The organism is Oscillibacter sp. 1-3, from assembly GCF_000403435.2.
Taxonomy (GTDB): Bacteria; Bacillota; Clostridia; order Oscillospirales; family Oscillospiraceae; genus Oscillibacter.
This window is the reverse complement of sequence record NZ_KE159708.1, coordinates 170,039-285,381: the sequence shown is the minus strand read 5'-3', so window position 1 is coordinate 285,381 and position 115,343 is coordinate 170,039. Positions and strand designations below refer to the sequence as shown.

Here is a 115,343-nt window from a genome sequence, read left to right as displayed (position 1 = left end):
CTGAGCTACCTGGACGAGATCCCCATCTGCGCCCGCTACGAGCTGGACGGGCGGGAGACGGACCAATTTCCCTTCCCCGCGGTGCTGGCGGACGCCAGGCCGGTTGAGACCGCCATGCCCGGCTGGAAGTGCGACATCTCCGGCGTGCGGAGGTGGGAGGACCTGCCCCAGGCCGCCCGCGATTACGTGGAGTATGTGGAAAAGGCCATCGGCTGCCGCATCGGCTATGTGTCCGTTGGTCCGGAGCGGGACGCCATCATCCTGCGATAAACGGCTTGGGAGAAATTTATGGGACTGTTTGGTTTTGGAAAAAAGAAGGCTGAAAAAGAGGGCCTCAGCCAGGCGGAGACCGTCCAGCGGTGGAAGGACGCCTACCGGGCCAACCCGAAGGTCTATCAGAAGCAGGACAGTGAAGACCTGCTGGGGAACTGCACCCTGACAGAGGATGTGGACACCCTGCTTCCCCTCCGCCCCGAGAGCCAGTGGGCGGCGGACGGCAGGCCCATTCCGGGCTGGATTCTCAGCCTGGTCAGCATCACTGAGCAGCGCGTTCTGGGGCAGATGGAGTATCAGGAGGCTATGAAGCGGCTACGCCCCTTCTCCCTGGCGGAGTCGGAGGGCTGGATTCTGATCCGGGCCATGACCCACGCAGAACTGGACGGGCTGTTCGAGGGCCTTCCCCGGCAATTGGTCTAGGCCCTGTTCTCAAATTGGAGGTTTCAATTATGAAAGACCGCTACGAATCCCCCCTCTCCTCCCGGTACGCGTCGGAATTTATGCTGAACCTCTTCTCCGCCGAGAAGCGCATCCAGACCTGGCGGCGGCTGTGGGCGGCCCTTGCCCGGGCGGAGCACAATCTGGGACTGCCCATCACCGCAGAACAGGTGGCGGAGCTGGAGGCCCACATCACCGACATTGACTTTGAAATGGCGGCGCAGCGGGAAAAGGAAGTCCGCCACGACGTCATGGCCCATGTCTACACCTACGGCAAGGCCGCTCCCTCCGCCGCCGGCATCATTCACCTGGGAGCCACCAGCTGCTATGTCACCGACAACGCGGACCTGATCCTCTACCGGGAGGGCCTGCGGTATCTCCGGGGAGAGCTGATCGCCGTGCTGGCCAACCTCAGCCAGTTCGCAGAGAAGTACAAGGCCGCGCCCACCCTGGGCTACACCCACTATCAGCCCGCCCAGCTGGTGACCGTGGGCAAGCGGGCCGCGCTGTGGATGCAGGATTTCCTCAGCGACCTGGAGGAGCTGGACTTTGTGCTGGACAACCTGAAATTCCGGGGCTGCCGGGGCACCACCGGCACCGAGGCCAGCTTTGTGGACCTCTTCGAGGGGGACGGGGCCAAGGTGGAGGAGCTGAACCGCCAGGTCTCCGCGGAGTTCGGCTTTGAAAAATGCTTTGCCGTCTGCGGCCAGACCTATCCCCGGAAGGTGGACAGCCGCATCTTGAACTGCCTCAGCGCTATCGCCCAGAGCGCTTACCGGATGGCGGGCGACATCCGCCTGCTCCAGCACGACAGGCAGGTGGAGGAGCCCTTTGAGAAAAACCAGATCGGGTCCTCCGCCATGGCCTATAAGCGCAACCCCATGCGCTCGGAGCGCATCTGCTCCCTGAGCCGCTACTTAATGACCGACGCCATGAACGCGCCCCTCACAGCCTCCGTCCAGTGGCTGGAGCGGACTCTGGACGACTCCGCGGGCCGCCGAATCTCTATGCCGGAGGGCTTCCTCTGCGCCGATGCCATTCTCCGCCTCTGCCAGAACGTCACCGACGGTCTCCACGTCAACGAGAAGGTGGTGGACCGCACGGTGCGGGAGTACCTGCCCTTCATCGCCACGGAGAACCTGATGATGGAGGCCGTCAAGCGGGGCGGGGACCGGCAGTCTCTCCACGAGATCATCCGCACCTGCTCCATGGCCGCCACCGCCAAAATGAAGGAGGGCGAGCCCTGCGACCTGCTGCGCCGGCTGGCAGCGGAGCCGGCCTTCGGCATGACGGAGGCGGAGATGGAGGCTGTGCTGGACCCGGCGCTCTACATCGGCCGGTGCCCCCAGCAGGTGGACGCCTTCCTGGCCCAGATCCGCCCCCTGCTGGCGGATGCCTCCCGGGAGAAACCGGAAATCAACCTGTAAACACCCTTCGCGGCGGGCGGCTGTTCTCAAATTGGGGACAGCTGTCCGCCATTGGTCTACCCATTTTCTCCCCAAAGTCAAAAAGGTCGCGGAAAATTGGGTTTGGATTTTGTATGTTTTGACGTTGACAAACGCCCGCCCGCAGTGATACACTGCAAACATCAATTGAAGATCATCAAGGCATTGATGGAGAAAAGTACCGCGGACGTTCCGGGCCAGTGAGCGGGGGATGGTGGAAACCCCGTACCAAAGAATCCGCGGGAAGAACACTCCGGAGCCGCAACCTGAACGCGGATTCTTCCGCCAGTAAGCGCGACGGGCCGTGACCGTTACATCACGCGGGCTTGTTGGAGCCTTGAAGAGGTGGCGTCCCATTGGGAGGCAAATTAGGTGGCACCGCGGATAGCAGCTATTCGTCCTAAAATTTTAGGATATAGCTGCGTTTTATTTTATCTGGAGGTGCGCCTATGTGTACAATCATGGGATTTTCCAAGAAGACGCTGACCCGGCAGGAGATTACCCCCTTTCTGGACCGCACGGCCTCCCGGGGCCCCGATATGAGCCAAATTCTGGAGACCCCCTCCGGCTGGCTCTGCTTCCAGCGGCTTTCCATCATGGGCCTCACGGAGGCGGGAATGCAGCCCTTCTCCCTGGACGGAGACTATGTGGTCTGCAACGGCGAGATCTATGGCTTCCGCCCTTTGAAGCGGCAGCTGGAGGAAAAGGGGTACGTCTTTCAGAGCGGCAGCGACTGCGAGGTCCTGCTCCCCCTGTTCCATGAGTACGGCCTGGAGATGTTCTCCCGGCTGGACGCGGAGTTCGCCCTGGTGATCTACGACGCCTCCGCGGATTCCCTCATCGCCGCCCGGGACCCCATCGGCATCCGCCCCCTGTTCTACGGGTACGACAGGGCCGGGGCCATCGTCTTTGCCAGCGAGGCCAAAAACCTGGTGGGGCTGTGCGGTGAAATCCGCCCCTTTCCCCCGGGGCACTACTACGCCCGCGGCAGCTTCGTCCGCTACGCGGACCTGACCACCGTCCGGCAGTACTGCCGCGACGGTCTGGAGACGGTGTGCCGGGGCATCCGGAACCGCCTGATCGCCGCCGTGGATAAGCGCCTGGACGCCGACGCGCCGGTGGGCTTCCTCCTCTCCGGCGGGCTGGACTCCTCGCTGGTGTGCGCCATCAGCGCCATTGTGCTGGGAAAGAAGATCCGCACCTTCGCCATCGGCATGGACACCGACGCCATCGACCTGAAATACGCCCGGGAGACCGCCGATTACATCGGCGCCGACCACACGGAGGTCATCATGACCCGGCAGGAGGTGCTGGATTCTCTGGATGGCCTCATCGCGCTGCTGGGCACCTGGGACATCACCACCATCCGGGCCAGCATGGGGATGTACCTCTGCTGCAAGGCCATCCATGAGCGGACGGACATCCGGGTGATTCTCACCGGCGAGATCAGCGACGAGCTCTTCGGCTATAAATACACCGACTTCGCCCCCGACGCGGAGGCCTTCCAGGCCGAGGCCAAGAAGCGGGTGGACGAGATCTATATGTACGACGTTCTGCGGGCGGACCGCAGCATCTCCGTCAACTCCCTGGAGGCCCGAGTTCCCTTCGGCGACCTGGACTTTGTACGCTACGTCATGGCCATTGACCCGGAGATGAAGATGAACACCTACCACATGGGCAAGTACCTGCTGCGCCACGCCTTTGAGCGCGACAACCTGCTGCCGGAGAACATCCTCTGGCGCCAGAAGGCCGCCTTCTCCGACGCCGTAGGCCACTCCATGGTGGACGATCTGAAGGCCCATGCTGAGGAGACCTACACCGACGAGGCGTTTGAATCCCTGCGGCACAAGTTCGACTATCACTGTCCGCCATTCACCAAGGAGAGCCTGCTGTACCGGGAGATCTTTGAAAAGCACTACCCCGGCCAGGCAGGGATGATTCGGGATTTCTGGATGCCCAACAAGTCCTGGGAGGGCTGCGACGTGGACGATCCCTCCGCCCGGGCCCTCAGCAACTACGGAACCAGCGGGGAATAGGGGGAAGATGGCCCGCGCAGGGACTATGCACCCACTAAAAGCTATGCGCCCACTAAAAACAAGCGCACACTGTCCGGATTTCGCTCCGGATACTCCGGGGCCCGGACATCACCGCCGATTTTACCGCCAAATCATTTGGCCGATATGTTTTAGGAGGAACAAGTATGGAAGCGAAGCTGCATCTGCCTGAGCTGTTCGGCAGCCAGGTCTTCAACGAGTGGACCATGAAGGAGCGCCTCTCCTCCGCGTCCTACGGCACGTGGAAGAAGTGTGTCACCGAGGGCACGTCCCTGGACATCTCCACCGCCAACGAGATCGCCGAGGCCATGAAGCAGTGGGCCGTGGAGAAGGGCGCCACCCACTACACCCACTGGTTCCAGCCCATGACCGGCGTCACCGCCGAAAAGCACGACAGCTTTATCTCCCCCGCCGGCGGCGGAAAGATCATCATGGAGTTCTCCGGCAAAGAGCTGGTCCGGGGCGAGCCGGACGCCTCCTCCTTCCCCTCCGGCGGCCTGCGGGCCACCTTTGAGGCCCGGGGCTACACCGCCTGGGACCCCACCTCCTTCGCCTTCATCAAGGAGGACTCCCTGTGCATCCCCACCATCTTCTGCTCCTACTCCGGCCACGCGCTGGACAAAAAGACTCCTCTCCTGCGGTCCATGGACGAGGTGAGCCGTCAGGCCATCCGCATCCTGCGCCTCTTCGGCGACACGGAGACCAGGCGGGTCACCGCTCAGGTGGGCCCGGAGCAGGAGTACTTCCTCATTGACAAGGAGCTCTTCCGGCAGCGCAAGGATCTGCAGATGACCGGGCGGACGCTGTTCGGCGCCAAGCCCCCCAGGGGGCAGGAGCTGGAGGACCACTACTTCGGCGCCATCAAGCCCCGGGTGGCCGCCTATATGAAGGACCTGGACGAGACGCTGTGGGCGCTGGGCGTTCTCTCCAAGACCAAGCACAACGAGGTGGCCCCCTCCCAGCATGAGATGGCCCCTATCTACTCCGACGCCAACACCGCCTGCGACCACAACCAGATCGCCATGGAGATGATGAAGAAGGTGGCGGACCGCCACGGCCTGGTGTGCCTCCTCCACGAAAAGCCCTTCGCCGGCGTCAACGGCTCCGGAAAGCACGACAACTGGTCTCTGAGCACCGACACCGGCCACAACCTCTTCAAGCCCGGCTCCACGCCCAGCCAGAACGCCCGGTTTCTGCTGTTCCTGGCCGCCTTCATCAAGGGCGTGGACGACTATCAGGACTTCCTCCGCACCACCGTGGCCACCGCCGGCAACGACCACCGCCTGGGCGCCCAGGAGGCCCCTCCCGCCGTGCTCTCCATCTTCCTGGGCGACGAGCTCAACGCCGTGGTGGAGTCCATCATCCACGACACCCGCTATACGGACGCCGAGAAGAAGATGCTGAAGGTGGGCGTGGACGTGCTCCCCGCCATCCGCCAGGACAACACCGACCGCAACCGCACCTCCCCCATGGCCTTCACCGGCAACAAGTTCGAGTTCCGGATGCCGGGCTCCTCCCTGTCCGTCTCCGGCCCCAACATCGCCCTGAACACCATCATGGCCGAGGAGCTGGAGCAGTTCGCCGACGAGCTGGAAAAGGCGGAGGACTTCCAGTCCGCCCTGCACCAGCTGGTAAAGAGGACCCTCACCGAGCACCAGCGGATCATTTTCAACGGCAACGGCTACGACGACGCCTGGCTCCAGGAGGCGGAAAAGCGGGGCCTCAGCAACCTGAAATCCGCCGCCGACGCCCTGCCCGCCTATATCGCCCCCAAGAATATCCAGCTCTTTGTCAAACACGGCATCTACACCGAGGCGGAGGTCCGGGCCCGGTACGAGATCCACGTGGAGAACTACGCCGCCGTCATTTCCATCGAGGCCAAGACCATGATCGACATGATCCGCCACGACATTCTCCCCGCCGTCTCCAAATATGCCGCCGACCTCTGCGCCCGGGCGGACAGCAAAAAACAGCTGGACGTCCCCTGCGCCTATGAGGTTAACACCGCCAGGGGCGTCGCTAAAATCACCGATGATCTGATGGAGCAGTGCCGCGTCCTGGCCTCGGACCTGGAGGACATGCCCGCCGGTCCGGAGGAGGCCATGCGCTACTGCCACGACACCCTCCTCCCCGACATGGCCGAAGCCCGAGACTCCGTGGACGTTCTGGAGATCCTCACCGCCTCCGAGTATTGGCCCATGCCCGTATACAGCCAGCTGCTGTTCTCCGTCTGAACCATCAAATTCCGCCCCGCCCTCCGCCGGGGCGGAATTTCTTTGCAGGGAGGGCGGACGCCCCCTTCCAGATATTCCGTTTTCCTCCAAAAAGCCCAAAATTTTCCCTTGCGTCCACGGACGCCCTGTGGTATACTGATACCCGCTGAAATCCAATTCCCGGAGGTGCCGCGGTGAAAAAACGCAGTCACAAGCTCCTGGCCTCCACCCTGCTGGAGTATGAACACGGATTCCGTGCCCGGCGGTACGAGTGGGCCTTTCTCTTCGGCTCCTTCCAGCCGGACTGCAACCCCCTGACCTACCTGAAAGGCTCCCTGCGGGCCTACAAGTTCCGGGGACACAACTTCTCCAACTCCCAGGCCTACATAAACGCCCATATCCTGCGGCTCCAGCAGCGGGCCCGCTGGACCATCTGGCAGTACTACACCCTGGGCAAGCTGACCCACTACCTGGCCGACGCCTTCACCTTCCCCCACAACGAAAACTACCCCGACAGCCTCATCGCCCACCGGGCCTATGAGGACGCTCTGCGGGTGTATTTTGCGGAGTATCTCCAAAGCCGCACCCTGCGCCCGGAGAGGGCCCGCTGGGATCTGACCCAGGCCATTGACCAGCTGCACCGCCAGTACATGGAGACCCAGGCGGATGTGCACCAGGACGCCCGCTTTATCCTGGAGGCCAATCTGCTTTTGATGGCCGGATGCCTGCCGGCTCCCGCCTGAATCTGTTTGATATTCACGATTTTTTTCGCAATCGCGCTTTGTATTTGTGGGAATTGCCCATTTTCATTTTCGTGTCATCGTGCTATTCTTTTTGTATATTCCAAATTTGAAAGGGATATCGACATGACCAACATCGTCCGCAACGCTGAATACCGTTACTTTAGCTTTACCTATTTTTACGGTAAGGCTTATTTGGGTTTGGCTGAAAGCGTGCGCGTGTAACATTTGGTTTTGTTGTAACCATTCGTACATGATGACCCGCGGCCGAACCGGCCGCGGGTTTTTTGTACCATTCTAAACTTAGGAGGACACCGTCATGATCGTCATTTTGAAGCACGACCCCAACCGTGAACAGCTGGAGAGCCTCATCAACTGGCTCCAGGAGAAGGGCATCGCCATCCACACCAGCATTGGCGAGGCCCACACCATCCTGGGCCTGGTGGGCGACACGTCCAAGCTGGACATCGACCTCATTGCCGCACTGGACATCGTGGAGGACGTCAAGCGGGTCCAGGAGCCCTATAAGAACGCCAACCGAAAATTCCATCCGGAGGATACGGTCATCCCCGTGGGCAATACCCAGATCGGCGGCGGCACCCTGACCATCATGGCCGGCCCCTGCTCCGTGGAGAGCGAGGAGCAGGTGGTGGCCATCGCCAAGGCGGTGAAGGCTAGCGGCGCCACCATGCTGCGGGGCGGCGCCTTCAAGCCCCGCACCTCGCCTTACGCCTTCCAGGGCCTGGGGGCCAAGGGATTGGAGTACCTGAAAATCGCCCGGCAGGAGACAGGCCTGCCCATCGTCACCGAGCTGATGGACCTGAGCCAGCTGCCCCTGTTCAAGGACGTGGACGTCATCCAGATCGGCGCCCGGAACATGCAGAATTTCGACCTCCTGAAAGCCGTGGGCCACCAGGACCGGCCCGTGATGATCAAGCGGGGCATGTCCGCCACCTATGAGGAGTGGCTCATGAGCGCAGAGTACGTCATGTCCGGCGGCAACGGGAACGTGATCCTCTGCGAGCGGGGCATCCGCACCTTCGAGCACTACACCCGCAACACGCTGGACCTGGCGGCCATTCCCGTGCTGCGGCGGCTGACCCACCTGCCCGTCATCATCGACCCCAGCCACGCCACCGGCAAGAGCTGGCTGGTAGAGCCCCTGGCCATGGGCGCCGTGGCCACCGGAGCCGACGGCCTCCAGATCGAGGTCCACAACGACCCTGCCCACGCATTGTGCGACGGCCCCCAGTCCTTGAAGCCCGAGGACTTCGACCCCCTGGCGAAGAAGCTGCTGGCCCTGCATGAGGCAGTGAAGGGGCTGTAAGGAAACTTAGGTGTATGGCCCCGCGCCAAGGGAACGGCGCCCGGCAGACCCTGTCGGAAATACCGGGCCTGCCGGAGGGATTCCAATCCCCGGCAGAGGCGCTGTCCTCCGCGGCAATCTGCAGCATTGCGGACAGCGGGCCGTTTGTGCAATTGCCCTCCTGGCCGGCCCGGCTCCCGGTTATCAGCAAGATTGAATTCCGCTATAATGCAAGAAAGGCTGTATCCATATGAATGTTGGTATTGTGGGCCTGGGCCTCATCGGCGGTTCCATGGCCAAGAGCATCAAGGCCCGCACGGGCCACACCGTCTTCGGCGCCGATCTGGACGCGGAGACCATGACCCTGGCCCGGATGTGCGGGGCCATTGACGCCCCCTTGACAGACGAGAATCTGCCCCAGTGCGGCCTGATTCTCATCGCCATTCGTCCCGGCGCGGCGGTGGAGTGGGTCCGCGCCCACGGGGCGCAGATCTCCAAGACGGCCATCGCGGTGGATCTGTGCGGCGTGAAGCGGGTGGTGGTGGAGGCCATCGCCCCCCTGGCGGAGCAGCACAGCTTTGCCTACATCGGCGGGCATCCCATGGCGGGCCGGGAGCGGGGCGGCTTCACCGCCTCCAGCGAGGACCTGTACGTGGGGGCCTCCATGATCCTCACACCGGACAAGCGCACGGACATGAAGCTGCTGGAGACTCTCCAGGCCTTCTTCCTGGACCTGGGCTTTGCCAGGCTGACCTTCTCCCAGCCGGAGGAGCACGACCGGATCATCGCCTTCACCTCCCAGCTGGCCCACATTGTCTCCAGCGCCTACGTGAAATCGCCGGAGGCCCAGCGGCGGCGCGGCTTCTCCGCCGGGAGCTTCCAGGATATGACCCGTGTGGCCCGGCTGGACGAGGATATGTGGACGGAGCTGTTCCTGGCCGACGCCGACTACCTTGTCAAGGAGCTGGATATTTTCATCCGGCATCTGACGGATTACTCCGACGCGCTGAAATCCCGCGACGCGGAGCGGATCAGGGCCCTCTTGAAGGAGGGCCGGGAGCTGAAGGCATCTGCCGGAGGGAACTGATTTTTGCCCTTCCGGGCGGTCAAACCCCCGGCTCGCGCCCGAGATGCAAGCCTCAGCGTCCCGCCCTGCGGGGCGGATTTCACAGGAATACCAAATCCCCCGTCCCCCTCTGCCAGGGGGACCCCAAGGAGGCCCCCTATGTGTGATCGCAGATCCATACAAGTAAACACCACTCCCGCTTACGCTGTGACCATTGCCCCCGGCCTGCTGGCGGACTGCGGCCCCCGCCTGCGAAAGCTCATGCCCCCCTGCCGCATGGCGGTCGTCACCGACAGCGCCGTGGCTCCCCTGTACCTGGAGACGGTTGAAAAGAGCCTCTCCGCGGCGGGCTTTTCCGTCTGCTCCCACGTCTTCCCCGCCGGGGAGGGGAGCAAAAACTTCTCCACACTGGCGAACATCCTGGAATTTCTGGCAGAGCGCCGCCTCACCCGCACCGACTGCGTGGCCGCCCTGGGCGGCGGCGTGACGGGAGACATGGCGGGTTTCGCCGCCGCCGTGTACCTGCGGGGCATCCGGTACGTCCAGCTGCCTACCACGCTGCTTTCCGCCGTGGACTCCTCCGTGGGCGGCAAGACCGCCATCGACCTGGCGGCGGGGAAAAATCTGGCCGGAGCCTTTCTCCAGCCCGCCGCGGTGCTGTGCGACACGGACTGCCTCGCCTCCCTGCCCAAAGACGTCTTCGCCGACGGCGCCGCCGAGGCCATCAAGACCGGCGTCCTGTGCGACGAGAGCCTCTTCGCCCTCTTTGAGGACGGAACCCTCGCCGTGGAGCCGGGGGCGGTCATCGCCCGGTGCGTGGCCTACAAGGCCGGCGTGGTGGAGCGGGACGAGAAGGAACAGGGGGAGCGAAAGCTCTTGAACCTGGGCCACACCGTGGGCCACGCCATTGAAAAGTGCAGCGGCTACGCCATTCCCCACGGCCACGCCGTGGCGGCGGGACTTGCGGTCATGGCCCGGGCCGCGGAGGCCCTGGGGTGGACGGAGGAGCCCATTGCCGGGCGCATCGCCGCGTGTCTTGCCAAAAACGGCCTGCCCGCCGGCACAAACTTTTCCCCGGAGGCCCTGGCGGAGGCCGCCTCCGCCGACAAAAAGCGCTCCGGCGGGGACATCACCCTAGTGGTGCCCAAAAAAATCGGCCTTTGTGAACTGAAAAAAGTGCCCGTCTCGGAGCTGCTGCCCGTGATCCAGGCCGGATTGGAGGGATAGGGCCCCATGGACGTCCGTATTCAGCCCCGGCGGCTCTCCGGCGTGGTGACGCCGCCCCCCAGCAAATCTCTGGCCCACCGGCTGGTCATCGCCGCCTCCCTGGCGGCGGGGGTCAGCACCATCAAAAATCTCACCCTCTCCGAGGACATTGAGGCCACTCTGCGCTGTATGGAGGCGTTCCGCTGCAAGTGGGAGTGGCAGTCACAGGATACTTTGAAGATCTGGGGCTGCATCAACAAGGAGTGCGACTGGACGGGCCTGCCCCGGTTCGACTGCGGAGAGTCCGGGTCCACCCTGCGCTTTATCATCCCCATCGCCCTGGCCCTGGCAGGGGGCGGGGAGTTCACCGGCCGGGGCCGCCTGATGGAACGGCCCCAGGAGCCCTACTTCCAGATCTTTGACAGGATGGGCATCACCCACCAGCTGCGCCGCGGAGCGGACGCCGCCGACAATGCGCAAAACGCCCTGCTCACCATCCAGGGAGACCTGCGGCCCGGCGAGTACCGCCTGCCGGGAAACGTGTCCAGCCAGTTTTTCACCGGCCTGCTCATGGCCCTGCCGCTGCTGGACGCACCCAGCGTGGTCGTCAGCACCACGGCCCTGGAGTCCGCCTCTTACATCACCATGACCATGGGGGTGCTGGAGCGGTGCGGCGTCCGGGTGCGCTACTCCCCCCAGCTCAACGGCTTTGGCGTCACGCCGGAGGTCTACTGTCCCTTTGAGGAGACGGTGGAGGCGGACTGGTCGCAGGCCGCCTTCTGGTACGCCGCCATCACCCTGGGCAGCGGCCTGCGGCTCCGGGGGCTCAACGGCCGCTCCTCCCAGGGGGACGCGGCGGTGGTCTCCCACTGCAAAGCGCTGTCCCAGGACGGAACCGTCGCCATTGACCTCTCGGACTGCCCGGACCTGCTGCCGCCCCTTGCGGTAATGGCCGCCGTCCGCCGGGGCACCACCCGCTTCACCGGCGCCGCCCGCCTCCGGCTGAAGGAGAGCGACCGGCTGGCCACCGTCCACCAGATGCTCTCCGCCCTGGGCGGAGCCGCCTCGGAGGAGGCGGACAGCCTGACGGTCTACGGCGTCTCCACCCTCCCCGGCGGCACGGTGGACGGGGCCAACGACCACCGCATCGTCATGGCGGCGGCCATCGCCGCCACCCGCTGCCAGGGCCCTGTGGTCATCCGGGGGGCCGAGGCGGTGAAAAAATCCTATCCCGCCTTCTGGCGGGACTATGAAAACCTGGGAGGTGACGTCCGTGTCCTCTGAGTTTGGCAGCTTTTTGCGAATCGGCGTGTTCGGCCAGTCCCACGGCAGAGCCATCGGGGTGAAGATCGACGGCCTGCCCGCCGGAGAAGAAATTGACCTGGCGGAGCTCCAGCGGTTTCTGGACCGGCGGAAACCGGGGAAGAGTCCCCTCTCCACCGCCCGGAAAGAGGCCGACGCGCCGGAGTTCCTCTCCGGCCTGGAAAACGGCAGGACCTGCGGCGCGCCGCTGTGCGCCGTCATCCAAAACAGCGGCCAGCGCTCCTCGGATTACGGCGAGCTCCGGGACAAGCCCCGGCCCGGCCACGCGGACTACACCGCTTTTGTCAAGTGGGACGGCGGCGCGGACATGCGGGGCGGCGGCCACTTCTCCGGCCGCCTGACGGCCCCCCTGTGCATCGCCGGGGGAATTGCGAAACAGATCCTGGCCCGGCGGGGCATTTACGTGGGAGCCCATCTGGATTCCGTGGGCACGGCCAGCGATGAACACTTTCCGCTCTATCCCACTGCGGAACTCTTTGCAAAGATCGCCGCCAAGCCCTTCCCCGTGATCGACGACGGGGCCGGGGCGCGGATGCAGGACGTGATTCTGGCCGCAAAGCAGGACCTGGACTCGGTGGGAGGCGTGATCGAATGCGCCGCCGTCGGCCTGCCCGCCGGGCTGGGCGACCCCATGTTTGACGGCGTGGAGAACCGCCTGGCCGCGGCCCTCTTCGGCATTCCCGCCGTGAAGGGCGTGGAGTTCGGCGCGGGCTTCTCCGCCGCCTGCCGCCGGGGCTCCGAGAACAACGACCCCTTTGTCATGGAGGAGGGCCATGTCCGCACAAGGACCAACCATGCCGGGGGCATCCTGGGCGGCATCACCACCGGAATGCCCCTCACCCTGCGGGCGGCCGTCAAGCCCACGCCGTCCATCGGCAAGCCGCAGCAAACCGTCAGCCTTTCCCGAATGGAGAACGAGGAGCTGACGGTTCACGGGCGGCATGACCCCTGCATCGCCCACCGGGCCGTCCCGGTGGTGGAGGCGGTGACCGCCGCCGTACTTTTGGATATGCTTTTGGAGGGAAATCATGGAACTTTCTGAGATCCGTATGAAAATCGACGCCGTAGACGACCAGCTGCTGTCCCTCTTCCTGGAGCGCATGGCCCTGAGCGAAGAGGTGGCCGCCTATAAGAACGAGCACCGCCTCCCCATCCTCAACAAACAGCGGGAGCGGGAGATTCTGGCCAAGGTCACGGAGCGGGCCGGGGACAAGGAGCGCTATGCCTACCACCTGTACTCCACCCTCTTCGAGCTGGCCCGCTCCCGCCAGGCGGAGCTGATCTCCGCCCCCACCCATGTGGCGGAGAGGATCAGCGCCTCCCTGGCCGATGGCGGCGAGGTCTTCCCCCAGACGGGGCTGGTGGCCTGCCAGGGCGTGGAGGGAGCCAACTCCCAGGTGGCCTGCGACCGGCTGCTGCCCCGGGGAAACATCATGTACGTCAAGAGCTTCCAGGCGGTGGCCGCCGCCGTGGAGTCCGGCCTGTGCAAGTTCGGCGTGCTGCCCATTGAAAACAGCTCCAACGGCTCCGTCCGGGCGGTGTACCAGCTGCTCCAGGAGCACGACCTCTCCATTGTCCGCTCCGCCCGGCTGTGCATCCGCCACGAGCTGCTGGCCCTGCCCGGGGTGAAGCAGGAGGACATCACGGAAATCTACTCCCACGAGCAGGCCATCGGCCAGTGCTCCAAGTTCCTGGGCGGCCTCAAGGACGTGAGGGTCATCCCCTGCGGCAACACCGCCGCCGCCGCCAAGATGGTGGCCGAAAGCGGCAGCCGCACAGCCGCAGCCATCTCCTCCCACCCCTGCGCCGCCCTGTACGGCCTGGAGTGCATCAACGGCAATATCCAGGACAGCGACAACAACTACACCCGCTTCATCTGCGTCACCCAAAAGCCAGTGATCTACGCCGGGGCCAACCGCGTCAGCCTCATCATCGCCTTTGAGAACAAGCCCGGCGCGCTGTATGATATTCTCTCCAAGCTGGCGGCCCTGGACATCAACATGACCAAGCTGGAGTCCTGCCCCGTGGCCGGCAGCGACTTCGAGTTCATCTTCTTCATCGAGCTGGAGGCCAGCGTCAAGGACCCCGGCGTCCTGGCCATGCTGGAGGAGATGGAGCGCAGCTGCGCCCAGTTCCAGTTCCTGGGCAGCTATGCGGAAGTGTAAGCCATGGGCAAAAAAATCTACGGCCTGCTGGGACGGAAGCTGGGTCACAGCTGGTCCGTGCCCATTCATAAGGCCCTGGGCTGTGAGGACTACCGGCTCATTGAGCTGGAGCCTGAACAACTGGAGGCGTTCCTCCGGCGGGAGGACATCGGCGGACTGAACGTCACCATCCCCTACAAGCGGGACGTGATGAAGTTCTGCGATGTGATCGACCCGGCGGCGGAAGCCATCGGCAGCGTCAACACCCTGGTCCGCCGGGATGGAAAACTGTACGGCTGCAACACCGACATCGACGGCCTTCTCTACATGCTCCGCCGGGCGAAAATTTCTCTGGCGGGGAAGAAGGTGGTCATTCTGGGCAGCGGCGGCGCGTCCCTGACCGCCCAGGCCGCCGCCCGGCAGGAGGGCGCCCGGGAGGTCGTGGTGGTCTCCCGGACGGGTCCGGACAACTATGAGAACCTGCCGGACCGGCACAAAGACGCCCAGGTCCTCATCAACACCACTCCCGTGGGCATGTGGCCCCATGTGAAAGGGCTCTCTCTGGACCTGAAGCTGCTGCCCGGGATTACTGCGGCGGCGGATGTGATTTATAATCCCGTCCGGACAAATCTCCTGCTCCAGGCGGAGGCGCTGGACCGGGAAGCCCGGTATTGGGAGGAGGCGGACGTGGCGGAGCCTCTGGGCTCCGGCCTGCGGCGCGTCCAGTACACCGGCGGACTGCCCATGCTGGTCTCTCAGGCAAAGCGGGCGGAAGAGCTCTTTTTTGACCGAACCATTCCCGACAGCGAGACGGAGGCCATTGTCTCCAGGCTCTGGCAGGACACGACGAACATCGCTCTGGTGGGGATGCCCGGCAGCGGAAAAACCACCGTCGGCAGGGCGATGGCCCGTCTTTCCGGCAAGCCCTTTGTGGATCTGGATGAAGAGATCGTCCGGAAAGCCGGAAAACCCATTCCGGAGATCTTCGCCCAGGAGGGCGAGGGAACCTTCCGGGCCATGGAAAACGAGGTTTTGGAGGAAATCTGCGCCAAAAGCGGCCAGATCATCGCTACCGGCGGCGGTGCCGTCCTCTGGTCGGAGAACCGGGCCGCCATGCGGCGCACTGGACGGGTGTATTTCCTCCGCCGGGACCTGAGCCGGCTGCCCACCGACGGACGGCCGCTGTCCCAGGCCGGAAAACTGGAGGAGATGTTCCGCCTCCGGGGCCCGCTGTACGAGCAGTCCGCAGATCAGTCCGTCCAAAACGACAGCTCCCCGGAGGAGACTGCCGCCGCCATCTGGAATGACTATCGAGCACACGCAGGAGGGATTTCCATGAAAATTCTGGTGATTAACGGACCCAACATGAACATGCTGGGCATCCGCCAGCCGGAGATCTACGGCAGCGCCACCTACGAGGATTTGAAAGCCATGATTCGGGAGGAGGCCAACCGGCTGGGGGTGGAGGTCAGCTTTTTCCAGTCCAATCACGAGGGGGCTCTGGTGGACGCCATCCAGCAGGCGTATTTTGACAAGGTGGATGGGATCATTATCAATCCGGCGGCCTATACCCACACCAGCGTGGCGCTGCTGGACGCCGTGAAGGCGGTGGGAATTCCCACGGTGGAGGTACATGTGTCCGATCCAGACAGCCGGGAGGAGTTCCGGCATGTGTCGTACATTCGGGCGGCGTGTGTGGGGACCGTTCGGGGCCATGGGCTGCCGGGGTATCTGGAGGCCCTGCGAATGCTGGCGCAGTAAAAGTTTCGGTCAAGCCTTTTCAAAGGCTTGCGGGGTGCAGGGGCAGAGCACCTGCAAAATCCTCCGTAAAAATGCCGCCGTAAGACGGCGGTATGAAAGATGCAGCAAAAGACGTGCCTGCCGCCTGAGACGGCGGGCGCGTCTTTTGCGGGAGAGCCGTTCCTCCTTCCAATCGAGGGAACCCTCCCGCCAGAGGCGCGGACGCTGGCGCATCCGCTATTTCGCTTTCCCTGACAGAATCCGCCGCTGAGCGGCGGATTCTCCTGCAGGGGCTCTGCCCCCTGCACCCCCGCGGCCTTTGAAAAGGCCGGCAAAACCTTTACTGCGCTCCGCGCCCGCAAAAAAGGACTGCCGCAAAGCGGCAGTCCTTTTTCATTCGCTTGTCACAGCGGAGACTGGCAAAACTCCGCCGTTTCGCAGCAGGCCGATCAAGCCCTCTGCTTCTGCTTGAAGATGGTGGAAATACCCTCGATGGCAAGGATCACCGCCAGAACCACCAGCAGTACGCCCAGGATGGCCTGCACATAGGGGCCCCAGTCGGCGCCGCCGGCGGAGATCAGCTTCACCTGGTTCATGCTGTTGATAATCAGAGAGGCGATGGTGACAACCAGCATGAAGAACATGGGGATCAGGAACATCTTGTTGTTCTTGCCGATGTTGCCCAGCCAGGTGGCCACGGCCAGCAGACCCAGCGCGGCCAGCAGCTGGTTGGCGGAGCCGAAGAGCGCCCAGATCTTCTCATAGCCGTTCAGGCCCAGCACCACGCCCAGCACCACGGTGATGGCGGTGGAGACATACATGTTGGACAGGACCTTCTTGTAGCCGGTGACGTTCTCGGGGGTCTCGCCCTTGCTGCCGTCCAGCCAGAACTCCTGGAACATGAACCGGGCCAGACGGGTGGCGGTGTCCAGAGAGGTCAGGCAGAAGGCGGAGTAGGTCAGTACCAGCAGGGTGAACAGGATATTATAGGTGCCGGGAATGGTGTCGTCGATCATATGGGCCAGACCGCCGCCGAAGATGTTGGTGGCGCCGGAGAGATCATAGACCTTGGCATAGGCCACAGCGCACAGGGTCAGGATGGCCAGAACGCACTCCAGCAGCATGCCGCCGTAGGCGATGGGCTTCGCGTCGGTTTCCTTGTCCAGCTGCTTGGAGGTGGTGCCTGACGAGACCAGCGAGTGGAAGCCGGAGATGGCGCCGCAGGCGATGGTGGTGAACAGCACGGGGAAGATGGGGCCGGCGGCGGGAGCAAGCTCCACCGCGGGCATGGTGCTCATATCCGGATGCGCCAGAACAACACCCACCACGGCCACGGCCAGCATGGCGTACAGCAGGAAGGAGCTCAGGTAGTCACGGGGCTGGAGCAGAATCCAAACAGGGGTGACGGAGGCAACGGCAATGTACACGCCGCAGATCCACATCCAGGCGGACTTGCTCAGATAGATGGGGTGGAAGTTCATGCCGATGGCGATAATCACCACAATGGCGACGATGCCGATGACGCTGGCCACGCTCATGGGGGCGTTCCGGCGGTACACCAGGAAGCCGAAGACGATGGCGATCAGGATGAACAGCAAAGAGACCATGGCCACACGGGCGTTGGCCTCGGAGGCGGCGTAGTCCACAGCGCCGCTTTCGGTGAAGGTGGCGCCGAAGGTGCCGGCCACGATGGAGGCGAAGGCCGCCACCACCAGAATCAGCGTCAGGTAGGCAAAGACCAGGAACAGCATCTTGGCCCGCTTGCTCATGTTGGTGGAGATGATCTCGCCGATGGACTTGCCGCCGTGGCGGACGGAGGCGAACAGGGCGCCGAAGTCATGGACGCCGCCGAAGAAAATACCGCCGATGAGAATCCACAGCGTGCAGGCAAGCCATCCGAAGCCGGCGGCGTTGATGGGGCCGGTGATGGGGCCGGCGCCGGCGATGGACGAGAAGTGGTGGCCCATCAGGATGGGGGCCTTGGCGGGGACATAGTCGACGCCGTCCTCCATGGTATGGGCGGGGGTGGGCTTGTCGTTTTCGCCGACGCCCCACTGCTTGCACAGCCAGCGGCCATAGAAGATGTAGCCGCAGACCAGCACAGCAACGCTTATGATCAGAAGTAACAGACCATTCATTGCTAGGTACACTCTCCCTTCTTATTTTAGGAAGCTCTGATGAAATCAACGCGCACAGATTTACGTCAGAAATTCTCTTCAGCAGGAAGGGAAAACGCTGGAATACTCTATGTATTTCAAGTTTTCCTCACGCAGACAGGGGAAATTTACGGCGTGAAAATGCGCGCGGGGATTTATTCAAAGGTTCCTACTCCCCGAAGTTGTCCTCCAGGGTCTTGCGAGCCGCTCTCCCGGCTGGATTGGAGAGGAAGCTCAATGTCGAACATTCCATTGCAGCTATGTGATACTCCATCCAGCCATGGAGTGCCAGCCGAAAGTTTTTCTGGAAGCGGGTCCGCTTGATGAGCTTCTTCGCCTCCGGGTCGATCTCGTCCGCCAGAATCACCAGCGTGACGTAGGAGCACATGTGCTCCTTGTGGGGCTTGATCTCCTTCATGCCCGCCGCCTTGGAGCGCTCGATCTGCCGCCGCAGCGTCTCCGCGTCCAGGCGGTCCGTCAAATAGAAATATGTATAGTCGTGCTGCTCCGTGGCATAGAACTGCTTATCCCGGCGGATCAGGTAGTGCTCATCCCGCAGGTAGAAAAACGCCGCGGCGGGGTAGCGTCCGCCCTCCGCCTCCACATCCCGAAGGATGTCGTAGCTGTGGGAATAGGCGCTGAGCAGCTTTTCCAGGGCCTCGTTCTTATCCATTCTCTCCTCCGTCCCGGTCGGGGGGCTTCACGCACTCCGCGTGGGGCGCCCGCTCTTTCAGCGCCTCCATGACAGAGGAGGCCGTGCGGGGGTCCGCCAGCAGAACCACGGCCAGCTCCTCTCCGCCGGAGCAGAGCACAATGTGCTCCACCGCCATCTCGCCGCCGCAGCAGGAGACCCGCACGGGCACCATCAGCACCCGGCGGAAAAAGCGGTCGATCTCGCCGTAGGAGACGTAATAGGCCGTCATCCGCTTCCGGAAAAACAGGTGCCGCTCTCCCAGGCGGAATACGTCGGTCTTTCTGGCGGTCCGGTACTCCGCCGCCAGGGCGGCCGGCTCACCGGCCGCCGTCTTTAAGGGACAAAATTTCATATGGCGGTTCCTCCCGCGGCCGCCGGAGTCCCGGCGGCCCTGCCGCTGCGGGGCACAGCCGCCCTTCTCCGCCCCTCCGGGACGGAGAAAGGGGGTACCCCCTTTCCCGCAATTCACTTGTTTACGGCGCTATTATACACGCTCGTTTCAAATTTGTTAAGAGGGTATCGCTCAATTTGTGTACAATTTGTGAATAAGCGCAAATCATTTGTGGGATTTGACGAATTTTTCCACATTTTCCATGCGTCATGACGTATTTTATCCCCGCTCTGGCAACAGTCCATTGTGCAGAATATACAATTCCGTTTTGGCAGACAAGCGCCCTTACAGGGTGCTGATGAGGTGTTTCATATGGATGCTCATGGCATATCGGGCCCCGGCCTCGTCCCTTCGTAAGAGGAACTCCAGGATCATCCGGTTGTCCCGCAGAGCGATGTCCTGCATCTGCTGGCGGTTTTGCGAAATCTGCAGAATCTCGTTGACGGCGCTGTTGATGATGGGGTACAGGCGGCGCATATACTCATTGTGGGACGCCTTGATTATGGCCCAGTGGAACTCCTGGTCCGCCAGGGGCCAGTCCCCGCCAGCGGCGGCGGTCTCCTCCACCCGCTGGGCCTTTTTTTCGATCAGCCGCAGCTCCTCGTCGCTGGCGCGCTGGCAGGCCAGGGCCACGGTGGCCGGCTCAAAGATCAGCCGCATCTCAAAGAGATCCTTGGCCCGCACACGGGACCGCACCCCCGCCAGGGCCGTCAGGTCCAGCCCCTCGGCCGGCAGGCTTTCCGCCACAAAGGTGCCCTTTCCCCGGCGGATCTCCAGCACCCCCTGGGCCGCCAGGAAGGAAATCGCCTCCCGCAGCGTAGTGCGGCTGACGCCCAGCTCCCCGCTGAGCTCGTTTTCGTTTGGCAGCTTGCTGCCCGGCACATAGCGGTGCTCGTCCACGATCATCTCATACAGGCGGTCCGATGTCTGCTCTGAAAGCTTCGCTTTTTTTCGTTCCATCATCCGTCTCTCCTTCCGGTAGTTGTCCATATACGTTTTGTGACATCATACCTTATTTTTCATAAAAATACAAGAAGCCCCTTGACATCACATCTTTTCGGAAGTACAATGACATCATACATCGCACAAAGAAATAATACAACGTATTTTGAAGGAGGCGACGCCCTTGACTGCCGCCGGGATCTGCACCCGCCGCATCACCATCCTCACCGGGCACTACGGCACCGGCAAGACGGAGTTCGCCGTAAACCTGGCCCTGTCCCTGGCCGCGGAGGGAGCGCAGGTGATGCTGGCGGACCTGGACAACGTCAATCCCTATTTCCGCTCCCGGGAGCGAAAGGCGCTGCTGGAGGAGGCGGGCGTCCGCCTGATCGCCGCCCCCCAGGCCTGCGTGGATGCCGACGTGCCCGCCGTTCCGGCGGAGCTCCTGACCGTTCTGGAGGACCGAAGCGTCCGGGGCGTGCTGGACATCGGCGGCGATCCGGCGGGGGCCCGGGCGCTGGCCCGGTTCCAGCCAAAGCTCCTCCAGGAGGACTGCCAGCTCCTCTACGTGCTCAACGCCAACCGCCCCGAGGTCCGGACGGCGGAGACCGCCGCCGCCTGCCTGCGGGCCATTGAGCAGACCACCGGCCTCACCTGCTCCGCCCTGGTGAACAACACCCACCTGTGTGGCGAGACCACCGCGGCCGACATCCGCAAAGGCGCGGCCCTGGCGGCGGCGGTGTCCCGGGAAACCGGCCTCCCGGTGCTCTGCCACACGGCGGAAAAACGGCTGGCCCCCGGCCTCACCGGGCTGGACGCGCCGGTGTTCCCCATCACCATCCACATGAAAAAACCCTGGGAATGACCCACGAGAATCGAGAGGAGGCTTCACCATGGCTGCCAAGATCACATTTGATTCCGACCGCTGCAAGGGCTGCGAGCTGTGCGCCGCAGTCTGCCCCAAACACATCATCGCCATTGACTCCCGCGCCATCAACCGCAAGGGATACCATCCCGCCGCGGTGACGGACATCGCCCAGTGCATCGCCTGCGCCAGCTGCGCGAAAATCTGCCCCGATTCCATCATCACCGTGGAGAAATTGTGAAAGGAGGCTGAACGCCATGGCAAAAGAACTTTGGAAGGGCAATGAGGCCATTGCCGAGGCCGCCATCCGGGCGGGGTGCGACTGCTTTTTCGGCTACCCCATCACTCCCCAGAGCGAGGTACCGGAGTACATGTCCTCCCACCTACCCAAGGCCGGCGGCGTATTCGTCCAGTCCGAGTCCGAGGTAGCGGCCATCAATATGGTCTACGGCGCCGCCGGCGCCGGAATGCGGGCCATGACCTCCTCGTCCTCCCCGGGCATCAGCTTGAAGCAGGAGGGCATTACATACCTGGCGGCGGCGGAGCTGCCCTGCGTCATCGTCAACGTCATGCGGGGCGGCCCAGGCCTGGGCACCATCCAGCCCGGCCAGGGGGACTACTTCCAGGCCACCCGGGGCGGCGGCAACGGCGACTACCGCACGGTGGTGCTGGCCCCCTCCAACGTCCAGGAGACGGCGGATTTCGTCCAGGAGGCCTTTGACATCGCCGACCAGTACCGCAGCCCCGTGGTGGTGCTGGCGGACGGCCTGATCGGCCAGATGATGGAGCCCATTGAGTGGCGTCCCGTGCCGAAGCGGCCGCTGCCGGCCAAGGATTGGGCCGCCAGCGGCAAAAAGGGCCGGGACCACACCAACGTCATCAACTCCCTGTTCCTGAACCCCGAGGAGTGCGACGCCCTGAACCGGCGGCTGACGGCGAAATACGCGGAGATTGAGAAAAACGAGGTCCGTTGGGACACCGCCTCCTGCGAGGACGCGGAGGTCCTCATCACCGCTTACGGCACCCCCGCCCGCATCACCCTCACCGCCCTGGACGTTCTGCGGGAGGAGGGGATCAGAGCCGGGCTGTTCCGGCCCGTGACCCTCTGGCCCTTCCCGGAGAGGGCCCTGCGGGATCTGGCGGCGGAGCCCCATGTGAAGGTTATTCTGGATGTGGAGATGAGCTCCACCGGCCAGATGCTGGACGATGTGCGCCTGGCGGTGGAGGGGCGAAAGCCCATCCGCTACCTGGGCCGCGCCGGCGGCATCATGCCCACTGTGGAGGAAATCATCGAGGCGGCCAAAACAGCTTTGAAGGAGGCGCAGTGATATGGCGGTCGTATATGAGAAATCCCGGGGCCTGACGGATGCCGAGCTCCACTACTGTCCCGGCTGTCATCACGGCATCATCCACAAGCTCATCGCCGAGACGCTGGTGGAGCTGGACCTGCTGGACGGGGCCATCGGCGTGTGCCCTGTGGGATGCTCCGTGCTGGCCTTCAAATACTTCAACTGCGACATGCTGGAGGCCGCCCACGGCCGGGCTCCAGCCGTGGCCACAGGCATCAAGCGCACCCACCCGGATCAGGCGGTGTTCACCTACCAGGGGGACGGGGACCTGGCCTCCATCGGCGCGGCGGAGATTGTCCACGCCGCCATGCGGGGGGAGAAGTTCACCACCATCTTCGTCAACAACGCCATCTACGGCATGACCGGCGGCCAGATGGCCCCCACCACCCTCATCGGCCAGCGGGCCACCACCTGCCAGGAGGGCCGCACCGTTCAGCAGGCGGGAATGCCCATTCGGGTTGCCGAGATGCTGTCCACCCTGGACGGCTGCGTCTACGCCGAGCGGGTGTGCGTCACGGACATCCCCAATCTGAACAAGGCAAAAAAGGCCATTAAGACAGCCTTCCAGAAGCAGATGGCCGGCGAGGGCTTCACCTTTGTGGAGGTGCTCTCCACCTGCCCCACCAACTGGGGACTCACGCCGGTAAAGGCGGTCCAGTGGCTGAAGGAGAATATGATCCCCTACTACCCCCTGGGCGTCATCAAGGACAAGGGTCTGGAGGTGCGCTGAGATGCTGAAGAGAATCATTATTTCCGGCTTCGGCGGACAAGGAGGCCTGGCCATCGGCAAGAACCTGGCGGAGGCCGGCATGGACCAGGGGTACCACGTCACCTGGGCCCCCTCCTACGGCCCCGAGATGCGGGGCGGCACCGCCAACTGCTCCGTGGTCATCTCCTCCGGGCCTATCGGCTCCCCCGTCTTCGCCGCCTCCACGGAGCTCATCGCCCTGAACGAGCCCTCCCTGGAGAAATTTGAGGCGGGTGTCCAGCCCGGAGGCACCGTGTTCGTCAACAGCGACGTGGTCACAGACCGGGTCCGGCGGGAGGACCTGACGGCCTGTTACATCCCCTGCGCCAGGATCGCCGAGGAGGTGGGAAACCCCAAAGTGGGCAATATGGTGATGCTGGGGGCCTACACGGCCAGCACCGGCTTTTTGGAGCCGGAGACCATCGAGGCCATGATCGCCCAGATGTTCGCCGGTCCCAAGGCCAAATTCGTACCGCTGAATATCGAGGCCTTCCGCCGGGGAATGGCCTGTGTCCGATAATTCTCCGCAGGCAGGCTTTGCGGGCGGCCGCCAAAAGGCGGCCGCCCGCTGATTTTTCCGTTGACTTTCCCGGACAAGGGGCGTATAAATGTATATAAATGCAGGAACCCCGCCAAAAACTTTCAAACCATTTTAATAAAGGAGCTGTCTGCAATGCTGGACATCAAGATCACCAAAACCGCCTCCCCCAAGGCCAAACCCGCCGACGAGAGCAAGCTGGGCTTCGGCAAGGTCTTCACCGACCATATGTTCATCATGGATTACGATGAGGGCCAGGGCTGGCACGACCCCCGCATTGTGCCCTACGGCCCGCTGTCCCTGGACCCCTCCGCCGTGGTGTTTCACTACGCCCAGGAGTGCTTTGAGGGCATGAAGGCCTACCGCACCGCGGAGAACAAAATCCAGCTCTTCCGTCCGGAGTGCAACGCCCGCCGCATGAACAACACCCACGAGCGCCTCTGCATTCCCCATCTCCCCGAGGAGGACTTCGTCCAGGCTGTAAAGGCCATCGTGGAGGTGGAAAAGGACTGGGTTCCCCACTCCGAGGGCGCCTCTTTGTACATCCGGCCCTACACCATCGCCACCATGGCCCAGCTGGGGGTCCACGCCTCCACCTCCTACAAGTTCATTGTCATCTGCTCCCCCTCCGGCGCCTACTACGCCGCGGGCCTTGCTCCCATCGACATCTACGTGGAGGACACCTACGTCCGCGCCTGCCCCGGCGGCACCGGCTTCACCAAGTGCGGCGGCAACTACGCCGTGAGCCTGCTGGCGGGCCAGAAGGCCGAGAAAAAGGGATACAGCCAGGTGCTGTGGCTGGACAGTCAGGAGCGCAGGTATGTGGAAGAGGTGGGCGCCATGAACATCTTCTTCAAGATTGACGGCAAGCTCTACACCGCCGCTGCCCAGGACAAGGGCGGCACCGTTCTCCCCGGCGTCACCCGCCGCTCCATCATCGAGCTGCTGCAGGACTGGGGCTGCGAGGTCGTCGAGGGCAAGCTGGCCATTGACGACATCATGAAGGCCGCCAAGGAGGGCAAGCTGGAGGAGGTCTTCGGCTCCGGCACCGCCGCCGTGGTCTCCCCGGTGAAGAAGCTGGACTACGAGAACCAGTCCGCCTTTATCAACAACGGCGAGATCGGCCCCCTGACCCAGAAGCTGTACGACACCATGACCGGCATACAGTGGGGCAGGGTCGCCGACACCAAGGGCTGGATCGTCCCTGTCTGCCAGGCCTGAACACTGCACGCACCAAACAACACCTGCCCGGGGCGCTGCCCCGGGCAGGTCAGGTTGTCGAAAAAGTCCAACAGGACTTTTTCGACAACCTGCTGTAGATTTTCAGAACTTCAAAAAGTTCTCAAAATCTGATGATTTCAGTGGCGCAGGAAACCCCTCTTGGGTTATCTCCGGCCTAAGAGCCGCCCTACAGGCGGTTGGCCTCCGAAACGTGCCTGCGGGCACAGCCCGCACACACCCTTCCTTTCCGTTAACGAAATCTCCAGCGTTTTTTGACAGTCTGACCGGCCCGGGGCGCTGCCCCGGGCCGGTCCTTCATGCGTCTATGTCTTCGCGTTGATCTGCGCGCCGCATTTGGGACAGGTGATGACAATCTTCCCCTTTCCCGCCGGCACCCGGCAGACGGCCTTGCAGCTCTTGCAGGTGAAGTATCTGTGCTCCTGATCTGCCCGGCGGGCGGCAGCGTTCTTCCGGCGGTTTTTGATCCCCCAGGCAAAGCTGACCCATTTCTGGTTCTCCGCCCGGCGCTTATAGAGGTTCTTGGAGAACATCCGGCCAAAGATGTAGAGCAGCAGGACAAAGAGCACCCCCTCGAAAACGCTGGTGACAAGGCGGTTTTTCAGCACCGCGTTCAGGACGAGCTCCACTATCCACAGGCCCAGATAGAAGATCACCAGAGCCTGATTCAGCTGGTCCCACCCGTTGCGGCCGTACATGAACCGGGCTATCGCGTTCCGAACCCCCTGAAAAATGCCCATATTCCCGAACCCCTTTCCGGCGTCTGCCGCCGTTTCATATCTTTCGTTAGTATTCTACTCGCAATTTTCGGGATAGACAACCGTCTGACAGCAGAATTTACAAAATAGTCATTTCTTTTTGGAAGTTGTTATGGTATATTTACTGATTGTCAAAAAATAAAAATAAAGGAAGTGTATGCATTTTATGGCAAAGAAGCAATTCAAGGCGGAGTCGAAGCGGCTGCTGGATCTGATGATTAACTCCATCTACACCCACAAGGAGATCTTCCTGCGGGAGATCATCTCCAACGCCAGCGACGCCTGCGACAAGCTGTGCTACCTGGCCCTCACCGACGACAGCGTGGGCCTTGGCCGCAAGGACTTCAAGATTGACCTCACCGTGGACAAGGAGGGCCGCCTGCTGACGGTCTCTGACAACGGCATCGGCATGGACAGGGAGGACCTGGAGAACAACCTGGGCGTCATCGCATCCTCCGGCTCCTACAAGTTCAAGCAGGACCTGCCCGACGACGCCAAGGACACCGAAGTCATCGGCCAGTTCGGCGTGGGCTTCTACTCCGCCTTCATGGCGGCGGACCGCATCACCGTGGTGACGAAGAAGTACGGCTGCGGCACCGCCTATCAGTGGCAGTCCTCCGGAGCCGACGGCTACACCATTACCGAGTGCGAAAAGGACACCGTGGGCACCGACATTATCATGCACATCAAGCCCGACACCGACGACGAGAAGTACGGCGAATTTCTGGAGTCCTGGCGGCTCCAGGAGCTGGTGCGGAAGTACTCCGACTACATCCGCTTCCCCATCCGCATGGAGGTCAGCAAGACCCGGAAGAAGGAGGGCTCTCCGGAGGACAAGCCGGAGTACGAGACCTACACAGAGGTGGACACCCTGAACTCCATGGTGCCCATCTGGCAGCGGCGCAAGTCCAGCGTGAAGCCGGAGGAGTACAACAAGTTCTACCGGGACAAGTTCCACGACTACGCCGACCCCCAGCGGGTGATCGCTGTGTCCGCCGAGGGCGCCGTGACCTACAAGGCGCTGCTGTTCGTCCCCGGGGCCGCCCCCTTTGACTACTACACCAAGGAGTTTGAAAAGGGCCTCCAGCTCTACTCCAACGGCGTGCTCATCATGGACAAGTGCGCCGACCTGCTGCCGGACCACTTTCGCTTCATTCGGGGCGTGGTAGACTCTCCGGACCTCTCCCTGAACATCTCCCGGGAACTCCTCCAGCACGACCGGCAGCTGAAGGTCATTGCCGGGAACCTGGAGAAGAAGATCAAGAGCGAGCTTGCCAAGATGCTGAAGGACAGCCGGGAGGACTACGAGAAGTTCTGGAAGAACTTCGGCCGCCAGCTGAAATACGGCGTGGTGAACGAGTACGGCCGGCACAAGGATCTCCTCCAGGATCTGCTGCTGTTCCACTCCTCCACAGAAAAGAAGCCGGTGACACTGGAGGAGTATGTCTCCCGCATGAAGGAGGACCAGAAGTATATCTACTACGCCGCAGGCGAAACCCTGGAAAAGATCGACAGGCTCCCCCAGACGGAGTCCCTGCGGGACGCCGGCACAGAGATCCTCTACTTCACCGGGGAGGTGGACGAGTTCTGCGCCCAGACCCTCCGGGCGTACAAGGACAAGGAATTCCGCTCCGTGCTGGACCAGGAGATCGACGAGGGGTCGGAGAAAAAGGCGGAGGAGGCCGCCGCCGCCCACAAGTCTGTCTTTGACTTTGTAAAAGAGGCCTTGGGCGACGCTGTCAAGGAGGTCAAGGCCTCCGCCCGGCTGAAATCCCATCCCGTCTGCCTCACCGCAGGGGAGGGGCTGAGCTTTGAGATGGAGAAGTACTTCCAGGCCGTCCAGCCCGACGCCGCGCTCAAGGCGGACCGCATCCTGGAGCTGAACGTGGACCACCCCGCCTTCCAGGCCCTGGAGAACGCCGTGGAGGCGGACCCGGACAAGGCGAAGAAGTACGCCTCGCTGCTTTACAGCCAGGCCCTTCTGATCGCGGGCCTGCCCCTGGAGGACCCCTCCGGATATACGGATTTGGTCTGTGAGCTGATGAAATAAACCGGAAAACATGGACGGCAGGGCCCGCAGGCCCTGCCGTCCTCTGATTTATCCGGTCTCGCTCCGGTACCGCTTCACCAGGCGGTCAAACTCCTCCAGATATGCTTTCAGCTTCTCCTCATCCCGCCCCTTCAAAAGGCGTTTCCGCCCCTTGCACAGGAGATACCAGGTGGTCTCCTCTCCCTGCCGGATGACGGTGCTCTCGCTGTAAGGCCGCGTGACCGTTCCCCTTACCCCGGGCATCTTCGCGTTGAGCCGTGCCAGCTCCTCCAGCCGAAATCCGCCGGCCGGCAGGTCCAGCTCCCGAATGCCGCTCTGCGCCAAACAAAGATAGTCCCGGTCCAATACCCGTTTTCCCCACCAAGCAAAGTGGGACACACTGCTGCGGGTCAAAGGCCGCAGGCTCTCGATCTCCATGCCGGGCCAGACCCGGTCTCCAATGGAGAAATACTCCAAAGCCGGTGCGGAGGCGACCCGCGCAATGGAATGAAGCTTTGTAAAATCGCAGACAGTCAGCCCCCGCAGGCACACGTTGTCCCTCATGTCCCACAGGTCCGGCGCCCGCTGGTTGAAGAAAAAATGGACATATTGGAGCTCCGGCAAACCGCTCAGAGGAGACAGGTCGCAGACCAGCTTGTTCTTCCAGAACGAGATCGTTTTGAACTGCCTGCCAAACCGCCGGATCAAATACTCGAAGGCCTTCTGGTCCAAGCCCGACACGATCAGGGACTCCGCCTCCGGGCGCTCCTGAATCCGGTCAATCTGCGCGCTGTCCGTTCTGCCGCCGTCCGCCTCTTTTTGCACTATGGCCAGATCAAACAGCGCGGGGTCGCTCTTTTCAAAGCCGTACAGCTCCACGCGCAGCCGCCCTCCGTTTCCCCTCTCTCACAGATGGTGCTCCCGCAGGAGCTTTTTCGCCTGCTCCCACAGCTCGTCGCTGACGGTCTGGACCACCGCGGCTCTCCGCACCAGCTCCGGCAGGGCCTTCACCAGCTCCGCCTCCACGATGGTCTCGTTGGTCAGGTCCGCCGAGGGGCATCCGGCGCACTGGCCCAGCAGCTTCACGTACAGCACCCCGTCCTCCAGGCGGTCGATCTCGATCTCACCGCCGTGGGCCCGCAGGGCGGGCCGGACCTTTTCGTCCAGCACGGCCTCAATTTTTCTCAGCTCCTCAGTCATATCCTTCCTCCTGCGCCGCCCGGACGGCGGCGATCTCCTCTCTGATTTTATGGCGTGTGTCGTCAAACAGCAGCTCCCGGTTGTGGCGGAAGTAGGCGTCACAGCCGAAATTCTCCACAAACCAGCTGGTGTCATACCCGGCGGTGACCTCCGTCACAAAGATTACCAGCTCCTGGCTGTCGCCGAAGGTCTCCTCCAGAAAACGGAAGGCGTTGTCAAACATGGCCCCCGTCTCCGTTCCCAGGGCCGTCCGGCGGTCCGTCTCCCGGGAAAACCACTCCCGGACAGCGTCCATGGCCGCCTCCGGAGAGACGTTCTCCTCCGCCAGTTTCTGGCGGTAATCCTCCAGCGTGCTGATCTCCCGCCGGGTCAGGTCCCGGGTCTCCCGGTCCAGCTGCCCCGCCTCTTTGGCCCGTTTCAGCGTCTCCTGCCGGCACCGGACCAGCCGGGCCAGCGCCGCCTGGGGCTCCTCCTCCGCGATTCTCTCCCGAAACTCCGTCAAGGCAACGTGAAGGGCGGCGGTCAGGGCGTCCTGATGTCGGGCGTTACGGGCCTCCCCGCCCAGACGGGAGAGGACCAGCCCCATAACCGACAGCTTCTCGTCAAAGGGAGCGGCCCGCAGCTCCGACACGGTGACGGGCTGCCAGGTCCCCCGCAGGATGTCCTCCACGTGATAGGTCCGCTGGTACTTGTAGTAGAGCTCCAGGTAATTGGCGAAATCCTTGGCAATCCGGGACATCTGAATGTACTGCCCCACCACCTCCCGGCTCACCCGAAGGCCCAGCCGCTCATAGGCGCAGATCAGCTCACTGAGGTCCTCCCAGCCCCGGGCCGTGGCGAACTGCAGCCCGTCCGCCCCGGTCTCCACCCGGTAGAAGTTGTCCTTTTTGATGTCCAGATAGGACACCACCGCCCCGTGGACGCCCCTCCTCCGGGCGTACTCCTTCCAGACGGCAAAGTCCTCCGTCACGTCGATGCGCTTCACCCGGTCCAGCGTCACCACGTCAAAGTCCCGCACGGAGCGGTTGTACTCCGGCGGGTTCCCCGCCGCGGCGATAAGCCACCCCTCCGGGAGGCGCTGGTTGCCGAAGGTCTTGCACTGGAGAAACTGGAGCATCATGGGGGCCAGAGTCTCGGAGACGCAGTTGATCTCGTCCAGGAAGAGGATGCCCTCTTTCAGGCCGGTTTTTTCCATCAGCTGGTAAACCGAGGCCAAAATCTCGCTCATGGTGTACTCGGTGACGGAGAACTCCTCCCCGCAGTAGGTGCGCTTTTCGATGAAGGGCAGGCCCACGGCGCTCTGGCGGGTATGGTGGGTGATGGTGTAGGCCACCAGGCCCACGCCGGTCTCCGCGGCGATCTGCTCCATGATCTGGGTCTTGCCGATGCCCGGCGGGCCCATCAGCAGCACGGGCCGCTGGCGCACGGCGGGAATCAGGTAGCTGCCCAGGGTATCTTTGGCCAGATAGGCCCTCAGAGTGTTTGTGATCTCCTGCTTGGCTTGTTTGATATTCATGGTATGGTTCCTTCCTTTGGGACCCGCCGCGGGCGGGGACGGGGGATTTCGCGCCTCGGGCGCGGGACGGGGGAATCCGGCCTCGGGCCGGGGGGTGTACCGCCCTTTGGGCAGGGGGTGGTTTTTACTCCCCCGCCCGTCAGGGCGAGTACCATTCTAAAGCTCCGGCAGCTCCGCCGGATCTATCATATCAGGTAGCTCCGCCGCCGCGGAGACAGCTCTCTCCAGCCCCGGCAGGTCCAGTACCAGCCGGATGGCCCAGGGCGGCACCCGCACGGACAGGGGCGGCTCCTCCAGCAGCACAAAGGCCGTCTCCCAGGGCGGCCGCCGCTGGGGATAAATCCCCATGCCGTCGGTAAAGTAGATCAGCCCCCGCAGGCTGGTAAAGACCCCCTCCCGCCGGAGCCGGGCCACATGGTCAAACACCGGCCGGAAGTCCGTGGCGCTGCCGCCGGAGAGCTGGAAATGCTCCATGTAGCGCCGCAGGTCCTCCAGACCGTGAACCGCCGTGTCGGCGCGCACCTGATCGTCGCACTGCAAAATACGGATGTTCACCTTCCGGGTGAAGGTCTCCGTGCTGCGCAGAATGGCGTAGGTGCAGGCCAGAAACTGCCGCACCAGCTCCCCTGAGGTGGACATGGAGGTGTCCACAGCGATGACGAAATCCTCAATCCGCTTCTCCTCCCGGGTCTCCAGCGGTTCCACCAGAGGGAGGTTTCCGTACAGCCGCAGACCGTAGGCGTAAAAGCCATAGTCAAAGGCGTCGCCGTCCACCGCCATGACCTCCCGGGGCACGGCAAACCGCCGCAGAAAGGCCCGGTAATCCGCGTCGTCCCGGACGGCCACACGGATCTGCTCCAGTACCGCCTCTCCGCCGGTGGACTGCCCCGCCAGCACAGTCTCCATGCCAGTGCGGGTCTTCTCTGAGATGTCTTTCCAGCGCTCATCCTGCCGCCGGCTCTGTTCCCGGCCGTCTTTTTTCTCCATGTCCCACAGCCCGTGGTCGTCCACCAAAAACGCCCGCTGGAGCCGGGCCAGCTCATACTCCGGCAGGGCCAGCCGCAGCAGGCGGCGGTAGATGCCCTCGGCGGTGAGTACCGGCATGTCCATGCGGCACTCCCCATAGAATTTTCGCCGCAGCGGGGCGGCGTCTCCCGCAAGACAGGGGTAATCCAGCCCGTCCAGGATGCTCTCCACCGCCGCGTCGCAGCTGAGATCCCACAGCTCCGGCACCCTGCCCCGCTTCTTTCCCAGATGGCGCAGCATACAGTGGAGCAGCGTGTGGAGATAGGCCCGGTTCACCGCCGTCCTGGACCGGAGATACCGCTCCGCCAGAAAGGCTCCGTCGTAATACAGCGTCTCCCCGTCGGTGGCCAGGGACAGCGTGACCCCGCCGCCGGGCTGAAACGTCAGGGCGCACAGCGCCGCGTCCAGATAGGGCAGGTTCAGATACAGCTCGTTCCGGGCGGCGGCGAGGATCTCCTGCCCAATTTTTTCGTAGCCCTGTTCCAACAAAACACATCCTTTTCGCAGCGCCCAATCCGCTTTCGTGTTCCCAATGCCCTCGGGCTTAAAACCATTGAATACTTACAAAATTCGGGAAGCCGCCGGCCGCTATGCAAACGAAGGCTATCGTTCCATTTTTACGATATATTCTGCCGTTCCTTCTTCTATCTGCCGCTCATGTGTCAGCGAAAACCCATGACGCTGTTAAAATCTGATTGCACTGATATTTTTTCAACACAAACAGCTTCAGGACATGAAACGTCTGAATTCCAAACTCAATCAGCTTCGCTCCGATGCCCCTATTTTGAAAGAAAGAGTCCACATACAGCTCTATCACCTCTTCACCCTCTATGTGAAGCATTCCCTTCGCAAATTCATCATCATATACCCAGATATTTTCCAGCTTTTCAGGATTGGCGATATAATCCTGCGCCAAAGGATAGACCTGCATTTCGCCGAATGAAATCTTGTCATTGTGAAAGATTTCTCAGTAATTCATTCTCTTGGCAAAGATCAATATTTCCGCTAGGCCTTGTTTGAAAAATGGCGGAATGCCCAACGGCGAGAGATTTTTTCGCCAATCAAGGCAGATTTTTGCAGGCGGGCTGACGCCCGGCAAGAACATTTAACGCAGAGTGGCGGATCAAGATCCACCGTTTGGGCATTTTGACTCTTTTCAAGCATGGCCTAACCTTGAAAAATCTTTTACATCCGCTTTTCTGATGCAGTCCATAGGCATACCTCCCAAATACCGATTTACACAGCTATATAGGCAGCCAAACGATTCCAAAGGTAAATATTTATTCCTTATTCCCTCTTGAGAACACAAAGTCAGCTTAGGACTCTCGCAAAGATTTTTGAGACTGTGCCGATAGGCGAAAACACGTGGATTGATGGCAAAATTTTTCTTCTGGCAAGGAAGAAAAACGCGAAAATCCCGGCGGATTTCAGGCTTTTCTGACGCCGGCCAGACGAAAAATTGTCGCCGGGTCCCGCGCTTCCGCCTATCGGCGCAGCGCCTTACAGCGTGAAGTCCCGTGCCGCCCCCGCCGGAAACCGCCGGTGCTGCTCCTCCAGCAGCAGCGCCAGAGCGGCGGCGTTTCCCGCCTCCCGGGCCAGGGCGCAGGCTGACGCCAGCGTCTCCCGGTCCGGCAGCGTCTCCGCCAGCAGCAGCCGGAGTCCCTCGGCCTCCCCCAGGGACAGAAGGAATCGGACAGCCTCCAGAGCGCGGCTCCGGAGATAGGCCCGGTAATCCTCTGCGGCCCGGTCTGTCAGCTCCGCCGGGTACCGCAGCCGCCACCAGGCCAGCCGCAGGGCACAGCCGCCGTCGTGCTCCATAGCCAGCATGGGCCTCCACAGGGCGTCGTAGGCCTTGAGGTCCAGCTTTTTCCCGTAAAAACAGTGGTGGTAGCCATAGCCCGCGCCGTAGATTTTATAGTCGAAGTGATGGGCGGGACAGTTCTCCTCATAGACCTCCGCATACTCCGGAAAAATCAGCCGGGCCGCAATCCCGCCCCGGCGGCACAGCGTCACATCCAGCTCTCCCGGCAGCTCCCCGGCAAAGTACGCCAGCAGCTCCCCCTCCCGGCCGCTACAGCCGATTCGCAAGGTGTCCAGCCGGCGGCAGTTCATGACGGCCCCGCCGCCCCAGTGCTCCACACCGTCCCCCAGGCGCAGGATTTTCAGCTCCGTGCAGTTAAACAGGGCGTAGTCCCCTGCCCGCTCCAGGGAGGCCGGGAGGGTCAGGTCCCGGAGATTCCGGTTGTCCCACTGGGCGTCCGGCGGCAGGGGGCCGCAGGACACCAGCACCTCCCGGCCGGGAACCGGCCCGGCGCCGGGAACCAGGGCGCGGTCTCCCAGGGCCGTCACCGGCAGATCCCACAGCGCCTCCGGCAGAATCGCGGACGGATCACAGGTGACCGCCCGCAAAACAGTAATCCCGTCCCCCTCCCGGCGGACGGTCAGCTTCCAGCTGCTGACGCCGCTGACAGTCTCCAAACTCCCCGCCTCCCCCGGTCTCTCCGCCGATTTTTCAAAGTCTGGTATAGTATACCACAAACTTGCCCAGTTTCCTAGAGGGTGTCTTCAAATTCAAGCAATCCAAACGAGGATCGTGGAGAGGAGAGCGACAGAAAAAAGCGGGGCACGCTTTTCGTATCTGGCGGCAAAGCGGCGATGGGCTTTGAATTTTAGAAATGACATGCTCCCCACAGAGTAGACAAAGCGAGAAAAACTTACACACTACACGAAAGGGAGCATCATTATGGCATCGATCAGTACGGGAACGAAAATTCATGCAGTGGAACAGTGCTATGCCGGAGCCGGAAGTCTCAGTCAAATTGCAAAAAGATTTAGAGTACACCGCAGCACACTGCAGAAATGGCTGCTGAATTATGATTTGTTTGGAGAGGAATGGCTACGCCACCAAGCAGGGAATCATCACTATCCAGCAATTGTAAACCAGCAAGCGGTAGAATTATACCTGTCTGGACAGATGAGTATAGAAGCGGTCTGCAAAAAATATTAGCTGCGATCAAGATCACAGCTGGAACAATGGTTTATGTTGTATAATGGTCAAAAGGATTCCGTTCTCCTGGCGGCAGAAGGGGTGGTCAATTGACCGTGGTATCTTATGAAGAGCGCAAAGCGGCGGTGGAGTACTGTATTGCTCATGAGAAAAACTATAAGCTGACTGCAGCTCACTCTGGATTTACATACCTGCAGATCTATGGGTGGGTGCAAAGATAGCAAAAGGCCGGCCTGGAGGGATTAGCCAGTGTCCATCATTCTACCAGACTCGCTGCAGAGAACCGCCGCCTACGGGCAAATAACCTGGAATTAGAAATGGAACTAGCGGTACAGCAGAAATATCAGCAAATCTGCTGGCGGGGGGCTCAACTGCCAAACTTCAGCGGAGTAAGGCATGAAGCAGCCTATCAAACCGTCAAGGAATTGCATGAAGCGTATCATTGGCCTGTGTACAAGCTCTGCTCCGCAGCGGACATCAGTCGGGCCAGGTAGTATAGCTAAAAGGCTGGCACATCTGATCGTTGAGATATACCAAAATCAACGCGGCGTTCCCGGTTACCGGCAGATGCAGATGATTTTGGAGCGGCGGTATGGAGTGAGGTATCATCTGAAGAGGGTACACCGGCTCATACAGATTCTCGACCTTTGCTCTGTATGCAGGAGGAAAAAGCGAATACGCAGGAAGAAAATCTCTGCGGAATATCTTGCAGAAAATATCTTGAACAGAAGTTTTACAGCACAAGGGCCCAATGAAAAGTGGCTGACAGGTGTAACAGAATTCAAATATGGGATGGGCGGAAAAGTTTATTTATGCGCAATCTTGGACTTATACGGGAGAAATATTACGGGGTTCGCATTAGGTCAGGGGAATCATATTGCGTTGGTATTTGAAGCCTTTGAGCAGGCGTTTCAACGGTATCCTGATGCGCGTCCATTGGTCCACAGTGACCGGGGCACTCAATATACCAGCCGCGCCTTTTGAAAGAGAATGAAAAAAGCTGGAATCTGCCAAAGCATGTTTCCTCCAGGCAAATGTCTGGATAATGCGCCTATGGAGGATTTTGGGGGGATTTTGAAATCTGAGATATACTACTTGTATCATTTTGATGAGTATGATCAGCTTTGTGATGCGATTGCTTCATACATCCATTTTTACAACTGTGAACGATATTAGAAGAGACTTGGTTGTATGGCACCTATGGAATTCTTGGCTGTTGGAGGCAAATAAGAACGGAGATCATCTTCTGATAGTCCTTGCCTTTCTTTTTTCTCTGTTTTGTCTACTCGACTGGGGGCACTTCACTCATCGCCGTTTTGCCACCAGATATGAAAAACGTCCCTGCCTGTTCTTTGCGCTTACCCTGCTTGCCGCCATCCTCGTTTGGATTCCTTGAGTTTGAAGACACCCTCTAGGGAAAAATTTTGTTCGGTGACTGGCACTGCGGCCTCTTTTGTCATAGCATTCTGCACTGATTTTTTAGTTTTTTACCCCGCTTCTTAAAAATCTTGAAAATAGGGGCTTGACTTTGGAGAAAGCTCTGTTATAATATCAATGTTGTTATTTTTCGTATGATACAACTGTATATGCAAAAATGCTGGAGCAGCTATGGAGAAGTCGCCTAGTTGGTCGAGGGCGCATGATTGGAAATCATGTAGGCCCCTAAAGGGTCTCGAGGGTTCGAATCCCTCCTTCTCCGCCATGAAAAACCCTGTAATCGCAATGGTTACAGGGTTTTCTCTTTGCTTTTTCCCTTATTTTTTCCCTTATTATGCCCTGATTGCTACTTGGCCCCTGAGACCGCTTGAATAAACCGCTCCATCCGGTCGGCGGACTGCTGGCGCATCTTTTGGGTGGTGTGGGCGTAGATATTCAGCGTAAAGGCGGCGGTGGCATGGCCCAAATTTCCCTGCACGGTCTTGATGTCGTCCCCGCTTTCGATTGCCGCCACGGCGTAGGAATGGCGCAGGTCGTGAAATCGGGCATTGTCCAGGCCGATACTGCAAACGATTTTCTTGAACTCCTTGTAGACCGTGAAATGGGCCAGGTGTCCGCCCAGGGCATTTGTGAATACAAACCCCTCTTTGTTCTCCCAGGCGGGACCGGCGCACAATTGCGCTTGCGCCTGTTTGACCTTCTGCCGCTTCAACGCCGCCATGACGGAGGGCGCAACGGTAATCAGCCGGGCCTTGCCGTTCTTCGTGGGAATCAACTGGTATTCTCCGCCCACTTTCTTGCTCTTTTGCAGCTGCTTGTTGATGTAAAGCGTGTTGCTCTGGAAGTCTACGCAGTCCCAGGTAAGGCCCAGGACCTCCCCCTGCCGCATACCGGTGAACAGAGTGACCAGGAACAGCAATTCATAGGCGTGCCCTTGAATCGCCTCCAGGAACCGGGAGATTTCTTCCTGTTCCAAGGGCGCGATTTCTTTTTGATACACCTTCGGCAAGTCACAGGCATCGGCGGGATTGTGGCGAATAGAACCAATTTTAACAGCCTGATTCAAAGCCTTGTGAAGCGCCCCATGAACATTTTTAATGGTCTTTGCGGACAGCCCCTTTTCCCGTTGCAGTTTATTATAGAACTGCTGGATTTGAGGAGTAGTAAGCTGTTCCAGCCTCACCCTGCCAAGAGCGGGCTTCACATGGTTTTCACAAATCGAGCGGTAAGAATCCGCCGTGTAGGGCTTCACATTCGGAACGACGTATGTATCAACCCAAGTGTCCAGCCACGCCCCAACCGTTTCCTTCGAGGGCTGAATATAGGTTCCCTCGTCCAGGTCCACAACGATCTGCGAGAGCTTTTGCCGGACCTCCTTTTGGGTCTTTCCTGTGACGGAGCGTTGAATCTGTTTCCCGGTCCCCAGGTCATAACCGACCGTAGCACGGGCCTCATAAGCAGGGCCATCAAGAGTGTTCGGGTGGGGCGTCAAATCCGCGTCCCAAAGTCTGCGTTTTTAGAATTTCTATCATAAAATTATCCAGAAAAGTTGATTATCCGCCACGTATGATGTATAATAATCTTAGTTTTTAGTACGTCTGCGTGGCGGATAAGGAGGATATATGCCACGCACAAAATCTATGGGCCGTGCCGCCAACGGTAACGGCACCATCCGCAAAAAGTCCGTTATGAAAAATGGCAAGAAATATTCCTATTGGGAAGCCCGTTGCACGGTGGGCTATGACCCGGGAACCGGAAAGCAAATTCAACGTTCCATCAGCGGCAAGACCCAGAAAGAGGTTGCCCAGAAGTTAAAGCAAATGTCCCTGGATGTGGATAATGGAACCTATCAGGAACCGTCTAATTTGACCGTAAAAGATTGGTTTGAGATTTGGCAAAAAGATTATATGGGAGACGTGAAAGCGTCAACGAAATTACTTTACAGCCGGAATGTAGACCTGTATATCGTTCCGAACCTAGGCGCGGTCAAATTGGATTCCCTAACCACTCCGATGATTCAGAAGCTTTATAACCAGCTTACCAGTGAGAACCAGGAGAGCGGAAAACCTCTTTCTCCAAAGACGATCAAGAACATTCACGGGATTCTTCACAAGGCGTTGCAGCAAGCGGTCGAAAATGGTGTGATTCGGGTAAACCCCTCGGACGCTTGCAAGCTTCCCCGTGTAGAGAAAAAGGACATTCAGCCCCTGGACGATAACCAGATTTCCGAGTTCTTGAAAGCAGTCCATGGACACCCTTATGAATACCTGTATAAAATCGCACTTTTTCAGGGATTCGGGAGGGGGAGGTTTTGGGGCTTACCTGGGAGTGCCTGGACCTGGATAATGGAACGCTGACGATAAAGCAGCAGCTTCGCCGGGAGCAGCACAAGGACGGCCAATTTTACTTCTCCAAGCCCAAGAACAACAAAACCCGAACTTTGACGCTTGCGCCCTCTGTGGTAAAATTGTTCCGGCTTCAAAAACTGGAACAGAACGGAAAGCGGCTCAAAGCGGGAAAGAGTTGGACAGAAAAGGACCTTGTATTTTCCAATGAAGTTGGGGGATTCCTCTCTCACCGTGTAATCTATCGTTGCTTCAAAGAGCTTGTGAAAGAAATCGGAACGCCGTCTACTCGGTTTCATGACCTCCGACATACATATGCGGTTATGGCGATTCAATCCGGGGATGACATTAAGACGGTGCAGGAAAACCTGGGACACGCTACCGCCGCCTTTACGCTGGACGTTTACGGACATGTCACCGCCCAGATGAAACAGGCCAGCGCTGACCGGATGGAAAAGAAGATTCAGGCGGTTTCCGGCCGTAAATTCCAATAAGGGAAAAAACAAGGGAAACCGCCTCTCCCAAAGCAAGGAAAACACCCCTCAAAGCCTTGCGGCTCTAAGGGGTGGGTGTGGTTGCGGAGACAGGACTTGAACCTGCGACCTCCGGGTTATGAGCTGTGCTTCAAAGTGTGGTTTGAACCTTTCCGCACCTCTTTGAGCTTATTGGGGCCAATCTCTGATGCGTTCCGCTCCTCTTGTATCCGCCGGTTCCGCCGGCATTTTTCGTGTTCTGGGTCAAAATTTGGGTCAAAGCCGCACGGCGTTCCCGGTGTAGGGATTTTTCTGTTCAAACATCTCTGCCTCTTGGCGGATTTCTTCCGGAGACTTTCCATCAAAATACTCTCGCTGCCAACGTGTGTAGTCAAATTTTTCCCGAATCACTGTGGCCACGAAGCGTTCCGCATCCACAACGCCTAACTGCTCCATCAGGCATTTCATGCCCCTGCTCATAATCTCAGCCGTACTGGGAGACATATCATTCATCCTCCGTTCCCGTTACAAAGTCTATTGGATTTACCAGCTTGATCTGATCCGTTTTGTATTTCAACAGCCGTTTATCTGTGGAGATAAAATACTCACAGTTTGCGTAAACAGCCGAGGCTACATGACAGGCATCCTTGAACTTAACCCCTGTGTCCATAATCCTTTTAGCGATAGCCTCGATTTCTTTCCTGCGCTCCAAACCGACATAAGCCGCTGTATGTGTATCAATAAACTGCATGATTGCGTTCCGCCGCATCTCATAGGGATTCTGTCCGCATTCATATCGCAGCATATAAGAACTGACTAAATCCAGGCGTTTTTTCTGAATCAAATCTTGAATGTGCAGCTTGGCCTGGGTCTCCAGGGACACCTTGATTTGCGACTGATCGTCATAGGGGCGGTTATAGCAGCACATATCGAGATATACACGCAATCTGCCCACCTCCTTGCTTGTTGATAGTATACCACAGCTTCCACAAAATGAAAAGGGGTTCCCCGCAACTTGGAAGCAGCTATCGTTTCTTCCTCTGTTTTTCCCTGTTTTGGGTTAGGTTATGGGTTGGACGCGGAAAGGAAACTGCAGTCCACGACAAGGGCCTCGCGGAGTGCACCTGTGTATCCAAAGAGGTCCGCAAAGATTTTTTAAACAATTTTTGATGGTTTATAGCCGTTTCTGTTCTGTTTCATTTACTCTCCGGCACTCTTTGAAAACAGTGTTTCCACGAGTTCCATGTCTGTCTGTGGCTGTTTATGTGGTCAAGAAAATCGTCACACCGAAAAAGCTCCTTCACAAACACAACAAAGTACTGTGTAATACGCTTAATTTTCCCCCCTGTATTTCTCCGTTTATCCCTATCGACTTTCCTCTTCTGTTTCGATATTGTGTCACTTGCGAAACCTACACAAAATACAGAAATCAGGAGGAAATGCAAATGACCAGTACGAAAAAGCGCATCACCGCAGCATTGACGGCAGCCATCCTCACAACACCCCTCGCCATCCCCGCCATGGCGACAGAAGCGCCTGACGAACCTGTCCGGGTGAGCAGTTACAAGGGAAGTACCCTGGAGGTAGGAGACCGTAGCGGACTCATCATCGGCCCCAGCGGTACGGACTACACTGTTACCTCCAGCAACCCGGACACAGTGGCGGTGGAGCAGGTGCTGACCTTCTGGGTTGCTGTCGCCAAAGCGGAGGGGACTGCGGAAATCACGGCAACCAACAGCGCCGGGGAACACGGGAGCGTGACGCTGACGGTCGGTCCCGCTACTCCAGCTATGCCGGAAACCACCGCCAGCGGGGACAGCGCTGGTCTGACAGACAATATGGAGATACGGCAGGAGATGATCCGCCTCATCAACCAGACCAGAAAGGCCAATGGAGTGTCAGAGCTGCCGGTCAATGAGGCCCTGATGAACGCAGCACAAGCCTGCTCCAACCAGCGCTACACCTGGCACCACGCTCCGGAGGAGAGTAAAGCCGCCGCAGATGCCGGTTACCCCTATGGCTTCGGTGACAACCTCACCGTGTTCACCGGCACAGCCGACGCTGCCCAACACGCCGTCGACAACTGGATCAACTCGCCGGGCCATTTCGAGACGATGATCGACTCCAGATGTGACTGCATCGGCGTGGGCATGACCCAGTACGACGGCATCACCTACTGCTATATGTTTGTCGGGATCCCCAACAGCGTCAACTTCTATGCATAAGAGAACAGTACTCAAGGAGGGCCGTCCAGGAAGCTGGATGGCTCTCCTACATAGCGGCAAAAGCAGAGTACAGACAGGAAAATATGACACCCGGAAGCGCAGACTTCCTGCTCAAATTTTGCATAGCAGAAAACAATGAATTAGGGGCCAATATACCAGAGCTAAATTCTATCAATGATTAAAAAGCGGCAGAAAACAAAACTCCACACAAAATTCATAATTCTCTGCTATAATCGCGTTGGTGAGGTGGATCACATGGTGAAAATTTTAGTGGTCGAGGATGAATACGACATCCGGGAGCTTTTGCAGAACTATTTGGAAAATGAGGGCTATCAGGTTGTTACCGCCTCTGATGGCGAACAGGCCATCGAAGTATTCCGCAGCTCCCATGTCGATTTAATCCTGCTGGACATTCTGCTCCCCCGCTTAAATGGCTATGAAGTATGCAGGGCCATTCGGGAGGAATCAGATATTCCAATCATCATGCTGACAGCGCTCGACAGCGAAGAAGATCAATTAAAAGGCTTTGACCTGCGGGTTGACGATTACATTCCAAAGCCCTTTTCCATGCCGGTCTTGCTCCGTAAAATTGGTGCAGTTCTGCGCCGAACAATGGGAGACAGCATGTCCGGTCGGATAGCATATAAAGCTCTGACCCTGGATTTGGAGGGATACAAGGTCTACATTTCCGGGCAAATTGTTGATTTGACCCAAAGAGAGTTTGAACTGCTGAAGGTCCTGCTCCAAAACCAAGGGCGTGTTTTATCCAGGCAAACGCTGTTGAACCGGGTATGGAGCTATGACTTTTATGGCGACGAGAGGATTGTCGATACACATATCAAGAATCTGCGAAAAAAGCTGGAACTGAATTACATCGAAACCATCAGAGGGGTGGGGTATCGCATTGATTACGAAGCTGAAAACTAGTCTGACAACAAAAATTTTCCTCGTTACCTGCCTGCTGCTGACGGCAGTCTGTGCTTTGACCTATGGCCTGATTGCCCAGCTTATGCCGCTGACCTACACAGTAGATCAGGAGCGTCTGCTGGCTGCCCAGGCAGAACGTCTGGTAAAGCAGCTGGAAGAATATACACTGGCTGACTGTGGGCCGCTCCTCTCACAGTTCACGTTTCAGTATGGCGTCCCGGTGAGTATCCAGGATTCCGCGGGGAATGTTGTCGGTGGCGTTGACCCCTCCGACATCATACCGACAGGAGAACATGGGCAATGGGAAATGACGCCGACCCATTCGTCGGTCGAGGGCATTCAGCCCAACAAAGAAAACGAGGATTATATCGTACATTGTATTGGAACCGAGTTTTCTTTTCAGGATTCCTCCGAAAACTGTCAGCTGCTGATCTTTGCCAGCACTCGCGCGGTCAATCAGGCGGCGGAGGCTTTGGGACATATCTGGCCCTGGCTGGCCGCGGCCATTCTGCTGGTGTCTGTGCTTACCTCCCTGTTCTACGCGCACTTCATCACACGGCCCATTGTGCGATTGAGCGGAATCTCCCAAAAACTGTCTGAATTGGATTTCAGCTGGCGGTGCGGAGAACAGCGTACAGATGAAATTGGTACGTTGGCCCACAATCTGGACGAACTGGCGGATCACCTATCCCGTTCCATGCAGGAACTCCAGACCGCGAATGCTGCCCTTCAAAAAGACGTGGAGCGGGAACAGCAGCTGGAGCAGGCCCAGCGGGATTTCTTCTCGGCGGTTTCCCATGAGCTGAAAACCCCCATCACCGTTTTGAAGGGTCAGCTGGGCGGGATGTTGGACGGAATTGGCGTCTACGCAGATCGGGACAAATATCTGGCCCGCAGCCTGACTGTGGCGAACCAGATGGAGAGCTTGGTGCAGGAGCTTTTGACTGTCTCCCGTATGGAAAGGGGTGGGGAGCTGTCTATGATTCCTGTGGAACTCACCGCTCTGATTCGGAACTGTCTGCAAAATTACGATGAACTTTTCCAGCAGAAAGAACAAACAGTTATCGTAGATTTACCGTCGGGAATCTGGAGTGCAGGAGACCCAGCGCTTTTGAAAAAAGCCCTGGGCAATCTGCTTTCTAATGCTGCGCTCCACTCGCCGGAGGGCATCAAGATTTGGATTTCCGCCTGTAGGAAAGAGGGCAGTATTATTTTGAATGTAGAAAACGAAGGAGCGCATATTGCCCCGGAGCAGCTGCCGCACCTGTTTGAGCCGTTCTTTCGCAGCGACCCATCCCGGAGCCGTCAGACAGGCGGAAGCGGATTAGGACTTTATCTTGTTCAAAAAATAGTGGAACAACATGGGGGAAGCTGTCAAATCCAAAACTCCGAAAGAGGTGTCTGTGCGACACTGATTCTGCCAAGCTCCACACAAACCACATATTAACCACAAACGAACTCCACATTCTTCTGTTATCCTGACTGCAATCTCAAGCGGAAAGGATGAAACACAGATGAATGTGGAGATTTTTAATCTATCCATGACCTACCCGTCAGGTAAAACCGCCTTGCGGGGAATCAATCTGAACCTGAGCAGCCCGAACCTGATCGGCCTGTTGGGGCCGAACGGAGCGGGAAAGTCCACCCTGATGAAGCTCCTGGTGGCGGGCCTTCTCCCCACGGAGGGAGCGATCTCGGTAGACGGAAAGCCCCTGATGAAGCAGGAGCGCTTGTTGAAAGCCCGCTTGGGCTATCTGCCCCAGTCCTTCGGACTGTTTGACGAGCTGACGGTCTGGCAGTTTCTGGACTACATGGCGGCGCTGAAAGGAATCGTCAACAGCAAGGAGGCCATTGCCGCCGCTATCCAAAGTACCAATCTGGAGGAAAAGCAGAAAGCAAAAATCCGTACTCTATCCGGCGGACAGCGCCAGCGGGTAGGAATCGCGCAGGCCATCCTGGGCAATCCTCATTTCCTGATTTTCGACGAGCCTACGGTGGGCCTTGACCCGGAGGAGCGGATCACCTTCCGCAATCTGTTTTCCCAAATGGCCCAGGACCGGCTGGTGCTTCTGTCCACCCACATTATCGAGGACGTTCAGTCAGTGTGCAATCAGTTGATTGTAATACATCAAGGCCGTATTCGCTTTGTCGGTACTCCCGCCGAGCTGATCGCCGGAGCTGTGGGCCACGTTGGTGTATTTTGGGAGAAAGACCGGCGGCAGGAGGTGGGCCTGCATATTACCTCCCGTGTCAACACGGCCCAGGGTATCGTCTGCCGCGCCGTGGCGGAGGAACTTCCTGATTTTGTGGAACAGGTGGAGCCCGCGCTGGAGGATGCCTATCTTTATCTCATCTCCAGGGAGGCGATTCAATGAACACCCTGCGGCAATTTCGTTTGGAGCTGACTCGATTGCTCCAGAACCGCCTTACTTGGCTGGCAATTCTTTTGACCGCCCTCTCTCCGGTTGCCGGTCTGACGGTCTACCGGCCTCTGTATTCCAGCAGCGACAGCGGCTATGTTACCACCATGCAGGGGATGTATCTTGCAAATCCGGCCCTGGCTGGCGGTATTTTGGGGGCTGTCGTATTTGCTATCCTCACCGTCTGGAGTATGGACAGGCTCCGGCGGGACGGCATGGAAACCTTGACCCATGCGGTGGTGTCTCCCATGACCGCCGCCCTGACCCGGCTGGGGGCGCTGCTGTGTGTCTCCATTCTGGCCCAGGCCATTACCACGTTGGCCTGGCTTCCGTATGCCATAATGAAACTGGGTGCGGTCTTTGATCTGAAAAGCTATCTGCTGATATACCTGATTTTTATGTATGGAGCGATTCCTCTGGCGATTTTGTTCGCCTCCGCCGCCTGTCAATTCACCCGGCGGGCGGATTTGTCTCTGGCCCTCTTTGCCGCCTTTGCCGCCCTCAGTCTGACGGTCTGGAAGGAGAAATGGCAGCTCTGCTGGCTGAATCCATGTGTTTGGGCAGTCTCCGATGATTTTTCCAATTACCGTATTTTTCGCTCGGTGGCCTATATGCGGCTTACCTGGCTGCTGGCAATAGCCGGACTGTGGGCGCTGTCCTATCTCTGTGTGCGTCAATACGGGAAGGGACCGCTCGGCTCATTTGCTCATAATATCCGGCGATTTTACCGTCCGGCGTTAGCGGCGGTATTGGCGGTCTGTTCCATCCTGCTCTATACGGGCCAGCCCTTTGTTGACCGCAGTACGGCGGAGATGGACTATGATTTTCTCTTTTGCCCGGCCCCTCTGGAGACCGTCACCTGCTCTGGCCGATACGCCGACGTGCGTCCCGACCCGAAAACGGGCTGTGTTTACGGTCAGGCGAGGTTTCAGCTTCAAAACACCGGCGGGCAAGAGCAGGATGCCCGGTTTCAAATCGACCCCGGCTATAAAATTGCCTCCGTTCGGGCCAACGGAGCGGATGTACCTTTCTCCGTAGACAGCTATCAGGCGATGGGTGAAAAAATGTTCACTGTCACCCTCCCGGCTGAAGCAGAGATCGAGCTTGTCATTGACTACGGCGGCTTTCCTCAGGAGTGGAACCTTGTTTCTGCCACCCAGGGCAGACATGAAATCAGTGATACCTACATGAGCTTGGAAAACCACCAGCTTTCCCCCGCCCCCTTTGATGTGCTGTATGCGGGGGAGACGCTTCCCGCCATGATGGATATTGTTCTTCCCGGCCACATGACGCCGGTTCTGTTTGGCTCAGGCGCCACAGAGCTTCTCAAAGAAAACGGGGACGGTACAAAGACTTGGCGCATGACCGACGAGGGGTACAGCATGATCCTCTACGCCGGGGATTATATCCGGGAGGAAATTCCGGTGGAACCGGCAGGTATTACGGTCAATTTCTATTACAGCCGCAGGCACCAGTCCGTTATGGAGGCTATGGACGCTGCGGAAATGATCCGCCGGACGATTGAATTTTGTACCGAGCATATCGGCCCCTTGTCTTTTTACGGCGACGGGTCCTTCAATCTGATTGAAAGCCGGTGCAGCGGCGGAGGCTATGCGGGGGACGGGGCCAGTTTAGCTGACGAGCTGGATTTTACCGCAAATAACCTGGCAGACAGTTCAAAGGGCAGCTCTTCCGCTCAGGTGACCATCCATGAGCTTGTCCATCAGTGGTGGGGTCTGGGGAATATGTTTGACCCCATGGATGAGAGCGGCATTTGGTCTGCCGAGGGCCTGACCTGCTACACCACCTACCGCATTGTCAAGGCGCTGTATGGGGAACGCGAGGCCCAGGCCAGCTTTGTGGACGCTTGGCAGGAGGCCGTAGACGACTACTACGAGGATTTCTATGTCCGCCACCCGGAGTACCTGTCCGCCTTGCCGGAGCAGTATCAGGCTGACATCGCCAACAATCTGCGAGGGATGCGGCAATATAACGAAATGCCCTTGAAAATCTTGAAGGCTGAACAACTGGTGGGCGGTGAGGAGGCTATGGATGAGATTTTAAGAGGTCTCTTTGGCCGGGAGCTGAACCCGGAATATCCCTATCTGACCTATCAGGAGTTTCTGGATGCCTGCCATCTGACAGAGGAGGACTTAAACCTTGAATAAAATATTTCGATATGAGCTGCGGCGCTTGCTGTGGAACAAGCTGTTCTTCGGTATTCTGCTGGTGTCCCTGGGATATGGCTGGCTGACACTGACTGGCTCTGTGGTCCGGGGCGTGGCTCACACAGCGCCTTTTTCCCCATGGAGCTTTGGATACTATCTCAGCCAAGCGCTGCCGCTGATCTGCCTGGGAGAATTGTTTTTCCTTGCGTTCTTCTTCTCCAAGGAGGAGCGTCTGCTCCGGCCCTTGACCCAAGCCACCCCAATCAGGCAGCGGCGGTATGCGGCTCTGCGGTGTGGAGCGGTGCTGACAGCGACGGCTATTCTCTGCCTGTGTCTTGCAGCCCTGGCGGTTGGATTCTATGTGTCGCTGTTTGGGTGGGTGGATTATGGGGAACTGATTTTACCCGCTCTATTGACCCTGATCCCGCCCATTGTCTTCTGCCTGGGGGCAGGAATAATGTTGAGCCGCTTCAACCATACTCTGATCTACGCTCTTATGGCGGCAGTAATTTTATTAACTGTATTACCTCTGCCCTCGGCAATCAATTTCTCATTGAGCGGTTTCTTTTCTCAATTTCCGTTGACCATGGGAACATTAGACCCAGCGTTTCAGATTCCAAGCTGGCTTGCAATACATCAAATTAGCTTAACCGTTCTGGGGGCTTTTCTTGCTGTTTTTGCTGCTAATGTACAGAGAAATAGCAGCTGCCAAACTATGTGACTCAGTATGACAACAAGACATATTGCTGCTTCTTCTTCGCGACACTCAACGGTGTCATTTTCTATGTATCAGTCGCTCTATGGATAATAACGTGTAAAGTAGAAAACCCATAAAATTGCGAGCTGTGCGTTCCATTCAGCGTGGAGCGCACAGTTTTTCTCACTTATTTCAGTGGATGCCCAATCAAATTTTGCATAGCAGAAAACAAGGAAGTCTGCAAAGATTTTTTAGACAAATTCTGATGGTTTACAGCCATTTCTGCTCCGTTCTATTTATTTTCTGGCACTCTTTGAAAACAGTGTCTCCATATACTCCACATCTGTCTGTGGCTAATTATGTGGTCAGGGAAATCGACGTACCGAAAGAGGCCATCCACAAACACAACAAAGTGCTGTGCAATACGCTTTATTTTTACCTCTGCATTTTTCCATTTCAGATTACAGTTTTCTATTGACTTCCGGCCAATCTTTCGGCATTGTGTTGTTTGCCAAAATCCAACAAAACACTGAATGGAGGAAAATCATGATCAGTACGAAAAAGCGCATTGCCGTAACACTGACAGCAACCATCCTCACAACCGCCCTCGCCGTACCCGCCACGGCAACGGAGGCTCTGGCCATCCGAGTGAGCAGCTACAAGGGCAGTACCCTGGAGGTAGGAGAGCGAAGCGGCATCATCATCGGCCCCAGCGGTACGGACTACACTGTCACTTCCAGTAACCCGGACACAGTAGCGGTGGAGCAGGTACTGACCTTCTGGGTGGCGGTCGCCAAGGGGTCTGGGATCGCGGAGATCACCGCCTCCAACAGCGTCGGGGAATGTGGGAGCATGACGCTGACGGTCGGCCCAGCAGCCCCCACCTCGCTGGAAGCTCCCGCCAGTGGGGACAGCGTCGGCCTGATGGACAACCTGGAGATACGGCAGGAGATGATCCGGCTTATCAACCAGACCCGAAAGGACAACGGGGTACCGGAACTGCCGGTCAACGAGGCTCTGATGAACGCCGCCCAAGCCTGCTCCAACCGGCGCTACACCTGGCATCATGCTCCAGAAGAGAGCCAGGCCGCTGCCGATGCCGGATATCCCTACGGCTTTGGGGACAACCTGACCGTGTTCACCGGCACAACCGACGCCGCCCGGCGCGCCGTCGACAACTGGATCAACTCGCCGGGCCACTTCGAGACGATGATTAACTCCAGATGCGACTGCATCGGTGTAGGCGTGACCCAACACGACGGCATAACCTACTGCTACATGTTCGTCGGAATACCCAACAGCGTCAACTTCTATGCGTAACCAGATAGCGACCAGGGATGGCTGTCCAATTTCCTGGACAGCCATCCCTCGTGGTAGCAAAAACAGAGTACATGCAGGAAAATACAATGCCGGGAAGTGCGGATTTACTGTTCAGATATTGCGTAACTGAAAACAAAGAATTAAAGCCTTCGAAGGAAGTTTCAGTCTCTGCTTCGTACTTATCATTTTTCGGTGTCTTTTTTGGCTTTTGTGGATTGCTGAAGTGTCAAGGCTTGTGCAACATGATTTAATTCTTTCACTACTTTTTTCACCTCATTGAGGAGATCGTCAGTGGGGGTATTAACCGAATAAAACGTGGCATATACGTTCCAATCAATATTAAAAAAATCTTGATAGGTACTTTGTTCGTCTTGATAAATAATTTCTCCAATAATTGGCCTTTTGTTCGGATTATTACGGAACTCCTCTGCGCCAAAAAAATAACTATAGCTCTGTCCAATACCCAAGACAAATTCTTGTTGTTGAAGTGTGTTTAATCTATCAATAGCAGAATCTTTGCTAAGACTGTTCAAGAAATCCAAATCAAACTTGATTTGAACATGAGTAGCCACACGCCGTCCATGATTGGTAAATCTCATACCATACCACATACGATTCTCAAAAATCACTTCATAAGTAATACGCGGACGATTTTCCTCCACGTATTGCCGTCTTGCCTCTGTGAGTTGCTCCTGTGCAGCTTTCGCAGATTTTATATTTGCCCAACAAATAAGGATTGTTGCTAAAACATAAACCGCAGTAATAAGTACCATCAATGAGCCTTCATGCTGATCTAAAAAGCAAATTACTTCTGTCATTATCTTTCCTCCGTCAGCTTCTGATACATCCTCATCAACTCCGCCACGCAGCTCGTCTCGGTGGTGGTCGCCACGTCAAACCCATACGCCTGCATGACGGCCCGGTCGTTCTGCTGATGGGCCTTCCGCAGCTCCGGGGGCATGGCGATCTCGTCGTAGAGGTCGGCAAGGGAGCAGTCCGGGTAGAGGGCCCGGGCGTCCAGGATGGCCTGGGCGGTCTGCTCGATTTTGGCTTTCTGTGCGTCGGTGAGAGTAGGCCAGGGGAAATTGTTGTAGACAACATCCTTGGAGTAGCGGTAATCGCTTTTCAGCCGCCCGCATACTGCCCGCATCCAGGCCATGTGGACATTGGAAGTCAGCACACCAAAATGGTAAAGCTGTGCGTCTGGAATCGTTATTACAAGATTTGTTGCTATTGTATTTTTGTCAAGAAACCCAATCGGCACATATCGCCTTCGTTCGGAAGAAACGGCAGGAACAACCACAAATGTATCTGGATTGTTGATTTCTCGGAACTGTGTAGGGCGTTCTGCCAGCTTTCGGCGTCCGGCATCGGGCGCATTTTCACGGTCTGCTTTACACGCTTCCACCCGTTGAAGCACCAGCGGCATTTTTCGTAATTCTGCTGGGCTAATTCCGACAAGCCATAGGCACCAGCGTTTTTTGTTATTGATAAACTCTGCGGCGCCAACCAGTCTCTTGATATATGGCAGCGCATTAGGCTCTTTTGCAATAAATTCATCATACTCGTCAGCTTCAATAATCAAATGTCCCCCATCGGCAGGTCGATTTCCTGTTGTCATCAGCGGAACATCACAAATTGGTTTGTTTCGGCTATCAACAAACGCATTGGGGGCATCAAGCAAATAAGGATTGATATTCTCGGCTTCTTGATATCGTTCCATTGTATAAATGCGTTTGGGTGCTTGGTTTGGGGCAGGGCTGAATCCCACGATCACGCAATGGACATGGGCTTTGATACTGGCCTCGCTGTCCCAGCGGAATGTCCGATGTGCAAAATCAATATGAATCCCAAATCGGTCATAGAGCGGCTTCCAAACGCCCGCCACCTGTTCCCCCTGGGTAATAGAGTTGGTGGACACAAACGCCGTCCGAATATCTGTCCCCTGCATTAACTGAGCGGCCTTGAAATACCAGCCGGAAACATAGTCGATTTTCCCCGCCGTCTTGTATGGCTTGCCCTTTTCATCCACATAAACGGAAAGAATATCTTCTTTCTGCCCTTTGCTTTGCAAGGAGTAGCCCACAAACGGCGGATTGCCCATGATATAGTTCAGCTTGTCCTTGGGCACCACGCTCTCCCAGTCCAGCCGCAGGGCGTTCCCCTCTGTGATATTGGCGTAGGATTTCAGCGGCAGGAAGTCCAGGGACATATGCACCACGTCCTCGGTCTCCTTCATCATCTGGCTCTCCGCAATCCACAGCGCAGTCTTTGCCACCGTCACGGCAAAGTCGTTGATCTCAATACCGTAAAATTGGCCGATGGACACCTGAATAATGCCGTCCAAATCCATGCTAATCTGGTCGGTGGCACACCGCAAGACCTCGTTTTCCAGCTTGCGCAGGGACAGGTAGGTCTCCGTCAAAAAGTTGCCGGAGCCGCAGGCCGTCCAGGAACAGCGGGTCAATGACCTTGTGGATGTTCTCGATACTGGTGTAGTGCATCCCGCCGCTGCGCCGGGTTTCCGGGTTCAGGGTGCTTTCAAAGACCGCCCCGAAAATAGTGGGGCTGATGACCGACCAGTCAAAGTCCCCGCTGGCCTTTTCCAGCAGGAGATTTTTCAGCTCCTCGGTAAAGGGCGGGATTTCGATATTCTCATCGCTGAACAGCCCGCCGTTGACGTAGGGGAACGCCGCCAGCGCCGGGTTGTCGTCGGCCAGGTACTTGTCCCGTTGCTCCGGCTTCTGATCCAAAATGCGGAACAGCTCCACCAGCGCCTTGCGGATACCGCTGGCAGGGATGTCCCGGAGGTAGTCGTGGAACATACTCTTGCTGCCGAAGATACCGGCGTCCTCGGCGTACAGGCAGAACACCAGCCGGACGCACAGAGCGTTCAGGCTTTTCAGCGTGTCCTCGGCCTCCGGGGCTTTGTACTGCTTCAACAGGGCATCGTAGAGGACGCCCACGATCTCGCCCGCCTGCAAGGAGACTTCCATCTCTTTCTTGATATTGGTGTCCCCGGTGTCTACCAGGAATTGCAGGCGGTAGTATTCTTTTTCCAGATCGCACAGCTTGATGATCTCCGGGTCGCCGGTGGGCCGCTCCATGTCATAGACGTAGAACTCGGCAAAGTTGCAGGTGACGATCCACCGGGGTCGCTGGGAGTAGGGCAGTTCGGCGGCATACCGTTTGGCCTGCTGGAACGGGGACAGCAGGGAGCCGTCCGACTGCTTGATGGGCTTGTTCAGCTCTTTGCCCAGGCTTTTCTGCTCAATCAGGACGTGGGTGGAGGGGATAAAGCCGTCGATGAAGCTGGTGTGATCCAGCATGATCTGATCCTCAAAGGTGATGAACTTGTCCGGCTCCTCCACCCCGTAGACCTTTTGCAGCAGGGACAGCCAAAAGGTTTGGCTGTGGCCTTTTTCGTAACCCTTTCCTTGCCAGTCGGCGGCAAACTGTTTTGCGGCGGCGCGGCGCTGTGTATCTGTCATGGCGGTATTCCCCCAGTTGCTTTTTTTACAGGATACCATACAAGACCGCATTTTTCCAGAGCAATCTATAAAATCTGCCAAGTACAACCCATCATCAAGCGCCCCTCAAATTTTCCGATACAATCACTCGACAGATTCAGTTCTGGCGGGTGATTTTTTCTACAGCAAAAAATTTTTCTGAAAACGAAAAATAAGAGTTCGCTTTTAGACTCTGGAGGTTGTAGTAGAGGGATGAGGGGAACTGCTTTCTGAATTGGTAAATATTTTGTAAACTCGTCTATAAGAAAGTTCGGTTTCAGCCATCAGAGGTTGTGGTAGAAGAGTGAGGGAGTCAGCGCATAAGGGCAGAGGAAAAACTGACTCAACAGAAAAGGAGGTCAAGCGCAACATGAAAGAATCTGGCTACAAGAACTACGACGAACTGCCGCTGTTCCTGAACGCGGTAACGGTGGCAAAGATGCTAGGCGTCTCACCGTCCAGCGGGTACGAGTTGATGCATGAACCGGATTTTCCAGTGCTGAAGATCGGCAGCAGGATGGTGGTACCCAAGGAGCAATTCGTGGAGTGGGTGTCGCAACACACCCAGGGAGGTGCGGAGTGAAGTACACACCGTGGCCCAAACGTGATCTAGTCAAGAACTACTTCCAGCTGCCCAACGAGATATTCCTGCTGGGTCTGTCGCCCGGCGCACTGGCTGTCTACTCGTACTTGCTCTGCTGTGAGAACAGGAAGACGTACCAGTGCTGGCCCAGCTACAAGACCATTGGCAAAGCAGTGAGGATGAGCGCCAACACCGTCCACAAGTATGTGTGCGTGTTGGAGGAGCGGCAGCTCATCAGTACAGAGAACACATCCGTCACCACCAAGGCTGGCCTGAAGCGCAACGGCAATCTGCTCTACACCATCCGTCCGATTCAGCTGGCGCTGGACCAGTTCTACGAACAGCAGTTGGCGCAGATAGATGTGGCGGCTGAGCGTCAGCGAGTCGCAAACGCTCTCGCACTTCGCAACGATAGTACGCACTCAGCGTGACAGCCTGTGCGCCGCTGTGTGGCCTCGCTGATGCTCGGAGGGTAACAAGCCGCAGTCCATCGCAGACGAAGCTGTGTCCAAAGCGTGTGGCCGGTGTGCGCCATCCCGCGAATTCAGCACAACTGAAAGTGGCAGGTGAACCGGGGGGTCGAAAAAAGTGCAGGATAAAGGCCGGGGGTCGCTTACGCGCCCCCCGGCCAGCTACACCGCCCCGCAGAGCGGGTCGGGGCTTTTCCATAGGTGGTCGGAATTTTCGCTTTTTGCTGTGGCAGGTGGCCGTAAATGAGGAGAACAGAGAAAATACTGCATCATTTCACCATTTCACAAGGTGGCTGTCACAGGTGGTTTTCAGAGATTTTGCAGAAACCAACGCGGGGGTCATTTTTCACCCCCTGGGGTCAAGCCGGGGGTCAGTTTTTCATCTGCCCTTACAGTCACCGCAATACTGGCGGGTCTAAGCGGGGATATGTGCAAGGATCTGCGCCAACAACAAGTGGATACCTCAGAGGTCAAAAATGCTGAGCAGCAAGCTGCCGCCCAGCATGAAATCAAAACCAAGCTCGTCAGGTCATCCGCATTCCCATCTGTGGCCACTCAATCGTCTGCTCAAAAAAGTCAACCAGCTGATCCATAACGCCCTGCGCCGCATAGATCGTAGCGATCATGAACGCATCCGGGTCTACAGAACTCAAGTCAAGATCGTACCCAAGACTGCGAATCCACTGCGTAAAAAAGACACGCTGTACTCTGCCGTTGCCTTCCCGAAATGGATGCAGCATATTGACGGTGTGATAAAAGTCCGCTACCTCCTCCGCCAGCCCACGATGGGACAAGCGCTCACCGCTGAAACCAGCCAGGCGCTTGAAACACGCATCGGCACACGGTTCGATTTCTGCAGCAGGAACAAAAGCGGTTCCCTTCTTGGAGATATTGATAGTGCGTATTTGTCCAGCCCAGTCATAGAGATCACAGAACAGGAATTGGTGGATGCGTTTGTAGTGGTCAAAGTCAAAGCCGCCGACAATCGGCTGCTGATCCAGCAGACTGGCTTTTCCTAAAACGACAGCCGCCTCTGTTTCCGCTAGCACCGCTTCGTCTTGGATACCCAGCTTGTTGATCAGGCAAGTTGTTCCCGGATAGCAGCCGTCTGTTGTGGAGTCCATGCTGTAGGCCATGTCAGCACTCTCCTCTGCTGGAAGTAACATGAGCCAGGTACTGCTCCAGCGTAATTTCGCCGGCGAGCAATTTCCGGCACAGTTCCTTACAGACTTCCGTAACAGAAAGTCCCTCCATCCGCAGAGAAACCTCCGCAGCCTCAATAGAGTGCTCAATGGAACGCGGCATGAATCACACCTCCACCTAATCAGGAGTTATTATATGCATTGTAGCACAAAGGGTAAACGGTTGCAAACTGAAAATCACCTCTGCCCCTATCAAATTTTGCGCCACAAAACAAAGAATAAAAGTCCTCGAAAAAAATAGTAGCTATTCCCGACAAAGTGTGGTATGTGTTGGTGTTGCAAAGGAGGCAGTAGATATGAGAACGACTCTGGAAGATCTCTACTACGGCAATATCACACCCAACGAACAGAGGATGGCGCCTGGCTCAGAGTTAAAGCGGGCGGTAGATCGTGTCGCCAGCTACGAAAAACAACTCACAGAGCAACTCGAGGAAGCTGAGCAAGAGACTCTTACAAAGCTCATCCGGTCACAGCATGAGATCAACAGCATCACAGCAACCAAGAATTTTATCCTGGGCTTTCGGCTGGGTGTCAGGATCATGGCCGAGTGCATGAATGACAATGACGGTGATATTCGGACTGGAGGTGAATGACAAATGGCAAAGCGCAGACCGTCCGGCGACGGCATGGTGCGCAAGCGTGACGACGGTCGCTGGGAGGGCCGCATCGTAGTAGGCCACAAGGAAAACGGCGACTCTATCTTCCGCTACGTCTATGCTCCCACGCAGAAAGAGCTGTCCGTGAAGCTCCGCCAGCATATCAACAACTACCAGGGCGCCGACCTGACAGAGCAGAGCCGGATGACCTTGAGCGAGTGGCTCGACAAGTGGCTGGAAAATATGGTGGATACTCTGCGGCCCAACACGCTGAGGAACTACCGAAGCTACATCGAGAACCACATCCGCCCCGGCCTGGGCGATAAGCCGCTGGCCCGGATTACACCGAAAGACGTCCAACGGTTCTATGAGAAGCTGAACAACACCCTGGCCAGCAGTACAGTTCGCCGCATCCACACCACGCTCCACGGTGCGCTGAAGGCGGCACAGCAGGCTCACCTGATCGCCAGCAACCCGACCGAGCAGATCACCGCTCCCAGGTTCAGCTATGGGACAAAGCAAATACTGACGGATGAGCAGTTGGATGTGTTCATGAAGGTCATCGCAGAGGATGAAATCTGGTGTGACTTCTTCTACACAGAACTGACCACAGGCCTGCGCCGGGGCGAGATCTGCGGGCTCAAGTGGGAGGACTTCGATGAAACTAGCGGCACTCTGAAAATCTGCCGCACCCTCTACCGAGAAGATGGTGGTGGGCTGACTGCCGGAGATACCAAGACCAGTTCCGGTACTCGGAAGATCGTTCTGCCCTCCAGTACAGCGGCTCTGCTCAGTAAAAGGAAAGTATCGGCTCTGACTGAGTGGATATTCCCCAACCCGCTGAAGCCGGAGCAGCCCACTGATCCTGGCTCCGCATACCGCCAGTTGAAAGTTCTGCTGAAGCGGGCCGGCCTTCCGAACATTCGCTTCCACGACTTGCGTCACACCTTCGCAACTCACGCTCTGGCGTCAGGTGTGGACGTGAAAACCCTGTCCAGTATCCTGGGCCACACCAGAGCGGCGTTTACCTTGGATACCTACACCCATACCACTGGCGATATGCAAAAGCGGGCATCGGAAGTAGTAGGAGATTTCCTGATAGATATTTTTGGAGAGGAGCTGAGACCATGGGAAGAAAGCGCAAAAGTGGCGAGGGTACCGTCCGACTGAGAAAGGATGGCCGCTGGGAGGGGCGGGTGGTCATCGGTTATGATGACAAGGGCCTGCCCAAGACGAAGAATGTCCTTGCCAGGACTAAGGGGGAGTGCGTGGAGAAGCTGAGCGCTCTGAAAAACGTAGTAACGCCAACAGCCGCTGTCAAGGTCAGATCGGATATGCCCTTTGGTGAGTGGATGACATTCTGGTATGAGACCTGCTGTAAACCCGCCGTCCGGCCAAACACGCGGACAGGCTATGAAAATAATATCCGCCTGTACATCCGTCCAAGGTTGGGCAATGTTCCTCTCAATAAGCTGACCGCAAACGACCTCCAGCGGTTCATAAACTGGATGAGGCAAGATGGACGGAGTGAATATCGGGAATCCAGAGGTGACGGGCTCTCCGCTAATACGATACGGCACTGTTATGGTCTCTGCCGCAGAGCCTTGGAAAAAGCTGTGGCTGAAAAACTGATTTCTCAAAATCCGGCAAAGGAATGTAAACTCCCTTCGGCCAGGCGAATGGAGATGCGGCTGCTCAACCGGGAGGAACTGCAAAAGCTGCTGATTCAGGCCAGGGCCGAGGGTTACTATGAGGTGTTCCTGCTGGAACTGACCACCGGGCTTCGAGTGGGAGAGTTGATGGCCCTCCAGTGGGATGATCTGAATCTCAACACCGGCGAACTAAGAATCGAGCGTCAGGTCTACCAGATCAAAGGCGAGCTGCTGATACAACCGCCGAAAAACAAAGCCTCCATTCGAACGGTGATTCTGCCGCCCGCAGTGGTCGCCGCACTGAGAATGTACAAGCAGGCCGTCTCTTCACGGTGGATATTTCCCTCGCCTAAAAAAGAGGACGCTCCGATAGCCCCCTCCGTCGTCAGCCACCGTCTGGCCAAGATTCTAAAACACGCCGGATGCAAAAAGGTGCGGTTCCATGACCTGCGTCATGTGTTCGCTACCAACGCACTGGAGCATGGAATGGATGTGAAGACCCTGTCCACCATCATCGGTCACATCTCCAGTGCTACTACATTGAACGTCTACGCCCACGTGACTGATGATATGCAGAAGCAGGCCGCCGCAAAAATCGACCGGGGCATCGGTAGGGCGGAGGCAGCGGAGCCCGCACCGCCGGCAGAACCCAAGGCTATGATGACCGATTTCCAGCCCACCTGGAAGGGGAGGCGACGGTGGGGAACCGGGTCCCTCAGTCAAAGTAAAAGCGGTCGATGGACTGGACGGTGCGCAATCACATGGCCGGATGGGAGGCTGGAAACACGAAACGTCCATGCCGATACAGAGGAAGAATGCGAAAGGCTGCTGGCAATCATGATTGCCGAGATGCGAGCGGAGGTGGCCGCTGAAAAAGAGCGGCTGAGGGCAGAGAGCAAGGCTGGTTGACGGACCCGCCCCACCGGGGATAACCCGGTAGGGCGGGTTTCTCTGTCTGTGGGCAAATATGTGGTCAGAGGGTATGCACTCATAATGGACAGGCAAAAAAGGTTGTGGAAGCAGTGGGTTTCGGGGAGTTATCGGATGCTTTCACAGGTATAAATCTGCTAATTCCTATGAGACACTACTTGCGCTGATACATCCAAAGAGAAGCTGCGGCTGGAAAATGATAAGTTTTTGATAACTCTGCCCTCCGACCCTGGCTATTGACACGGCGTACTGGTATGTTGTGCAGTTGAAAAGGAGGGCAGAGAAATGAGAAAAATTCTGGAGGATTTCTACTACAGCAATATCACACCCTGCGATCAACAGATGGCGCCTGACTCAGAGATGAAACGGGCAGTAGATCGTGTCTCCAAATGCGAGGAACAGTTGACAGAACTCCTTGATGAAGAAGGGAGGCACATCCTCACAAGGCTCACCCGCTCCCAACAGGAGATTAACAGCAGCACGGCTCTGGAGAATTTCATATTGGGCTTCCGGCTGGGCGTGAGGCTGATGGCGGAGTGCATGGATGACAACGATGGCGACACAAGAATTGGAGGTGAACAGTAGTGGCAAAAAGGCGTGCCAACGGCGAGGGCAGTATCCGTAAACGCAAGGATGGCCGCTGGGAGGGGCGATACACCGCGGGACGTGACCCGGTGACCGGAAAGGTGATCTACAAAAATGTGCTGGGCAGGACCCAGGCGGAAGTCAAGTCAAAACTCAAGGCGGCGATTGAGGCAAATACGAATCTGGACATCGTGAAAGCGGAGCAGTACACAGTCGGTCAATGGATGGACGTATGGTTTGAGAATTGCGCAAAAATCAAAGTCCGCCCCTCGTCCCATCAGACCTATCGGGGGTATATCGACAACCACATCAAGCCCAGCATCGGCAGTGTTCCGCTGAGCAAGTTGTCCTCTCTGCACTTACAGCAGCTCTACAAAAAGCTCCTCACTGGCGGCAGAGTGGAACGGACTGAGGCAAAGAAACAGCCCAAGGGTCTCAGCGCCAAGACGGTACGGAACATCAATCAGGTGATCTCCTCCGCTATGGACTTCGCAAAGGATCAGAAACTCATCGCAAGCAACCCGACAGATGGCTGCGCCCTGCCGAAGCTAGAGCACAGGGAGATGAAGACGCTACCCGTAGAGCAGCTGACATCCTTCCTGCGGGAGGCAAAAGAGACCGGCGTCTTTGAGATGTACTACATTGAACTGGCAACGGGTCTTCGGCGCGGGGAGCTGCTGGGGTTGAAATGGGAGGACATCGATTTGGAGCAGGGCAGCCTCCGGGTTCAGCGGCAGGTCTGCCGGATCGATGGCGAGATCGTGGAGGCGCCGCTAAAGACGAAGAACGCCTACCGGATTCTGCCGTTGTCGGCAGATGCGATGGAAGTCCTGAAAGAGCAGAGAAGGAAAAGCGGCAGCAGCCAATACGTATTCCCATCTCCAACAGGAGGTCCCATCTCACCAGACAGTGTGCTCCACATGCTCCACCGGGTGCTGAAGCGGGCGGGGCTGCCGAAGGTGAGGTTTCACGACCTTCGTCACACCTTCGCAACCCTGGCACTGCAAAACGGTGTTGACATCAAGACAGTCTCCGGGATGCTGGGCCACTACTCAGCCGGATTCACCCTGGACACCTACACCCACGTCACCACCTCCGCGAAGAGGGAAGCAGCGAATACGATGGGCGACATCCTCTCCGGTGCTATCCGGTAGTTTCCGGACATTTCGCCGTCTGGGTCAGCGCTTAGGTCAGAGCGCTGACCCAAATTTTTGGCCGGATTATTTCAATGCAAAATCGAAGAAAAAGTCCTGAAATCGTGAGATTTCAGGACTTTTGTGGTTGCGGAGACAGGACTTGAACCTGCGACCTCCGGGTTATGAGCCCGACGAGCTACCAACTGCTCTACTCCGCGATATATTAAGTGTGGTGCCGGTGACCGGACTTGAACCGGCACAGCATTGCTACCGGGGGATTTTAAATCCCCTGTGTCTACCAATTCCACCACACCGGCAACTACCCGATATGCGTTATGATAACACAACCCTGCACATTTGTCAAGGATCATTTTGAATTTCCCTACGATTCGTAAAGTAGATTCCAGTAACCAAGTGACCACATATTAGTGTGCCCACCTGTTTACTCTTATTCAGACCTTCAAAAAATGTCAAGTCCTAGAGGGTGTCTCCAATCTCAGGCAATCCAAACGAGGATAGCATATAATGTACCCAATAGTGTGGACAGGTTATTGAAAAAAACACCTTTCTGATACGCTAAAGGAAACCCCGTTTTGTAGACAATAGGGTGTTAAACTGAAAAACATACATCTTACGACAGGGCTTAGAGGCAGCAGAGGATCACTGCCGCCTTTCTGCACGGCCTTAAACATTAAAAGGAGTATAAAGTGTATAGTATGACGCCGGGTTGGGCGGTCTCTTTTCGTGCTCTGCCCCGCATATAAACATCACCCGGCAGAAGCGCCGAACGATAAAACTGACTATACCCTGCAGCCCCCGCGCAGGGAAACCGTGCCTTTACAGCCGCAGTCCCTTTATATCCTTAATCCGGGAGAGAATCATATTGCAGCTGCAGCTGACCACGCCGGGCAGCGAGTCGATGACGTCCCGAATCAGCGTCTCCATCTCCTCGTTGGAGGATGCTACCGCGTGGACGTGGAGCTTATCCTTCCCAGTTACCCGGTAGATCTGTGTGATAATCTCATTCCGCTCCAGAATCTCCGTCACCTGAGTCAGAGTGTCCGGCTCAGTCTCAATCTCAAAATAGCAGGACATAGCACCGCTGATCTTCTGCGGGTTGATAATGGTGGTGTATTCCTCAATGATACCCCGCTGCTCCAGCGCCTGAATGCGGGTTTTTACCGCCACGCGGGATATACCCACCTTCTGCCCGATGTCCGAATAAGAAGCGCGGGCGTTTTCAATCAGCAAGCGGACGATTTTTTGATCCAGCGCGTCTAACCCCTCTAAAAACATACCAATCCCTCCTTTTATGATTTCTCAGCGTCATGGTATCATATCTTCGCCAAAAAGTAAATTACAGATTGACTTTCGTTAAAACCACTGTTACAATACTTACAAAACGAAAGTGTAAACTTTCTATTTGTGAGGCGACGTGATGAACAAAGATTTGACCCGCGGCCCGGTGATGCGCTCCATGCTGCTGTTCGCCGTACCTATGATTCTGGGGAACCTGCTCCAGCAGTGCTACAACGTGGCAGATACCTTGATTGTCGGACAATTCCTGGGAAAAAACGCCCTGGCCGCCGTGGGGGCCTCTTTTTCCCTGATGACCTTCCTGACCTCCATCCTGCTGGGCCTGTGCATGGGCAGCGGAGCCCTGTTCTCCATCCGCTTCGGCCAGCGGGATGAGGCGGGCCTGCGGGAGAGCATACGGGCCTCCTTTGTGCTGATCGCGGCGGCGGCGGTGCTGCTGAATATTCTGGCCTTCGCCTTTCTGGACTCTATTCGGGTCTTTCTCCGGGTTCCGGAAGAGGTGTGGGGGGCTATGCGGGAATACCTGGCGGTTGTTTTCTGCGGCGTCGTCGCCTCGTTCCTGTACAACTACTTCGCCTCATTCCTCCGGGCGGTTGGAAACTCTGTGGTCCCGCTGCTGTTCCTGGCCGTTTCGGCGGCAGGGAACATTCTGCTGGATCTCTGGTTTGTGCTGGGGCTGAAACGGGGAGTGGCCGGAGCGGCGGAGGCCACGGTCATTGCCCAGTACGTCTCCGGCGTTGGCATCGCCGTGTACGCCCTGGCACAGTGTCCTCAGCTTCAGGCCATTTATCGGGGAAGCTCCCTTCGGTGGCGCTGCATCCGGGAAGTCGCCGGCTTTTCGGTTCTCACCTGCGTACAGCAGTCTGTCATGAACCTGGGGATTTTGATGGTGCAGGGCCTGGTGAACAGCTTCGGTCCCACGGTCATGGCGGCCTTTGCGGCGGCGGTGAAAATTGACGCCTTCGCCTATATGCCCGTTCAGGACTTTGGCAACGCGTTTTCCACCTTTATTGCCCAGAACTACGGCGCAAAACAGGCAGACCGTATCCGGGCGGGCCTGAAGGGCGCGGTGCTGGCATCTATGTGCTTCTGTGTGGTTATTTCCGGACTGGTCTGGACCTTCGCCCGGCCGCTGATGGCTCTTTTTGTCGAGGCCGGAGAGACGGAAATCATTCTGGAGGGCATCCGCTATCTGCGGATTGAAGGCGCCTTTTACTGCGGCATCGGCTGTCTGTTCCTGCTCTATGGCCTGTACCGGGCGCTGGGGAAGCCGGGGATGAGCGTCGTTCTGACCGTAATTTCGCTGGGGACCCGGGTGGCCTTGGCCTACGCCCTCTCGGCGATTCCGGCCTTCGGCGTGTGCGGCATTTGGTGGTCTGTGCCTATCGGCTGGTTTCTGGCGGACATGACCGGAATTCTATATTATGCCGCTCACGGAAAGCGGCTGCTCTCCTGGAACAAATAAGCCGCGCGGCATACTTCTTGGCGTACAGAAAGTCGAGCAGGAATTGTACGTTATTAACAAACTTCATTCTGTATTGGCAAAAGAGATTGACAAAAAGCGACGTGAATTTTATAATAACACCATTCCAACAACATAGGATGCGCTGACAGCATAATGCCCGCAGAGGGCTGCCAAAAGTTTCTCCGTCCACAAAAAAATCTCTAAAATGTCATTCTTGAACTATGTAAGGAGATGAGCTTCTGTCGGCATATACAGGCAAGGGGGCTTTTGATGGAACGGAAAAAAAGCGGTGTACAGGTACAGTCCGTAGCCAGGGCGGTGGAGATTCTCCGGTGTTTCCGCTATACGCCGGAGATGGGCATATCCGAGATTGCTGAGGAGATGAACCTGAACAAGAGCACGGTCTTCGGCCTTGTCAATACGCTGACCGGATACGGATACCTGGAACAGATTCCGGGCAACCGGAAGTACCGGCTTGGGATCGAGCTGTTTGAGATGGGGAACCTGGTGCTCTCCCGCATCGACATCCGGAATGAGGCCAAGGAGCTGTGCGCACCTCTGGTGCAAAAATATCCGGCTACCGTACATATTGCCGCGCACAGCGAGGGCGAGGTTATCTACGTTGACAAGCTGGACGCGGGATCGTCCCTTATCAGCGCCTCCAGCGTCGGAAAGCGGGTGCCCATGCACTGCACCGGTGTCGGCAAGGCGATATTGGCCCACCTGCCGGAGGCGTATATGGATCAATACCTCCAGTTTCCCCTGAAAAAGCTGACGGAGAAGACCATCACCACCCGCCAGCAGCTGACAGAGGAACTGATGAACGTCCGCAAGACGGGAATCGCCATGGACCAGGAGGAGATCGAGCCGGGCCTATCCTGTATCGCCGCGCCGATTTTCCAGCGGAACGGCGAGCCTGTGCTGGCAATCAGCCTCTCTTTTCCCTATGGCCGGATTCGCAGCATCAATATTGAGGAAGCGAAAGAGGAGCTGCTGATGCACACAAGAGCCTTATCGGCCAGATTGGGCTACCGGGGATGAGAAATCTCCCGGTGGCTCTATCTTAAAATGCAGAAGCGAACAGCGTTTGATAATATTGAAAATCGTATCTGTGTTAAGGTTACGTGGTTTTTCAGAGGACCAGTATTTGTCTTATTGTTTCATTATTTCCGAACAGTGTTTGTTAATACAGAATATCGGAGGGCGGTCTATGGATGTTCGAGACCTTTTGTTCCAGGGGATGGAAAGCAAAAAATTCCGGGCAGTTCTCACGGCGGAACGCTCCGGCGTGCTCTCGGGCGTCGAAGCGGCCCGAGCCCGTGCCAAAGCGCTGGGGATCGCCCTGGAGCTCTGCAGGGCAGAGGGGGAGGAGCTGTCCCACGGCGAGCGGTTTGGAAACTTTTTGGCCTCCCCAAAGCAAATCGCCATGGCGGAGGAGCAGATTATCGGAACGCTGGCGAAATTCTCCGGCATCGCCACCGCCGCCAGAACGGCGGTGCAGCTGGCGGACGGCAGGGTGCGGATTGTCTCCGGCTCCTGGAAAAAGATGCCGCCGGAAATCAAAGACATGGTGCGGACGGCCACCGCCTCCGGCGGCGCCGCCTTTCGGATCTGCCAGCCGCCCATGGCCTATCTGGATAAAAATTTCATCCGGATGTTCGGCTCCATTCCGGCGGCGCTGGAGGCCTGCCAAAGGCTGCCGGGCTTTACCCGGGTGGTGCAGATCCGGGGGATAACCGCCGGCATAGAGGAGGAGACGATTCAGGCCGTTGATGGCGGCGCCGCCATCCTGATGGTGGATACCGGAGAACTGGCGGATCTGGATCGCTGTCTGACGACGCTGGACCGCCTCGGCAGGCGGAAGCCGGCGGAGGTCGCCTTCGCAGGGAACGTGCGGCTGACCGACATTCCGGAGCTGGCCGGACGGGGAATCGATATTCTGTGCATCGGCAAGGAAATCGTGGACGCGAAGCTGCTGGATATGAAGCTGGACGTGCTGGGGGAGGAATGAGCGAATGGGACTGAATTTGCTGGAAAAAACCGAGCTGTGGATCAATGAAATTACTCTGGAGCACACCAATCTCACGAACTTGGCCAACACGGTAGCCCGCGCGCTGGGACTGCCGGAGGGCGAGGTGCTGGTTGTGGATGTGCGGCCCCGCCATATCACCCTGGACGTGCTGGCGGCGGATATTCCACAGGAAAACATCATCGGCCGGGAGGCCGCCGTTTTGGAGGCGGTGGGCGCTCTGCCGGGGGTGACGCTGTATCCAGAGACCTATATCCACTCCAACGGTATTCTGGGCCAAATCTGCGCCGGAGTGGAGAACCAGTCCGCCATGCTGGAACGGGTGGCGGAGATGACGGAGACGATCCGAGAGAATGTCGCCCGCCGGGCCATCGTCTTTCCCACGGGCTTTGAACTGGAACAGGGACTGATTGAGGACACCAATACCCCGTATCTGCGGGACGCGCTGGAGCGGGCCGGATACCGGGTGACGGTGGGCGGAGTGATCCCGGACCGTCTGCCCGACGTGGTGGAAAACCTGTCGGACGCGCTGAACCGGGGCTTTGGCCTGATTGTTACCAGCGGCGGTGTGGGAGCAGAGGACAAGGACTGCACCGTGGAGGGGATTTTGTCCGTCGCTTCGGCAGCGGCCGCCCCCTATATGGTGAAGTTTACCAAGGGGACGGGACGCCATGTGAAGGACGGTGTCCGCATCGCCGTGGGAAGCGAGGGGCTGAGCACCCTTGTCGCCTTGCCGGGTCCCCACGACGAGGTGGAGCTGGCGGTTCCCGTACTGCTCCGGGGACTGGCGGAATCGTGGGACAACGCCCGTCTGGCGGATGCTCTGGCGGCGGTTCTGGCGGAGAAGTGGAAACAAAAGGGCGCATGCCGAAGCCATCACCGCCACGGGCAGTAAAGGAACGCACCGATTTCATTTTGATTGGAGGAAACAAAGATGAATTACCATGAATTGGCGGACCAGCTCTGGGAAGCGGAGGAGAACCGGACGCAGATCCAGCGGCTGACAGACCGGTTTCCGGAGATGACCGTGGCGGACGCCTATCGGATTCAGCTGGTGAACGTCGAGCGGAGGCTGAAAAACGGCCAGCGGCTGATCGGCATGAAGATCGGCCTCACCAGCCAGGGGATGCAGAAGCTGCTGAATGTGGATGTGCCGGACTATGGACACCTGTTTGACGGGATGCTCCTGACTGACGGGCAGGTCTGCCATATCTCCCAGCTAATCCAGCCCAAGGTGGAGGGGGAGCTGTCCTTCTGCCTGAGCAAGACGCTGAAAGGCCCCGGCGTCACCGTGGCGGACGTGTACGATGCCGTCCGGTATGTGGCGCCGTCCATTGAGATTGTGGACTCCCGCATTCAGGACTGGAAGGTCAAGCTCCAGGACACCGTGGCGGACAACGGTTCATCCGCCCGCCTGATGATGGGTGCGCGGATGACGCCCATCGAGCAGGTGGACATGCGGCTGACAGGCATGACGCTGGAGAAGAACGGGGAGCTGGTCAACAGCGGAACTACCGCCGAGGTATGGGGAAATCCCGCCGCCGCGGTGGCGTGTCTGGCCAATATGCTGGCGGAATTCGGCATCGAACTGAAGGCCGGCAGTGTCGTGATGGCCGGCGCGCTGACTGCCGCTGTTCCCGTGGAAGCGGGAGACGTGGTGACGGCCAGCTTTCAGGGCATGGGCAGCGTTACGGTAAAGTTCGTGGAATAGTTCAGCCGGCTCCGGTTTTCCGCCGGGACAGCTGAAATATAAAATATCTTGCAGCTGAAAGGAAGGAAAGGAACATTTTATGAAGCGTGTAACAATGATGGCCAAAGTGGACCCGGAAATCTGCCGGGGATGCAGGATCTGTGAAAAGGTCTGTCCTGTTTATGCGATCCGCGTCACAGACAAGAAGGCGCATTCCGACCCGGAGAAGTGCATGGCCTGCGCGAACTGCGCTGACCGCTGCCCCTTCTACGCAATTACAATGGTTAAGCGGGAGGAGTCTTTCGATGTGGGCGTGGATGTCTCCAAGTTTGATCCGCGGGAGATCCGCAGCCTGTGCGCCAAGGCGCACTTCAATCCAGAGCAGGTTTTGTGCTACTGCGTGGGCACCCGCGCGGAGGAGGTGGCCGCCTGCCTGCTGGACGGGGCCACAACGCCGGAGGAAGTGTCCGCCCGCACAGGTATGCGCACCGGCTGCACCATCGAGTGCATTCAGCCCATGCTGCGTATGGTCAAGGCTGCCGGAAACGAACTGCATCCCAACCCGGACGGCTTCCAGTGGTATGGCACCACGGTGACTGCGTGGGATATGCCCCAAGAAGTGAAGGAGAAATACGGCAGCCGCGGCTTTTATTTCGACGAGGATCGCGCCCTGCTGGATAAAATCGCCGAGATTCAGACAGATGAAGAAGGAGGCGCCACTCATGGCTGATAAAAATCTGATGCACGCACCGATTATGCCCATCGCTCCGAAGCCCTCACAGTATGGCATCGACCCCGCGCTGGTGAAGAGGCGTGTGGCGGAGCTGCCCGGTATGTGCTCTCTGCGGCTGACAGAGCTGTTCCCCGAGCTGCCGCAGGTCATCTATCCCGGCGGAGACGACGCGCTGGACCGGCTGTATGAGGTGGCGAAGGAGGAGCTGCGCAAGGTGGATATGTCCATGATCCAATCCACGGACAGCGTAAACGTTCTGGCGTCCCACCACGGCTTCACCCTGCTGGGCGGCCAGCCATACGCGATTTTGCTGAAGGCGATCCGGGACGTGGTGCACGAGAAGACCGGCACAGACAATATCCGCCTCCGGGCCGGCGTGGGAATGCGATTCCGGGAAACCGAGGAGTACATCAAGCGCTATGAACTGGACAAATACTACGGGCCCGGAAAGACCAAGGGCGTCGCTCCGGTGGACGAGGGCATTCCCATTGAGACAGAGGTGGGCACCCTCTACGGCATCAAGGCCGTGTACGACGCGGACTGGATCATCCACGCCCATCACACCGATGTGCGGGAGGTTCACTTCCACCGCCAGATCGACAAAGCCGTCAAGCCCTTCGGCATGTCCTATGCCCGCATTGAGACGCGCTCCACGTATCATCAGAATCTGGGCCCCCGGGCCGCGAACTTCACGGCCCGCGCCATCTTTGAGTCCGAATTTGTTCAGAAGAAATTTGCCTTCGGCGCTTTCCTGAACGTGGGCCCCCACGGCGTCATCGGCGTGGACGCGGACAACGATCTCTACGCCATCAACGACCGGGCCACCTTCATCGGCTGCCAGCTGTATGGCAAGATCATGACCCTCTTCGGCGACATTGACGAGTGCATCGCCGTCCTGGATTTCCCCTGCCCCGTCCCCTATGTGTTCTCCGCCGGCGTGATCTACGCCAATTTCACCGGCGCCAATCAGGACCTGTACGACATGGAGGGGACGCCCCTGCCGGCCTATACCTGGTATACGGAGGCCTTCTACGGCAAGAACGGAAAACCCTTTGAAAAGAGCATTCCGCCGCTGAATCCGGCCATCAGGATGTGCGTCCACAACTACGCCTGGACGGGCTATCCCTCCGCGTTCTTCTCCGAACATGTGCCCACGGTGGTGGTGGGCCAGGAGCAGGCGGACATGTTCGACATGGAGCCCATGAACATCAAGTACATGGATCACGCCGTAGTGGCCAAAACGACGGAATCCGCCATGGAGTTCGCCTATCGGACCACCGGCACCGACAAGGTCATCATATTCGACGGGGCCATGGGAGGTCTGAACTGCTCGAAATCCCTGGCGGAGCTGCTGATCCGTCAGGCGCCCATTGTCAGCAGGCGGGTGGATGAGGAGCTGATGCCCAAGTGGTTCCGCCAGCGCGGCGTGGACATCTCCCTCCTGGAAAAGCTGAAGGGCTGAGTGTGTGTTTCTGCTTTTGGGGAAGAAACGCCCCAGATGTCAAAAACAAGTATTAAGGAGAAAACATATGAAAATCTTTGAAAAGGGTCCGGGTTTTCGATCGGGTCTGGCTGACTTGCCGAAGCATTTGAACGGGAGCACGATTTCCGCGGGACTGATCTCCACCGTATTCGGCTGCACAGGCCCCTGCCTGGTGACTGTGGCCGCCGCCAACGCCGCCGGCTTCACCCTGGCGGACACCGTGACCTGGGTATTTGGCATCTATGTGTTCGGCGGTCTGCTGGGAACGATTCTGGCGCTGTATTACAAGATTCCCGTCTCCGGCGCATACTCCATCCCCGGCGCGACCCTGATGGGCACGGCCCTGGCGGGGTACAGCTTTAACGAGGCCGCAGGCGCTTTTATCATCGCGGGCGTCATTGTGCTGATTATCGGCCTGTCCGGCGCTATTGGAAAGATCATGCAATTCCTGCCTCTTGAAATTGTTATGGCGATGGTGGGCGGCGCGATGATGAAGTTCGGCTCCGGCATTGTCACCACCACGCAGGGCAACCCCGTGGTGTGCGGCGCCGCGGTTCTGGCCTTCTTTCTGGTGCCCCGCGTTATCAAGAAGTGTCCGCCGGTTGTGGCGGCTCTGATTGCCGGCTTCGCGGTCGCGCTGGTCACCAGACAGTTTACCGCGGATATGAGCAATATCACCTACATCGCGCCCCGCATTGTGGCCCCCGCTTTCAACGGCACGTTGATCCTCTCCTGCTCCATCCCTCTGGCTGCGCTGGTGATGGGCGCGGAAAATGCCCAGGCCATGGGCGTTCTCCGCACCGAGGGGTATCTCGTCCCCGCCAACACCATGACAGTCTCCTCCGGTATCGGCGGCATCATCTCCGGCCTCTTCGGCGCACATAACGCCAACATCGCCGGTCCGATGACCGCCATCTGCTGCTCTTCCGACGCCGGTGAGAAGGAGGGCCGTTATGTGGCCTCTGTGGTCAACGGCATTACCTTTGCCCTGTTCGGCGTGGTGGGCGTTTACGCCATCACCTTTGTCGCCGGCTTCCCTGCCGGTCTGGCAAACTGTCTGGCCGGTCTGGCTATGATGAACGTTTTGATCCTGTGCCTGAAAAACGGCTTTTCCAGCGGCAGATTCCGCTATGGTTCGTTTTCCGCCTTCTGCGTGGGTCTGTCCGGCATTACCCTTTTGAATATTGGCTGCGCTTTCTGGGCGCTGGTGATTGGTGTAGTCGTCTCCCTGATCTGCGAGCCCCAGGATTTCAAGGCCGCCGTGGAGGGCTGAGAGGGATTTATCACCGTTTGAACATCATACGAGGGCGGCGGCCGGTTTTGTGCCGCCGCTCTATGTACCATTTGGAAAGGAGAAACTGGCATGAAGAACCTGGTGCCCGGGCGCATTGCGGCCCTGCAGGAGAAACTGCGGGAGATGGGGATAGACGCGGCCATGATCTATGACCGGGAGAACCTGATCTATTTCACCGGCGTTGACGATTTGGAAGGAGGCGGACTGGCGGTGCCTGCCGAGGGCGAGCCAGAGCTGTTCTGCCTGTGGATGGAGGCGGGCCATGTCCGAAAGGCCGGCGGCATCGAAAAGGTAACGCCCTATCGGTTCCCCTCCCACAATCAGAGCACGATGATGGGGGCGTGGCTGAAGGCGCGGAACTGGAGGGCGCCGAAGCTGGGCTTCACCCGCTATTTTATCAGCTTGAAGGACTATCAGTGTCTCCGGGACGCCGCGCCGGATATGCAGGTTTGCGACATCGCCATTCCCTGCTATGAGATCCGAAGCGTCAAAGCCCCGGAGGAGATTGAGCGGATGCGGAACGCCGGAAAGGCGCTGGCCGCCGGCATGCGGGCCGCCATTGGCTGCGTGCAGCCCGGAATGCTGGAGACAGAGGTGCTGGCGGAGGCGGAATACGCCATGGCCAAGGCCGGCTCCATGGGCTCCTCCTTCCGGATGCAGGTGCTGACCCACAGCCGCCAGCTGAACCTGCATCCCTATGCCAGCCGGACGCCCATTGAGGACAACGCTCCGGTGGTCATCCATCTGGGGGCGTCCTGCGACGGATATACGGCAAAAATGTGCCGCACGGTCTTCCTGGGAACGCCGAAGCCGGAGAGTCTGCGGATTTACGAGGTCCTCAAGGGGGCCCAGCGGATTGCCGTGGAGGCGCTGCGGCCCGGCGTGACCTGCGGAGAGCTCTATGACGCGGCCGCCGCCTATGTGACTGAGCAGGGCTTTGGTCAAAATTGGGTCATGGAGCACATCGGCTATGGCGTGGGAATCCGGCAGTCCGAGTTCTATCCCATCATTGCCAAGGGCAGCGCCGCAGTCCTGCGGGAGAATATGGTGGTGGATCTGCTGCTTCCCACCATTTATATTCCCGGCGTCGGCGGACCGAGAATTACAGATACCATCCTGCTGAGGCGGGACGGCGTGGAGTTTTTAACGGATTTTCCCGCCGGGCCCGTCTGCAAATAAAGGGGATTTCCGGCAGGATGGCTGAAAACGTTATTACATTGCCGCCGCGCTGAGCCGGAGGCAGAATGGAGATTTCTATGGCAGAGAAAAAAATCATGCGAACGATGGACGGCAATGAGGCCTGCGCGCACGTTGCCTACCACTTTACCGATGTTGCAGGCATCTTCCCCATCACCCCCTCCTCGCCCATGAGCGAGAAGGTGGACGAGTGGGCGTCCTCCGGACGGAAGAATATGTTTGGCCAGCCTGTGACGCTGGTGGAGATGCAGTCCGAGGGCGGCGCCGCCGGCGCACTTCACGGCGCCGCGGAGGCCGGGGCCATGGCCACGACCTTTACCTCCTCCCAGGGACTTCTGCTGATGATTCCAAATTTGTACATTATGGCCGGCCACCGGATGCCCGCCGTGTTCCATGTGGCGGCCCGCTCTGTGGCCCAGCACGCCAATAATATCTTTGGCGATCATCAGGACGTGATGAGCTGCCGCACCACCGGCGTGACTATGATGTCCACCGCCAGCGTTCAGGAGGTGATGGATCTGGCCGCGGTAGCCCACCTGACCACGGTCAAAAGCCGGGTTCCCTTCATCCATTTTTTCGACGGCTTCCGCACGTCCCATGAGATCCAGAAAATTGAGGTTATCGATCTGGACGCCGCGGCCGAACTGTTGGACAGGGAGGCGCTGGAGGCCTACCACCGCATCGCCATGAATCCGGAGCATCCTGTTCAGCGCACCACCGTGCAGGGCCCCGACGTCTACTATCAGTCCCTGGAGGCCAACAACGGGGCCTATGACGCGATCCCGGCCATGGTGGAGGGATATATGCAGGGCATTAATCGAATCACGGGACGGGACTACCATATTTTCAATTACTACGGCGCGGAGGACGCGGAGCGGGTCGTTGTGATGATGGGCTCCGCCTGTGAGGCCGCCAAAGAGGTGGTGGATTATCTGCGGGCCAGGGGCGAAAAGGTAGGCCTGCTGCAAATTCACCTCTTCCGTCCCTTTGACATGAAGTATTTTCTCAATGCCATGCCCAAAACGGTGAAGAAAGTGACCGCCATGGACCGTTCCAGGGAGGCGGGAGCCATTGCCGGCGCGGTATATCTGGATGTGTGCGCCGCCTATGCCAACAACAAGAACGCCCCCGCCATCTACGGCGGCCGGTACGGCCTGGCCTCCAAGGATGTGACGCCCGCTCAGCTCAAGGCGGTTTACGACAACATGGATGCCGCGGAGCCCAGGCATCTTTTCACCATCGGCGTAGTGGACGATGTAACCCGCCTGTCCCTGGACGTGAAGGAGCCCCTTATCACCGAATCCGCCGACACCGTTTCCTGCAAGTTCTGGGGCCTGGGCTCCGACGGCACTGTGGGCGCCAACAAAAATTCCGCCAAAATCATCGGCGACCACGCCGGAATGTACACCCAGGCGTATTTTGAGTACGACTCCAAGAAGTCCTACGGCATCACCAAAAGCCACCTCCGCTTCAGCAAAGATCCCATTCGCTCCACCTACCTTATCAAGGCCGCGGATTTTCTGGCCTGTCACGCCCAGTCCTACATTACCCGTTACGACATGATCCACGAGATCAAGGACGGCGGCACCTTCCTTCTGAACACCTCCTGGAGCGAGGCGGAGCTGGACAGCAAGCTGCCCGGCGACGTAAAGAAGTACATCGCGGATCACCATGTGCAGTTCTATATCGTGGACGCCAACAAACTGGCCCGGGAGCTGGGGCTGGGAAACCATGCCAATATGATCCTTCAGGCTGCGTTTTTCAAGCTCTCCGGCGTGATGCCGGTGGAGGACGCCGTGCGCCGCATGAAGGAGGCCGTACAGAAGACCTACGCCAAGAAGGGCGAAAAGGTGGTTGGCATGAACATGGCGGCTGTGGACGCAGGCGTCAACAGCCCTGTAAAAGTCAGCGTGCCCGCCGCCTGGGCCAGCGCCCCGGACGAGCGGACCGTGGACGAGCGTCTGCCCGACGTGGTGAAGAACATCGTGCTGCCCTGCAACCGCCAGCGGGGCGACGATCTGCCGGTTTCCGCCTTTTTGAACCACCAGGACGGCACCTATCCTCTGGGCACATCCAAGTATGACAAGCGGGGCATTGCCGCCAGCCTGCCGGACTGGGACCCCGCCAAGTGCCTGCAATGCAACCAGTGCGCCTTTGTCTGTCCCCATGCCGCCATCCGGGCGTATCTGGTGAACGAGGAGGAGGCCCAGGCCGCCCCCGCCGGCTTCACGATGGCGGAGGCCAGGGGCGCGGCGGGTTTGAAGTACCGCCTGCAGGTCAGCACGCTGGACTGCACCGGCTGCGGAAGCTGCGCGGCCTCCTGCCCGGCCAAGGACAAGGCCCTGACCATGAAGCCGGCGGACGACTCCATGTACGACGAGACAAACTGGAACTACGCCCTGACCATCAGCGGCAAGCCCGGCGTGTTCGACCGGAAAACCCTCAAGGGCAGCCAGTTCAGCCAGCCGCTGGTGGAGTTCTCCGGCGCCTGCGCCGGCTGTGGTGAAACGCCCTATGCCAAGCTCCTCACCCAGCTTTACGGCGAGAAGACCTACTGGGTTAACGGCGTAGGCTGCTCTCTGGCCTGGGCCGGCGCGTTTCCCTCTCTGCCTTATACCAAGAATCAGGAGGGGCGGGGCCCCGCCTTCTACGGCACGCTCTTTGAGGATCAGGCGGAAAACGGCCTGGGCATGGCGCTGGCCGTGAAGCAGCGCCGGGGCTGTGTGCGCCTCCGCGCGGAGGCCCTGCTGCCGCTGGTCCCCGGCACGGAGGTGGAAACGGCCATCCATGCGTGGCTGGAATCCTTCGACGATCTGGATGCCAACGACCGGGACGCCCGTATCCTGACGGACGCTTTGGAGGCGGCGGAGCTCACCGGCGAGGCCAGGACGCTGGCGGACGATATTCTTCTTCACAGGGACCAGTTGGGCAAAAAAGTGGTATGGCTCTTTGGCGGCGACGGCTGGGCCTATGACATCGGCTACGGCGGACTGGATCATGTAATGGCCTCCGGCGAGGATGTGAATGTGTTCGTGGTGGACACGGAGGTGTACTCCAATACCGGCGGACAGTCCTCAAAGGCGACGCCGGTGGGCGCCTCCGCCAAATTCGCCGACGGCGGCAAGCGCACAGCCAAGAAGGATCTGGGCCGTCTGATGATGACCTATCCCAACGTGTATGTGGCCTCTGTGGCAATGGGCGCCAATCCCGGCCAGCTGATGAAGGCCGTCACGGAGGCGGTGGAGCACAAAGGCCCCTCCATCGTCATTGCCTACGCTCCTTGCATCAACCACGGCATCAAGGCCGGTATGGCCAGCGTTCAGGCGGAGATGAAAAAAGCGGTGGACTGCGGTCTTTGGCCGCTATACCGCTATAATCCGGACAAGGCGAAGCCCTTCTCCCTGGATTACAAGCAGCCCTCCGTCCCGGTCAGCGAGTTCCTCAACGGCGAGGTTCGCTATGCGGGATTGAAGATCAAGTATCCAGAAATCGCCGAAAAACTTTTTGCGCAAGCGCAGCGGGAGGCCGACGAGCGGTATAAAACCTATGTCCGGCTGGAAAAAAGCTGTAACGAAGACTGAAAAATCTAACGCTCCCTCTCGGACCGCCCTGCGCTGGTAGAATCCTCTCCCTGGCGCGGGGCGCGCCGCTATCTGTTTCCGCTTCCGCAAAGGGCGGAAGGAGCAGGTTTTGCAGCACATGAGGCAGTATACACTGTTTTTTTCTCAGAATGTGCCGACGTGGAAAAGGCACTGACTTTTGTCACAAATGCGCCTGCAAATACTGCCGCTTTTCTGGTATACTATACCATATTTGTGCCATTTGCGGCTGCGGAGCGCGCGGGAGGAGCATCAGCTATGAAATCACAAAACCCAAGAGAACTCAGCCCTGTCGAGGTATGCTTTCGGCTGGTGGGCGGAAAATACAAGGGCGCGATTCTATGGTATCTCGCCAAAAAGGGCCCCCTTCGGTTCAGCGAGCTGGTCAAATCCCTGCCACAGGTCAATCCCAAGATGCTGACGCAGCAGCTGCGCGCCATGGAGCTGGACGGAGTTGTGTCACGCACGGTCTATCCGGAGGTTCCTCTCAGAGTGGAATACGCCATAACCCCCTTTGGAGCCAGCCTCTTCCCCGTGATCCAGGCGGCCCACCAATGGGGCCTGAACTACGTGCGGGGCCTGCCGGAGGAGCAGGCGCCCCATACGCCCAAGAGCCGCCCCTGTTACCAGGAGGACTGGCAGCCATAGGACCTGGATTTCAACATAGGACGCCTTTTCCTCTGAAAGGGCTGACCGCCGCGAAAGGAGCCCTGACGGGGCTCCTTTTCGCCTTTTGGAGCGTTCCCGCGGCGCCTGGAAGGGGGGGCGATTCTCTCCAGCCTGTCGGACCGTTTCTTCGGCGTCTGGGGCCCTCTTTCGGCATCGCCGTTATAATGCCGCAGAACGTCTTTTTCGGTCGGATAAATTTTGTATTATATGATGAATTTCGGCAAAAAATTTTAGCAGAGCGGATAGAACCCACTCTCCGCCAAATTTTGATAGCTCCAGCAAAAAATCGCGATTTTGTAAGGCTTAATAGTGACAAGTAACTATTTGCCGCAGAGGGCGGCGTGACCGTGTGTCACGCCGTCTTTCTGCGTCCATAGGTGGTTTTTGTAATAACAGGTTCGCTGATTTCCGGTACTTCAACTTCTTCCAAGAAGTTGAAAACGATTTTGACCTTCTGTGTCCGCTTGCCGTTGACCTTCTCCGGGGCGTAGACGATGATCTGCTTGATGAACTCATTCACAATGGTTTGGGTCAGATCAGGGATGTCCACATACTTCTCAAGCAGGGCGAGGAACTGGTCAACATTGTCCTCCATTTCCTCACGGGTCGCCACCCAATCGTCCAGACCGATGATCTCGTTATTCAGACTGGCCTGCTCCGCCTCATAGCCCTCCAGCATCTTCTGATAACGCTCTTGGCTCAGACTGCCGAGTACCATGTCCTCATAGATACGGGTGATGAGTTTGTCGATGTCCGCCAGACGCTTCTTCGCTTTTTCCAGCCGCCGTTTGTCCTCCCGGATGGATTTCTCCTGTTCCTCTCTCCGGCACATCAGCCAGTCCTCCTGAAAGCCCTCCACATCGGACCGGATATAATCCGTCACAGCCCGGATGCGCTCCAGAACCACATCCCGCAGAACGTCCTCCCGGATATAGTGCGCCGAACAGGTTCCCCGCCCGCTTTTGTACTTGGCACAGACGTAGTGATCCTGTCTACCCTCAAAGTTCTTACAAGTGGCGAAGTGGAGCTTGTTCCCGCAGTCGGCGCAGACCACCAAACCGGAGAACAGTCCCTGCCGCTCCGCCTTGGTCATGCGGCGCTTGTGCTTGCGAAGCTCCTGCACTCTGTCCCACTGTTCTTTCGGCACAATGGCCTCCTGGGTATCCGGCAGGATGAACATATCCTCCAGGGCGTTGGGAATGCGCTTCTTGAGCTTGTAGGACTTAGAGTAAGTTTTGAAATTACAGGTGCAGCCGGTGTACTCCATCCGTTCCAGGATGTTGACCACGGACTGCTCAATCCAGTGGCAGGGGCGCTCCGGCAGGGGCTTTCCCTTCTGCTGGGCATAGAGGGCCTTGACCGTCAACACCTTGTCTGCCTCCAAGATACGGGCAATCCGGGACGGGCCTACTCCAGCAATGGTCAGGTCAAAAATACGTTTGACTATTGGGGCAGCATCCTCGTCCAATATCCAGTGATTTTTGTCCTGCGGGTCGGCGCGGTAGCCGTAGGGCGGACCGCCTAAGTGCTTGCCACTGGTCCCCTTGGCGTTCATAACGGCGCGGACCTTTTTACTGGTATCTTTGGCATAAAAATCGTTAAAAACATTGCGAATTACGGTAAAATCGTTGTCCCCTTTGGCACTGTCCACCGCATCGTTGACGGCGATGAACCGCACATCATAGCTCGGAAAGACGATTTCCGTAAATCGACCGACCTGCAAATAGTCTCTGCCAAATCTGCTCATGTCCTTAACAATCCAGGTGCCAACCAAGCCCTGCTCCACCAAGGCAAGTCCCTCCTGGACACCGGGGCGATTGAAGTTCGTCCCGGTGTACCCGTCATCTACCAGCACCCTGGTATTCGTGAAACCGTGGGAAGCGGCGTAGCTGCTGAGGATGCTTCTCTGATTCGCAATCGAGTTTGACTCCCCATCCACCAAATCCTCGTTGCTCAAACGGCAGTACAAAATCGTGATTTTCTGCTGATCCACGTTGTTGTCTCCTTTCTTGTGTGGGTCAGCTGACAGTACCGTAGTGCATGGCTCCATTGTAGCATGATCCAACTGCTTTGTCGACATCAAACCGCCCCCTTATCCGAAAAAATCAGGCGGCACATCATGCTGGGGAGCGGCTCATCTCCATCGCACTCCGTCTCGATGATATACCAGGTGTTTCCAATTTTGCGTGTCACCTTGCAGGAGAAAGGATTTCTCAGTCCATGCTCCCTGTACCACTCCTCAACAAAGTCAGCAGGCGCGTCGAACATCGGCTCATAGCAGGCGCACAGGTCAATAGGTTCGTACACATAACTCTCAAAATTGTTCAATCAAGTACCTCCATAATTCGTAGATTTTCGATTTCGGGTCAAGCATCCTTCCGCCGGACCCACTGAATGTCATAGCCCAGCGCATCGGCAAGCTGGACAGCCTCCTTGTAGCGGAGGGATTCCCTCTGGAGCTTGTTGGAGAGATTGGACACACTGTCCGACCAGCCGTACACATCGGACAGCACATCCACCACTTCCTGCATGGTCATCCCTTGACGCACGATGTACGCCTTGATTTCGTTTCTTATATTGGATTTCAAAGTTTTTCTCTCACTTTTCGATGAATTTGATTTTGTATTCCGCAAAGTATTTTCACGGAATGATGAAGATTTTCGCAGTTGTAATTTCCGCTCAGATTTGCTATGATGAAGCCCAGGTCATAAAGGCTACCTATCCACTTTATAGTTTCGTGGGACACCCGCTGTAACCGTGGGAAAGACCACTTATCCGTAAAGCAGATACATGGTTCCGTAAATCATCAACGGGTGTAATTTTTTCACCGCTGAATGACATTTTTCACGAAAATCACAAGGATTGAATTTCACCCGGCTTTTTAAGGTCAGATCAGCATGACCGCCTATAAAAAGATAAAGGCGAACTCAAAACTATCCGTACATACGTACATCAGTACAGGGTCAGCCTCCCTTGTACGCCTGTACGCACGTACAGATAATTTCATTTCTTTTTTATAAAGCGGTCGGCTTTATCAAGACCTCAATTCCAAGGTAGCCCCGGCATCGCTTGCCGCTGCCGATATACACATTGTTGGTGGACTCCAGCCGGTAGGTGTCGGCGTTCTGGGCGATGAAGCCGGAAAAGCTCTTGGGGGAAAGTGGGTTCTCGGCGTTATCCTCGCACCAGACCTTATAAGCGGAGTACAGGTCACGGGTAGCGGCCTCGCTATCCGCTTTGAACTGGACATAACCGGCAGAGGACAGAAAGTCCACGATGTTGTTGGCCTCCCGGACTACAACAGAGATATTTTCTTTGGCCCGGTCGCTGATGGTGAACCGATAATTGTTTACCAGCAGGCGGTGAAGCCCTTCCAGACACCAAAGGAATATCCCCTCGCGCTCGTTGATCAGCTTTTCAGAGAGAAACGGGTCATCTGTCCGCTCTGCCGGTCTGTCCCTTGTGGTCAAAACGATCTGGCGGCGAAAGAAACCGTCAGACCTGTCATGGAGAGCGGTCAAGGCCCCATTTCCGAAACAGAGGAACCGCACATAAAGCTGGCTCTGGTAGCTCTGAACGCCCTTGCGCTCCATGTCCATCTTGCACTCCGAGGTCACGATGGATTTGATATAGTTGGTCTTGGGCAGGGCGCTCATGTCCATATCATCGTCCACCATCAGCAGCTTGCTTTCCAGGTCGGCGCGGCTGAACCGGTTGTTCTCCACCTTCTGGATGCTGGTGGTGTTCATGCTGTCCCCGAAGATGGAGCGCATCACCAGCCCGATCCGGCTCTTGCCCTCGCCGCCCTTGCCGATGAGCATGAGCATCTTCTGGCCTTTGGTGGTGGGGAGCAGGCAGTAGCCCAGGTACTCCTGCAAGGTGGGGATGTCCTCCGGGTACAGCAGTTCCGACAGAAAGCGCAGCCACTTCTCCGGCGGCGGCGTATCAGGGCGATAGCTGACGGTCAGGCGGTTGTTGCAGTAGGCTTTTTCCGGCGAGAAGCGGCCATCTACAAACAATGTGCCGTTGGCAACGTGGATACGGTCGCACTCCAGCTCTATCGGCTTGGAGTACGCCGCCATCCGCAGGGCGTTCAGAAGCTCGTCCACCTTCCTGGCGATTTTGGTTTCCAGCCACGGACTGATCTGCTCGTAGATTTTCTTTTTCAAGCTGCTCTCGTCCGCCACCAGCCCGTCCACCGTGTAGAACCGCCCACGAATGCAGCGCATGGGATGTCCCCGAAGGAACGACCGGCAGAACACCGGCTCCATGAGCTTGTAGTCCTCCGTCAGCCAGTCGGGAAACCCGGACTGCAATTCTTCATTTTCAATCATTTCCGCATACCTCCAATCTGTAAAAATCGGGCGGTCACCGCGCCCTTCTGCTATGGTTATGGGCAAATTTGAAAAAACCGGGCTAATGGCATGACAGCCCTATTTCAAAAAACATGACAGAGGGAATTTCGGCAGCGGCTTCCAAAATTCCCTCTGTCAGTGTAATAGCGGTTATAGCTCAATGTCCCGCTTGACGGTCTGCGCCGCCCTGCGCTCCGCATCCTGTCTGGCAATCTCGGCCCTGCCCCGTTTCAGTTTGGCAAGGACGGACTCTCTGGCCTTCTCCTTGATCTGTTTGGTGGCGGCGGCTCTGACTTCCGGTTTTCGCAAAACGGCCTGCACTCTGGCAAGCACCTTTTGAGCGGCTTTGTGGATCAGCTCCTGCGCCTTTCCCAGCACCTTGCCGATCAGCCCCTTCTCCGCTGGGGAAAAGCGCCGCTCCGGGGCCATGCACCAGTCCTTGTAATCAGAGACGATCTTCTCGTCCTGCAACTGCGTTTCGGCACGAACGGCATCGGTCACAAGCTCCACAGCCTTGTCATAGGCGATCTCCGTGACCTCATCAATCAGGGCCTCAGCATCCTCCAGCCGGAGCGACACGGCCTCTAACGCCTGTGCCTTTTCTTCAATCGCCGTCTCCTGCTCAATAATCAATTTCTTCTGTTTCTGGATGATATAGTCGTTCTTCATCAGGTAGCTGCGCCCACGGTTGCCGGGGTCAGGTTCTTCCTCTACCGCCAGACCATGCCGCTTACAGATGTCGAACAGAATGACCCGGCAGACCGCATCGAAAACCATCTTCCGGTTATTGGTGCGCCCCGGCTTTTTCTCCGGGTCAGGCAGTTCAAATCCGAGGGCCTCCAGCGCCTTTTCCTGCTTTGGCTCTACCTCGCCGTATCGGTTCACATAGTCGAAAACATGGCGCTCATGGATATGGGGCGTGGCCTCGTCCAGATGGAGCGCCCAGTCAATGACGTGGATGTGTTCCCCGAAGCGGCGTTCCATCTCCATCATAAATTCCCCGACAATTTCCAGAAGTGCCTCCGGAGAAACGGAATCCTCCATCGTGCCGATTTGGTAGATGGTTTCCTCCGGGCAGAAGCGTTTGTCAGCCAGCAGATCATCCACGCTCCGGTCACGCTCGGAGTGGCGTCGTTTGGCGTTCCGCTCATGCTGCCCGTCAAGGTAATCGGAGTAGCGGTTCAGATAAAAGGCCCGCTCCACATCCACGAAGGAAACCTCCCCGTCCTGCTGGGCCGGATAGGTCGTGCCCCGAAAGCAATCCCAATAGATGTTCTGTGAAATCCGCTCACCGTCAATGTGGCCGGCGTGTTCGGTATCGAAGGTTCTGTCATTGTGCGTTGATTTGTAGACGCCGCTTTTTCCGGCTCTCCCGTTGTGCCGGGTCAGTCTTTTTGCCATTCTGCTCTCCTTCCTGTTTTTCGTTTTTTTGCTGTTCCGGGAGTAGTCCAGGGGCGGCGAAGCCGCCGAATCTGAGTGCTTTGCGCCAGATAATAACCCAGTATAAAGTGACGCGGAGCATCACTTTCACTGGGCCAAGGGTTTCACCCTCTGGACACCTGAGCAGGCGTTGTCACCCTGCACCCGACCCAAAGGGCTTTGCCCTCTGGACACCCAACAGGCGCTGCCGCCCTGCACCCGGCCCTCATCGTCGCAAGCTCCGTATCCCTCGCTTCCGCCTACGGCGAAAGCTCGCTCACTCCGCTGCTCCTCCTCTCCCCACCGAAACCGCTGCGCTGGGTTTCGGCGGGGACCCCAGCGTCCACCTCTGGACACTGACCAGATGCTCGCCGCTCTGGACTTGGCGCAAAGGGCTTGCCGCCCTCTGCACTCCCGCCGTTCTCCCCGAAACCCGTTCCTGCCCCTGTTCTCTCAGCGGCGTTTCGTTCCCCTTGGTACGCTCCATGCGATACTTCTCCGGGGAACATATCCCTTTCGGACGGTCATTCTGTTTTCGAGGTTCATCGCTGCCTGACAAGAGCATCGTAGCAGAAAAAAGGCCACTCTCCCGTATATCCAAGAGGTAGGAAATCCGGGGCAAAAACCGGATATTTCCACGCTCTCGGAAATGTGGTAGAATGGCAGTAAAATCAGATGGAGGGCAACGATATGTCTTTGACGATACAGGAACGGATAAAGGATTTACGGGTGGAGCGCAAGCTGACGCTGAAAGAGCTTGAGGAACAAACGGGACTGTCATCATCTGCGCTGGGCAGCTATGAGGCGGACGACACCAAGGACATCAGCCACTATGCACTCATTAAGCTGGCGAAGTTCTACAGCGTGACCACCGATTATCTGTTGGGCCTGACAGAAACAAAGCGCCACCCAAACGCTGATCTGGCAGACCTGCGTTTGAGTGACACTATGATTGAAGTATTAAAAGCGGGACGGATGGATACGGCCCTGCTGGGGGAACTGGTAACGCACTCGGATTTTGTAAAGCTGCTGGCCGATATTCAGATTTATGTTGAGGGCATCGCCGCCATGCAGATACAAAATCTGAACGCATGGGTGGATGTGGCGAGGGCTGAAATCGTGGAGAAGTACCAGCCGGAGGACAATGACAGAACGGCCTATCTTCTGCAATCGGCCCATGTGGACGAGGGAGAATATTTCACCAGTCGGGTGCATCGTGACATTGACGCCATCATGGAGGATATGCGGACGGCGCACCTGGGCCGGAGCGACAGCGCGCCGAAAAACTCTGCCGCAGAAGAATTGAAACAGGACTTGGAGGAAGTTGCTCGTTTCAATGGCAGTAAGCTGGAACAGCTTATCATGCTGTTCTGCAAGCAGACCAAACTTCGCTACAATAAGCTAACCGAGGAAGAAAAACAGTGGCTGACCCGGATTGCGCAGAAGTCAGAATTGCTGAAAGGTTCTGTGCCGCAGAGAGGGAAAAAACGGAAATAGAGTTTGGTTTGGGAACATTCTTGCTATGCACTCCTTTTAATATTCGATTGCAGATTCTGGCGAGTTTCAAATTGGGAGGTGACAAATTCCCGAAAATATGCTAAAATAAACAAAATTGTACTGACATTATGGATAGACAGTTCGTTACAGTATAATTGATGGATATATTTCTTTTTGTGGCCCCACTAATTTTAGATTGGGATGATAATATGACAAAAGATTTTTATACAAATTTTCTGAGTTATATAAGTCCAAAGGAACTAAAAAAGCTCTATTCAAACCTATGTAAGCAAAAACTTTCTGTTAATGGATATACGCCTCCTAAGACGCCTAAAGCCATGCTACTGGCTCCCCTAATTGCCAAAAACGAAAAAGCATTTTTTAATGTATTAGAAAAATTTTATACCCCAAGTTTTGATAATTGTGATGACGCTACTAGCGCATTTGCACCAGATACGGCTGTGACTTGTCTGACTTATCTTGTAAATAGTGGAATGACCAACGAGACTTCCTTAATGTCTCTGTTAGAGAAAAAAGATGATATTCGAGAGGAAATTCAGGCATCACCTGAAACCGGAAAAGCTAAGAAAAAGGCTGAAGAATTTAGGGAAAAATATCTATCTACTCGTCGAGAATTACTACAGTTAAGGGACGATTATAAAAAACTACAGGCAGAGAATACAGAGTTGAAGTCTGAATTATCCACAGAAACGAATAGGCTGCACCTAGCCACAGAAGCACTTCGTCAGTTTGAAGAAGAATCAGAATTTACCATTACACAGTTAAAAAGTCGAGTTAGTGAGTTAGAAAATGCTATTGTTGCGTATCAACCAGCAGACACAATTCAAGCGGCCCCCATTTTAATTGTTATGGACACAGACGAAACTGATGAGTTAGGCGTTGATATGCTTACATATGACAATATTTTGAAGTTACTCGAAATTGCTGACAGATATAATAAAATTTTACTGGTAATAAATGATCTCCCATTTTCTGCAAAGCGCAAAATACAGAAGATTGATGCAATCCAAGAAAAACTCGTCACCTTTTCTACCAAACAAGAAATGCTTGAATACGCAAAACAGTGGAGGAACGGTTAATGGCTACATATTACAATATTGAAATGATTGGGCGGGTTGCCCAAGATAGTGAAATACCACAAGGAGAGTATGGCGGCAGACGGGCTATCTTTATAAATAAATCAAAGGACATTCAGTACAATATAAAGACTCTTTCAAGCCGAAATGGTGTCAGTGAAGAAACATTTATAGGGTATATTAGCTCTATTCGTAATCTGGAATTTGTTGATGATGAATATGGCACAGACGAAGATCGGATTCAGGCATTTTCCGATTTCTATATGCAGCGACTTTTCGTGTTTACCTATAAAGTCGATGCAATGGGATATAAAAAAGTTGAAACCGCTGATATTGTTCGGCGTCCGCAAAAAGTTGATAAAGATAGTCGCTTTGTTGCTATTCCTTGCTTTTCTGGGAAATCAGATTGTGATAGTGTCTATGACTTTCCCTTATTCAAAAGTTATGATAGCTTTCAAGAATTCTGGCAGGCAATTATAGACGGAAAATCGGTAGGCCGAATCTTTAATTTTGATATAAATACTTCTACAAGTTTTCCAGAATTCATTGTCTGGCACGACAATCAAAAAATGTGCGCCATAGGTCCTATTCAAGCTGCCACAAAATCCGGGATGGGAAGTTTAATTCTCCAGGTAAACGCAGAAGAATTGCGTGAAATAGTTTTAGATGATGATGACGCCGATGACACTAGCGAGTATATTGTTCAAAGCGAAAGCAACCCTACTATACTCCATATAGCAGAATCTAAGTACCTAAGCCTTATCAATAAGCTTTCTCAGTCTCAGATAGCTCTGGTTGAACCAATAGGTCCCCAAGTAGTTGAGGAGATTACCCCATTTGAAGGTGTTTCAAAAACAGATGATACTGTATCTGTGACTGAGCTTCCTGCGGATGATTCACGCGAACTGCCCACCGAAAAGACTGAGGAATCTATTTTTGAATTTTTCCGTTATCATAGCCAAATGAATAAACTGTTCTATAATCCCCAGGACATAACAAATTTCCATACAGCTATAAAAACGGGAAGTCTAGTTATTCTTTCTGGAATGAGTGGAACGGGAAAGTCTGCCCTTGTTGATGCTTATGCAAAGGCACTAGGTATTAAAAATGTTCTTATTATTCCGGTACGTCCCTCGTGGAACGATGATTCGGACTTATTGGGATACGTAGACCTCATTCATATGGTATATCGTCCCAGCGATACAGGTTTTATTAACAAAATTGTCGAAGCATCCCGTGAGCAAAACAAAGATAAGTTGTATTTAATATGTCTAGACGAGATGAATCTTGCTAGGGTAGAGCATTACTTTAGTCAATTTCTGTCTATACTTGAGAAACCTGTCGGTTCACGCGAACTGGTGCTTTATGATGAGCAGTATGCAGGGCAGCTATATAACTCATCAAAATATCCCCAGAGCATCCTTATTGGAGATAATGTCAAATTTATTGGCACAGTAAACATTGATGAATCTACATATCATTTTTCAGATAAAGTGTTGGATCGGGCTAACGTAATTACTTTGGATGTACTGGACTATTCCAAGCCCGATAGTTGGAAAATTATCAAGTATATGAAGGCCAATACTCCTGAATGGACAAACGAAGATTTCAGCAAACTCATTAGAAAGGATGATGTCCAACTTGAACATCAGGTCAGGATTCGCGAGTTGCTTTGGCAAATGCACAAATTATTGCATGGAATTAACGCAAATTTGGGTGTCGGTCCGCGGATTGTTAAGAGCATTGAATCTTATTTACGTAATTTGCCAGAACTCCAAACTGACTATGCTCTCTCTATTGGTGAAGGACTTGACTATCAAATTTCGCAACGGATACTTACAAAAATCCGGGGGCCAGAGGAACAACTAAAGGGAATTTTTCTATCGGATACTCAAAGGATAAACGCCTTAGCTACATTGCTCGATAGTTTTAGCGATATATCGAACTTTGAGCGAAGCCGCAAAATAATTGAGCAGAAAGAGAACGAGTTGAACACATATGGATACTGCTTATAAAGATCCGCAATTTGAAGCTTATCTTGTAATAAGGCCAGACAGCCAGTACGCTAAGCGAATAAATCTTGGCCCATGGCAAAGCGTTTCAGTACCCTTTAATTCAAGTAATGTAGTTGCCACGGTTGAAGAAAACGATGAAATTGATTTATACTTCAAAAGTACAGATGCAAATGCACAGTTGTTTTTTAATGCACTAGAATGTTGCCCAATAACATCACGTATACAATCTGAGGATGGCCTCGTATATTGTACACCGGCTGAAGAAGGGGTAAAAATTTATAGAAGTGATTCTACGGATTATGATGCGCTCCGGGTAGATACACTACAAATTTCTGTGAGATGCAATTCTAATGTATATATCTCGTTTCTTAATGTTATCCCCAAACAATTATCTGCACAAGAGTGGGACATTATGCGGGATGATTTGGAAGCTGAAATACAGGGTTTGGCACAGGATATAGTCCGGCGAAATATTGGAGCAGGGCAACAGACAGAAGGTGTTATTCCGCCGAGCGATTTGTATGCGTTCTTAGTAATCAATAAGAACGCAAATTCTATTATGTCTGCACTATTGGACATAAAAGACAGGCCAAAATATAAATTGCAAAAGGATTACCACCTGACCGACGAATCTGAGAACAAGGAAGTTGATACTGAAACTGTAAAACATTATTTACGCAAAGGTGCGCCCAATAATAGGCTCCTTGTTCCCAGCCGCAACATCGTTTATGATATACAAGAAAATCGCCTTCTCAAAAAAATCATAAAGCTAATTGATAAAAAGTTGTCTCGGTTTGTAGCTATAATTACTGCTACATTAAGGTATCACCAGCAGCGGTCAACGAAAAATCAGATGTATGAGAGCAGATACATTAATGGATTACAAGAATATCTTATTACAGCTAAAAAGCTTAAGGCTATAACAAGCATCATAAAAAGTGCAGAGTGGTTCCATGAAGTGTCCGATTCGTGTGCAGAATTCATTCCACACTCTTTTGCCTTAGATTCAAGATATGGATCGCTTTATAGAACTTATATGGAAGTGAATAGGCGGGATTTCACAGTTCAGCTTGATCCTCAATATTCATATTCTTGGAAGAAAAGTAGTTCCCTTTATGAGATGTGGTGCTACATTTGCGTGTGTAGGTATTTCCTTCAGGAGTATCATTTGATGAATTCCCAATTTGATGATATTTTTACGAAAAATCAGTTATTTCCATTCTTAGAATCCGGAACAAAAGTAAGTTTAGAAAACGATGATTTGATACTTGAAATTGTGTATGATATTTGTTTACCTAAAAAGTCTCGCACAGTAGAATTATACAATAATCCATTATTTATCACAGGTAAACATTGTCGCCCCGATATATGTATCAATTTATATTCTAAGAAATCAACTTGGTATATTGGATCACTTGCAATTGAGTGCAAATATCGTAAACTGGCATCTTTTTGGGAGGGACGCACTTGGTCAAGCCGAGACCAAATAAAAGCCTACCATAACGATTCAAAGTCGCCCCTTTATTACGGCGGAAAGTTTGAAGCATTTTCCCCTCGCCCAGTGTCGCAAGTAGTAGTATTTTCACCGGATGATATTCGCAGCGATAGTAGAGAACAAGCGGACGATAATGTTACTATCAAAATATTCAAACCAACAGCTGACAGGTCATACATAAAAGCTGCTTGTGAGTATTTAGATCAGGCAATTCATAACCAATTAAAACTAGCTGATCGGGAATTTGGGCAACGGCATTAGTTATTGATTGATAAATATAAGAGCGGCTATGACAAGCGTCAACTTGCCATAGCCGCCCTTGTGTTCTGCACTACTAACTGTCAGCTAAGGATAATTGCCATATAGTTCCTTATCACTAGAACTCCAAGGCTTTCAGCGATTTTTTCAAAGCAGTTACATTTTAGTAAGTTAATTGTAATTAGACAAGTAGGTGAGTAAAAAGTCACTTCTTGCGGCGGCAGCCGCTGTTTGCTATACTCCTTTGTAAATAAAGCCGAAGTTTTGCGGACCATACCTTCGGAACGTTGTACGATAATATCAAAAACATTTCAAAAGGAGTGCCCACGATGAAAGAGTACACACCTTATATTCATGGAGCATGGGTTCCGGCGGTTGACGGCGCATGGACGGACGATCGGAATCCCGCCAATGGTCAGGTTGTCGCCCGTGTCCAGACCGCGGGGCCCCAGGATCTGAACCGGGCGCTGGCCTCCGCCCAGTCGGCCTTTGCCTCCTGGTCTGTCTCCCCGGCGGCCCAGCGGGAGCAGATTCTTCTGAAAGCCGCCGACTGTCTGGAGGCTATGCGGGATGAGGCGGTGGAGCTTTTGATTGCCGAGAGCGGCTCTGCCTGGAAGAAGGCCGTGCAGGAGGTGGCAGGCAGCGTCGGGATTCTGCGGACCGCCGCGGGAGAGTGCCGGCGAATCAGCAGTGAGGTATTTGCCCCCGCCGCACAGGACAATTTCTCCTTCTCCCTGCGCTGCCCCATGGGCGTGGTTCTGGGCATCACGCCCTTCAACTACCCGCTGCTGCTGGCAATGAAAAAAGTGGCCTACGCCCTGGCGGCCGGGGATACCTTCATCCTCAAGCCCGCCTCCGCCACGCCTGTCTCCGGACATATGATCGCCCGTGTTTTCCATGAGGCGGGCCTGCCCGCGGGCGTTTTGAATGTCGTTCCCTGCTCCGGCAGATTGGTGGGCAGCCAGTTGATTCAGGACGACCGGGTGCGGATGGTGACGTTTACCGGCTCCAGCGATGTGGGGCTCGTCATCGCGCAGCAGGCGGCGGCGCTGCTCAAACGCTACACCATGGAGCTGGGCGGCAAAAATCCCATGATTGTCCTGAAAGACTACTCTGTGGATCAGGCGGTTCACCTGGCGGGCTATGGCGCTTTCTTCCATCAGGGGCAGGTGTGCATGGCCACCTCCCGCATCATTGTGGAAGCGCCGGTGTACGACGAGTTCTGCGAGAAGTTCACCGCCCGGGCCCAGGGCTTCAAAGTGGGCGATCCCCGGGAGCACGACACAGTGATCGGCCCCCTGATTGAGGAGGCCCAGTGCGCTGTTATTGACGCGCAGGTTCGGGACGCCGTAGGCAAGGGCGCCCGGCTGCTGACCGGAGGAACCCATGAGGGCCCCTTTTATCATCCCACCGTGCTGGCGGATGTGACGCCGGAGATGGACATCTTCGATCAGGAGAGCTTTGGGCCCGTCACCTCCATCATTCGCGCCGAAGACGCGGAGGATGCGCTGGCCATCTGCAACAACAGCCGGTTCGGCCTTTCCTCCGCTCTGCTGACCTACGATCTGCAAAAGGCCTTCTCCCTGTCCATGCGGATGGATGTGGGCAAGGTCCACATCAACGACACCACCTTTGTCAGCGGTACCGTGGCCCCCTCCGGCGGCTTTAAGCTCAGCGGCGTGGGCAAGGAGGGCGGACACCACTCCATTGAGGAATTTACCGAGCTGAAATGGATCACAATGCAGTATCAAGATCATTCGATGCCGTGCTGAACAAAATATAAGGAGGAAGTAAAGATCATGAGCAAGATTCAGGAAATCTGCCGCGATGTCCGAAGGGACATCGTGACCACCCTGGCCACTGCCGGCTGCGGCCATCCCGGCGGGTCTTTGTCGGCTGTGGAGATTGTGACGGAGCTGTATTTTGAAAAGATGCATGTAGACCCCGCCAACCCCAGAGACCCGGACCGGGACCGCTTTGTCCTCAGCAAGGGCCACGCGACTTTGATGATGTACTCCGTTCTGGCGGAACGCGGCTATTTCCCCGCAGAGGAGCTGAAGAGCTTTCGAAAGGACTGGAGCAGGCTCCCCGGCCATCCCGATATGAACAAGGTTCCCGGCATTGACATGACCAGCGGTTCTCTGGGCCAGGGGCTGGCTGCGGCCAACGGCATGGCCCTGGCCGGACGCCTTCAAAAGAGGGACTATCACGTCTATGTTCTGATGGGGGACGGAGAACTGCAGGAGGGCATGATCTGGGAGGCTGCGATGGCCGCCGCCCACTACAGGCTGGACCATGTGATCGCCTTTGTAGACCGCAACGGCCTGCAAATTGACGGAACTACCGAGCAGGTGATGGGTCTGGAGCCTCTGGCGGACAAATGGCGGAGCTTTGGCTGGCACGTCCAGGAGGTGGACGGCCATGACACTGCGGCCCTGGGCGCCGCAGTTGACACGGCCAAGGCCGCCAAAGGGCGGCCCTCCGTCATCATCGCCAGGACGGTGAAGGGCAAGGGCGTCTCCTTTATGGAAAATAAGGTTGAGTTCCATGGCAAGGCCATTACAAAGGAACAGGCCGCCATGGCGATGGCAGAAATGGAGGGCTGAGACAATGAGGATCGAGAACAGCAAGACGCTGGTGCGCTCCACCAGAACCGCTTATGCCGACGCCCTGTTGGACCTGGGCCCGGAAAACGATAGACTCGTCGTTTTGGACGCGGATCTCTCCGAGTCCACGATGACCTGCAAATTTGCGAAAAAATACCCTGAGAAGTTTTTCAACATGGGCATCGCCGAGCAGAGCATGATGGGTACGGCGGCGGGCCTTGCCGCCTGCGGCATGATCCCCGTTTGCAGCACTTTTTCTGTGTTTGCCAGCCTGCGCTCCGGCGAGCAGATCCGCACCTCCGTCGCCTATCCCAGGCTGAATGTGAAGATCGTCACCACCCACTCCGGCCTGAGCATCGGCACCGCCGGTGCCACCCACTTCTGCGAGGAGGATCTGGCGATTATGCGGGCCATCCCCAATATGACCGTCATCGCCCCGGCGGATTATCTGGAAACGGTTCAGGCGGTCAAGGCCGCTGTGGAGATGGAGGGCCCCGTCTATATCCGCCTGGGCCGGGGCGACGCGCCGGTGCTTTACGCGGAGCTGGACGACTACCAAATTGGCAGGGCCGTCACCTTCCGGGAGGGCTCCGACGTGACGATTGCCGCCGCAGGCGTCATGCTCCAGCGGGCCGTGGCCGCAGCGGAGGAGTTGGAGAAGCACGGCGTCAGCTGCCGCGTTCTGGACATCCACACCATCAAGCCCTTTGATAAAGAGGCGGTGGAGAAGGCGGCGCGAGAGACAAAAGCCATCATCACCATGGAAGAGCACAACGTCTTCGGCGGCCTGGGAAGCGCCGTTGCGGAGACAGTGGCGGCCATGCCCGGCGCAAAAGCTGTTGTGAAAATCCTGGGTATTCCCGACGTATTCGGCGATGTGGCTTCCGCCGAGCTGTTGTGGGACTCCTATCATATGGATGCCGTGAGCGTCTGTAATACTGCGCTGGAACTTATCCGCTAATAGGTCCGCGCTTTATTAAAATAAAAATTGGAGGTAACGACATGAAAAGAATCTGCGCTCTGATCCTGAGCCTTGCAATGGCTCTGACCCTTGCCGCCTGCGGCGGGAACAACGGCGGCACTTCCGCGCCCCCGGCGGCAAGTCCCGATGCGGACCAGTCAGCTCCTTCCGGGGAGAGCACGACTCTGCGCCTGGCTTGGACGGTGGCCTATCAGGACGACCATCCCTATACCGTCGCGGCCGAGAGCTTCAAACAATACGTGGAAGAGAACACGGACGGCCGTGTCAAGGTTGAGCTCTACGCCGGCGGCCAGCTGGGCGGCGACGTGGAGATGATGGAGATGCTGCAAATGGGCACCCTGGATGTAGCCGTCACCTCCACGCCCACCATTGCAAACTTCACCGATGTTCTGGTGGGATGCGATATGCCCTATATCTGGCACAACGATCTCCAGGCGATGTACAGCGTTCTGACCGAGGGCGATATTGGCCGCCGGCTGCTGGACAGAATGCAGGAGGAGGTCGGAATTGTCGGATTGTCCTTCCTGTATCAGCCCTTCCGCCATTTTTACACCAACAAGCCCATTGAAACTCTGGACGACATGGCGGGCTTGAAGCTGCGCTGCATGCAGACCCCCGTGCATATGGCCATCTTTGAGGCCTTGGGCTGCAAGCCGGTCTCCCTGACCTACAATGACATCTACTCCGCCATGCAGCAAAATACCATCGACGGCTTCGAGTCCGACGCCATGGGCGGCACCGCCTCCAAGTTCTATGAGGTCGCCGACTATTTGACGATTTCCGGCCACTTCAACAACACCATGGTTCTGCTGATGTCCGACCCCTCTTACAGCGCGATGTCCGCGGAGGATCAAGCCGTCTGCATGGCGGCGGCCGCCGAAGCTGCTGCCGCCTCCCTGAAAACCTCCATTGAGGCAAACGACTTCCATATTCAGAATATGCAGGACAACGGCATGACCCTGTGCACGCCGGACATGGAGCCCTTCTACGCCGCTGTGCAGCCCCTGATCGACCAGTACTGTCAGGAGATTCCCGAGGCCAAGCTCCTGGTGGACGCCGCTCAGGAGGCCGTTGGCTGATATTGCCGCACTCCTTCCAGCCGGCAGAACCGGCCCTCGTCTCCGCCTGGACCAGGTTCCAGGCGGAGACGAGCCGGGACGTTTGCGGGAAAAAATCAACAGAGGTGAAGAAATTGAAGGTTTTCAACAAATTCGAAGAGGGCTTGAGCTTTGTATTCAAACTAATCACGGCTGTTGCTCTTTTCGTGCAAATGTTCATTGTTTTTCTGGGCGTCATCATGCGGTACTGCTTCAGCAGTCCTCAGCCCTGGATTGACGAGCTGTCCGCGTACCTGCTGGTGGTCATTACGTATCTGGGAGGCTATGTCGCCCTGCGGGGCGACAAGATGGCGGGCATCACCTTCCTCCGGGACAGCCTCCCGCCGGGGGCGAAAAAGGCGCTGTGCGTCCTGGGCGATCTGATGATGATGGTTCTGCTGGCGGCCATGGCCTGGTACGGCTATGCGCTCTGCTCCTCTGCCGCCGTGATCAACCAGCGCACGCCCACGCTCCGTATTCCCATTATCGTTTTTTACTGCCTGATCCCGATCTCCGGCGCGCTGATGGAGCTGTGCATGATTAACCGCTTGATTGCCCATATCTGCGGGACGGACGTCGCCGTGGAGGAGAAAGGAGCGTATACCGAATGATTGTGGCGTTTATCTTTGTCCTCGCACTGGCTATCGGCGTACCCATTGCCCTGGTGCTGGGGCTGACCGCCGTCGCCCATATGTGTACGCTCGGCCCGCAGATGCTGCTGGCCCTGCCCCAAAAGCTGTTTTCCTCCGCCAGCAATTACAGCCTGCTGGCAATTCCCCTGTTCCTGCTGGCCGGTGAGCTGATGGGCCTGTCCGGCGACGTGGACCGCCTGTGCAATCTGGCCCGTGTGCTGATCGGCCGGATTAAGGGAAGCCTGTGTTACGCCACCGTCCTGCTGGGCGCCATGCTGGGCGCGTCTCTGGGCTCCGCCAACGCGGAGGCCGCGCTGCTGGGCAGCGTGATGTATCCCAACCTGGTGAAGGACGGCTATGGAGACACCTTCAGCGCGGGCCTGATTTCCGCCACGTCGGTGATCGGTCCCATGATCCCGCCGGGACTGCTGTTTGTCATCTATGCCGTGCAGGCCAATATCTCCGTCCGGGATTTGTTTTTGTGCGGCGTATCGGTGGGCATCTATCTGGCCCTGGCGCTGTTCTTCGTCATCTTCTGTTTCAGCCGCAGGCGGAATTGGCCGGTAGGCGCCAAGCCGGACAGCCGCGAGGTTTGGAGGGCCTGGAAGCAGGCGGCATTTTCCATTGTCACCCCTGTGGCAGCCCTGCTGTGCATCGGCACCGGTATATGCACCGCTACGGAGGCCGCGGCAGTATTGGCAATGTTGATTTTCCTGGTGGGCACCTTTATCTATAAAACTATCACCCTGAAAAAGCTGTACAACTGCCTTTTGAAATCCGCCGTTTCCTCTGCCGCTGTTTTGATGATCGGCGCTATGGGCGGTGTGTTTGGCTACACCCTGGCTTTTGACCAAATCCCCACCAGGATTGCAAATTTCGTGATCGGCCTGTCCGACAACCGCTATGTCATTCTGCTGCTGATCAATGTCATGCTGCTGATTATCGGTATGCTGATGGACGCCACTCCCGCCGTTATCATTCTGGTTCCGGTTCTGCTGCCGATCATCAGTCAGTTCAACTACAATCCGGTACACTTTGGCGTCATGGTCTGTCTGAATCTGACCGTTGGCCTGCTGACGCCTCCGGTGGGCACCTGCCTGTACACCACCGCGTCCTCCACCGGAATCGAGGCCAACAAGCTGGTGCGGACCATCTGGCCGTGGTGCGGCGTCTGCGTCGCCGTGCTGCTGTTTGTGACTTACGTTCCCCAGTCCGTCATGTGGCTGCCGAACCTGCTGGCCCGCTTTGCCTGATCCGACAGGGCCGGAGAGGCCCGTTTTCCGGCGGAACAACGTGCTCCGCCACAATTTTTGAAGAGGTGAGAACCATGAAAGCAGTTGTAAAAACCGCCAAAGGTCCCGGTAATGTGGCGTATACCGATTTTCCCGATCCCCGCAGACCCGGTCCGGGAGAGCTGCTGGTGGAGGTCAAGGCCACGGGCGTCTGCGGAACGGACCTGCATATTTTGGAGGATACCTTCCATAATCATCCCCCGGTGGTGCTGGGTCACGAATTTTCCGGCGTGGTACTGGAAACCGGAGAGGGCGTAACCATGTTCCGCCCCGGAGACCGCGTTACCGCCGAGGCCCCCGCCCGTCTCTGCGGCAAGTGCATGTACTGCCGCACCGGAAACTACAACCACTGCGGCAGCCGCTCCGGCATGGGCTGGGGGGAGAACGGCAGCTTTGCCAAGTACACCGTCATTGAAGAGCAGATGGCCCATATTGTGCCCGACGGCGTCAGCTTCAAGGCCGGCGCTCTGATGGAGCCCATGGCCTGCGTGGCTCACGCCATTGAGATCACCGGCTTGAAGGGCGACGACACCGTGGTGGTATCCGGTCCGGGGCCCAACGGTCTTTTGATGACCCAGCTGGCTAAGGCGGAGGGCGCCACCGTCATTGTGACGGGCACCGAGGCCGACGCCGGCCGGCTGGAAATTGCCCGGCAGCTGGGGGCGGACTACACCATCAACGTCCAGGCCGAGGACGCTGCCGCCCGCATCCGGGAACTGACCGGAGGCTATGGCGCGGACGCCGTGTTTGAGTGCGCCGGAGCCCAGTCCTCTATTGACGCCTGCTTTGAGTATGTGCGCCGGATGGGCAGATACACGCAGATGGCCATGTTCGGAAACCGCAGAATGGCTGTGGACATGGACAAGCTGGTGGTGAAGGAAATCCGCATGATCGGCTCCCAGAGCCAGCGTTGGACATCCTGGGATAAAACCGTCAAGCTCCTGGCCGCGGGCAAGGTGCGTCTGGACCCCCTGGCTACCCACGAGTTCGGTCTGAGCGAGTGGGAAAAGGCCTTTGAAGTCTTTGAAAAAAAGCAGGGGCTGAAGGTCGTCATGTATCCGGAGGAGTAACACAGCCGCGGCTCCAAAGCCCGCCTCCGCCCGGAATGACGGGCCCCATCTCAGAAGCTGTACCAATAGGAGGAACACGCATGAAACCGATTTTAAGGGAGTGGCTGACTGAGGCGGAGGCGCGGGGACTGATGAAGCGCGTCCGCCGGGAGGTCAGCCCCATCCATGAGCTGGCGGCGGTGGGCAAGCTGCTGGAGCCGCAGTACGGCGCCTTCTTCGAGCGCGTCGCCGGCAGCGCCATTCCTGTGGTCACAGGTCTTGCCGCCTCGCGGGAGGCCATGGCCCAATCCATCGGCCTCTCCGTCCGGGAGCTGCCGGACAGGTTCAACGACGCCCTGACCCGCCTCACGCCCTGTAAAACGCTGAACAGAGAAGACGGCCCCTTTGCCGTCAAGGCGCATATTCTCACTGGCGAACAGGTGGATCTGGGAATTCTGCCCGCCTGCCTGCACCATGAAAAAGACAGCGCCCGCTATCTGACCGCGGCTTTATGTATCGTCAAAGACCCGGAGACCGGCATACGGAACGTGTCGATCCACCGTCACGAAATCAAGGACCGCAGCCACTTGGGCGCGCTGCTGCTGCCCCGCCACACCAACCAGATCTTCCGCAGGGCCGAGGCCTTGGGCAGGCCCCTGGAAATCGCTCTGGCAATCGGCGTGCATCCTGCACTGCTGTTAAGCTCCCAGGCGACCACCCGGCTGGGCGTGGATGAATTTGAAATTGGCGGAACGCTTTTGGGGGAGCCTATTGAACTGGTGCCCTGTGAAACCGTGGATTTGGAAGTCCCGGTGGAATGCGAGATTGTTATAGAGGGCAGAATACTGCCAAATGTCCGGGAGAACGAGGGCCCCTTTGGAGAGTATCCCCGGACTTACGGCCCCCGTGCGCCCCGCCACGTGATTGAGGTAACGGCGATTACTCACCGGGACACGCCCATCTATCACACCATTATTCCGGCTTCCATGGAGCACCTGCTTCTGGGGGGGATTCCCAGGGAGGCCGCTATGCTGCAGCTTGTCCGGCAGACCACGCCCAATGTGAAAAGCGTCCACATTACGCCGGCCGGCGGCTGCCGGTATCACGCGGTAATCCAGTTGGACCAGCAGTATAAGGGAGAGGCAAAAAATGCCATCTTTGCCGCGTTTGCCAGCAGCTCCGAGATCAAGCACGTGACTGTGGTGGATACCGACATTGATATATTCGACACCCAGGATGTAGAGTGGGCGCTGGCTAACCGCGTTCAGGCGGGGCGGGATGTATTTGTGGTTACCGGCGCCATGGGCAACAAGCTGGACCCCTCCTCCGCCGACGGAGTCAGCGACAAGCTGGGCATTGATGCCACCATCCCTGTGGACGCCGAGCGCGGCCGCTTTCAAAAAATCCACATCGCCGGCATGGAGAACATCCGCCTGGAGGACTATCTCTGACACCGTGATGCCGCCGTCCTTCGCGAAGAGAAGAACGGCGGCGTTTTCTTTACTCATCATGATTTTCACCGGAGGTCAATATGGAAAAAAGACGAATCATTGTGGCAATGACCGGCGCCAGCGGGGCGGTCCTGGGCATACGGCTGCTCCAGGAGCTGCGGAGCAGCGGAGCGGAAATCCATCTGATCCTGAGCGAGTGGGCGCAGAAAACCATTGCGCTGGAAACCGGTTATACGGTGACACAGGTTCAGTCTCTGGCACATGCGGTTTATCCCGTCACAGATATGGCCGCCGGCATTTCCAGCGGCTCCTTCCAAACAGAGGGCATGGCGGTAGTTCCGTGCAGCATGAAGACCCTCGCCGCCATTGCCAACGGCTTTTCCTGCAATTTAATTGCCCGTGCCGCCGATGTGACGCTGAAAGAACGCCGCCGCCTGCTTCTGGTCCCGCGAGAGACACCGCTCTCCTCCATTCACCTCCGGAATATGCTGACCCTCACCGAGGCGGGGGCCATGCTCCTGCCGCCCTGTGTCGGCTTTTACGCACGCCCTCAGACATTGGAGGACGCAGTGGATCATTTGGTGGGAAAAATCCTGGACGGACTTGGCATTCCCCAGCGGTTATACCGCCAATGGGAGGGAGCGGCCGGCCCTATTGAGGCTGGAATGTCCCCTAAATCCCTGGAGCCGCGGCATGGAACCCGATAGTTGTTGATTTTGCATTGCCATCTTAGGCCTTGTTTGAAAAAAGTCAAAACGCCCAAACGGTGGATCTTGATCCGCCACTCTGCGTTAAATGTTCTTGCCGGGCGTCAGCCCGCCTGCAAAAATTTGCCTTGATTGGCGAAAATATCTCTCGCCGTTGGGCATTCCGCCTTTTTTCAAACATGGCCTAACCGCTGGAATTTGCCTATCCGGAGTGAGCTGCCGTCTGCCGGGGGTCTCCCGCAGCTCAGAGGTCAGCTCCGCCGCCCATAAGCGCCAGGGTCAGCTGGGCGTCTCTCTTGAAATATACGGATGCCCAGTTTGAACGGAAGCGTCGTTGTGATGTGAGTCTGCAGCTGGTCAGCTTGCCGGCAAGGGAACAGCAGACAGAGATTTGGCAGATAGGTTCAAAAAGACTTTTTACCACTCATTGGATGGAGAAAGCTGCGGGCATCTCAAAAGATAAGAAAATTTGTTCGGATTGGGCGGGGTTGTTCAACAAAAAGCGTGTTTGCGTCAGTACTGACGCAAACACGCTTTCCGTTAAGCCTTTTGTATTTGTATGGCTCTTTACTTGCTCTCGCCCTTGATCGAGGCGGCGATGGCGTCGGCCAGAGCATCGATCTCCGATTCATTATCGGCCTTGAGGGAAGAGGTGACGGTCATCTCCTCGTCCAGAACGGTCATGTTTTTCAGACTCTCGATCTCCTCCTTCATCAGTGCGCCGGAGCGGGGCGCCCAAGAGCCGCTGCCCATGATGGCGACCGTGCGTTTCTGGAGATTCAGGGCCTTCATGTCCATGAGGAAATTGTGCATGGGCGGGAAAATGCCCAGGTTGTAGGTAACGGAGGCCAGCACCAGGTGGCTGTACTTAAACAGATCGGAGATCAGATAGCTGACATGGGTGGAGGACACGTCATACAGCCGGGTGTTGGTGACGCCCCGGGCGGTGAGCTTGGCGGCCAGGACCTCGGCGGCGGCCTCGGTATTGCCGTACATGGAGGCGTAGACAATCATGACGCCTTTCTCCTCCGGCTCATAGGTGGCCCAGTGGGTGTATTTATCGATGATGTACCCCAGATCCTTGCGCCACACCGGACCGTGGAGGGGGCACAGATATTTGATGTTGTCCAGTCCCACGACGCTGGCAGCCTTGTTCAGCAGGGCCACCACCTGGGGGCCGTACTTGCCCACGATGTTGGTGTAGTACCGCCGGGCGTCGTCGATCCACTCCCGGTCAAAGTCAAATTCATCGGCGAAGAGCTTGCCGTCCAGAGAGCGGAAGGAGCCGAAAGCGTCGGCGGAGAAAAGGACGCCGTTGGTGGTGTCGAAGGTCACCATGGCCTCGGGCCAGTGGACCATGGGAGCGTAAACGAAGGCCACCGTGTGCTTGCCGAAGCTCTTGGTATCCCCCTCCTTGACCTCTTCAATCTGATTGGGGTCCAGGCCGAAGCCGAACTGGTTCAGCAGCGTGACCGCCTTGGGGGTGGTGATGATCTTCACCTTGGGCCAGCGCAGGAGAATCTCCTCAATGGAGGCGGCGTGATCCGGCTCCACGTGGTTGATGACCAGATAGTCCAGGGGGCGGCCGTTGAGCACAGCCTTCACGTTGGCAATAAACTGCCGGCCCACCGCCCAGTCTGCGGTGTCGAAGAGGACAGTCTTCTCGTCCAGCAGGACATAGGCGTTGTAGGAGACGCCGTGGTACAGGGGGTGGATGTTCTCAAACAGAGCCAGCCGGTGCTCGTCTGCGCCTACCCAGTAAAGGTCGTCGGTGACCATGCGGTAATTATACATATAGGGCTTCCTCCTTTATGATTCTTTTAAAGTGGTTACGCCTCGATTTCAATGAAAGCCTCGGCAGGCTCGCCGCAGTGGGGGCAGGTCCAGCCCTCGGGCAGGTCCTTGAAGGCGGTGCCGGGCTTGACCTCGTTCTCCGGGTCGCCCTGCATGGGATCGTACTCGTGGCCGCAGCCGTTGCAGACATACAGTTTCCGGGGCTGATAGACCTTTTTGGGGACCATCCGTTTCATCTTCACCATGGGAGGCGCAGGCTGCTTCTCCCCGGTGTCCAGGGCGGCGGTGAGCAGGGGCAGGATTTCCATCACATCCCCTACGATGCCGTAGTCGCAGTTTTTGAAGATTTTGGCATTGGGGTTTGTGTTGATGGCCACGATGCAGGAGGCGTCCTTGATACCTTTCAAGTGCTGAATGGCGCCGGAGATCCCGCAGGCGATATAGAGGTTGCCCTTGAACTTCTGACCGGACATGCCCACATAGCGGTTGATAGGCACATATTTCAGCGTCTCGGCCACAGGACGGCTGGAGCCGACCGCCGCGCCGGCGGCTTTGGCCAGGTTCTCGATCAGCTTCATATTCTTTTTCTCCCCGATGCCCTGTCCGGCGGAGACCACCCGCTCAGCCTGGGTGATGGGGGTGTCCATGGGGATGCCCACGGTGAAGTCATGGCCGTCCTTTTTCAGGTTGGCCACCAGGGTCTCCACCTTCTCCTGGGCAGTGCCGTCCTTGAGAATCAGGCGCTTGCGGGCTCCGGTTTCGGGGCCCTTTTGCTGGGCGGGGGCGGCGGAGGTGTCCTTGGCCGCCTTGCCCAGGATATGGGAGGCGATGACCACCCGCTGAATTTCGTTGGTGCCCTCATAGATGGTGGTGATCTTGGCGTCGCGGTAGAACCGTTCCACCTCCATGCCCTTGATATAACCGCAGCCGCCGAAAATTTGCAGGGCGTCGTTGGTGACCTCCAGGGCAATGTCGGAGGCGTACTGCTTGGCCATAGCGGACTCCATGCCGTAGGGAGCGTGGGCCTGTTTCAGCTCGGCGGCGGAGTAGACCAGAAACCGGGCGCAGCGCAGCTTGGTCGCCATATCGGCAATTTTGAAGGCCACGTTCTGCTGCTGGCAGATGGGCTTGCCGAACTGGACGCGCTCCTTGGAGTACTCCACGGCGGCCTCATAGGCTCCCTGGGCGATGCCCAGCGCCTGGGCCGCGATGCCGATGCGGCCGCCGTCCAGGGTGGCCATGGCGATCTTAAAGCCCTGGCCCTCTTTGCCCAGCAGATTCTCTTTGGGAACCTTGACGTTATTAAAGTTCAGCTGGCAGGTGGCAGAGGAGCGGATGCCCATCTTGTCATAGTGTTCCTCAAAGGTGAAGCCCTCCCAGCCTTTCTCCACAATGAGGGCGGAGATGCCCCGGGTGCCGATGCCGGGCGTAGTGACGGCGAAGACCACATAGGTGTCGGCCTGACCGCCGTTGGTGATAAAAATTTTCTCACCGTTCAGGAGGTAGTGGTCCCCCATGTCCTCGGCGGTGGTCTCGGTGCCGCCGGCGTCAGAGCCGGCGTTAGGCTCGGTCAGGCCGAAGGCGCCCACCTTTTTGCCGGAGCACAGGTCGGGCAGGTACTTTTTCTTCTGTTCCTCATTGCCAAAGGCGTAGATAGGATAGGTACCCAGAGAGGTGTGGGCCGACAGGATCACGCCCACGCCGCCGTCCACCCGGGCCAGCTCCTCCACGGCGATGGCGTAACTCAGGGCGTCCGCCCCGGCGCCGCCGTACTCCTTCTCATAGGGCAGGCCCATCAGGCCCAGCTCACCCATCTTCTTGACCACCTCGGTGGGGAACTGGTTGTTCTGGTCCAGCATGAAAGCGATGGGCTTTACCTCAGTTTCGGCAAATTCCCTTACCTTGGCCCGCAGCTCCTCATGCTCCTGTGTGGTTTGATACAGCATACAGATACTTCCTCCTCTATATTAAAGTTCCTGGAACATTGCGCTCAATGGCGTTTTGCGCAGCTCCCCGTCCAGCGCTCTCTGGATGCGGGACAGCTCCCGGCACACACCGCAGCTGTCTGGCCGCCGGTTTTCGCACCGATAGCCTGGCCGCTGGCAGCGGTTGACAAAAACAGGGTCTCCAAGCGCCAGAAACAGGTCCCTCAGATACAGCTCTTCGCAGGATCGCCGGATCAGGTAGCCTCCACTGGGCCCCCGATGACTGCCCACCAGGCCGGCGGCATGGAGACGCTTCAGTATTTTCAGCGTGACAGCCTTGGGCATGTGCTCCTTTTCCGCAATAGCCGCAGCGGAGAGCTGCCCGTCCAGATACAGGGCCCGGAGGATACGCAGAGCATAGTCCATTTCCCGGGTCAGCAGCAATTGGATCACGCTCCTTTATAGAGTACCTTTTTAGTACATTATAGCAGTTTTGTTTGTTTTGTCAATACTCGCCGGAAGTAAACTCGCGCTTTTCAGCAAAACAGCAAAAATTTCCGCCTAAATCTGGTGGATATATAGATGCGTTCCGTTCCATGTTGCTGAATAAAATTGAGTCGTATACAACGCCCTCTCCGCAGTCCTGGGATGTGTCAATGACGATTTGAAATTGTATGAAAACGCCGAAGAACTTATGTGGATTTTTGGCGGAGGAACAAAATCAAGTGTTTCCCTGCTCAAATAGAGTGTTTATGATCGGATGTTTCTGGCGCACAAATTCCTTGCGTTCTTTCAGGTGGTAAGATTCACCCTTGATGAGGACCACGACTGCCACATCTTTGCCGTCGTACTCCGCTGGCACGGAGTACCGATTTCCGACGTACGAGATCCCCCACAAGAGGGACACGATGGCTCTAAGCGGCAAAGCCGCCAAGAGCCATCCAGTGAGGCAGTCTTTTTGTACGCGCCTTCAGTTGATCTTATCGATGATGTACTCACAGAAAAAGTGGACAGGCCCTCTTTTTCAACCGCTCAAACGGAATTTCATCGGTGGTGGCGTGGGCCTTGCCATTAACTTTATTGCAGAAGGTAAATTGGCCGCAAGGCCAAAAGAAGCGCCCCTGGGGCCCAGGCCAGAGCCTGTCTGTTCAAATCTGTCAGGCCGTTATACTTGAACCCAACCATGAAATTGTCCCGCACATGCACCGTCTGTTCCACTTTCCCTTTTGTCTGGCATGGTGCTGCAGCCCCCATCAAAGCCCATCCCCCGCAGCTTCTCCAAAATCCGCAGCGCCGAATAGCGCCTTCGCCAGCCACTCGTCTGCGATCTGCTTGTACGAGTCCATCTTCGTGGGCTTAGGCCCTGTTTGAAAAAAGTCAAAACGCCCAAACGGTGGATCTTGATCCGCCACTCTGCGTTAAATGTTCTTGCCGGGCGTCAGCCCGGCAAGAAAGTTTGCCTTGATTGGCGAAAAAATCTCTCGCCGTTGGGCATTCCGCCTTTTTTCAAACAAAGCCTAATCTGGCGGAATCCAGTTTTACGGACTGCGACTTTCAGGGAAGCAATCTCACCAGCCTCAACGCCACAAAGGTGGAATTTTCCGACTGCGGCCTGAACAGAGTGGATTTTTCGGAGACCCGTTTCATAGAGTCTTGCTTTCGGGCCGCAGACAGCCGGCGCAGCACCATCAAAGGCAGTATTTTTAGCTGCTGCAAATTTGAAAGCGTCCTCTTTGATGGGGTTACGTTTAAGGACTGTATTTTTACCGATGCGCTGTTTATCCACTGCAGAATCATCGACGAAACCGGAAAAACGCATTTGCTCACAAAGGCCGACTTTGAACAGGGCTCCTCTTACGCTGGAAATCAAATTGACGAATGTGTTTTTGTCCGTTAATCTGGTATAAAATTTGACGGAATCGCGGCTGTGAACGAGAAAAAATTAGTGCGCCAATGCGCTGGACGCCGGGAGTTGCAGGCTCGAACTTCCTCAGAAAGTATTAGAGGCTCTGCGGAGAGAGACCTGCGGTTCTTTTTGGGAGGAATTACGGTCTCCATACCTGCTGAAACTGCATAGGCCAGGATGTCATTTGTGTCTTAGACCCGGTCTGCCGGCAGAACTTGCGCGGATATACCCTTCGCATCCACGGCCAGATGTATTTTGGTGTTGAGCGCCTACTTGCTGCCGGGCGCGTATCTATGCTATAATGATACCGCTTGCTGCGGACAGCCGGCGGAGCCTTGCACGTATTCTGCCTGTGAGCCGAAGAGCGCGCTGCGCGGAACAGACTTCCAGCTGACGCGATAAAACGCGCCGCTTTCACTGGGAATGGGCAGGCTGGGAACAAACAGAGATAAGAGGAGAACAAACATGCTGAAAGACTCGCTCGAAGCGATATGCGGCCGGCCAAAACGATACGAGGAGATGGAAATTCCGTTTTGGGACGACGAGCATATTTCAAAGCAGATGCTGGCGGCGCATCTCGCCCCGGATTTTGAGGGCGCCAGCAGGAAGCTGGATTTTATCAGGCAGTCCGTGGACTGGATCGGCCAAGCGGCCCCCGCCGCGGACTACCCGGAACTGCTGGATATTGGCTGCGGTCCCGGAATATACGCGGAGCTCTTTGCAAGGGCCGGTTACCGGGTGACCGGGATGGACCTCTCAAGGCGCTCTGTCCAGTACGCCGCGGAGAGCGCCGGGAAACAGGGGCTGGATATTGCATATCAGATTCAAAACTATCTGGATCTGGATGTGCGGGAGACCTATGACCTGTGTACGTTGATCTACTGCGATTATGGGGTGCTGCCGCCGGAAAAGCGGGAGATTCTGATGGGGAATGTCTTTCGCTGTCTGAAAAAAGGCGGGAGATTCCTTCTGGACGTGTTCTCCATGAAGACGTATCGGGAATTTGAGGAGAGACGGGATTGGGAGAGCTGTCCGGACGGCGGCTTTTGGAGCGCCGAAGGGTATGCGGCGCTGAACAGGACGCTCCGCTATCCGCCCAATGTCACGCTGGAACAGGTCGCGGTGCTCTCAGAACATCGGTCTGCGTGCTATTATCTCTGGAATACCTGTTTTACGGCTGGCGGGCTGGTGCTTGAGGCGGAAAGGGCCGGCTTCAAAGCAGCCGGCCTGTACGGCGATGTGGCCGGCAGGGCGTATACAGATGATTCGCCCACAATCGCAGTCTTGCTGGAAAAGTAGTTTGAGCGGGAAGCGGGCCCCGGGCCGGGGGCTCTCCCGCAGATCAGGAGGCCGTTATGCTCTTATCCGCGGAACATCTCTCCATCGACTTCGGCAGCCGCCGGCTGCTGGACGATGTGAATTTCTATCTGAACGAGGGGGACAAGACCGGGATCATCGGGATCAACGGCACCGGCAAGTCCACCCTTTTGAAGGTCCTGGCCGGCGTCCTTGAGCCGGACGCCGGGACCATTGCCCGGAATCCCAACGTCCAGGTCAGCGTCCTGCCTCAGAATCCGGTGATGGAGGACAGCGCCACTGTACTGGAGCAGGTCTTCCTCCACTTCCCGGCGGAGTTCCGGACGCTGAACGAGTACGAAGCCAAGTCCATGCTGAACCGGCTGGGTCTGCCGGACTATGACCAGAAGGTGGGCACCCTCTCCGGCGGGCAGCGGAAGCGGGCGGCCCTGGCGGCGGCCTTGATCCACCCGGCGGATGTGCTGGTGCTGGACGAGCCCACCAACCACCTGGACAGCGGGATGGTGGCCTGGCTGGAGGAGTGGCTGCGGCGGTTTCGGGGCGGCCTGGTGATGGTGACCCACGACCGCTACTTTTTGGAGCGGGTGGTAAACCACATCACCGAGCTGAGCCGGGGGAAGCTGTACCACTACGAGGCCAACTACTCCAAATACCTGGAGCTGCGGGAGGAGCGGGCGGCTATGGCGGAGGCCTCCGAGCGCAAGCGGCAGTCCATCCTCCGCGTGGAGCGGGAGTGGATCATGCGGGGGTGCAAGGCCCGTTCCACCAAGTCCAAGGAGCGCATCCAGCGCTATGAGGAGCTGCTGGCCCGGGATGCGCCGGAGACGGACGAGGCCGTGCAGATGTCGGCGGCCTCCAGCCGCCTGGGGAAGAAGCTCATTGAGCTGCGGGATGTTGTCAAACGCTATGGGGACCGCACGGTCATCGGCGGCTTTTCCTATAATCTGCTGCGGAACGACCGCATCGGCATTGTGGGAAGCAACGGCGCGGGAAAGTCCACGCTGCTGCGCCTGATCGCCGGGGAGCTGACGCCGGACAGCGGCAGCGTGGAGACTGGAGCCACGGTGAAGATCGGTCATTTTTCCCAGGAGGGGCGGGAGCTGGATCTGAATCAGCGGGTGTACGATTTCATCCACTCCATCGCCGGCGAGGTAAAAACCGACGCGGGCACCTTCTCCGCCAGCCAGATGATGGAGCGGTTCCTCTTCCCCGGGGATCTGCAGTCCGTGCCCATCGGGCGGCTGTCCGGCGGGGAGCGGCGGCGGCTGTACCTGCTGTCCGTGCTGATGGCGGCTCCCAACGTGCTGCTGGACGAGCCCACCAACGACCTGGACGTGACCACCCTGTCCATCCTGGAGGACTATCTCCAGAGCTTCCCCGGCCCCGTTCTGGCGGTGTCCCATGACCGCTTCTTTTTGGACAAGCTGGCGGAGTCCATCTTCGAGGTGCGGGACGGGGAGGTCCTGCGCTTTAGCGGCAACTGGTCCGACTGGGCGGAGAAACGCCGGGAGGAGGCCCCCGAAGCGGCGGAAAAGCCCCGTCCTGCGGCAGAGCGTCCCCGGGAGCGGAAGCTGAAATTCTCCTACAAGGAGCAGCGGGAGTTTGAGGCCATTGACGGCGAGATCGAGGACCTGGAGCGCCGGCTGACGGAGTGTCAGGCGGAGCAGGAGGGCTGCGGCAGCGATTATATAAAGCTCCAGGAGCTCCAGGCCCGGCAGGCGGAGCTGGAGGCCGCGCTGGAGGAGAAGACGGAGCGGTGGATTTACCTCAACGAGCTGAAAGAGAAGATCGACGCCCAAAACGGCTAGGCCCTGTTTGAAAATGTCAGAATATGGATTGCGGCGCGTTTTGAACAGGCTCCGCGGTGCGCAGAAAAGAACCGGCGGGACTGCCCCGCCGGTTCTGGAATCCTGTTCTATACGATTTTCCGCATGCGCTGGGTGGCGGCCGATGGATTTTGCTGTTCGGCAAAATAGCGAATGATGTCCTTTCGGGTGATGATGCCGATGAAGTTCTCCAGATCGTCCACCACGGGGACAAAATTCTGGTTCATTGCGCTGGTGAGCAGCTCCTCCATGCTGACGGTGATGCCCACCGGCGGGGCGTTGTCCTCGCAGAAAATGTCCCGCACCCGGAGCTTTTCCAGGTCCTTCAGACTGCGGGTTGCGCGGCGGCCGCCCTCATCGGAGAGCAGGCTCCAGAGAAAGTCCCCCTCGCTGACGGTTCCCACGTACTTCCCGTCCCGGGAGATAACCGGAATGGCCGCGTATCCGTGATAACGCATCTTCTCCAATCCCTGGCGGACTGTGTAATCGTCATACAGGTAAGCCGTGCGGCTTTTGGGAAGCAGAAAATAAGCAATATTCATATAAGCCTCGTTTCTCGCTGGCGGCGGGCAGCCCCGCCTGAGGTGGATGGCAGTTTGTGGGGATTTTGCTGGTTATAGTATACAAGAGCTCTTTTTAAGCTTGATGAACAAATTGTGAAATTTGCCTTAAATTTTCTGCGGGATCTGGATTCAGCCCTGTCTGATAGCGGCGAAAGACGGTTTTGCGGCGTTCTTTCCGTCAGAACTACGCGGATGTCCTGTGTTTCTCCGGCCTCGGGCGTGGATTTGGCCCGCCTGGAAAAGCAGGGTTCCCGCTTGCCTTGTGGGGTTCACCGAGTATTCCAGCCGCTCTGTGCTGTCATGTGGCGTCATAAAGCGGCTGGGACTCAAATCAATGCGGAGGAGTATGGAAATGAAGATCAGCACATATGTAAGCGGCGCCGTCCGGCAGTTCTCATACTGGTTTGCACACGGAACGCTGGGCTATCCTCTTTTGGAGGGAATTGCGTACACCGGTGAAATTTTGAGAGAAGAAAGCAGCTTTGCAGAGCAGGCCTTTGCCATTTTTATGAACAATCTGGAGCTTGACGAGGATGGGAGCGTCCTCAACTATACATACTGTGAACGCCGGGCCGCACAATACATACGGCGCTATTTTGATTCTGACTACAAAGTGGAACCCCCCTTTGACTTTTGGGAGACCGAATTGTACGCGGTGAGCAAAGACTCGTACCAAAAATGAGAAGCTGTCCCAACCGGCAGAAGGAAGCGGACCGGCGAGGAATTTTTTCTCCGGGAAGAAGGAAAAGCGCAGGAATCCCAGTGGATTTCAAGCTTTTCTGACGCAGTCCGGACGGAAGTCTTTCCGCCAGGACATGTACTTTCGCCGGTTGGGACAGCTTTTGAATGTTCGTTGGGGGCAATTTTTATAATGCAGGGGCCGGGCTCTGTCCCGGCCCGTCCGCCGGAAACCTGGCGCTTTCAGAAAACAGGCGGAGACAGTGCCCCGCCCCTACAAAGCCGCAAAATCAAAACCACGGATGGATAAAACACACGGTTGAACACTTCCTCAAAAAGATGGACCTTTACATTTCGGCCGGATGCTGGTATGATGGGAGTGTCGTATATGCAACAGAAAGGAGAGAGGGATATGCTGGCTCCTCAGGAGTTGGAGAAGAGTCCCCTGTTTCGGGATATTACCTACGAGGAATACCAGAGGATGCTGCCCTGTTTTCAGGCAGTGGGGCGGTCCTATCAGACGGACGAATTGATCTACGATTTCGCAGACGCCAAACGGGACGACGTGGGCGTGATCGAGCGGGGGTCTGCGGCGCTGATCCGCATCGACGAGGAGGGCGTGTCCACTGTGATGGAGGAGCTGGGCCCCGGCGGCGTGTTCGGCCGGAATCTGGCCTTCGCCGGGTCGGCGGGGGACAGCCTGGAGGTGGTGTGCCGCGCGCCCTGCGAGGTGGTGTTCATCGACTATTCCCATATCCTCCGGCGGTGCGAGAACGCATGCGCCTACCACAGCACCCTGGTGCAGAACATGCTGCGGCTGATGGCGGACAAGGCCCAGGCCCTGTCGGAGCGGATCGACGTGCTCTCCCGCCGGTCCATCCGGGAAAAGCTGCTGTGCTGCTTCCGGCAGCTGGCCGGCCGGGCCGGGGGGACCAGCTTCACCCTGCCCTTCTCCCTCAGCGTACTGGCAGACTACATCGCCGCGGACCGCAGCGCCATGATGCGGGAGCTGAAACGCCTGCGGGAGGAGGGACTGGTCCGCTCCGAGGGGCGGCGCTTCACACTGCTTTGACAGGAGCGCGGGAAGCCGTATTCACAAACGGCGGATGCCGGATGCGCCGGGCGGAAAAAGCCCCGCCCGGACGGCGTTCGTCAGCGGTGAATACGGCTTCTTAGGCGTTTTTGGCACATCCGGCGGGAAGCCGTACAGAGAGGACGGCTGCAAAATCAAATGATCCAGAAGCGAAAATCGCCTCTGGATCGAACAAGCAAGGAGAACCCGCAAACAGACGGTGCGCATGCAGACTTTCCGGCCTCAGAGCCGCCGCGGCCCCGGCATACGCTCCCTGTGCGCCTAGGCCTTGTTTGAAAAAAGGCCTAGAGGCTGTCAAAATATTCAAACGCCCCAATTGCCTCGCAGGTGTCGCACACATCGGGCCGGCTCTTGAAAACCGCGCCGCAGAATTGACACCGCCAGCCCGACTGCGGCTGCGGGGGCTCCGGCGCCGCGCCCATTTTGGCAAGCAGGGTCAGAAATCTCTGCTCGTGGCTCTGCTCGATGGCCGCCACCTTCTCAAACATCGCGGCCAGCTCCTCCAGACCGTCCTCCCGGGCCTGCCGGGCGAACTCCGGATACATGCTGTGCCACTCGCTGTACTCGCCCTGCGCCGCCTGCAGCAGGCACGCCTTTGTCTCAGAGGGGCGCCCAAACAGCTGCTCATACCAGAACCTGGCGTGCATCATCTCATTGAGCGCCATCTGCTCGAAGGCGTCGGCGACCGCGTCGTCTCCGTTGGCCCGGGCCGCCTGCGCAAAATAGGTGTATTTGTTGCGGGCGATGGACTCTCCGGCCAGCGCTTTGCGGAGATTTTCGGCGGTTTTTGTGTCTTTCAGTTCCATGGGAACACTCCTCCTTTTTTGTCAGGATAACATGACCCTTTGGGAAAGTCAAATGAAAATACTTTTCAGAAAACGGCGGGTTTTTCCGGGATACAGTATCAAAAGCGATTGACGGGTTGGCGTGGTTCGTGTAAAATAGAAAACGTGTATCTGAGGAAAGAGTACCAAACCGCGCAAATCCGAACATCCGAAGATGTGGAAAGAAGGAACCGAAATGTATGAGATCGTAAGAAAAGAGGCCCTGCGCCCCACGGTGACGCTGTACGAGATCAAGGCGCCGCTGATCGCCAAGAAGGCCCAGCCCGGCCAGTTCATCATCCTCCGCGTGGATGAGAACGGCGAGCGCATCCCCATCACCATCAACAACTACGACCCCGAGAAGGGCACCGTCACCATCATCGTCCAGACGGCGGGCGCCACAACGGAGAAGCTCCGCCGCCTGAACCAGGGAGACTGCCTTCAGGACTTTGTCGGCCCCCTGGGCAAGCCCACCGAGACCGCCGGCAAGAAGAAGGTCTGCGTAGTCGGCGGCGGCGTGGGCTGCGCCATTGCCTACCCCGTGCTGAAAAAATTCCACGACGACGGGGCCGAGGTCCACGCCGTGGTGGGCTTTAAGAGCCAGGACCTGGTGATCCTGGAGGAGGACTTCAAGAAGTCCAGCGACAAGCTGGTCATCTGCACCGACGACGGCTCCTACGGCCGCAAGGGCCTTGTCACCGAGGCCCTGAAAGAGCTGCTGGACGAGGGCAACCAGTATGACGAGATCTTCGCCATCGGCCCCATGATTATGATGAAATTTGTCTGCAAGACCACCGAGCCCTACGGCGTGCCCACCACCGTGTCCATGAGCCCCATCATGATCGACGGCACCGGCATGTGCGGCGGCTGCCGCCTGAGCGTTGGCGGCGAGATGAAGTTCGCCTGCGTGGACGGCCCGGACTTCGACGGCCACAAGGTGGACTGGGATCTGGCCGTGAAGCGCAACCAGATGTACGTGCCCTTTGAGAAGCACAAGTACGAGGAGACCTGCAACCTGCTGAAAAAGGAGGCCGAATAACCATGGCCAATATGTCTTTACAGAAAAACCCCATGCCCTCCCAGGACCCCAACGTCCGCAACAAGAACTTTGAGGAGGTTGCCCTGGGGTATACCGAGGCCCAGGCCCTGGACGAGGCGCAGCGGTGCCTCAACTGCAAGAACAAGCCCTGCATGACCGGCTGCCCGGTCATGGTACATATCCCGGAGTTTATCCAGGAGGTGGCCAAGGGCGACTTTGAGGCCGCCTATCAGATCATCGCCGCCACTTCCGCCCTGCCCGCCGTCTGCGGCCGGGTCTGCCCCCAGGAGAGCCAGTGCGAGAAGTACTGCGTCCGGGGCAAGAAGGGCGATCCCGTGGGCATCGGCCGCCTGGAGCGGTTCGTGGCCGACTGGCACAACGCCCACGCCTCCGCCGCCGCGGAGAAGCCCGCCTCCAACGGCCACCGCGTGGCGGTGGTGGGCTCCGGCCCCGCGGGCCTGACCTGCGCCGGCGACCTGGCCCGGAAGGGGTATGAGGTGACGGTGTTTGAGGCGCTGCACCTGGCCGGCGGCGTGCTGGTGTACGGCATTCCCGAGTTCCGTCTGCCCAAGTCCATCGTGCAGAAGGAAGTGGACGGCCTGAAAGCTTTGGGCGTCACCATCGCCACGGACACCGTGGTGGGCCGCACCATCTCCGTCGACGAGCTGATGGAGGAGCAGGGCTTTGAGGCCGTGTTCATCGGCTCCGGCGCGGGCCTGCCCATGTTCATGGACATCCCCGGCGTGAACTACCGGGGCGTATACTCCGCCAACGAGTTCCTGACCCGCATCAATCTGATGAAGGCCTACCTGCCCGGCTCCGACACCCCCATCCAGCGCCCCAAGAAGGTGGCCGTGGTGGGCGGCGGAAACGTGGCCATGGACGCCGCCCGCTGCGCCAAGCGGCTGGGGGCCGAGGTGTACATCGTCTACCGCCGGGGCATGGAGGAACTGCCCGCCCGTAAAGAAGAGGTGGAGCACGCCGAGGAGGAGGGCATCATCTTCAAAACCCTCTGCAACCCGGTGGAGATCTTCGCCGACGAGAACGACGATGTGAACAAGATCCGCTGCATCCAGATGGAGCTGGGCGAGCCCGACGCCTCCGGCCGGCGGCGGCCCATTGAGAAGCCCGGCAGCGAGTTTGACCTGGATGTGGACTGCGTCATCATGTCCCTGGGCACCAGCCCCAACCCCCTGATTAAGTCCACCACCAAGGGCCTGGAGATCAACAAGAAGGGCGGCATCATCGTCAACGAGGACGGTCTGACCTCCCGGGAGAATGTGTACGCCGGCGGCGACGCCGTCACCGGCGCGGCCACCGTCATCCTGGCCATGGGCGCCGGCAAGACCGCCGCCAAGGCCATTGACGAGCAGCTGAGCAAATAAAATCTGACATCGAGGAGGGAGGCGGACGCGGTCCGTCTCCCTCTTTCGTCTGGGGGAATTTTGATGAAATATCAAGGCAGGACGCCGGAGGAAATTGTCCGCAATTACCGTCGGGGCCTCCGGATCAAGCAGGGGCTGATCCTCCTGATTTATGCGGCGTATCTGGTGAGTATCTTCCGCGGGATCTGGTCGCTGGGCAGCGGCCTTGCGACGGTCCTTCCGGCGATAACCCTCCTGGTCGCGCTCACCCTGCCGCTCAACGTCTGGATCTCCTGGGGTTTTTTATCCCTGAACCTGATCCTGAACCAGAACTGCGACCCGGCGACCTATACGGCGGTGTGCCGCCTGCTGCGGGGGACGCATCGACGGCGGCGGAACCGTCTGGCCACGGCCATCAATGAGGCGGTCGGCGCGGAGTGGTGCGGCCGTTTCTCCGAGGCCCTGACCATGACGGACGGTCTGGCGGTTCCGGAGAAGGATGTCTCCAGCCAGCTGCTGGTGCGGAACCTCCGGTTTAACTGCTTTGTCAGGCTGGGAGACCTGGACAGCGCGCGCCGCGTCCAGGAGGACACGGCGCGGTACGCCGGCGCCATCCGCAGGCCCGCCCTGCAAAAGCGGGGCGCGCAGCTCCTGAAGATCATGGACGTGGGCTTCGCGTTTCAGACGGGGGACTACGAAACCCTCCGGCGGCTGGAGGAAGAGCTGAGCGCCGGCTATACGGCCAACATTCAGAAGGTGTCCTCCGCCTTCCGCCTGGCCCGGGCGGACCTGGCTCAGGGGGAGAGGCAAAATGCCAGGGCCCGCCTGGAGATGGTTGTGGAGCGGGGCGGGACGCTTTACATTGTGGAAGAGGCCAGGGCGCTGCTGGCGGAGCTGGAGTAGGGGCCGCGCCCTGTCTTGGCCCGTCCGCCGAAAATCCGGCGTTTTGGGGAAAACGGACAGCGCCCCGCACCTGCAAAGCCGCAGCCGAAAACAACAATCGCGGATAGTTGACAAATAGGGACAGCCGGTATAAAATACAATTGCCCATAATATGGGCAATGCCCGCGTAATACCGTAAAATTTCATAAACAGTATGGAATCATGGCGTATACGCCATGATTGGGTTTTTCTAAGAAAAACCCAATCCCTCTCTGCTAATTTTTTCGGGCCTGCGCGGACGCGAAATACATAGTTTGGAGGAGAAAGTGTTATGGCATTTTGCAAGAAGTGTGGAGCGGAAATTAGTGAGCAGGCCAGCGAGTGCCCTCGCTGCGGCGCGGCTCAGACCCCGCAGACAGCGGATAACGGCGGGTTTCTTTGGGGACTGCTGGGCTTCTGCATTCCCCTGGTGGGTCTGATTCTGTTCCTGGTGTGGAAGGACACCAAGCCCAGGACCAGTAAAGCCGCCGGCATGGGCGCTCTGGTGAGTGTCATCTGCGGCGTTTTGTTCTACGTGTTGATGTTCGTCATCGGCATTGGCGCGGCAATGCTTTAAGGCGTGGCTTTGCAAGTGGCTTCCCATCTTCTTCGGATGCCACTGCCGGCCGGACCGCTCCTTTTTCTATAAGGGGAAGCAGTTTCCGATTTGTGCCCGCTGTACAGGAGAGCTGGCGGGCATTCTGGCCGCCCTGGCCACATGGCGGCTGGGCCATCCCGGGCCCCTATGGTCTGCGGCGATGCTGCTTCCGCTGGTGCTGGACGGCGTGATTCAGCTTCGCACAGCCTACGAGAGCCGGAACCGGCGCCGGCTGTGGACAGGCATCCTGTTTGGGTATGGGCTGACCAGCCTTCTGCTGTTGTCCGCCATATGGGTATTCCGCCAGGGATACGCCTTTGGGCAGACACTTTAATCAACGAGACGGCTGAACGGCTGCCGCGGAATGCGGCGGCCGTTCGGCTGTTTTCTGCGGACATCGCGCCCGCAGGTCCTCCGGCGCATCATGCGGACGGTGCGGAGGAAGCGCCCCGCCGGAGACGCCGGACTCCCGCTTTCGTTCAAGGCGCTTCCATTGGGCCTGTCATGAATGTCCGCCCGGTTTCATAGAGTTTACCAATGCTGCAAGGGGGGAATCTCTATGAAACGACTGATTGCGCTGCTGTGCGCCGTACTGGCGCTGACGGCCGGCGCCAAGGCCGTGGACGTCTCCGCGCCCTCGGCCCTGCTGATGGAGAAGGAGACGGGCGCCGTCCTCTTCGCCAAGGACGAACACACCCAGCGGGAGCCCGCCAGCGTCACCAAGGTCATGACGCTGCTGCTGGCCATGGAGGCCATCGACAGCGGCCAGCTGAGCTACGACACCATGGTCACCGCCTCCGCCCACGCCTGCTCCATGGGCGGCAGCCAGATCTGGCTGAAGGAGAATGAGCAGATGACCGTGGACGAGATGCTCAAGGCCGTCTGCGTGGTCTCCGCCAACGACTGCGCCGTGGCCCTGGCGGAGCAGATCGCCGGCAGCGAGGAGGCCTTTGTGGAGCGCATGAACCAGCGGGCCAGGGAGCTGGGCATGAACGACACCACCTTCCAAAACGCCACAGGCCTGCCGGCGGCGGGCCACGTCACCTCCGCCTACGACATTGCCCTCATGAGCCGGGAGCTGGTGCTGAACCACCCGGACATCCGCAAGTACACCACCATCTGGATGGACACCCTGCGGGGCGGGGAGTCCCAGCTGGTGAACACCAACCGCCTGGTGCGCTTTTACCAGGGGGCCACGGGCCTCAAGACCGGCTCCACGGACAACGCCCTCTACTGCCTCTCCGCCACGGCGGAGCGGGACGGCATGGAGCTCATCGCCGTCATCATGAAGGGGGCCACCTCCGCCCAGCGGTTTGAGGACGCCCAGACGCTGCTGAACTACGGCTTTGCCGGGTACACCCTGACCAGAATCGTGCCGGAGACGCCCCTGGCCCCGGTGCCGGTGGCCCTGGGCGCCCAGGCCACGGTCCAGCCGGTGCTGGGGGACGGCGGGGCGCTGCTGCTGGAGCGGTCCAAGGCCGCCGGATTACAGCAGACCGTCACCCTGGCGGAGTCCGTGGAGGCCCCCGTGGCTCTGGGAGACAGCCTGGGGACATTGACCGTCACCTCCGGAGACGGCGGGGAGGTCGTGGCTGAGATTCCGCTGCTGGCGGGGGAGGAGGTGCCCCGGCTCACCTTCTGGCAGATGTTCCTGCGGACGCTGCGCACAGCCTTTTTGGCGGATTGACCAAAGGCGCGTCCATTTTTCGGCGGGACTGTGACGGTTTTCTCTTGCCCCCGGTCCGCCGGGATGGTATACTTTACTCTGTAACAGCGGCAGTTTGGGCCGCGTTTCTGGGGAATCGCCGGTAAGACCCCATGCGCATTTTCGTGCCATCAATGTCCGCCGGGCGGCGTCAGAAAACCTTGCGCTCTCCGGGGGTTTCAAGCGTTTTTGGCGCGGCGCGGCGGAAAGAGCCCCGCGGCTCAGGCGTTTTGATATTTTTTTGGCAAGGCCCAATCGGCGCTTCCCCGGCACATAAGAAAGGATCGATGATTATGTTGGATGTCAAGCTGTTCCAGATGGAGACCTTCCTCTCCGAGCCCTATGAGGATTCCCTGGCCCCCCTGCTGAAAAGCGCCCATGAGCGCCTCCAGGACGGCTCTGGCCTGGGCGGGGATTTTACCGGCTGGGTCCACCTGCCCCGGGACTACGACAAGGAGGAGTTCGCCCGCATCAAGGCCGCCGCGGCCAAGATCCAGGGGAACTCCCAGGCCCTGGTGGTCATCGGCATCGGCGGGTCCTACCTGGGCGCCCGGGGCGTCATCGACTGCCTGTGCTCTCCCAACTACAACCTGAAAAAGAAGAGCACGCCCAACGTCTACTTTATGGGCAACGGCCTCTCCGCCGACGCCATGCAGGAGGTTCTGGACCTGCTGGAGGGCGTGGACTTCTCCGTCAACGTCATCTCCAAGTCCGGCACCACCACCGAGCCCGCCGTGGCCTTCCGCTTCTTCCGGGCGGAGCTGGAGAAGCGGTACGGCAAAGAGGGGGCCAGGGAGCGCATCTTCGCCACCACCGACAAGGCCCGGGGAGCCTTGAAATCCCTGGCCACCGCCGAGGGGTGGGAGACCTTCGTGGTGCCCGACGAGGTGGGCGGCCGCTACTCCGTGCTCACCGCCGTGGGCCTGCTGCCCATCGCCGTGGCCGGCGTTGACATCGGCGCCCTCATGGGCGGCGCGGCGGAGATGATGGACCTCTGCGCCGCTAAGCCCTCCTACGAGTGCCCCGCCTGGCGCTACGCCGCCGCCCGCACCGCGCTGTACCGCGCCGGGAAGCCCATCGAGGTCCTGGCCTGCTACGACCCCGCCTTCCGCTTCATGCTGGAGTGGTGGAAGCAGCTCTACGGCGAGAGCGAGGGCAAGGACGGCAAGGGCCTCTTCCCCGCAAGCGTGGAGTTCACCGCGGACCTGCACTCCATGGGCCAGTATATGCAGGACGGCACCCGGAACATCTTTGAGACCGTGGTGCGCCTGGGGGCCT

107 protein-coding genes, 3 tRNA genes, 1 pseudogene and 1 other annotated feature (2 of these 112 running past the window's edge) are annotated in these 115,343 nt (G+C 57.6%); of the genes and pseudogenes, 79 read left to right on the top strand and 32 right to left on the bottom strand.

Annotation, left to right across the window (positions count from 1 at the left end):
* The 14 genes and pseudogenes from C816_RS11735 to aroQ all read left to right on the top strand — a co-directional run.
* Window positions 1–270 carry the 3' end of an adenylosuccinate synthase gene (locus C816_RS11735; RefSeq protein WP_016322605.1) on the top strand. It extends 1,005 nt beyond the left edge of the window, so 270 of the gene's 1,275 nt are visible here — the last part of the coding sequence; the start codon falls outside the window, past its left edge; its stop codon occupies window positions 268–270.
* 18 nt (window positions 271–288) lie between these two features.
* The gene (locus C816_RS11730; RefSeq protein WP_016322604.1) at window positions 289–696 is read left to right on the top strand and encodes a DUF4299 family protein; all 408 of its coding nucleotides are present in this window, start codon (window positions 289–291) and stop codon (window positions 694–696) included.
* 29 nt (window positions 697–725) lie between these two features.
* Window positions 726–2,141 carry an adenylosuccinate lyase gene (gene purB, locus C816_RS11725; RefSeq protein WP_016322603.1) on the top strand — a complete coding sequence of 472 codons (1,416 nt, stop codon included), beginning with the start codon at window positions 726–728 and terminating at the stop codon, window positions 2,139–2,141.
* A 174-nt stretch (window positions 2,142–2,315) separates the two neighbouring features.
* Window positions 2,316–2,565 (top strand) — a binding site (T-box leader).
* A 43-nt stretch (window positions 2,566–2,608) separates the two neighbouring features.
* Window positions 2,609–4,195, top strand: coding sequence for an asparagine synthase B (asnB, locus tag C816_RS11720; RefSeq protein WP_016322602.1), 1,587 nt, complete (start codon window positions 2,609–2,611; stop codon window positions 4,193–4,195).
* Window positions 4,196–4,359: 164 nt separating this feature from the next.
* On the top strand, window positions 4,360–6,447 hold the full coding sequence (locus tag C816_RS11715; protein ID WP_016322601.1) for a glutamine synthetase III family protein: 2,088 nt from the start codon (window positions 4,360–4,362) through the stop codon (window positions 6,445–6,447).
* A gap of 173 nt (window positions 6,448–6,620) precedes the next feature.
* Complete coding sequence (locus C816_RS11710) at window positions 6,621–7,169, top strand: zinc dependent phospholipase C family protein (RefSeq protein ID WP_016322600.1); 549 nt, start codon at window positions 6,621–6,623, stop codon at window positions 7,167–7,169.
* 316 nt (window positions 7,170–7,485) lie between these two features.
* Window positions 7,486–8,493 (top strand): 3-deoxy-7-phosphoheptulonate synthase, encoded by a 1,008-nt coding sequence (gene aroF, locus C816_RS11705; RefSeq protein WP_016322599.1) that lies wholly within the window; start codon window positions 7,486–7,488, stop codon window positions 8,491–8,493.
* Window positions 8,494–8,722: 229 nt separating this feature from the next.
* Entirely contained in the window at window positions 8,723–9,559 is an 837-nt protein-coding gene (locus tag C816_RS11695; protein ID WP_016322597.1) for a prephenate dehydrogenase, read from the top strand.
* A gap of 138 nt (window positions 9,560–9,697) precedes the next feature.
* Window positions 9,698–10,765 (top strand): 3-dehydroquinate synthase, encoded by a 1,068-nt coding sequence (gene aroB / locus C816_RS11690; RefSeq protein ID WP_016322596.1) that lies wholly within the window; start codon window positions 9,698–9,700, stop codon window positions 10,763–10,765.
* A 6-nt stretch (window positions 10,766–10,771) separates the two neighbouring features.
* Window positions 10,772–12,028, top strand: coding sequence for a 3-phosphoshikimate 1-carboxyvinyltransferase (locus C816_RS11685; RefSeq protein ID WP_016322595.1), 1,257 nt, complete (start codon window positions 10,772–10,774; stop codon window positions 12,026–12,028).
* Window positions 11,994–13,109, top strand: a complete 1,116-nt coding sequence (gene aroC / locus C816_RS11680) for a chorismate synthase (protein ID WP_016322594.1) — start codon at window positions 11,994–11,996, stop codon at window positions 13,107–13,109. The genes C816_RS11685 and aroC overlap by 35 nt, the downstream gene beginning before the upstream one ends.
* The gene (locus tag C816_RS11675; protein WP_016322593.1) at window positions 13,096–14,232 is read left to right on the top strand and encodes a bifunctional chorismate mutase/prephenate dehydratase; all 1,137 of its coding nucleotides are present in this window, start codon (window positions 13,096–13,098) and stop codon (window positions 14,230–14,232) included. Before aroC ends, C816_RS11675 begins: the two co-directional genes overlap by 14 nt.
* A gap of 3 nt (window positions 14,233–14,235) precedes the next feature.
* A pseudogene (locus C816_RS11670) lies at window positions 14,236–15,498 on the top strand (shikimate kinase); the annotation flags it as partial.
* A gap of 48 nt (window positions 15,499–15,546) precedes the next feature.
* Window positions 15,547–15,972 carry a type II 3-dehydroquinate dehydratase gene (gene aroQ / locus C816_RS24290; RefSeq protein ID WP_196803639.1) on the top strand — a complete coding sequence of 142 codons (426 nt, stop codon included), beginning with the start codon at window positions 15,547–15,549 and terminating at the stop codon, window positions 15,970–15,972.
* A 428-nt stretch (window positions 15,973–16,400) separates the two neighbouring features.
* On the opposite strand, the gene C816_RS11665 is transcribed toward aroQ, so the two are convergent.
* From C816_RS11665 to C816_RS25460, 4 genes are all read right to left on the bottom strand, one after another.
* Complete coding sequence (locus tag C816_RS11665) at window positions 16,401–18,089, bottom strand: carbon starvation CstA family protein (protein WP_016322591.1); 1,689 nt, start codon at window positions 18,087–18,089, stop codon at window positions 16,401–16,403.
* A 187-nt stretch (window positions 18,090–18,276) separates the two neighbouring features.
* Window positions 18,277–18,780: a DUF8052 family protein gene (locus tag C816_RS11660; protein WP_016322590.1), complete on the bottom strand. Its 504-nt coding sequence runs from the start codon at window positions 18,778–18,780 to the stop codon at window positions 18,277–18,279.
* Window positions 18,773–19,153 (bottom strand): hypothetical protein, encoded by a 381-nt coding sequence (locus C816_RS11655; RefSeq protein ID WP_016322589.1) that lies wholly within the window; start codon window positions 19,151–19,153, stop codon window positions 18,773–18,775. Before C816_RS11655 ends, C816_RS11660 begins: the two co-directional genes overlap by 8 nt.
* Before the next feature lie 324 nt (window positions 19,154–19,477).
* Window positions 19,478–20,155, bottom strand: a complete 678-nt coding sequence (locus tag C816_RS25460) for a FadR/GntR family transcriptional regulator (RefSeq protein ID WP_155978999.1) — start codon at window positions 20,153–20,155, stop codon at window positions 19,478–19,480.
* Between the two features lie 163 nt (window positions 20,156–20,318).
* Between C816_RS25460 and C816_RS11645 the strand changes: the two genes are divergently transcribed.
* The 6 genes from C816_RS11645 to C816_RS11620 all read left to right on the top strand — a co-directional run bounded on the left by C816_RS11645 (window position 20,319) and on the right by C816_RS11620 (window position 24,855).
* The gene (locus tag C816_RS11645; RefSeq protein WP_016322587.1) at window positions 20,319–20,999 is read left to right on the top strand and encodes a nucleotide-binding protein; all 681 of its coding nucleotides are present in this window, start codon (window positions 20,319–20,321) and stop codon (window positions 20,997–20,999) included.
* Window positions 21,000–21,027: 28 nt separating this feature from the next.
* The gene (locus C816_RS11640) at window positions 21,028–21,240 is read left to right on the top strand and encodes an indolepyruvate ferredoxin oxidoreductase subunit alpha (RefSeq protein WP_016322586.1); all 213 of its coding nucleotides are present in this window, start codon (window positions 21,028–21,030) and stop codon (window positions 21,238–21,240) included.
* A 16-nt stretch (window positions 21,241–21,256) separates the two neighbouring features.
* Window positions 21,257–22,327: a 3-methyl-2-oxobutanoate dehydrogenase subunit VorB gene (locus tag C816_RS11635; RefSeq protein ID WP_016322585.1), complete on the top strand. Its 1,071-nt coding sequence runs from the start codon at window positions 21,257–21,259 to the stop codon at window positions 22,325–22,327.
* Between the two features lies 1 nt (window position 22,328).
* Entirely contained in the window at window positions 22,329–23,078 is a 750-nt protein-coding gene (locus C816_RS11630; RefSeq protein WP_016322584.1) for a thiamine pyrophosphate-dependent enzyme, read from the top strand.
* A gap of 1 nt (window position 23,079) precedes the next feature.
* The gene (locus tag C816_RS11625; protein ID WP_016322583.1) at window positions 23,080–23,616 is read left to right on the top strand and encodes a 2-oxoacid:acceptor oxidoreductase family protein; all 537 of its coding nucleotides are present in this window, start codon (window positions 23,080–23,082) and stop codon (window positions 23,614–23,616) included.
* A 153-nt stretch (window positions 23,617–23,769) separates the two neighbouring features.
* Window positions 23,770–24,855: a branched-chain amino acid aminotransferase gene (locus tag C816_RS11620; RefSeq protein WP_016322582.1), complete on the top strand. Its 1,086-nt coding sequence runs from the start codon at window positions 23,770–23,772 to the stop codon at window positions 24,853–24,855.
* Between the two features lie 323 nt (window positions 24,856–25,178).
* Here the strand turns inward: C816_RS11620 and C816_RS11615 are convergent, their stop codons facing one another.
* Window positions 25,179–25,613, bottom strand: a complete 435-nt coding sequence (locus C816_RS11615; RefSeq protein WP_016322581.1) for a ribonuclease P Rpr2/Rpp21/SNM1 subunit family protein — start codon at window positions 25,611–25,613, stop codon at window positions 25,179–25,181.
* A gap of 184 nt (window positions 25,614–25,797) precedes the next feature.
* Here C816_RS11615 and htpG point away from each other — a divergent pair, with 184 nt between their 5' ends.
* Complete coding sequence (gene htpG, locus C816_RS11610) at window positions 25,798–27,681, top strand: molecular chaperone HtpG (protein WP_081646345.1); 1,884 nt, start codon at window positions 25,798–25,800, stop codon at window positions 27,679–27,681.
* Window positions 27,682–27,729: 48 nt separating this feature from the next.
* Here the strand turns inward: htpG and C816_RS11605 are convergent, their stop codons facing one another.
* The 6 genes from C816_RS11605 to C816_RS11580 all read right to left on the bottom strand — a co-directional run bounded on the left by C816_RS11605 (window position 27,730) and on the right by C816_RS11580 (window position 33,880).
* A complete protein-coding gene (locus C816_RS11605; protein ID WP_016322579.1) occupies window positions 27,730–28,539 on the bottom strand; it encodes a hypothetical protein in 810 nt (269 codons plus the stop codon).
* Between the two features lie 27 nt (window positions 28,540–28,566).
* Window positions 28,567–28,860 (bottom strand): NifU family protein, encoded by a 294-nt coding sequence (locus C816_RS11600; protein ID WP_016322578.1) that lies wholly within the window; start codon window positions 28,858–28,860, stop codon window positions 28,567–28,569.
* Window positions 28,853–30,376 (bottom strand): ATP-binding protein, encoded by a 1,524-nt coding sequence (locus C816_RS11595; protein WP_016322577.1) that lies wholly within the window; start codon window positions 30,374–30,376, stop codon window positions 28,853–28,855. Before C816_RS11595 ends, C816_RS11600 begins: the two co-directional genes overlap by 8 nt.
* 156 nt (window positions 30,377–30,532) lie before the next feature.
* Complete coding sequence (locus C816_RS11590) at window positions 30,533–31,888, bottom strand: vWA domain-containing protein (protein ID WP_016322576.1); 1,356 nt, start codon at window positions 31,886–31,888, stop codon at window positions 30,533–30,535.
* A 169-nt stretch (window positions 31,889–32,057) separates the two neighbouring features.
* On the bottom strand, window positions 32,058–32,318 hold the full coding sequence (locus C816_RS24935) for a hypothetical protein (RefSeq protein ID WP_242832191.1): 261 nt from the start codon (window positions 32,316–32,318) through the stop codon (window positions 32,058–32,060).
* A gap of 584 nt (window positions 32,319–32,902) precedes the next feature.
* Window positions 32,903–33,880 carry a leucine-rich repeat domain-containing protein gene (locus C816_RS11580; protein WP_016322574.1) on the bottom strand — a complete coding sequence of 326 codons (978 nt, stop codon included), beginning with the start codon at window positions 33,878–33,880 and terminating at the stop codon, window positions 32,903–32,905.
* Window positions 33,881–34,145: 265 nt separating this feature from the next.
* Between C816_RS11580 and C816_RS23705 the strand changes: the two genes are divergently transcribed.
* The 5 genes from C816_RS23705 (at window position 34,146) to C816_RS11570 (ending at window position 36,111) form a co-directional block, all read left to right on the top strand.
* Entirely contained in the window at window positions 34,146–34,409 is a 264-nt protein-coding gene (locus C816_RS23705; RefSeq protein WP_155978998.1) for a helix-turn-helix domain-containing protein, read from the top strand.
* A gap of 429 nt (window positions 34,410–34,838) precedes the next feature.
* Complete coding sequence (locus C816_RS11575) at window positions 34,839–35,393, top strand: DDE-type integrase/transposase/recombinase (RefSeq protein ID WP_016322573.1); 555 nt, start codon at window positions 34,839–34,841, stop codon at window positions 35,391–35,393.
* 6 nt (window positions 35,394–35,399) lie between these two features.
* On the top strand, window positions 35,400–35,585 hold the full coding sequence (locus tag C816_RS25655; RefSeq protein WP_081646334.1) for an IS3 family transposase: 186 nt from the start codon (window positions 35,400–35,402) through the stop codon (window positions 35,583–35,585).
* Window positions 35,518–35,805, top strand: a complete 288-nt coding sequence (locus C816_RS24540; protein ID WP_207636925.1) for a hypothetical protein — start codon at window positions 35,518–35,520, stop codon at window positions 35,803–35,805. The genes C816_RS25655 and C816_RS24540 overlap by 68 nt, the downstream gene beginning before the upstream one ends.
* 214 nt (window positions 35,806–36,019) lie before the next feature.
* Window positions 36,020–36,111, top strand: a tRNA-Ser gene (locus tag C816_RS11570).
* Window positions 36,112–36,192: 81 nt separating this feature from the next.
* Here C816_RS11570 and C816_RS11565 read toward each other — a convergent pair.
* Complete coding sequence (locus tag C816_RS11565) at window positions 36,193–37,338, bottom strand: tyrosine-type recombinase/integrase (RefSeq protein WP_016322572.1); 1,146 nt, start codon at window positions 37,336–37,338, stop codon at window positions 36,193–36,195.
* Window positions 37,339–37,468: 130 nt separating this feature from the next.
* Here C816_RS11565 and C816_RS24930 point away from each other — a divergent pair, with 130 nt between their 5' ends.
* On the top strand, window positions 37,469–38,203 hold the full coding sequence (locus tag C816_RS24930; RefSeq protein ID WP_016322571.1) for a tyrosine-type recombinase/integrase: 735 nt from the start codon (window positions 37,469–37,471) through the stop codon (window positions 38,201–38,203).
* Window positions 38,158–38,685, top strand: a complete 528-nt coding sequence (locus C816_RS24925) for a site-specific integrase (RefSeq protein WP_016322570.1) — start codon at window positions 38,158–38,160, stop codon at window positions 38,683–38,685. The genes C816_RS24930 and C816_RS24925 overlap by 46 nt, the downstream gene beginning before the upstream one ends.
* A gap of 255 nt (window positions 38,686–38,940) precedes the next feature.
* Here C816_RS24925 and C816_RS11555 read toward each other — a convergent pair whose 3' ends face one another.
* The gene (locus C816_RS11555) at window positions 38,941–39,168 is read right to left on the bottom strand and encodes a hypothetical protein (protein WP_016322569.1); all 228 of its coding nucleotides are present in this window, start codon (window positions 39,166–39,168) and stop codon (window positions 38,941–38,943) included.
* Between the two features lies 1 nt (window position 39,169).
* Window positions 39,170–39,619, bottom strand: coding sequence for a PIN domain-containing protein (locus C816_RS11550; RefSeq protein WP_242832190.1), 450 nt, complete (start codon window positions 39,617–39,619; stop codon window positions 39,170–39,172).
* A gap of 490 nt (window positions 39,620–40,109) precedes the next feature.
* Between C816_RS11550 and C816_RS11545 the strand changes: the two genes are divergently transcribed.
* The 7 genes from C816_RS11545 (at window position 40,110) to C816_RS11515 (ending at window position 48,421) form a co-directional block, all read left to right on the top strand.
* On the top strand, window positions 40,110–40,889 hold the full coding sequence (locus tag C816_RS11545; protein ID WP_016322567.1) for a CAP domain-containing protein: 780 nt from the start codon (window positions 40,110–40,112) through the stop codon (window positions 40,887–40,889).
* Between the two features lie 255 nt (window positions 40,890–41,144).
* Window positions 41,145–41,816, top strand: a complete 672-nt coding sequence (locus C816_RS11540; protein WP_016322566.1) for a response regulator transcription factor — start codon at window positions 41,145–41,147, stop codon at window positions 41,814–41,816.
* Complete coding sequence (locus tag C816_RS11535; protein ID WP_016322565.1) at window positions 41,794–43,263, top strand: sensor histidine kinase; 1,470 nt, start codon at window positions 41,794–41,796, stop codon at window positions 43,261–43,263. Before C816_RS11540 ends, C816_RS11535 begins: the two co-directional genes overlap by 23 nt.
* A gap of 67 nt (window positions 43,264–43,330) precedes the next feature.
* Window positions 43,331–44,191, top strand: a complete 861-nt coding sequence (locus tag C816_RS11530) for an ATP-binding cassette domain-containing protein (RefSeq protein WP_016322564.1) — start codon at window positions 43,331–43,333, stop codon at window positions 44,189–44,191.
* Window positions 44,188–46,404, top strand: a complete 2,217-nt coding sequence (locus tag C816_RS11525; RefSeq protein ID WP_016322563.1) for a M1 family aminopeptidase — start codon at window positions 44,188–44,190, stop codon at window positions 46,402–46,404. Before C816_RS11530 ends, C816_RS11525 begins: the two co-directional genes overlap by 4 nt.
* Entirely contained in the window at window positions 46,397–47,125 is a 729-nt protein-coding gene (locus tag C816_RS11520; RefSeq protein ID WP_016322562.1) for a hypothetical protein, read from the top strand. The genes C816_RS11525 and C816_RS11520 overlap by 8 nt, the downstream gene beginning before the upstream one ends.
* Before the next feature lie 522 nt (window positions 47,126–47,647).
* Window positions 47,648–48,421 (top strand): CAP domain-containing protein, encoded by a 774-nt coding sequence (locus C816_RS11515; RefSeq protein WP_016322561.1) that lies wholly within the window; start codon window positions 47,648–47,650, stop codon window positions 48,419–48,421.
* 182 nt (window positions 48,422–48,603) lie between these two features.
* Here the strand turns inward: C816_RS11515 and C816_RS11510 are convergent, their stop codons facing one another.
* From C816_RS11510 to C816_RS25645, 3 genes are read right to left on the bottom strand one after another with little or no spacing between them, the layout of a single operon-like run.
* Window positions 48,604–49,239 carry a hypothetical protein gene (locus tag C816_RS11510; protein ID WP_016322560.1) on the bottom strand — a complete coding sequence of 212 codons (636 nt, stop codon included), beginning with the start codon at window positions 49,237–49,239 and terminating at the stop codon, window positions 48,604–48,606.
* Window positions 49,239–50,846 carry a class I SAM-dependent DNA methyltransferase gene (locus C816_RS25650; RefSeq protein WP_371254371.1) on the bottom strand — a complete coding sequence of 536 codons (1,608 nt, stop codon included), beginning with the start codon at window positions 50,844–50,846 and terminating at the stop codon, window positions 49,239–49,241. The genes C816_RS11510 and C816_RS25650 overlap by 1 nt, the downstream gene beginning before the upstream one ends.
* Window positions 50,776–51,912 (bottom strand): type IIL restriction-modification enzyme MmeI, encoded by a 1,137-nt coding sequence (locus C816_RS25645; RefSeq protein WP_016322558.1) that lies wholly within the window; start codon window positions 51,910–51,912, stop codon window positions 50,776–50,778. Before C816_RS25645 ends, C816_RS25650 begins: the two co-directional genes overlap by 71 nt.
* 388 nt (window positions 51,913–52,300) lie before the next feature.
* On the opposite strand from C816_RS25645, the gene C816_RS11500 reads away from it, so the two are divergent.
* Window positions 52,301–52,513, top strand: coding sequence for a helix-turn-helix transcriptional regulator (locus C816_RS11500; RefSeq protein ID WP_016322557.1), 213 nt, complete (start codon window positions 52,301–52,303; stop codon window positions 52,511–52,513).
* Complete coding sequence (locus C816_RS11495) at window positions 52,510–52,944, top strand: helix-turn-helix domain-containing protein (RefSeq protein ID WP_016322556.1); 435 nt, start codon at window positions 52,510–52,512, stop codon at window positions 52,942–52,944. Before C816_RS11500 ends, C816_RS11495 begins: the two co-directional genes overlap by 4 nt.
* 563 nt (window positions 52,945–53,507) lie before the next feature.
* On the opposite strand, the gene C816_RS11490 is transcribed toward C816_RS11495, so the two are convergent.
* Together C816_RS11490 and C816_RS23695 are read right to left on the bottom strand one after the other, a co-directional pair.
* Window positions 53,508–54,119 (bottom strand): Fic/DOC family protein, encoded by a 612-nt coding sequence (locus tag C816_RS11490; RefSeq protein WP_016322555.1) that lies wholly within the window; start codon window positions 54,117–54,119, stop codon window positions 53,508–53,510.
* Between the two features lies 1 nt (window position 54,120).
* Window positions 54,121–54,288, bottom strand: coding sequence for an antitoxin VbhA family protein (locus tag C816_RS23695; RefSeq protein WP_016322554.1), 168 nt, complete (start codon window positions 54,286–54,288; stop codon window positions 54,121–54,123).
* 193 nt (window positions 54,289–54,481) lie between these two features.
* On the opposite strand from C816_RS23695, the gene C816_RS11485 reads away from it, so the two are divergent.
* The 5 genes from C816_RS11485 to C816_RS11465 all read left to right on the top strand — a co-directional run bounded on the left by C816_RS11485 (window position 54,482) and on the right by C816_RS11465 (window position 59,102).
* Complete coding sequence (locus tag C816_RS11485; protein ID WP_016322553.1) at window positions 54,482–54,778, top strand: DUF6809 family protein; 297 nt, start codon at window positions 54,482–54,484, stop codon at window positions 54,776–54,778.
* A gap of 3 nt (window positions 54,779–54,781) precedes the next feature.
* Complete coding sequence (locus C816_RS11480; RefSeq protein WP_016322552.1) at window positions 54,782–55,951, top strand: tyrosine-type recombinase/integrase; 1,170 nt, start codon at window positions 54,782–54,784, stop codon at window positions 55,949–55,951.
* Complete coding sequence (locus C816_RS11475; protein ID WP_016322551.1) at window positions 55,909–57,342, top strand: tyrosine-type recombinase/integrase; 1,434 nt, start codon at window positions 55,909–55,911, stop codon at window positions 57,340–57,342. The genes C816_RS11480 and C816_RS11475 overlap by 43 nt, the downstream gene beginning before the upstream one ends.
* A 306-nt stretch (window positions 57,343–57,648) precedes the next feature.
* Window positions 57,649–57,948 (top strand): DUF6809 family protein, encoded by a 300-nt coding sequence (locus tag C816_RS11470; protein ID WP_016322550.1) that lies wholly within the window; start codon window positions 57,649–57,651, stop codon window positions 57,946–57,948.
* Entirely contained in the window at window positions 57,948–59,102 is a 1,155-nt protein-coding gene (locus C816_RS11465; protein WP_016322549.1) for a tyrosine-type recombinase/integrase, read from the top strand. The genes C816_RS11470 and C816_RS11465 overlap by 1 nt, the downstream gene beginning before the upstream one ends.
* Before the next feature lie 124 nt (window positions 59,103–59,226).
* On the opposite strand, the gene C816_RS11460 is transcribed toward C816_RS11465, so the two are convergent.
* The 3 genes from C816_RS11460 to C816_RS11450 form a co-directional block, all read right to left on the bottom strand.
* Window positions 59,227–59,302 (bottom strand) — tRNA-Met (locus C816_RS11460).
* 12 nt (window positions 59,303–59,314) lie between these two features.
* Window positions 59,315–59,401: transfer RNA gene (locus C816_RS11455), tRNA-Leu, on the bottom strand.
* 520 nt (window positions 59,402–59,921) lie between these two features.
* Window positions 59,922–60,380 (bottom strand): Lrp/AsnC family transcriptional regulator, encoded by a 459-nt coding sequence (locus C816_RS11450; protein WP_016322548.1) that lies wholly within the window; start codon window positions 60,378–60,380, stop codon window positions 59,922–59,924.
* A 142-nt stretch (window positions 60,381–60,522) separates the two neighbouring features.
* Between C816_RS11450 and C816_RS11445 the strand changes: the two genes are divergently transcribed.
* From C816_RS11445 to C816_RS11395, 11 genes are all read left to right on the top strand, one after another.
* A complete protein-coding gene (locus C816_RS11445) occupies window positions 60,523–61,866 on the top strand; it encodes an MATE family efflux transporter (RefSeq protein ID WP_016322547.1) in 1,344 nt (447 codons plus the stop codon).
* Between the two features lie 270 nt (window positions 61,867–62,136).
* Window positions 62,137–62,907: an IclR family transcriptional regulator gene (locus C816_RS11440; RefSeq protein WP_016322546.1), complete on the top strand. Its 771-nt coding sequence runs from the start codon at window positions 62,137–62,139 to the stop codon at window positions 62,905–62,907.
* A 169-nt stretch (window positions 62,908–63,076) separates the two neighbouring features.
* Window positions 63,077–63,877 (top strand): beta/alpha barrel domain-containing protein, encoded by an 801-nt coding sequence (locus C816_RS11435; RefSeq protein ID WP_016322545.1) that lies wholly within the window; start codon window positions 63,077–63,079, stop codon window positions 63,875–63,877.
* A gap of 4 nt (window positions 63,878–63,881) precedes the next feature.
* Window positions 63,882–64,790, top strand: coding sequence for a molybdopterin-binding protein (locus tag C816_RS11430; protein ID WP_016322544.1), 909 nt, complete (start codon window positions 63,882–63,884; stop codon window positions 64,788–64,790).
* Between the two features lie 39 nt (window positions 64,791–64,829).
* Window positions 64,830–65,606: a 2-keto-4-pentenoate hydratase gene (locus C816_RS11425; protein ID WP_016322543.1), complete on the top strand. Its 777-nt coding sequence runs from the start codon at window positions 64,830–64,832 to the stop codon at window positions 65,604–65,606.
* 79 nt (window positions 65,607–65,685) lie between these two features.
* The gene (locus tag C816_RS11420; protein WP_016322542.1) at window positions 65,686–66,315 is read left to right on the top strand and encodes an indolepyruvate ferredoxin oxidoreductase subunit alpha; all 630 of its coding nucleotides are present in this window, start codon (window positions 65,686–65,688) and stop codon (window positions 66,313–66,315) included.
* The gene (locus C816_RS11415; protein WP_016322541.1) at window positions 66,308–67,780 is read left to right on the top strand and encodes a hypothetical protein; all 1,473 of its coding nucleotides are present in this window, start codon (window positions 66,308–66,310) and stop codon (window positions 67,778–67,780) included. Before C816_RS11420 ends, C816_RS11415 begins: the two co-directional genes overlap by 8 nt.
* 115 nt (window positions 67,781–67,895) lie before the next feature.
* On the top strand, window positions 67,896–69,074 hold the full coding sequence (locus tag C816_RS11410; protein WP_242832189.1) for a benzoate/H(+) symporter BenE family transporter: 1,179 nt from the start codon (window positions 67,896–67,898) through the stop codon (window positions 69,072–69,074).
* A 90-nt stretch (window positions 69,075–69,164) separates the two neighbouring features.
* On the top strand, window positions 69,165–70,274 hold the full coding sequence (locus C816_RS11405) for a M24 family metallopeptidase (protein WP_016322539.1): 1,110 nt from the start codon (window positions 69,165–69,167) through the stop codon (window positions 70,272–70,274).
* 77 nt (window positions 70,275–70,351) lie between these two features.
* The gene (gene nifJ, locus C816_RS11400) at window positions 70,352–73,873 is read left to right on the top strand and encodes a pyruvate:ferredoxin (flavodoxin) oxidoreductase (RefSeq protein ID WP_040655527.1); all 3,522 of its coding nucleotides are present in this window, start codon (window positions 70,352–70,354) and stop codon (window positions 73,871–73,873) included.
* A gap of 276 nt (window positions 73,874–74,149) precedes the next feature.
* A complete protein-coding gene (locus C816_RS11395; protein WP_016322537.1) occupies window positions 74,150–74,539 on the top strand; it encodes a winged helix-turn-helix transcriptional regulator in 390 nt (129 codons plus the stop codon).
* Between the two features lie 373 nt (window positions 74,540–74,912).
* On the opposite strand, the gene C816_RS11390 is transcribed toward C816_RS11395, so the two are convergent.
* The 5 genes from C816_RS11390 to C816_RS11370 all read right to left on the bottom strand — a co-directional run bounded on the left by C816_RS11390 (window position 74,913) and on the right by C816_RS11370 (window position 80,316).
* Entirely contained in the window at window positions 74,913–76,610 is a 1,698-nt protein-coding gene (locus C816_RS11390) for a DUF4368 domain-containing protein (RefSeq protein ID WP_371254376.1), read from the bottom strand.
* 29 nt (window positions 76,611–76,639) lie between these two features.
* Window positions 76,640–76,888, bottom strand: a complete 249-nt coding sequence (locus tag C816_RS11385; protein ID WP_016322535.1) for a hypothetical protein — start codon at window positions 76,886–76,888, stop codon at window positions 76,640–76,642.
* A 38-nt stretch (window positions 76,889–76,926) separates the two neighbouring features.
* A complete protein-coding gene (locus tag C816_RS11380; protein WP_016322534.1) occupies window positions 76,927–77,148 on the bottom strand; it encodes a DUF6471 domain-containing protein in 222 nt (73 codons plus the stop codon).
* 426 nt (window positions 77,149–77,574) lie between these two features.
* Window positions 77,575–78,894, bottom strand: a complete 1,320-nt coding sequence (locus tag C816_RS11375) for a DNA primase family protein (protein WP_016322533.1) — start codon at window positions 78,892–78,894, stop codon at window positions 77,575–77,577.
* Between the two features lie 171 nt (window positions 78,895–79,065).
* Window positions 79,066–80,316, bottom strand: a complete 1,251-nt coding sequence (locus C816_RS11370) for a plasmid recombination protein (protein WP_016322532.1) — start codon at window positions 80,314–80,316, stop codon at window positions 79,066–79,068.
* Window positions 80,317–81,024: 708 nt separating this feature from the next.
* Here C816_RS11370 and C816_RS11360 point away from each other — a divergent pair.
* From C816_RS11360 to C816_RS24535, 14 genes are all read left to right on the top strand, one after another.
* Window positions 81,025–81,831 (top strand): helix-turn-helix domain-containing protein, encoded by an 807-nt coding sequence (locus C816_RS11360; protein ID WP_016322531.1) that lies wholly within the window; start codon window positions 81,025–81,027, stop codon window positions 81,829–81,831.
* Window positions 81,832–82,040: 209 nt separating this feature from the next.
* Complete coding sequence (locus tag C816_RS11355) at window positions 82,041–82,931, top strand: coiled-coil domain-containing protein (protein WP_016322530.1); 891 nt, start codon at window positions 82,041–82,043, stop codon at window positions 82,929–82,931.
* The gene (locus C816_RS21840) at window positions 82,931–84,943 is read left to right on the top strand and encodes an McrB family protein (protein WP_016322529.1); all 2,013 of its coding nucleotides are present in this window, start codon (window positions 82,931–82,933) and stop codon (window positions 84,941–84,943) included. The genes C816_RS11355 and C816_RS21840 overlap by 1 nt, the downstream gene beginning before the upstream one ends.
* Window positions 84,927–86,699, top strand: a complete 1,773-nt coding sequence (locus tag C816_RS11345; protein ID WP_016322528.1) for a DUF2357 domain-containing protein — start codon at window positions 84,927–84,929, stop codon at window positions 86,697–86,699. The genes C816_RS21840 and C816_RS11345 overlap by 17 nt, the downstream gene beginning before the upstream one ends.
* A 326-nt stretch (window positions 86,700–87,025) precedes the next feature.
* Window positions 87,026–88,468, top strand: coding sequence for an aldehyde dehydrogenase family protein (locus C816_RS11340; RefSeq protein ID WP_016322527.1), 1,443 nt, complete (start codon window positions 87,026–87,028; stop codon window positions 88,466–88,468).
* 27 nt (window positions 88,469–88,495) lie between these two features.
* Window positions 88,496–89,302 carry a transketolase gene (locus tag C816_RS11335; RefSeq protein WP_016322526.1) on the top strand — a complete coding sequence of 269 codons (807 nt, stop codon included), beginning with the start codon at window positions 88,496–88,498 and terminating at the stop codon, window positions 89,300–89,302.
* Window positions 89,303–89,306: 4 nt separating this feature from the next.
* Window positions 89,307–90,263, top strand: a complete 957-nt coding sequence (locus C816_RS11330; RefSeq protein ID WP_016322525.1) for a transketolase family protein — start codon at window positions 89,307–89,309, stop codon at window positions 90,261–90,263.
* Between the two features lie 41 nt (window positions 90,264–90,304).
* Window positions 90,305–91,363, top strand: a complete 1,059-nt coding sequence (locus C816_RS11325; RefSeq protein ID WP_016322524.1) for a TRAP transporter substrate-binding protein — start codon at window positions 90,305–90,307, stop codon at window positions 91,361–91,363.
* 191 nt (window positions 91,364–91,554) lie between these two features.
* Entirely contained in the window at window positions 91,555–91,992 is a 438-nt protein-coding gene (locus tag C816_RS11320; protein ID WP_207636924.1) for a TRAP transporter small permease, read from the top strand.
* Window positions 91,989–93,266, top strand: a complete 1,278-nt coding sequence (locus C816_RS11315) for a TRAP transporter large permease (protein WP_016322522.1) — start codon at window positions 91,989–91,991, stop codon at window positions 93,264–93,266. Before C816_RS11320 ends, C816_RS11315 begins: the two co-directional genes overlap by 4 nt.
* 74 nt (window positions 93,267–93,340) lie before the next feature.
* A complete protein-coding gene (locus C816_RS11310; RefSeq protein WP_016322521.1) occupies window positions 93,341–94,375 on the top strand; it encodes a zinc-dependent alcohol dehydrogenase in 1,035 nt (344 codons plus the stop codon).
* 80 nt (window positions 94,376–94,455) lie between these two features.
* Complete coding sequence (locus tag C816_RS11305; protein WP_016322520.1) at window positions 94,456–95,805, top strand: UbiD family decarboxylase; 1,350 nt, start codon at window positions 94,456–94,458, stop codon at window positions 95,803–95,805.
* Window positions 95,806–95,885: 80 nt separating this feature from the next.
* Window positions 95,886–96,512 (top strand): UbiX family flavin prenyltransferase, encoded by a 627-nt coding sequence (locus tag C816_RS11300; RefSeq protein WP_016322519.1) that lies wholly within the window; start codon window positions 95,886–95,888, stop codon window positions 96,510–96,512.
* A gap of 296 nt (window positions 96,513–96,808) precedes the next feature.
* On the top strand, window positions 96,809–97,099 hold the full coding sequence (locus tag C816_RS24535) for a hypothetical protein (RefSeq protein ID WP_207636923.1): 291 nt from the start codon (window positions 96,809–96,811) through the stop codon (window positions 97,097–97,099).
* On the opposite strand, the gene C816_RS11295 is transcribed toward C816_RS24535, so the two are convergent.
* The 3 genes from C816_RS11295 to C816_RS11285 are packed head-to-tail and all read right to left on the bottom strand — an operon-like array spanning window position 97,080 to window position 100,675.
* Window positions 97,080–98,306 (bottom strand): FprA family A-type flavoprotein, encoded by a 1,227-nt coding sequence (locus tag C816_RS11295; RefSeq protein WP_016322518.1) that lies wholly within the window; start codon window positions 98,304–98,306, stop codon window positions 97,080–97,082. The genes C816_RS24535 and C816_RS11295 overlap by 20 nt on opposite strands.
* 35 nt (window positions 98,307–98,341) lie before the next feature.
* Window positions 98,342–100,252 (bottom strand): acyl-CoA dehydrogenase family protein, encoded by a 1,911-nt coding sequence (locus tag C816_RS22730; protein ID WP_016322517.1) that lies wholly within the window; start codon window positions 100,250–100,252, stop codon window positions 98,342–98,344.
* 21 nt (window positions 100,253–100,273) lie between these two features.
* Window positions 100,274–100,675 (bottom strand): RrF2 family transcriptional regulator, encoded by a 402-nt coding sequence (locus tag C816_RS11285; protein WP_016322516.1) that lies wholly within the window; start codon window positions 100,673–100,675, stop codon window positions 100,274–100,276.
* Between the two features lie 1,021 nt (window positions 100,676–101,696).
* On the opposite strand from C816_RS11285, the gene C816_RS25640 reads away from it, so the two are divergent.
* From C816_RS25640 to C816_RS11265, 3 genes are all read left to right on the top strand, one after another.
* A complete protein-coding gene (locus C816_RS25640; RefSeq protein ID WP_016322515.1) occupies window positions 101,697–102,128 on the top strand; it encodes a pentapeptide repeat-containing protein in 432 nt (143 codons plus the stop codon).
* Window positions 102,129–102,602: 474 nt separating this feature from the next.
* Window positions 102,603–103,436, top strand: a complete 834-nt coding sequence (locus C816_RS11270; protein WP_016322514.1) for a class I SAM-dependent methyltransferase — start codon at window positions 102,603–102,605, stop codon at window positions 103,434–103,436.
* A gap of 56 nt (window positions 103,437–103,492) precedes the next feature.
* Window positions 103,493–105,262, top strand: coding sequence for an ABC-F family ATP-binding cassette domain-containing protein (locus tag C816_RS11265; RefSeq protein WP_016322513.1), 1,770 nt, complete (start codon window positions 103,493–103,495; stop codon window positions 105,260–105,262).
* A gap of 107 nt (window positions 105,263–105,369) precedes the next feature.
* On the opposite strand, the gene C816_RS11260 is transcribed toward C816_RS11265, so the two are convergent.
* The gene (locus tag C816_RS11260; RefSeq protein WP_016322512.1) at window positions 105,370–105,822 is read right to left on the bottom strand and encodes a CBS domain-containing protein; all 453 of its coding nucleotides are present in this window, start codon (window positions 105,820–105,822) and stop codon (window positions 105,370–105,372) included.
* Between the two features lie 373 nt (window positions 105,823–106,195).
* Between C816_RS11260 and C816_RS11255 the strand changes: the two genes are divergently transcribed.
* Window positions 106,196–106,525 carry a DUF7677 family protein gene (locus C816_RS11255; protein ID WP_016322511.1) on the top strand — a complete coding sequence of 110 codons (330 nt, stop codon included), beginning with the start codon at window positions 106,196–106,198 and terminating at the stop codon, window positions 106,523–106,525.
* Window positions 106,526–106,909: 384 nt separating this feature from the next.
* A complete protein-coding gene (locus C816_RS11250; protein ID WP_242832187.1) occupies window positions 106,910–107,593 on the top strand; it encodes a Crp/Fnr family transcriptional regulator in 684 nt (227 codons plus the stop codon).
* Between the two features lie 305 nt (window positions 107,594–107,898).
* Here the strand turns inward: C816_RS11250 and C816_RS11245 are convergent, their stop codons facing one another.
* Window positions 107,899–108,420: a rubrerythrin family protein gene (locus C816_RS11245; protein WP_016322509.1), complete on the bottom strand. Its 522-nt coding sequence runs from the start codon at window positions 108,418–108,420 to the stop codon at window positions 107,899–107,901.
* Between the two features lie 214 nt (window positions 108,421–108,634).
* Here C816_RS11245 and C816_RS11240 point away from each other — a divergent pair, with 214 nt between their 5' ends.
* The 7 genes from C816_RS11240 to C816_RS11210 form a co-directional block, all read left to right on the top strand.
* Window positions 108,635–109,477 (top strand): sulfide/dihydroorotate dehydrogenase-like FAD/NAD-binding protein, encoded by an 843-nt coding sequence (locus C816_RS11240; RefSeq protein WP_016322508.1) that lies wholly within the window; start codon window positions 108,635–108,637, stop codon window positions 109,475–109,477.
* 2 nt (window positions 109,478–109,479) lie between these two features.
* Window positions 109,480–110,862, top strand: coding sequence for an NADPH-dependent glutamate synthase (gene gltA, locus C816_RS11235; protein WP_016322507.1), 1,383 nt, complete (start codon window positions 109,480–109,482; stop codon window positions 110,860–110,862).
* 63 nt (window positions 110,863–110,925) lie between these two features.
* Complete coding sequence (locus tag C816_RS11230) at window positions 110,926–111,744, top strand: hypothetical protein (protein ID WP_016322506.1); 819 nt, start codon at window positions 110,926–110,928, stop codon at window positions 111,742–111,744.
* 310 nt (window positions 111,745–112,054) lie between these two features.
* Entirely contained in the window at window positions 112,055–112,339 is a 285-nt protein-coding gene (locus tag C816_RS11225; RefSeq protein ID WP_016322505.1) for a zinc ribbon domain-containing protein, read from the top strand.
* Window positions 112,320–112,694, top strand: a complete 375-nt coding sequence (locus C816_RS11220) for a DUF2085 domain-containing protein (RefSeq protein WP_016322504.1) — start codon at window positions 112,320–112,322, stop codon at window positions 112,692–112,694. The genes C816_RS11225 and C816_RS11220 overlap by 20 nt, the downstream gene beginning before the upstream one ends.
* A 225-nt stretch (window positions 112,695–112,919) precedes the next feature.
* On the top strand, window positions 112,920–114,047 hold the full coding sequence (locus C816_RS11215) for a D-alanyl-D-alanine carboxypeptidase family protein (RefSeq protein WP_016322503.1): 1,128 nt from the start codon (window positions 112,920–112,922) through the stop codon (window positions 114,045–114,047).
* 311 nt (window positions 114,048–114,358) lie between these two features.
* Window positions 114,359–115,343: the 5' portion of a glucose-6-phosphate isomerase gene (locus C816_RS11210; protein WP_016322502.1), read on the top strand. It continues 353 nt past the right edge of the window; only the first 985 of its 1,338 coding nucleotides appear in the window; its start codon is at window positions 114,359–114,361; the stop codon falls past the right edge of the window.

Bases quoted from the DNA above. Each gene is read 5' to 3' on its own strand.
- C816_RS11620 (WP_016322582.1), top strand. From the start codon at position 23,770: ATGCTGGACATCAAGATCACCAAAACCGCCTCCCCCAAGGCCAAACCC.
- C816_RS11355 (WP_016322530.1), top strand. From the start codon at position 82,041: ATGACAAAAGATTTTTATACAAATTTTCTGAGTTATATAAGTCCAAAG.
- C816_RS11405 (WP_016322539.1), top strand. From the start codon at position 69,165: ATGAAGAACCTGGTGCCCGGGCGCATTGCGGCCCTGCAGGAGAAACTG.
- C816_RS23695 (WP_016322554.1), bottom strand. From the start codon at position 54,288: ATGCCGCGTTCCATTGAGCACTCTATTGAGGCTGCGGAGGTTTCTCTG.
- C816_RS11240 (WP_016322508.1), top strand. From the start codon at position 108,635: ATGTATGAGATCGTAAGAAAAGAGGCCCTGCGCCCCACGGTGACGCTG.
- aroB (WP_016322596.1), top strand. From the start codon at position 9,698: ATGTGTGATCGCAGATCCATACAAGTAAACACCACTCCCGCTTACGCT.
- C816_RS11335 (WP_016322526.1), top strand. From the start codon at position 88,496: ATGAGCAAGATTCAGGAAATCTGCCGCGATGTCCGAAGGGACATCGTG.
- C816_RS11595 (WP_016322577.1), bottom strand. From the start codon at position 30,376: ATGAATATCAAACAAGCCAAGCAGGAGATCACAAACACTCTGAGGGCC.
- C816_RS11360 (WP_016322531.1), top strand. From the start codon at position 81,025: ATGTCTTTGACGATACAGGAACGGATAAAGGATTTACGGGTGGAGCGC.
- C816_RS11655 (WP_016322589.1), bottom strand. From the start codon at position 19,153: ATGAAATTTTGTCCCTTAAAGACGGCGGCCGGTGAGCCGGCCGCCCTG.
- C816_RS11615 (WP_016322581.1), bottom strand. From the start codon at position 25,613: ATGGGCATTTTTCAGGGGGTTCGGAACGCGATAGCCCGGTTCATGTAC.
- C816_RS11485 (WP_016322553.1), top strand. From the start codon at position 54,482: ATGAGAACGACTCTGGAAGATCTCTACTACGGCAATATCACACCCAAC.
- C816_RS11370 (WP_016322532.1), bottom strand. From the start codon at position 80,316: ATGGCAAAAAGACTGACCCGGCACAACGGGAGAGCCGGAAAAAGCGGC.
- C816_RS11225 (WP_016322505.1), top strand. From the start codon at position 112,055: ATGGCATTTTGCAAGAAGTGTGGAGCGGAAATTAGTGAGCAGGCCAGC.
- C816_RS11315 (WP_016322522.1), top strand. From the start codon at position 91,989: ATGATTGTGGCGTTTATCTTTGTCCTCGCACTGGCTATCGGCGTACCC.
- C816_RS25655 (WP_081646334.1), top strand. From the start codon at position 35,400: ATGAAAAAAGCTGGAATCTGCCAAAGCATGTTTCCTCCAGGCAAATGT.
- C816_RS11525 (WP_016322563.1), top strand. From the start codon at position 44,188: ATGAACACCCTGCGGCAATTTCGTTTGGAGCTGACTCGATTGCTCCAG.
- C816_RS11330 (WP_016322525.1), top strand. From the start codon at position 89,307: ATGAGGATCGAGAACAGCAAGACGCTGGTGCGCTCCACCAGAACCGCT.
- C816_RS11500 (WP_016322557.1), top strand. From the start codon at position 52,301: ATGAAAGAATCTGGCTACAAGAACTACGACGAACTGCCGCTGTTCCTG.
- C816_RS11270 (WP_016322514.1), top strand. From the start codon at position 102,603: ATGCTGAAAGACTCGCTCGAAGCGATATGCGGCCGGCCAAAACGATAC.
- nifJ (WP_040655527.1), top strand. From the start codon at position 70,352: ATGGCAGAGAAAAAAATCATGCGAACGATGGACGGCAATGAGGCCTGC.
- C816_RS11425 (WP_016322543.1), top strand. From the start codon at position 64,830: ATGAATTACCATGAATTGGCGGACCAGCTCTGGGAAGCGGAGGAGAAC.
- asnB (WP_016322602.1), top strand. From the start codon at position 2,609: ATGTGTACAATCATGGGATTTTCCAAGAAGACGCTGACCCGGCAGGAG.
- C816_RS11245 (WP_016322509.1), bottom strand. From the start codon at position 108,420: ATGGAACTGAAAGACACAAAAACCGCCGAAAATCTCCGCAAAGCGCTG.
- C816_RS23705 (WP_155978998.1), top strand. From the start codon at position 34,146: ATGGCATCGATCAGTACGGGAACGAAAATTCATGCAGTGGAACAGTGC.
- C816_RS11420 (WP_016322542.1), top strand. From the start codon at position 65,686: ATGAAGCGTGTAACAATGATGGCCAAAGTGGACCCGGAAATCTGCCGG.
- C816_RS11265 (WP_016322513.1), top strand. From the start codon at position 103,493: ATGCTCTTATCCGCGGAACATCTCTCCATCGACTTCGGCAGCCGCCGG.
- C816_RS11415 (WP_016322541.1), top strand. From the start codon at position 66,308: ATGGCTGATAAAAATCTGATGCACGCACCGATTATGCCCATCGCTCCG.
- C816_RS11295 (WP_016322518.1), bottom strand. From the start codon at position 98,306: ATGTATAATTACCGCATGGTCACCGACGACCTTTACTGGGTAGGCGCA.
- C816_RS11555 (WP_016322569.1), bottom strand. From the start codon at position 39,168: ATGTCTCCCAGTACGGCTGAGATTATGAGCAGGGGCATGAAATGCCTG.
- C816_RS11675 (WP_016322593.1), top strand. From the start codon at position 13,096: ATGGAACTTTCTGAGATCCGTATGAAAATCGACGCCGTAGACGACCAG.
- C816_RS11600 (WP_016322578.1), bottom strand. From the start codon at position 28,860: ATGACTGAGGAGCTGAGAAAAATTGAGGCCGTGCTGGACGAAAAGGTC.
- C816_RS11445 (WP_016322547.1), top strand. From the start codon at position 60,523: ATGAACAAAGATTTGACCCGCGGCCCGGTGATGCGCTCCATGCTGCTG.
- C816_RS11450 (WP_016322548.1), bottom strand. From the start codon at position 60,380: ATGTTTTTAGAGGGGTTAGACGCGCTGGATCAAAAAATCGTCCGCTTG.
- C816_RS11215 (WP_016322503.1), top strand. From the start codon at position 112,920: ATGAAACGACTGATTGCGCTGCTGTGCGCCGTACTGGCGCTGACGGCC.
- aroF (WP_016322599.1), top strand. From the start codon at position 7,486: ATGATCGTCATTTTGAAGCACGACCCCAACCGTGAACAGCTGGAGAGC.
- C816_RS11230 (WP_016322506.1), top strand. From the start codon at position 110,926: ATGAAATATCAAGGCAGGACGCCGGAGGAAATTGTCCGCAATTACCGT.
- C816_RS11685 (WP_016322595.1), top strand. From the start codon at position 10,772: ATGGACGTCCGTATTCAGCCCCGGCGGCTCTCCGGCGTGGTGACGCCG.
- C816_RS11715 (WP_016322601.1), top strand. From the start codon at position 4,360: ATGGAAGCGAAGCTGCATCTGCCTGAGCTGTTCGGCAGCCAGGTCTTC.
- purB (WP_016322603.1), top strand. From the start codon at position 726: ATGAAAGACCGCTACGAATCCCCCCTCTCCTCCCGGTACGCGTCGGAA.
- C816_RS11640 (WP_016322586.1), top strand. From the start codon at position 21,028: ATGGCTGCCAAGATCACATTTGATTCCGACCGCTGCAAGGGCTGCGAG.
- C816_RS24540 (WP_207636925.1), top strand. From the start codon at position 35,518: ATGAGTATGATCAGCTTTGTGATGCGATTGCTTCATACATCCATTTTT.
- C816_RS11325 (WP_016322524.1), top strand. From the start codon at position 90,305: ATGAAAAGAATCTGCGCTCTGATCCTGAGCCTTGCAATGGCTCTGACC.
- C816_RS11490 (WP_016322555.1), bottom strand. From the start codon at position 54,119: ATGGCCTACAGCATGGACTCCACAACAGACGGCTGCTATCCGGGAACA.
- C816_RS11695 (WP_016322597.1), top strand. From the start codon at position 8,723: ATGAATGTTGGTATTGTGGGCCTGGGCCTCATCGGCGGTTCCATGGCC.
- C816_RS11435 (WP_016322545.1), top strand. From the start codon at position 63,077: ATGGATGTTCGAGACCTTTTGTTCCAGGGGATGGAAAGCAAAAAATTC.
- C816_RS11470 (WP_016322550.1), top strand. From the start codon at position 57,649: ATGAGAAAAATTCTGGAGGATTTCTACTACAGCAATATCACACCCTGC.
- C816_RS22730 (WP_016322517.1), bottom strand. From the start codon at position 100,252: ATGCTGTATCAAACCACACAGGAGCATGAGGAGCTGCGGGCCAAGGTA.
- C816_RS25460 (WP_155978999.1), bottom strand. From the start codon at position 20,155: ATGATGGAACGAAAAAAAGCGAAGCTTTCAGAGCAGACATCGGACCGC.
- C816_RS11475 (WP_016322551.1), top strand. From the start codon at position 55,909: ATGGGAAGAAAGCGCAAAAGTGGCGAGGGTACCGTCCGACTGAGAAAG.
- C816_RS11540 (WP_016322566.1), top strand. From the start codon at position 41,145: ATGGTGAAAATTTTAGTGGTCGAGGATGAATACGACATCCGGGAGCTT.
- C816_RS11345 (WP_016322528.1), top strand. From the start codon at position 84,927: ATGGATACTGCTTATAAAGATCCGCAATTTGAAGCTTATCTTGTAATA.
- C816_RS21840 (WP_016322529.1), top strand. From the start codon at position 82,931: ATGGCTACATATTACAATATTGAAATGATTGGGCGGGTTGCCCAAGAT.
- C816_RS11730 (WP_016322604.1), top strand. From the start codon at position 289: ATGGGACTGTTTGGTTTTGGAAAAAAGAAGGCTGAAAAAGAGGGCCTC.
- C816_RS24930 (WP_016322571.1), top strand. From the start codon at position 37,469: ATGCCACGCACAAAATCTATGGGCCGTGCCGCCAACGGTAACGGCACC.
- C816_RS11375 (WP_016322533.1), bottom strand. From the start codon at position 78,894: ATGATTGAAAATGAAGAATTGCAGTCCGGGTTTCCCGACTGGCTGACG.
- C816_RS11255 (WP_016322511.1), top strand. From the start codon at position 106,196: ATGAAGATCAGCACATATGTAAGCGGCGCCGTCCGGCAGTTCTCATAC.
- C816_RS11300 (WP_016322519.1), top strand. From the start codon at position 95,886: ATGGAAAAAAGACGAATCATTGTGGCAATGACCGGCGCCAGCGGGGCG.
- C816_RS25645 (WP_016322558.1), bottom strand. From the start codon at position 51,912: ATGACAGATACACAGCGCCGCGCCGCCGCAAAACAGTTTGCCGCCGAC.
- C816_RS11395 (WP_016322537.1), top strand. From the start codon at position 74,150: ATGAAATCACAAAACCCAAGAGAACTCAGCCCTGTCGAGGTATGCTTT.
- C816_RS11635 (WP_016322585.1), top strand. From the start codon at position 21,257: ATGGCAAAAGAACTTTGGAAGGGCAATGAGGCCATTGCCGAGGCCGCC.
- C816_RS11310 (WP_016322521.1), top strand. From the start codon at position 93,341: ATGAAAGCAGTTGTAAAAACCGCCAAAGGTCCCGGTAATGTGGCGTAT.
- C816_RS11660 (WP_016322590.1), bottom strand. From the start codon at position 18,780: ATGGATAAGAACGAGGCCCTGGAAAAGCTGCTCAGCGCCTATTCCCAC.
- C816_RS11545 (WP_016322567.1), top strand. From the start codon at position 40,110: ATGACCAGTACGAAAAAGCGCATCACCGCAGCATTGACGGCAGCCATC.
- C816_RS11305 (WP_016322520.1), top strand. From the start codon at position 94,456: ATGAAACCGATTTTAAGGGAGTGGCTGACTGAGGCGGAGGCGCGGGGA.
- C816_RS11510 (WP_016322560.1), bottom strand. From the start codon at position 49,239: ATGACAGAAGTAATTTGCTTTTTAGATCAGCATGAAGGCTCATTGATG.
- C816_RS11250 (WP_242832187.1), top strand. From the start codon at position 106,910: ATGCAACAGAAAGGAGAGAGGGATATGCTGGCTCCTCAGGAGTTGGAG.
- C816_RS11440 (WP_016322546.1), top strand. From the start codon at position 62,137: ATGGAACGGAAAAAAAGCGGTGTACAGGTACAGTCCGTAGCCAGGGCG.
- C816_RS11260 (WP_016322512.1), bottom strand. From the start codon at position 105,822: ATGAATATTGCTTATTTTCTGCTTCCCAAAAGCCGCACGGCTTACCTG.
- aroC (WP_016322594.1), top strand. From the start codon at position 11,994: ATGAAAACCTGGGAGGTGACGTCCGTGTCCTCTGAGTTTGGCAGCTTT.
- aroQ (WP_196803639.1), top strand. From the start codon at position 15,547: ATGAAAATTCTGGTGATTAACGGACCCAACATGAACATGCTGGGCATC.
- C816_RS11575 (WP_016322573.1), top strand. From the start codon at position 34,839: ATGAAGCGTATCATTGGCCTGTGTACAAGCTCTGCTCCGCAGCGGACA.
- gltA (WP_016322507.1), top strand. From the start codon at position 109,480: ATGGCCAATATGTCTTTACAGAAAAACCCCATGCCCTCCCAGGACCCC.
- C816_RS11630 (WP_016322584.1), top strand. From the start codon at position 22,329: ATGGCGGTCGTATATGAGAAATCCCGGGGCCTGACGGATGCCGAGCTC.
- C816_RS11430 (WP_016322544.1), top strand. From the start codon at position 63,882: ATGGGACTGAATTTGCTGGAAAAAACCGAGCTGTGGATCAATGAAATT.
- C816_RS11320 (WP_207636924.1), top strand. From the start codon at position 91,555: ATGTTCATTGTTTTTCTGGGCGTCATCATGCGGTACTGCTTCAGCAGT.
- C816_RS11390 (WP_371254376.1), bottom strand. From the start codon at position 76,610: ATGGAGCCATGCACTACGGTACTGTCAGCTGACCCACACAAGAAAGGA.
- C816_RS11665 (WP_016322591.1), bottom strand. From the start codon at position 18,089: ATGAATGGTCTGTTACTTCTGATCATAAGCGTTGCTGTGCTGGTCTGC.
- C816_RS11625 (WP_016322583.1), top strand. From the start codon at position 23,080: ATGCTGAAGAGAATCATTATTTCCGGCTTCGGCGGACAAGGAGGCCTG.
- C816_RS11340 (WP_016322527.1), top strand. From the start codon at position 87,026: ATGAAAGAGTACACACCTTATATTCATGGAGCATGGGTTCCGGCGGTT.
- C816_RS11480 (WP_016322552.1), top strand. From the start codon at position 54,782: ATGGCAAAGCGCAGACCGTCCGGCGACGGCATGGTGCGCAAGCGTGAC.
- htpG (WP_081646345.1), top strand. From the start codon at position 25,798: ATGGCAAAGAAGCAATTCAAGGCGGAGTCGAAGCGGCTGCTGGATCTG.
- C816_RS11515 (WP_016322561.1), top strand. From the start codon at position 47,648: ATGATCAGTACGAAAAAGCGCATTGCCGTAACACTGACAGCAACCATC.
- C816_RS11530 (WP_016322564.1), top strand. From the start codon at position 43,331: ATGAATGTGGAGATTTTTAATCTATCCATGACCTACCCGTCAGGTAAA.